The 115343-nt window shown below is 50.7% G+C and carries 111 protein-coding genes, 3 tRNA genes and 8 pseudogenes (2 of these 122 only partly in view); 64 read left to right on the top strand and 58 right to left on the bottom strand.

Annotated features, from left to right (window positions below):
* On the bottom strand, positions 1–12 hold the 5' end (the start) of the coding sequence (gene dinI / locus NMD08_RS16100) for a DNA damage-inducible protein I (RefSeq protein WP_370618555.1). Its footprint begins 234 nt before the window's first position; the window shows 12 of its 246 coding nt (coding positions 1–12); its start codon is at positions 10–12; its stop codon lies off the left edge, out of view.
* Between the two features lie 65 nt (positions 13–77).
* Positions 78–1124, bottom strand: a complete 1047-nt coding sequence (pyrC, locus tag NMD08_RS16095; RefSeq protein WP_151219672.1) for a dihydroorotase — start codon at positions 1122–1124, stop codon at positions 78–80.
* 264 nt (positions 1125–1388) lie between these two features.
* Between pyrC and NMD08_RS16090 the strand changes: the two genes are divergently transcribed.
* The 4 genes from NMD08_RS16090 (at position 1389) to NMD08_RS16075 (ending at position 3358) form a co-directional block, all read left to right on the top strand.
* Entirely contained in the window at positions 1389–1619 is a 231-nt protein-coding gene (locus NMD08_RS16090) for a hypothetical protein (RefSeq protein WP_370618553.1), read from the top strand.
* 23 nt (positions 1620–1642) lie between these two features.
* Positions 1643–2062: a hypothetical protein gene (locus NMD08_RS16085; RefSeq protein WP_370618551.1), complete on the top strand. Its 420-nt coding sequence runs from the start codon at positions 1643–1645 to the stop codon at positions 2060–2062.
* Positions 2063–2097: 35 nt separating this feature from the next.
* Positions 2098–2328 (top strand): DUF6708 domain-containing protein, encoded by a 231-nt coding sequence (locus NMD08_RS16080; RefSeq protein ID WP_252838149.1) that lies wholly within the window; start codon positions 2098–2100, stop codon positions 2326–2328.
* A gap of 70 nt (positions 2329–2398) precedes the next feature.
* On the top strand, positions 2399–3358 hold the full coding sequence (locus NMD08_RS16075; RefSeq protein WP_370618549.1) for a hypothetical protein: 960 nt from the start codon (positions 2399–2401) through the stop codon (positions 3356–3358).
* 149 nt (positions 3359–3507) lie between these two features.
* On the opposite strand, the gene NMD08_RS16070 is transcribed toward NMD08_RS16075, so the two are convergent.
* Together NMD08_RS16070 and mdtH are read right to left on the bottom strand one after the other, a co-directional pair.
* Positions 3508–4068, bottom strand: coding sequence for a lipoprotein (locus tag NMD08_RS16070; RefSeq protein WP_187252652.1), 561 nt, complete (start codon positions 4066–4068; stop codon positions 3508–3510).
* Between the two features lie 114 nt (positions 4069–4182).
* Positions 4183–5391, bottom strand: coding sequence for a multidrug efflux MFS transporter MdtH (mdtH, locus tag NMD08_RS16065; protein ID WP_151225235.1), 1209 nt, complete (start codon positions 5389–5391; stop codon positions 4183–4185).
* A 259-nt stretch (positions 5392–5650) separates the two neighbouring features.
* Between mdtH and rimJ the strand changes: the two genes are divergently transcribed.
* The 4 genes from rimJ to murJ all read left to right on the top strand — a co-directional run bounded on the left by rimJ (position 5651) and on the right by murJ (position 9601).
* On the top strand, positions 5651–6235 hold the full coding sequence (gene rimJ / locus NMD08_RS16060; RefSeq protein ID WP_151225237.1) for a ribosomal protein S5-alanine N-acetyltransferase: 585 nt from the start codon (positions 5651–5653) through the stop codon (positions 6233–6235).
* A 34-nt stretch (positions 6236–6269) separates the two neighbouring features.
* On the top strand, positions 6270–6917 hold the full coding sequence (locus NMD08_RS16055; RefSeq protein WP_151219680.1) for a YceH family protein: 648 nt from the start codon (positions 6270–6272) through the stop codon (positions 6915–6917).
* Between the two features lies 1 nt (position 6918).
* Positions 6919–7842: a Gfo/Idh/MocA family protein gene (locus tag NMD08_RS16050; protein WP_210904955.1), complete on the top strand. Its 924-nt coding sequence runs from the start codon at positions 6919–6921 to the stop codon at positions 7840–7842.
* 223 nt (positions 7843–8065) lie between these two features.
* Positions 8066–9601: a murein biosynthesis integral membrane protein MurJ gene (murJ, locus tag NMD08_RS16045; RefSeq protein ID WP_151219682.1), complete on the top strand. Its 1536-nt coding sequence runs from the start codon at positions 8066–8068 to the stop codon at positions 9599–9601.
* Positions 9602–9692: 91 nt separating this feature from the next.
* On the opposite strand, the gene flgN is transcribed toward murJ, so the two are convergent.
* From flgN to flgA, 3 genes are all read right to left on the bottom strand, one after another.
* On the bottom strand, positions 9693–10115 hold the full coding sequence (flgN, locus tag NMD08_RS16040) for a flagella biosynthesis chaperone FlgN (protein ID WP_370618547.1): 423 nt from the start codon (positions 10113–10115) through the stop codon (positions 9693–9695).
* 3 nt (positions 10116–10118) lie between these two features.
* The gene (flgM, locus tag NMD08_RS16035) at positions 10119–10412 is read right to left on the bottom strand and encodes a flagellar biosynthesis anti-sigma factor FlgM (protein WP_016152624.1); all 294 of its coding nucleotides are present in this window, start codon (positions 10410–10412) and stop codon (positions 10119–10121) included.
* Positions 10413–10505: 93 nt separating this feature from the next.
* Complete coding sequence (flgA, locus tag NMD08_RS16030) at positions 10506–11165, bottom strand: flagellar basal body P-ring formation chaperone FlgA (protein ID WP_151219683.1); 660 nt, start codon at positions 11163–11165, stop codon at positions 10506–10508.
* A 157-nt stretch (positions 11166–11322) separates the two neighbouring features.
* Here flgA and flgB point away from each other — a divergent pair, with 157 nt between their 5' ends.
* The 11 genes from flgB (at position 11323) to flgL (ending at position 21198) form a co-directional block, all read left to right on the top strand.
* Positions 11323–11739 carry a flagellar basal body rod protein FlgB gene (flgB, locus tag NMD08_RS16025; RefSeq protein WP_187252647.1) on the top strand — a complete coding sequence of 139 codons (417 nt, stop codon included), beginning with the start codon at positions 11323–11325 and terminating at the stop codon, positions 11737–11739.
* 3 nt (positions 11740–11742) lie between these two features.
* Positions 11743–12147 (top strand): flagellar basal body rod protein FlgC, encoded by a 405-nt coding sequence (gene flgC, locus NMD08_RS16020; RefSeq protein WP_006685091.1) that lies wholly within the window; start codon positions 11743–11745, stop codon positions 12145–12147.
* An 11-nt stretch (positions 12148–12158) separates the two neighbouring features.
* Positions 12159–12857 (top strand): flagellar hook assembly protein FlgD, encoded by a 699-nt coding sequence (gene flgD, locus NMD08_RS16015; RefSeq protein WP_151219684.1) that lies wholly within the window; start codon positions 12159–12161, stop codon positions 12855–12857.
* Positions 12858–12883: 26 nt separating this feature from the next.
* Entirely contained in the window at positions 12884–14119 is a 1236-nt protein-coding gene (gene flgE / locus NMD08_RS16010; RefSeq protein WP_151219685.1) for a flagellar hook protein FlgE, read from the top strand.
* A 20-nt stretch (positions 14120–14139) separates the two neighbouring features.
* Positions 14140–14895, top strand: a complete 756-nt coding sequence (locus NMD08_RS16005; RefSeq protein ID WP_151219686.1) for a flagellar basal body rod protein FlgF — start codon at positions 14140–14142, stop codon at positions 14893–14895.
* A 13-nt stretch (positions 14896–14908) separates the two neighbouring features.
* On the top strand, positions 14909–15691 hold the full coding sequence (gene flgG, locus NMD08_RS16000) for a flagellar basal-body rod protein FlgG (RefSeq protein WP_005129045.1): 783 nt from the start codon (positions 14909–14911) through the stop codon (positions 15689–15691).
* A gap of 57 nt (positions 15692–15748) precedes the next feature.
* The gene (flgH, locus tag NMD08_RS15995) at positions 15749–16447 is read left to right on the top strand and encodes a flagellar basal body L-ring protein FlgH (protein WP_003836756.1); all 699 of its coding nucleotides are present in this window, start codon (positions 15749–15751) and stop codon (positions 16445–16447) included.
* A 33-nt stretch (positions 16448–16480) separates the two neighbouring features.
* Complete coding sequence (locus NMD08_RS15990) at positions 16481–17557, top strand: flagellar basal body P-ring protein FlgI (RefSeq protein WP_151219696.1); 1077 nt, start codon at positions 16481–16483, stop codon at positions 17555–17557.
* Complete coding sequence (gene flgJ / locus NMD08_RS15985; protein ID WP_151219687.1) at positions 17557–18507, top strand: flagellar assembly peptidoglycan hydrolase FlgJ; 951 nt, start codon at positions 17557–17559, stop codon at positions 18505–18507. Before NMD08_RS15990 ends, flgJ begins: the two co-directional genes overlap by 1 nt.
* Positions 18508–18571: 64 nt before the next feature.
* Entirely contained in the window at positions 18572–20230 is a 1659-nt protein-coding gene (flgK, locus tag NMD08_RS15980) for a flagellar hook-associated protein FlgK (RefSeq protein WP_187252646.1), read from the top strand.
* 14 nt (positions 20231–20244) lie between these two features.
* The gene (gene flgL, locus NMD08_RS15975) at positions 20245–21198 is read left to right on the top strand and encodes a flagellar hook-associated protein FlgL (RefSeq protein ID WP_151218939.1); all 954 of its coding nucleotides are present in this window, start codon (positions 20245–20247) and stop codon (positions 21196–21198) included.
* A gap of 76 nt (positions 21199–21274) precedes the next feature.
* Here flgL and NMD08_RS15970 read toward each other — a convergent pair whose 3' ends face one another.
* A complete protein-coding gene (locus NMD08_RS15970; RefSeq protein WP_370618545.1) occupies positions 21275–22474 on the bottom strand; it encodes an MFS transporter in 1200 nt (399 codons plus the stop codon).
* A 96-nt stretch (positions 22475–22570) separates the two neighbouring features.
* On the opposite strand from NMD08_RS15970, the gene NMD08_RS15965 reads away from it, so the two are divergent.
* Positions 22571–23521: a LysR family transcriptional regulator gene (locus tag NMD08_RS15965; RefSeq protein WP_187252644.1), complete on the top strand. Its 951-nt coding sequence runs from the start codon at positions 22571–22573 to the stop codon at positions 23519–23521.
* A gap of 51 nt (positions 23522–23572) precedes the next feature.
* Here the strand turns inward: NMD08_RS15965 and rne are convergent, their stop codons facing one another.
* Positions 23573–26836 (bottom strand): ribonuclease E, encoded by a 3264-nt coding sequence (gene rne / locus NMD08_RS15960; protein ID WP_370618543.1) that lies wholly within the window; start codon positions 26834–26836, stop codon positions 23573–23575.
* A gap of 574 nt (positions 26837–27410) precedes the next feature.
* On the opposite strand from rne, the gene rluC reads away from it, so the two are divergent.
* Positions 27411–28364 (top strand): 23S rRNA pseudouridine(955/2504/2580) synthase RluC, encoded by a 954-nt coding sequence (gene rluC / locus NMD08_RS15955; protein ID WP_187252642.1) that lies wholly within the window; start codon positions 27411–27413, stop codon positions 28362–28364.
* 97 nt (positions 28365–28461) lie between these two features.
* On the opposite strand, the gene NMD08_RS15950 is transcribed toward rluC, so the two are convergent.
* On the bottom strand, positions 28462–29046 hold the full coding sequence (locus NMD08_RS15950; protein ID WP_151218936.1) for a nucleoside triphosphate pyrophosphatase: 585 nt from the start codon (positions 29044–29046) through the stop codon (positions 28462–28464).
* Between the two features lie 197 nt (positions 29047–29243).
* Between NMD08_RS15950 and yceD the strand changes: the two genes are divergently transcribed.
* The 14 genes from yceD to ptsG all read left to right on the top strand — a co-directional run bounded on the left by yceD (position 29244) and on the right by ptsG (position 41736).
* Positions 29244–29765 (top strand): 23S rRNA accumulation protein YceD, encoded by a 522-nt coding sequence (yceD, locus tag NMD08_RS15945; protein ID WP_003036239.1) that lies wholly within the window; start codon positions 29244–29246, stop codon positions 29763–29765.
* Positions 29766–29781: 16 nt separating this feature from the next.
* The gene (rpmF, locus tag NMD08_RS15940) at positions 29782–29955 is read left to right on the top strand and encodes a 50S ribosomal protein L32 (RefSeq protein ID WP_003036242.1); all 174 of its coding nucleotides are present in this window, start codon (positions 29782–29784) and stop codon (positions 29953–29955) included.
* A 122-nt stretch (positions 29956–30077) separates the two neighbouring features.
* Positions 30078–31157 (top strand): phosphate acyltransferase PlsX, encoded by a 1080-nt coding sequence (gene plsX, locus NMD08_RS15935; RefSeq protein ID WP_151225245.1) that lies wholly within the window; start codon positions 30078–30080, stop codon positions 31155–31157.
* 77 nt (positions 31158–31234) lie between these two features.
* Positions 31235–32188, top strand: coding sequence for a beta-ketoacyl-ACP synthase III (gene fabH / locus NMD08_RS15930; RefSeq protein ID WP_151218934.1), 954 nt, complete (start codon positions 31235–31237; stop codon positions 32186–32188).
* A 15-nt stretch (positions 32189–32203) separates the two neighbouring features.
* Positions 32204–33133 carry an ACP S-malonyltransferase gene (gene fabD, locus NMD08_RS15925; RefSeq protein WP_210904958.1) on the top strand — a complete coding sequence of 310 codons (930 nt, stop codon included), beginning with the start codon at positions 32204–32206 and terminating at the stop codon, positions 33131–33133.
* A gap of 12 nt (positions 33134–33145) precedes the next feature.
* Positions 33146–33880, top strand: a complete 735-nt coding sequence (gene fabG, locus NMD08_RS15920; RefSeq protein ID WP_003036255.1) for a 3-oxoacyl-ACP reductase FabG — start codon at positions 33146–33148, stop codon at positions 33878–33880.
* Between the two features lie 154 nt (positions 33881–34034).
* Positions 34035–34271 (top strand): acyl carrier protein, encoded by a 237-nt coding sequence (gene acpP, locus NMD08_RS15915; RefSeq protein ID WP_000103754.1) that lies wholly within the window; start codon positions 34035–34037, stop codon positions 34269–34271.
* Positions 34272–34356: 85 nt separating this feature from the next.
* Entirely contained in the window at positions 34357–35598 is a 1242-nt protein-coding gene (gene fabF / locus NMD08_RS15910) for a beta-ketoacyl-ACP synthase II (protein WP_151218932.1), read from the top strand.
* A gap of 136 nt (positions 35599–35734) precedes the next feature.
* Positions 35735–36544: an aminodeoxychorismate lyase gene (gene pabC, locus NMD08_RS15905; protein ID WP_370618540.1), complete on the top strand. Its 810-nt coding sequence runs from the start codon at positions 35735–35737 to the stop codon at positions 36542–36544.
* Between the two features lie 2 nt (positions 36545–36546).
* Positions 36547–37569, top strand: coding sequence for a cell division protein YceG (gene yceG / locus NMD08_RS15900; RefSeq protein WP_187260027.1), 1023 nt, complete (start codon positions 36547–36549; stop codon positions 37567–37569).
* Entirely contained in the window at positions 37559–38200 is a 642-nt protein-coding gene (tmk, locus tag NMD08_RS15895; RefSeq protein WP_151218929.1) for a dTMP kinase, read from the top strand. The genes yceG and tmk overlap by 11 nt, the downstream gene beginning before the upstream one ends.
* On the top strand, positions 38197–39201 hold the full coding sequence (holB, locus tag NMD08_RS15890) for a DNA polymerase III subunit delta' (protein WP_370618538.1): 1005 nt from the start codon (positions 38197–38199) through the stop codon (positions 39199–39201). The genes tmk and holB overlap by 4 nt, the downstream gene beginning before the upstream one ends.
* Positions 39202–39211: 10 nt before the next feature.
* The gene (locus tag NMD08_RS15885; RefSeq protein WP_370618536.1) at positions 39212–40009 is read left to right on the top strand and encodes a metal-dependent hydrolase; all 798 of its coding nucleotides are present in this window, start codon (positions 39212–39214) and stop codon (positions 40007–40009) included.
* A gap of 293 nt (positions 40010–40302) precedes the next feature.
* Complete coding sequence (gene ptsG, locus NMD08_RS15880; RefSeq protein ID WP_151218926.1) at positions 40303–41736, top strand: PTS glucose transporter subunit IIBC; 1434 nt, start codon at positions 40303–40305, stop codon at positions 41734–41736.
* Positions 41737–41798: 62 nt separating this feature from the next.
* On the opposite strand, the gene NMD08_RS15875 is transcribed toward ptsG, so the two are convergent.
* The 4 genes from NMD08_RS15875 to NMD08_RS15860 form a co-directional block, all read right to left on the bottom strand.
* Positions 41799–43577 carry an aminopeptidase P family protein gene (locus NMD08_RS15875; protein WP_151218925.1) on the bottom strand — a complete coding sequence of 593 codons (1779 nt, stop codon included), beginning with the start codon at positions 43575–43577 and terminating at the stop codon, positions 41799–41801.
* A 15-nt stretch (positions 43578–43592) separates the two neighbouring features.
* Complete coding sequence (locus NMD08_RS15870; RefSeq protein ID WP_187252636.1) at positions 43593–45047, bottom strand: AMP nucleosidase; 1455 nt, start codon at positions 45045–45047, stop codon at positions 43593–43595.
* A gap of 118 nt (positions 45048–45165) precedes the next feature.
* Complete coding sequence (gene shiA, locus NMD08_RS15865; RefSeq protein ID WP_370618534.1) at positions 45166–46482, bottom strand: shikimate transporter; 1317 nt, start codon at positions 46480–46482, stop codon at positions 45166–45168.
* 208 nt (positions 46483–46690) lie between these two features.
* Positions 46691–46766 (bottom strand) — tRNA-Asn (locus NMD08_RS15860).
* Positions 46767–47092: 326 nt separating this feature from the next.
* Here NMD08_RS15860 and nac point away from each other — a divergent pair.
* Together nac and cbl are read left to right on the top strand one after the other, a co-directional pair.
* The gene (gene nac, locus NMD08_RS15855) at positions 47093–48010 is read left to right on the top strand and encodes a nitrogen assimilation transcriptional regulator NAC (protein ID WP_151225255.1); all 918 of its coding nucleotides are present in this window, start codon (positions 47093–47095) and stop codon (positions 48008–48010) included.
* 101 nt (positions 48011–48111) lie between these two features.
* Positions 48112–49062: an HTH-type transcriptional regulator Cbl gene (gene cbl / locus NMD08_RS15850; protein WP_151218922.1), complete on the top strand. Its 951-nt coding sequence runs from the start codon at positions 48112–48114 to the stop codon at positions 49060–49062.
* Here cbl and NMD08_RS15845 read toward each other — a convergent pair.
* The 19 genes and pseudogenes from NMD08_RS15845 to NMD08_RS15755 all read right to left on the bottom strand — a co-directional run.
* Positions 49010–49198, bottom strand: a pseudogene (locus NMD08_RS15845) (hypothetical protein). The gene cbl and the pseudogene NMD08_RS15845 sit on opposite strands and share 53 nt — an antisense overlap.
* Before the next feature lie 231 nt (positions 49199–49429).
* Positions 49430–50008 (bottom strand): hypothetical protein, encoded by a 579-nt coding sequence (locus tag NMD08_RS15840; RefSeq protein ID WP_370618532.1) that lies wholly within the window; start codon positions 50006–50008, stop codon positions 49430–49432.
* Positions 50009–50078: 70 nt separating this feature from the next.
* Positions 50079–51287 (bottom strand): UvrD-helicase domain-containing protein, encoded by a 1209-nt coding sequence (locus tag NMD08_RS15835; RefSeq protein WP_370618530.1) that lies wholly within the window; start codon positions 51285–51287, stop codon positions 50079–50081.
* On the bottom strand, positions 51277–53148 hold the full coding sequence (locus NMD08_RS15830; RefSeq protein ID WP_370618528.1) for an ATP-dependent endonuclease: 1872 nt from the start codon (positions 53146–53148) through the stop codon (positions 51277–51279). Before NMD08_RS15830 ends, NMD08_RS15835 begins: the two co-directional genes overlap by 11 nt.
* Before the next feature lie 160 nt (positions 53149–53308).
* Positions 53309–56911 (bottom strand): AAA domain-containing protein, encoded by a 3603-nt coding sequence (locus NMD08_RS15825; protein WP_370618526.1) that lies wholly within the window; start codon positions 56909–56911, stop codon positions 53309–53311.
* Between the two features lie 273 nt (positions 56912–57184).
* Positions 57185–57829 carry a hypothetical protein gene (locus NMD08_RS15820; protein ID WP_252838164.1) on the bottom strand — a complete coding sequence of 215 codons (645 nt, stop codon included), beginning with the start codon at positions 57827–57829 and terminating at the stop codon, positions 57185–57187.
* Positions 57830–57874: 45 nt separating this feature from the next.
* The gene (locus NMD08_RS15815; RefSeq protein WP_370618524.1) at positions 57875–58357 is read right to left on the bottom strand and encodes an adhesin; all 483 of its coding nucleotides are present in this window, start codon (positions 58355–58357) and stop codon (positions 57875–57877) included.
* Positions 58358–58377: 20 nt separating this feature from the next.
* The gene (locus NMD08_RS15810) at positions 58378–59166 is read right to left on the bottom strand and encodes a peptidoglycan-binding protein (protein WP_370618522.1); all 789 of its coding nucleotides are present in this window, start codon (positions 59164–59166) and stop codon (positions 58378–58380) included.
* A 393-nt stretch (positions 59167–59559) separates the two neighbouring features.
* Positions 59560–59925, bottom strand: a complete 366-nt coding sequence (locus NMD08_RS15805; protein ID WP_016149956.1) for a YfeK family protein — start codon at positions 59923–59925, stop codon at positions 59560–59562.
* A gap of 471 nt (positions 59926–60396) precedes the next feature.
* Positions 60397–61029, bottom strand: a complete 633-nt coding sequence (locus NMD08_RS15800; protein ID WP_370618519.1) for a T6SS immunity protein Tli4 family protein — start codon at positions 61027–61029, stop codon at positions 60397–60399.
* Between the two features lie 70 nt (positions 61030–61099).
* Positions 61100–61471 (bottom strand): hypothetical protein, encoded by a 372-nt coding sequence (locus NMD08_RS15795; RefSeq protein WP_370618517.1) that lies wholly within the window; start codon positions 61469–61471, stop codon positions 61100–61102.
* Positions 61472–61515: 44 nt separating this feature from the next.
* On the bottom strand, positions 61516–63480 hold the full coding sequence (locus tag NMD08_RS15790) for a phospholipase D-like domain-containing protein (protein ID WP_370618515.1): 1965 nt from the start codon (positions 63478–63480) through the stop codon (positions 61516–61518).
* Complete coding sequence (locus NMD08_RS15785) at positions 63431–63997, bottom strand: hypothetical protein (RefSeq protein WP_370618513.1); 567 nt, start codon at positions 63995–63997, stop codon at positions 63431–63433. The genes NMD08_RS15790 and NMD08_RS15785 overlap by 50 nt, the downstream gene beginning before the upstream one ends.
* A gap of 2 nt (positions 63998–63999) precedes the next feature.
* Positions 64000–64920: a DUF4150 domain-containing protein gene (locus NMD08_RS15780; protein ID WP_247751099.1), complete on the bottom strand. Its 921-nt coding sequence runs from the start codon at positions 64918–64920 to the stop codon at positions 64000–64002.
* Positions 64917–65957: a hypothetical protein gene (locus tag NMD08_RS15775; RefSeq protein WP_252838169.1), complete on the bottom strand. Its 1041-nt coding sequence runs from the start codon at positions 65955–65957 to the stop codon at positions 64917–64919. The genes NMD08_RS15780 and NMD08_RS15775 overlap by 4 nt, the downstream gene beginning before the upstream one ends.
* Positions 65954–66979, bottom strand: a complete 1026-nt coding sequence (locus NMD08_RS15770) for a DUF2169 domain-containing protein (protein WP_370618510.1) — start codon at positions 66977–66979, stop codon at positions 65954–65956. Before NMD08_RS15770 ends, NMD08_RS15775 begins: the two co-directional genes overlap by 4 nt.
* 55 nt (positions 66980–67034) lie before the next feature.
* Positions 67035–67271 (bottom strand): hypothetical protein, encoded by a 237-nt coding sequence (locus NMD08_RS15765; RefSeq protein WP_016149962.1) that lies wholly within the window; start codon positions 67269–67271, stop codon positions 67035–67037.
* Positions 67272–67295: 24 nt separating this feature from the next.
* Complete coding sequence (locus NMD08_RS15760) at positions 67296–68528, bottom strand: hypothetical protein (protein WP_252838171.1); 1233 nt, start codon at positions 68526–68528, stop codon at positions 67296–67298.
* A 14-nt stretch (positions 68529–68542) separates the two neighbouring features.
* Positions 68543–69349 (bottom strand): annotated as a pseudogene (locus tag NMD08_RS15755) (type VI secretion system Vgr family protein); the annotation flags it as partial.
* Positions 69350–69352: 3 nt separating this feature from the next.
* On the opposite strand from NMD08_RS15755, the pseudogene NMD08_RS15750 reads away from it, so the two are divergent.
* The 4 genes and pseudogenes from NMD08_RS15750 to NMD08_RS15735 form a co-directional block, all read left to right on the top strand.
* A pseudogene (locus NMD08_RS15750) lies at positions 69353–70615 on the top strand (type VI secretion IcmF C-terminal domain-containing protein); the annotation flags it as partial.
* A 10-nt stretch (positions 70616–70625) separates the two neighbouring features.
* On the top strand, positions 70626–71960 hold the full coding sequence (locus tag NMD08_RS15745) for a VasL domain-containing protein (RefSeq protein WP_370618507.1): 1335 nt from the start codon (positions 70626–70628) through the stop codon (positions 71958–71960).
* 28 nt (positions 71961–71988) lie between these two features.
* Positions 71989–72468, top strand: a complete 480-nt coding sequence (locus NMD08_RS15740; RefSeq protein ID WP_252838183.1) for an Hcp family type VI secretion system effector — start codon at positions 71989–71991, stop codon at positions 72466–72468.
* Position 72469: 1 nt separating this feature from the next.
* Positions 72470–73489: a hypothetical protein gene (locus NMD08_RS15735; RefSeq protein ID WP_252838184.1), complete on the top strand. Its 1020-nt coding sequence runs from the start codon at positions 72470–72472 to the stop codon at positions 73487–73489.
* Here NMD08_RS15735 and NMD08_RS15730 read toward each other — a convergent pair.
* On the bottom strand, positions 73483–74244 hold the full coding sequence (locus tag NMD08_RS15730) for a hypothetical protein (protein WP_252838185.1): 762 nt from the start codon (positions 74242–74244) through the stop codon (positions 73483–73485). The genes NMD08_RS15735 and NMD08_RS15730 overlap by 7 nt on opposite strands.
* 352 nt (positions 74245–74596) lie before the next feature.
* On the opposite strand from NMD08_RS15730, the gene NMD08_RS15725 reads away from it, so the two are divergent.
* Positions 74597–74845 (top strand): hypothetical protein, encoded by a 249-nt coding sequence (locus NMD08_RS15725; protein WP_370618504.1) that lies wholly within the window; start codon positions 74597–74599, stop codon positions 74843–74845.
* 174 nt (positions 74846–75019) lie between these two features.
* Here the strand turns inward: NMD08_RS15725 and NMD08_RS15720 are convergent.
* The 3 genes and pseudogenes from NMD08_RS15720 to NMD08_RS15710 form a co-directional block, all read right to left on the bottom strand.
* Positions 75020–75271 (bottom strand): annotated as a pseudogene (locus NMD08_RS15720) (Arm DNA-binding domain-containing protein); the annotation flags it as partial.
* Positions 75272–75432: 161 nt separating this feature from the next.
* Positions 75433–75508: transfer RNA gene (locus tag NMD08_RS15715), tRNA-Asn, on the bottom strand.
* A gap of 99 nt (positions 75509–75607) precedes the next feature.
* Positions 75608–77096, bottom strand: a pseudogene (locus NMD08_RS15710) (EmmdR/YeeO family multidrug/toxin efflux MATE transporter).
* Between the two features lie 160 nt (positions 77097–77256).
* On the opposite strand from NMD08_RS15710, the gene NMD08_RS15705 reads away from it, so the two are divergent.
* Positions 77257–77332, top strand: a tRNA-Asn gene (locus tag NMD08_RS15705).
* A gap of 43 nt (positions 77333–77375) precedes the next feature.
* Here NMD08_RS15705 and NMD08_RS15700 read toward each other — a convergent pair.
* A pseudogene (locus NMD08_RS15700) lies at positions 77376–78068 on the bottom strand (MFS transporter); the annotation flags it as partial.
* 29 nt (positions 78069–78097) lie between these two features.
* Here NMD08_RS15700 and NMD08_RS15695 point away from each other — a divergent pair.
* The 9 genes and pseudogenes from NMD08_RS15695 to NMD08_RS15655 all read left to right on the top strand — a co-directional run.
* Positions 78098–78370, top strand: a pseudogene (locus tag NMD08_RS15695) (LysR substrate-binding domain-containing protein); the annotation flags it as partial.
* Between the two features lie 271 nt (positions 78371–78641).
* Complete coding sequence (gene hinT, locus NMD08_RS15690) at positions 78642–79001, top strand: purine nucleoside phosphoramidase (RefSeq protein WP_016156204.1); 360 nt, start codon at positions 78642–78644, stop codon at positions 78999–79001.
* 2 nt (positions 79002–79003) lie between these two features.
* Entirely contained in the window at positions 79004–79378 is a 375-nt protein-coding gene (locus NMD08_RS15685) for a YcfL family protein (protein WP_151220019.1), read from the top strand.
* Between the two features lie 22 nt (positions 79379–79400).
* On the top strand, positions 79401–80033 hold the full coding sequence (gene lpoB, locus NMD08_RS15680; RefSeq protein ID WP_151220024.1) for a penicillin-binding protein activator LpoB: 633 nt from the start codon (positions 79401–79403) through the stop codon (positions 80031–80033).
* Positions 80014–80838, top strand: coding sequence for a thiamine kinase (gene thiK, locus NMD08_RS15675; RefSeq protein ID WP_370618502.1), 825 nt, complete (start codon positions 80014–80016; stop codon positions 80836–80838). Before lpoB ends, thiK begins: the two co-directional genes overlap by 20 nt.
* Positions 80839–80848: 10 nt before the next feature.
* Positions 80849–81874: a beta-N-acetylhexosaminidase gene (nagZ, locus tag NMD08_RS15670; protein WP_151225259.1), complete on the top strand. Its 1026-nt coding sequence runs from the start codon at positions 80849–80851 to the stop codon at positions 81872–81874.
* Between the two features lie 21 nt (positions 81875–81895).
* Entirely contained in the window at positions 81896–82438 is a 543-nt protein-coding gene (gene ycfP / locus NMD08_RS15665) for an alpha/beta hydrolase YcfP (protein ID WP_187252632.1), read from the top strand.
* 236 nt (positions 82439–82674) lie between these two features.
* The gene (gene ndh / locus NMD08_RS15660) at positions 82675–83979 is read left to right on the top strand and encodes an NADH-quinone dehydrogenase (protein WP_370618499.1); all 1305 of its coding nucleotides are present in this window, start codon (positions 82675–82677) and stop codon (positions 83977–83979) included.
* Between the two features lie 167 nt (positions 83980–84146).
* A complete protein-coding gene (locus tag NMD08_RS15655; RefSeq protein WP_003030814.1) occupies positions 84147–84686 on the top strand; it encodes a glycine zipper 2TM domain-containing protein in 540 nt (179 codons plus the stop codon).
* A 54-nt stretch (positions 84687–84740) separates the two neighbouring features.
* On the opposite strand, the gene NMD08_RS15650 is transcribed toward NMD08_RS15655, so the two are convergent.
* Both NMD08_RS15650 and comR read right to left on the bottom strand, forming a co-directional pair.
* A complete protein-coding gene (locus NMD08_RS15650; RefSeq protein WP_286545087.1) occupies positions 84741–86921 on the bottom strand; it encodes a TonB-dependent siderophore receptor in 2181 nt (726 codons plus the stop codon).
* A 254-nt stretch (positions 86922–87175) separates the two neighbouring features.
* Complete coding sequence (gene comR / locus NMD08_RS15645; protein ID WP_187252630.1) at positions 87176–87811, bottom strand: TetR family copper-responsive transcriptional repressor ComR; 636 nt, start codon at positions 87809–87811, stop codon at positions 87176–87178.
* A 243-nt stretch (positions 87812–88054) separates the two neighbouring features.
* Here comR and bhsA point away from each other — a divergent pair, with 243 nt between their 5' ends.
* Positions 88055–88312 carry a multiple stress resistance protein BhsA gene (bhsA, locus tag NMD08_RS15640; RefSeq protein ID WP_029139491.1) on the top strand — a complete coding sequence of 86 codons (258 nt, stop codon included), beginning with the start codon at positions 88055–88057 and terminating at the stop codon, positions 88310–88312.
* Positions 88313–88396: 84 nt separating this feature from the next.
* Here bhsA and NMD08_RS15635 read toward each other — a convergent pair whose 3' ends face one another.
* The 3 genes from NMD08_RS15635 to NMD08_RS15625 all read right to left on the bottom strand — a co-directional run bounded on the left by NMD08_RS15635 (position 88397) and on the right by NMD08_RS15625 (position 94138).
* A complete protein-coding gene (locus NMD08_RS15635; protein ID WP_151220014.1) occupies positions 88397–89362 on the bottom strand; it encodes a L,D-transpeptidase family protein in 966 nt (321 codons plus the stop codon).
* A gap of 148 nt (positions 89363–89510) precedes the next feature.
* Entirely contained in the window at positions 89511–92957 is a 3447-nt protein-coding gene (gene mfd, locus NMD08_RS15630; RefSeq protein ID WP_151220013.1) for a transcription-repair coupling factor, read from the bottom strand.
* 116 nt (positions 92958–93073) lie between these two features.
* Positions 93074–94138 (bottom strand): acyltransferase family protein, encoded by a 1065-nt coding sequence (locus NMD08_RS15625; protein WP_370618496.1) that lies wholly within the window; start codon positions 94136–94138, stop codon positions 93074–93076.
* A 261-nt stretch (positions 94139–94399) separates the two neighbouring features.
* Here NMD08_RS15625 and lolC point away from each other — a divergent pair, with 261 nt between their 5' ends.
* Genes lolC through cobB form a run of 5 tightly spaced genes read left to right on the top strand, consistent with a single transcriptional unit; the run spans position 94400 to position 99329 of the window.
* On the top strand, positions 94400–95599 hold the full coding sequence (gene lolC, locus NMD08_RS15620; RefSeq protein WP_003030806.1) for a lipoprotein-releasing ABC transporter permease subunit LolC: 1200 nt from the start codon (positions 94400–94402) through the stop codon (positions 95597–95599).
* Positions 95592–96293 carry a lipoprotein-releasing ABC transporter ATP-binding protein LolD gene (gene lolD, locus NMD08_RS15615; protein WP_151220011.1) on the top strand — a complete coding sequence of 234 codons (702 nt, stop codon included), beginning with the start codon at positions 95592–95594 and terminating at the stop codon, positions 96291–96293. Before lolC ends, lolD begins: the two co-directional genes overlap by 8 nt.
* On the top strand, positions 96293–97537 hold the full coding sequence (gene lolE, locus NMD08_RS15610) for a lipoprotein-releasing ABC transporter permease subunit LolE (protein WP_151220010.1): 1245 nt from the start codon (positions 96293–96295) through the stop codon (positions 97535–97537). Before lolD ends, lolE begins: the two co-directional genes overlap by 1 nt.
* Positions 97538–97580: 43 nt before the next feature.
* Positions 97581–98492, top strand: coding sequence for an N-acetylglucosamine kinase (gene nagK, locus NMD08_RS15605; RefSeq protein ID WP_370618494.1), 912 nt, complete (start codon positions 97581–97583; stop codon positions 98490–98492).
* 15 nt (positions 98493–98507) lie between these two features.
* Positions 98508–99329, top strand: coding sequence for a Sir2 family NAD+-dependent deacetylase (gene cobB, locus NMD08_RS15600; RefSeq protein ID WP_151220008.1), 822 nt, complete (start codon positions 98508–98510; stop codon positions 99327–99329).
* Between the two features lie 51 nt (positions 99330–99380).
* On the opposite strand, the gene potD is transcribed toward cobB, so the two are convergent.
* Genes potD through potA form a run of 4 tightly spaced genes read right to left on the bottom strand, consistent with a single transcriptional unit; the run spans position 99381 to position 103208 of the window.
* Positions 99381–100427 (bottom strand): spermidine/putrescine ABC transporter substrate-binding protein PotD, encoded by a 1047-nt coding sequence (potD, locus tag NMD08_RS15595; RefSeq protein WP_003030797.1) that lies wholly within the window; start codon positions 100425–100427, stop codon positions 99381–99383.
* A 27-nt stretch (positions 100428–100454) separates the two neighbouring features.
* Positions 100455–101234 (bottom strand): spermidine/putrescine ABC transporter permease PotC, encoded by a 780-nt coding sequence (gene potC / locus NMD08_RS15590; RefSeq protein WP_003030794.1) that lies wholly within the window; start codon positions 101232–101234, stop codon positions 100455–100457.
* On the bottom strand, positions 101231–102088 hold the full coding sequence (gene potB, locus NMD08_RS15585) for a spermidine/putrescine ABC transporter permease PotB (RefSeq protein ID WP_003030793.1): 858 nt from the start codon (positions 102086–102088) through the stop codon (positions 101231–101233). The genes potC and potB overlap by 4 nt, the downstream gene beginning before the upstream one ends.
* A complete protein-coding gene (gene potA / locus NMD08_RS15580; protein WP_043015989.1) occupies positions 102072–103208 on the bottom strand; it encodes a spermidine/putrescine ABC transporter ATP-binding protein PotA in 1137 nt (378 codons plus the stop codon). Before potA ends, potB begins: the two co-directional genes overlap by 17 nt.
* Positions 103209–103458: 250 nt before the next feature.
* Here potA and pepT point away from each other — a divergent pair, with 250 nt between their 5' ends.
* Entirely contained in the window at positions 103459–104685 is a 1227-nt protein-coding gene (gene pepT / locus NMD08_RS15575) for a peptidase T (RefSeq protein ID WP_187259991.1), read from the top strand.
* Between the two features lie 53 nt (positions 104686–104738).
* On the opposite strand, the gene roxA is transcribed toward pepT, so the two are convergent.
* The 5 genes and pseudogenes from roxA to NMD08_RS15550 form a co-directional block, all read right to left on the bottom strand.
* Positions 104739–105860 carry a [50S ribosomal protein L16]-arginine 3-hydroxylase gene (gene roxA, locus NMD08_RS15570; protein WP_003030786.1) on the bottom strand — a complete coding sequence of 374 codons (1122 nt, stop codon included), beginning with the start codon at positions 105858–105860 and terminating at the stop codon, positions 104739–104741.
* Between the two features lie 92 nt (positions 105861–105952).
* Entirely contained in the window at positions 105953–107416 is a 1464-nt protein-coding gene (gene phoQ, locus NMD08_RS15565) for a two-component system sensor histidine kinase PhoQ (protein WP_187252622.1), read from the bottom strand.
* On the bottom strand, positions 107416–108087 hold the full coding sequence (gene phoP, locus NMD08_RS15560) for a two-component system response regulator PhoP (RefSeq protein WP_151220022.1): 672 nt from the start codon (positions 108085–108087) through the stop codon (positions 107416–107418). Before phoP ends, phoQ begins: the two co-directional genes overlap by 1 nt.
* Before the next feature lie 87 nt (positions 108088–108174).
* On the bottom strand, positions 108175–108723 hold the full coding sequence (locus NMD08_RS15555) for a hypothetical protein (protein ID WP_278237868.1): 549 nt from the start codon (positions 108721–108723) through the stop codon (positions 108175–108177).
* A 173-nt stretch (positions 108724–108896) separates the two neighbouring features.
* Positions 108897–109025: pseudogene (locus NMD08_RS15550) on the bottom strand (hypothetical protein); the annotation flags it as partial.
* On the opposite strand from NMD08_RS15550, the gene NMD08_RS15545 reads away from it, so the two are divergent.
* Entirely contained in the window at positions 108979–109167 is a 189-nt protein-coding gene (locus NMD08_RS15545) for a cold shock domain-containing protein (RefSeq protein WP_370620215.1), read from the top strand. The pseudogene NMD08_RS15550 and the gene NMD08_RS15545 sit on opposite strands and share 47 nt — an antisense overlap.
* A 132-nt stretch (positions 109168–109299) precedes the next feature.
* Here the strand turns inward: NMD08_RS15545 and NMD08_RS15540 are convergent, their stop codons facing one another.
* On the bottom strand, positions 109300–109470 hold the full coding sequence (locus NMD08_RS15540; protein ID WP_252838248.1) for a YnfU family zinc-binding protein: 171 nt from the start codon (positions 109468–109470) through the stop codon (positions 109300–109302).
* 411 nt (positions 109471–109881) lie between these two features.
* Here NMD08_RS15540 and cspG point away from each other — a divergent pair, with 411 nt between their 5' ends.
* The 4 genes from cspG (at position 109882) to NMD08_RS15520 (ending at position 110974) form a co-directional block, all read left to right on the top strand.
* On the top strand, positions 109882–110094 hold the full coding sequence (cspG, locus tag NMD08_RS15535; protein ID WP_000066494.1) for a cold shock protein CspG: 213 nt from the start codon (positions 109882–109884) through the stop codon (positions 110092–110094).
* 10 nt (positions 110095–110104) lie between these two features.
* Complete coding sequence (locus NMD08_RS15530; RefSeq protein WP_151220020.1) at positions 110105–110293, top strand: cold-shock protein; 189 nt, start codon at positions 110105–110107, stop codon at positions 110291–110293.
* 73 nt (positions 110294–110366) lie between these two features.
* A complete protein-coding gene (locus NMD08_RS15525) occupies positions 110367–110597 on the top strand; it encodes a hypothetical protein (protein ID WP_151220003.1) in 231 nt (76 codons plus the stop codon).
* Between the two features lie 203 nt (positions 110598–110800).
* Complete coding sequence (locus tag NMD08_RS15520; protein WP_003841960.1) at positions 110801–110974, top strand: GnsA/GnsB family addiction module toxin; 174 nt, start codon at positions 110801–110803, stop codon at positions 110972–110974.
* Positions 110975–111424: 450 nt separating this feature from the next.
* On the opposite strand, the gene purB is transcribed toward NMD08_RS15520, so the two are convergent.
* The 5 genes in view from purB to rluE are tightly spaced (at most 53 nt apart) and all read right to left on the bottom strand, a layout consistent with a single transcriptional unit that may run on beyond the window.
* Positions 111425–112795: an adenylosuccinate lyase gene (gene purB, locus NMD08_RS15515; RefSeq protein WP_210904972.1), complete on the bottom strand. Its 1371-nt coding sequence runs from the start codon at positions 112793–112795 to the stop codon at positions 111425–111427.
* A 3-nt stretch (positions 112796–112798) separates the two neighbouring features.
* Positions 112799–113440, bottom strand: a complete 642-nt coding sequence (hflD, locus tag NMD08_RS15510) for a high frequency lysogenization protein HflD (protein WP_151225271.1) — start codon at positions 113438–113440, stop codon at positions 112799–112801.
* 34 nt (positions 113441–113474) lie between these two features.
* A complete protein-coding gene (gene mnmA, locus NMD08_RS15505; protein WP_151225273.1) occupies positions 113475–114581 on the bottom strand; it encodes a tRNA 2-thiouridine(34) synthase MnmA in 1107 nt (368 codons plus the stop codon).
* 53 nt (positions 114582–114634) lie between these two features.
* On the bottom strand, positions 114635–115096 hold the full coding sequence (locus NMD08_RS15500) for an NUDIX hydrolase (RefSeq protein ID WP_005120989.1): 462 nt from the start codon (positions 115094–115096) through the stop codon (positions 114635–114637).
* 13 nt (positions 115097–115109) lie between these two features.
* Positions 115110–115343, bottom strand: partial view of a 23S rRNA pseudouridine(2457) synthase RluE gene (gene rluE / locus NMD08_RS15495; protein ID WP_187252620.1) — the 3' end only. 390 nt of this gene lie beyond the right edge of the window; 234 of the gene's 624 nt are visible here — the last part of the coding sequence; its start codon lies off the right edge, out of view — the gene reads right to left on this strand; its stop codon occupies positions 115110–115112.

Below are 115343 nucleotides of genomic sequence, written 5' to 3'. Positions count from 1 at the left end.
TTCAATACGCATAGTAGCCCCCTGTGGAATATACTGTTTATTTATACAGTTATCCGCAGCAATTGGCTACACTTTTTTTAGCTTTTTACTGACCAGCGTACCGTTTCGCCACCCAGGAAAGGCACCAGCGTATCGTCTTTCAGCGCAATGCTCTCCGGAACCCGGTGTTCGAGGCGTTCCAGCTCAATAAAGCTCTCGTTCACCGGTAAGCCGTAGAACTGCGGGCCATTGAGTGAGCAGAAGGCTTCGAAATGCGCCAGCGCGTTCATCTCTTCAAACACGGTGGCATAGCTGCCCAGCGCGGTCGGGGCGTTAAAACACCCGGCACAGCCGCAACTGGATTCTTTACGATGACGCGCATGCGGCGCTGAGTCGGTACCAAGGAACGCACGGCTAAATCCGCTGGCGACCAGTTCACGCAGCGCCTGTTGATGGACGTTACGTTTAAGGATTGGCAGACAGTACAGGTGCGGGCGAATCCCGCCGACCAGCATGTGGTTGCGGTTAAACATCAGATGCTGTGGCGTAATGGTCGCCGCCAGAAGCTCGTTACCGTCCCGCACGTATTCGGCAGCATCTTTAGTGGTGATATGTTCAAACACCACTTTCAGCGCAGTCAAACGCTGACGCAGCGGTTCCATCACCGTTTCAATAAAACGCGCTTCACGATCGAAAATATCGATATCCGCATGCGTCACTTCACCATGCACCAGCAGCGGCATACCTAATTTTTCCATCCGTTCCAGCACCGGCATGATGGCATCAACAGAGGTTACGCCATGCGTTGAGTTGGTGGTGGCATTGGCCGGATAGAGTTTTGCGGCGGTGAAAACACCCTCGTTAAATCCACGTTCCAGCTCGTTGGGGTCCAGCGTATCCGTTAAGTAGCAGGTCATTAATGGCGTGAAATCGTGTCCGACAGGTACCGCGTCCAGAATGCGCTGGCGGTAAGCGATAGCCGCGTCAACCGTGGTGACGGGCGGAGCCAGGTTCGGCATCACAATGGCGCGACCATAGACTTCACTGGTATAAGGCACGACAGTTTTTAACATGTCGCCGTCGCGAAAGTGAAGATGCCAGTCGTCTGGGCGGCGGATCTTTAAAACCTGGGATGGTGCAGTCATCAATATGCTCCGGCTGAGGATAGTCTTTTTTGCCGGAAACAAAGGATAAGCGGAAACGTTTTCGTTTGCACGTAAAAAAGTCTCGGTACCAGATAGAAATAACGGCTGTGTTTAGTGCCTCTTGCTCTTGTTGTTGTGCGTAAATTTTTTTATTATCAAGTGTAATTATATGCATGATAATAATTAATTACATAACAAATAATTTTGGCTTAAGTATTAATTTACGTTATGCCCGAATTGAAACGCGAATGCACAGGAGGTGCTATGAAGATCTGTCGTCCGTTGTGGACAAAAGGAATCCTCCTTTCTCCCCAGTACTTCCAGCAGCAAACGTTGATTAACTCCCTCGATGATGAAGGTATTTCCCGGATAGGCGTTATGCATCCATGGGGCGTCTGGTGCGCAGAGTTTGACGCGCAGGCTCTTATCCAGGGGCGGGTGAAACCCGTGCCTACTGGAAAAATAAATACAATCCGCAAGATGGCCTGTCATTAACGGTTAATATCAAGGGGTGAAGTATGGCTAATCAGAAATCAGGGAATAAAGCGCAGCGTCGTGCATCAGTATCCTCCGGCGGAACAACTAAACAGTGCCAGAGCGCTGATACGATGCCAGGAGAACATCCTGGAAACCCTTTCTATCGCCGCTCCGTGCTGAGCCCGCAGGCGGAAAGATGGCAGGCGGATCTGCCGGTTCAGTGGCTGGAGCATGGTGTGGAGCCCAATGCTATCTGGCTGAATGAAAAGAATGACATCTGGCTGGAAATTCCCCGTTATGAAAATCAGATTTCATGGAGCGGAGGTGATACTTTTGCCTTTCTCTTAGTGCCGTTTATTTTTTTCTTTTCAATTAGCCCTATATTATTTTGGTGGGATATAAGAATTTTTCTAGTCTCAATGATGGGTGTAGTCTTTTTCCTCTCTTTTTTAAACTTTTAATCAGAATGACCTATCACACGCCCCGTGGTACCCCTGTGCGTTTAAACCGGAAACGGCAGAAAATCTATATTTATGAACACCGGCGCAGCAGCTGGAACCCGTGGACAGAATGGCCGGTGGAGATCCGCGAGTTGTGGTGCTACTGCTGCCGCTATATGCAGTACCAGCCGGTACCAGAGGAAGCGCGGTTTGCGGAGCATCCCCAGCAGTGGGGACATATTCACTGGCCGGAAGAGATGGACACTGAATCCCGCACGGCGCCGTGAGTGACGCCAGACTGTAAGCCCGTTTTTACCGTATTTTGCCGTTCCCGTTTCCCTTTAGCGATTATAAATCATGCCCGTTAAATTAAAGCTGATCCCTCCTGCGGCTCAGAAACCCGATTTTCCGATCGGTAGCCGTTGGTTCAAAAGCCTTGCGGGATTACTGATTCCTGGCTTCGGTTGGGGCTATTTTACCGGAATGTCATTTGACGCACCGGCATTCTGGATAATAGCGGTCGTGCTGCCATTTATCGTTTGGCTAACCGCAATCTGGTTGCGCATGATGATTTATCTTCCGGCATTAATTCAGGCTAACGCCTGGAATAAACGAAGGGAAGAACTGTTGTTAAGTGAAATTCGACGTGGGCGGCGCGCGTTACAGATATTACACAGTACATTTATCACCGCGCATATCGAGCCTGAACAGACGAATATCTCATCAGTGGGGGTGTTGACCCAGAATAAACAAATCTTGCATATGCAGCCTTCATGGCACGGCAATAACAGTTATCGTCTAAGTAGGCTGCCAATCCAGAGCGGAATGACGCGAGATGACCTGATTCAGCAAATTTTTAACAGATTAGTCGCAGGAATTGCACGCCATCTTAAGCAACTACCGGAGAATCACCCGGTCGCTCTGCTGTTTGAAGTGAATACGTCATTACCCGCCCAGCGGTTGCATTCTCTCTGGCGTAACGCATGGGAAAACTACGATATACGTCAATGCCTGGAGCCTGTTATTGGGCATGGAGTGAGCGTGGTCGACAACTGGCTGGATGATCGAATCCGCGAAGAGACAGTGCTACTCATTATTGCGTTACAGGTTGATCCCGATAAGCCTGAAGGGACTGGAGAAGCAGCTGTTGCGCTGCTGCTGGGGAATCGCCTGACCCAACATATTCTGACACCACAAGCAGTACTACAACGGGTAGAGGAAAGTTTTACTGAAACGCTGGCAGAGAATATTGCGCAGGCGTTGGATTGGGTACCCGCTCAACCGGCGGATATTCGCGTTGTTTCGCGATCCGGATAGGGAGAAGGGAAACTGGCGGCTAATCGTGAAACGCGCTGCGTTCGATCCTGATGATGCCCGGAAGATCGTACTTGATGGTCACACGATTACTTTACTTGCAGAATAAATGTAATATCGAAAAAAAGGGCGCATCAGCGCCCTCAGTTTTATTAGTCGGTGAACGGGATGATGATTTCGCCCGGTTTGACCTCAATACCTTTCGCCAGTTTTTTCGCCAGCGCTTCACCCTGGCTGCTGTCTTCCTTCAGAATGTACGCTGGCTGCTGGTTGAAATAGTTACGCAGCGATTGATTTAAATAAGGCATCAGCGTTTGCAGTACCGACTGCATTTTTTCCGGCGTGACGGTGGCGTCCACGACCTCCATCTCTTGCAGATAAATCGCGCCTTTTTCTTTATTGAAAACCGGTAAGGCTTTGAGCTTTAGCTTCATGGTCGCTTTCTGACTGCCAAACAGGGAGTTCATATCCAGGTTTGCGTCGCCGGTCAGGGTTACTTTGTTAGGCTCTTCACGGCCAATCTGGCTGGCGAGATTATTCAGTACGATATGTGCTTCAGCAACGCCGGGCAAACCGATGTCTTTTGAAAAGTTATTATGCTTTGCCAGGGCTTGATTAATTTCTTGCTCGCTAACCGTGTATTGCGTGAGTTGATTACAACCAACCAACAGGCCGCCGACAATCAGTGCAGCGGCAAAAAAAAACTTTTTCATGGGGTTCCTCAACATGATGCATGTGGCGTAATCGTGACACAAAGCATCATCGAGTACCAGCGCCCCGGACGCCAGCAGAAAAAACTGAAAAACGTCTGGACGCTGGTTCGGTTATCAGGCGTCTGGCTCCAGCATACCGCGGGTTGGGCGTTTGAGACTGAATTGCCAGCCCAACGCGAGGAACGTGATGAAGCCGATGATACCGAGCATCATCCAGGGCAGTTCAGGCTGCGCCAGCGCTTTACCCATATCAAACAGCCAGCCGCCGCCGATATAGCCAATTGCGCCGCCGATGGCGAGCCCCAGTCGGCTGAATCCCATGTAGCTTCCGCGGGCCCGGGCATTCGCCAACGAAGCGCTGAGGGTTTCACGCGCCGGTTCGGCGATGATCGAGCCAATATAGAACGTGCAAATCAGAGTGAACAACTGCTGCAGATTCCCGACCAGCCCGATCGGCATCATGCTTAGTGACATCACCAACAGACCAGCCATCAGACGATGCTCAAGGCGGAAGCGTTTTTCACTCCAGCGGGCAATTGGGTACAACAGCGTTAAAGAGAGACACGCCTCGATGGCATACATCCATTTCACGGCGGCCGGTGAGCCAGCGATGTCGTTCACCATGATAGGCAGCATCAACATCACTTGTACGGCCAGCATGTAATAGCCCGCCAGCGTCAGCACGTAGGTGACAAAGCGTTTGTCATGCATCACGTGGCTCATTCCTTCACGCACCGGAATTTTCACTGTCGAGAGCTTCCATGCCGGAAGCAACCACGCGTTAAACGCCGCGCACAGAACGAACAAAATCGCGCCTACGGCGCAAACCAGGCGGAAATCGTATTGCAACAACCAACTGCCGAGCAACGCGCCGACTACGGCTCCGGCGCTATCCTGCATCATCAGAATAGAGAAAAAGCGCCCGCGCTTTTCCGGGCGGATCAGCTTGACTACCAGCGCCGAGCGGGGAGGGTCGAAGAGGGTGCCGCCCAGCCCAGAGAGGAAGCAGGAAAACCACAGTAGCCACGGTTCATGGGCAATACCCATGGTGGCGAACCCGGCAGCGCGCATCAGCATGCCGGTGACGATCATCGGCTTGGCGCCAAAACGGTCGGCAATAGCACCGCCAAAAATACCCAATCCCTGCTGGATAAATTGGCGTAATCCAAGTGCGATACCGACCATCACCGCAGCCCAGCCCATCTGGTCGACGAAACGAATTGAGATCAGCGGGAAAACGACGAAAAAACCCAGCACGACCAGCATATTATCGATGAGAAGGAAGTATTTACCCAGGTTCCTTGCCTGCGAGACTTGCGACATTTCCCCTCCAGGGAAAAACTCGTCACTCTGGATAGAGTTTAAAAGATAAGCACCTCCTATTCTGCGGTGTCGTCATCGCTTTTCCCACCCTTCGCGGGACAATATTTTTTTATCAAAAGTCCGTCTTGATAGAGAGTTTTCATCAAAATGTGTGAATAATTCAAAAAATGGCATTTTGCTCTTTTCACAGGGTGTATTTGCACAGGTATAGTAATGCGAATAGCGTATTGAAGACGTTACGGGAAGGAGTAGGTATAGAATGTTTGGCTATCGCAGTAACGTGCCAAAAGTGCGCTTAACCACGGACCACCTGGTCGTGCGTTTAGTGCATGAGCGTGATGCCTGGCGTCTGGCAGATTATTACGCAGAAAATCGTCATTTCTTAAAACCCTGGGAACCTATTCGCGATGAAAGCCACTGTTATCCGTCCGGCTGGCAGGCGCGTCTCGGTATGATCTCTGAGTTTCATAAACAGGGCACTGCTTATTATTTTGCGCTGCTCGATCCGGAAGAAAAAGAGATTATCGGCGTCGCGAACTTCTCGAACGTGGTGCGGGGGTCTTTTCACGCCTGTTATCTCGGGTACTCTATTGGGCAGAAGTGGCAGGGGCAGGGATTGATGTATGAAGCCTTAACCTCAGCCATCCGCTATATGCAGCGATCGCAGCATATTCACCGCATCATGGCGAATTACATGCCACATAATAAGCGCAGCGGTGATCTGTTGGCGCGACTGGGTTTTGAAAAAGAAGGCTATGCCAAAGACTACCTGCTGATTGACGGGCAGTGGCGTGATCACGTGCTGACGGCATTAACCACATCAGAATGGACCCCTGGCCGCTAACTTTCAGATGCAGCCACGATTAATGGAGAAGACGATGAAATACGAATTAACCGCCACCGAAGCGCGAGTGATCGGCTGTTTATTAGAAAAACAAGTCACCACACCCGAACAGTACCCACTCTCCGTTAATGGCGTCGTAACCGCCTGTAATCAAAAAACGAATCGTGAACCGGTGATGAACCTGTCGGAATCGGAAGTGCAGGATCAGCTTGATAACCTGGTAAAACGGCATTTTCTGCGCACGGTGAGCGGCTTTGGCAATCGCGTCACGAAATATGAGCAGCGTTTTTGCAACTCTGAGTTCGGCAATCTTAAGCTCAGCGCGGGAGAAGTCGCGCTGATTACCACGTTGTTGCTGCGCGGTGCTCAGACGCCAGGCGAACTGCGTAGCCGTGCATCTCGTATGTATGAATTCAGCGATATGGCCGAAGTGGAGTCAACGCTGGAGAAACTAGCGACCCGGGAAGATGGTCCTTATGTGATTCGCCTGGCGCGTGAGCCGGGTAAACGTGAAAGCCGTTATATGCACTTGTTTTGCGGTGAGGTTGATGAGGCGATCGCCTCGGCAGATGAACTCCCGGCAGCCTCGGGTGATCTGCTGGCACGGGTTGAGGCGCTGGAAACCGAAGTCGCGGAGCTAAAGCAGCGGCTTGATTCCTTGCTTGCGCATCTGGGAGATTAATGTGAATAAATTACGTGTCGGCGTTGTCGGTCTCGGCGGGATAGCACAAAAGGCCTGGCTGCCTGTGCTGGGCACCAGTGCAGACTGGACGTTGGAAGGGGCATTTTCACCTTCGCGGGAAAAAGCGCAGCGTATCTGTGATACCTGGCGGATCCCTTATGTTGATTCACTGGTGAATCTGGCGCAAACCTGTGATGCGGTTTTCGTGCATTCCAGCACCGCGACGCACTTTGCGGTGGTAAGCGAACTGCTGAATGCTGGTGTTCATGTGTGCGTAGATAAACCGCTGGCTGAAAGCCTGCGTGAGGCTGAACAACTGGTGGAACTGGCCGAGCGAAAAAAATTGACGCTGATGGTAGGGTTTAACCGCCGGTTTGCACCGCTGTATCAGGATCTCAAAGCTCAGTTGAGTCAGGCGACGTCCGTGCGCATGGATAAGCACCGTACGGACAGCGTCGGTCCGCACGATCTGCGCTTCACTCTGCTGGACGACTATCTGCACGTGGTCGATACCGCATTATGGCTGGCTGGAGGGACGGCGCAGTTAAATAACGGTACGCTATTAACCAATGAATCCGGTGCGATGCTCTATGCTGAGCACCATTTTTCTGTCGGACAAATGCAGATAACCACCAGTATGCATCGTCGTGCTGGTAGCCAGCGCGAGATCGTTCAGGCGGTGACGGACGGTGGCCTGATTGACGTTACGGATATGCGTGAATGGCGGGAAGAACGTGGGCAAGGCGTGGTGCACAAGCCAGTGGCTGGCTGGCAAACCACCCTGGAACAGCGTGGTTTTGCCGGATGCGCACGTCATTTTATTGAGTGCGTGCAAAATCAGACGGTTCCGCAGACGGCAGGCGAACAGGCGCTAATGGCCCAGCGCGTTGTCGAAATGCTGTGGCGAGAAGCGATGGCGGAATAACCCCCTGTAACATCTGGCGGTAGTAATTCAATGTAATCCAGGTACTATATGCCAACTCAAAAATAACACCTCTTTTCAACCCCTGGCTGATTTGTTGGCTTGATAAGACGCAAAAGCGTTGCCAGCAGGCACTGCGAGATTACCGGATAGTGGCGCTTATGTCTTATCCGGTAAACGGGCTGATTATGCGGGGCTTTGCCTCAGAGTCTGGAATACAACATAGATGAATTTATTAAAGTCGCTGGCAGCCGTCAGCTCGATGACGATGTTTTCACGCGTACTGGGTTTTGCGCGTGATGCGATTGTCGCCAGAATCTTTGGCGCAGGGATGGCTACAGATGCCTTTTTTGTGGCATTCAAACTTCCTAACCTGCTGCGCCGAATCTTTGCCGAAGGTGCTTTTTCGCAGGCATTTGTGCCTATTCTGGCCGAATATAAAAGTAAGCAGGGAGAAGATGCGACCCGCGTCTTTGTCGCTTACGTTTCCGGGCTGTTGACCCTGGCGCTGGCAGTGGTGACGGTTGCCGGGATGCTGGCTGCGCCGTGGGTGATTTTAGTCACCGCGCCCGGTTTTGCCGACACGGCGGATAAATTTGCGCTGACCACTCAACTGCTGCGGATCACCTTTCCGTATATTTTGCTGATCTCACTGGCCTCGCTGGTCGGGGCAATCCTGAACACCTGGAATCGCTTTTCCATTCCGGCGTTTGCGCCCACGTTTCTGAATATCAGCATGATCGGCTTCGCGCTGTTTGCAGCCCCATATTTTCATCCACCGGTGCTGGCGCTGGCATGGGCCGTTACCGTTGGTGGCGTGTTACAGCTGGTTTATCAGCTTCCGCATCTGAAGAAAATTGGCATGCTGGTTCTTCCTCGTGTGAACTTCCACGATGCAGGGGCGATGCGTGTCGTCAAGCAAATGGGCCCGGCGATCCTTGGGGTATCTGTCAGCCAAATTTCTCTAATCATCAATACGATTTTCGCCTCGTTTCTGGCCTCCGGCTCAGTTTCATGGATGTACTATGCCGACCGTCTGATGGAGTTTCCGTCGGGCGTACTCGGCGTAGCATTGGGGACTATCCTGCTGCCATCGCTGTCCAAAAGCTTTTCCAGTGGTAATCATGACGAGTATTGCCGTTTGATGGACTGGGGCCTGCGTTTGTGTTTTCTGCTGGCATTACCAAGCGCCGTAGCGTTGGGTATTCTGGCTAAACCGCTGACAGTTTCTCTGTTCCAGTACGGTAAATTTACCGCCTTTGATGCTGCTATGACCCAGCGTGCGCTGGTGGCGTACTCGGTGGGTTTGATTGGCTTAATCGTGGTGAAAGTGTTGGCTCCAGGTTTCTATTCGCGCCAGGATATTAAAACGCCGGTAAAGATTGCCATTGTAACGCTGATTATGACCCAGGTAATGAACCTGGCATTTATCGGGCCGCTGAAGCATGCCGGGCTGTCGCTGTCGATTGGTCTGGCGGCGTGTCTGAACGCGTCATTGCTGTACTGGCAGTTGCGTAAGCAGAATATCTTTACTCCCCAACCGGGTTGGACCTGGTTCCTGACGCGACTGGTAATTTCTGTGCTGGTGATGTCGGCGGCGCTGGTTGGGATGCTTTACATCATGCCGGACTGGTCACAGGGGACGATGTTATGGCGTCTGTTGCGTCTGATGGCCGTCGTGGTGGCGGGTATTGCCGCTTACTTTGCTGCGCTCGCCGTGCTGGGCTTTAAAGTGAAAGAGTTTGTGCGCCGGACGGCGTAACAGATCAGTTCAATGCCGGATGGCGGTATGACGCCGTATCCGGCCTACAGAACGCGTAGGCCTGATAAGCAAAAGTGTTATCAGGCTTGCATCAAATAGAGAATTTTTTTCCGCCGCGGTGTGCAGCAGAGGTTTGACCGTTTGCGCCGTACAGCGCCGGTTCCTGGTGCGGTTTCAGCACTTGGATCGCCTGTTGATTACGCTCGATCTGCCCTTCCAGCAGCCAGCCATTGTGCTGGTTGAGTTCGCGTAAGTGCTGTGTTTTCATGGTAATGGTCTTCCAGCGCTCGACAATTTCATCATTGGCGCTGCGCGTGGCGTCATGCTCCTGACGACGCTGTTGCTCCAGATAATCAAGGGTCGCCAGCAAAGAGCTTTTTTCTTCTGTAATACGCTGTAGCTGGCTGCCATTGATATGGCCTGCGGAAAGCTGCTGCTGTTCAGCATCCATTACCGTTTTCAGGTCATTGAGCACGGTCGTCATCTGGTCAAGTATTTCTGACAAGCGAGTCATACTTTATTTACTCTGTAAGTAGCTCTGCGCCTCGCGGATCAGCGAGTCGGCAATTTTTCCGGTGTCCATTTTCAGCTCACCGTTACGGATCGCGGTTTTCAGTGCTTCTACGCGTTCCATATTGATGTCATTGGTGCCGGGCTGCATCAGTTTAGCCTGAGCGTCGCTCAGCATGACGCTGGTGCTGGTGGTCGCGGTGGTTTTTTCCTTCCGCGTTTTTTGTACCGGCGCATCGCTGGTTTCGCGGGGCTGAACGGTACTGACTGGCTTCAATGGTGAGGTACGATCAATGCTCATTTTGTTTATCCTCATCGAGGGGTTACGCTATAGCGGCCCGCTGTATTCATTGGTTGATTATCTATCGGCACACGCTAAAAAATCTTTAACTTATTATAGGTTAATAAGAATATTCCCATCAGAATCGACGACACCGCTCACCACCTGGCCTGAAACCATCCGCACTCGCGCATTCTGTGCAACAGCGGCATTGTTCAGCGCTTTACCTTCGGCATTCACCCGAAAACCATCTCCGTTGGCGATAACCAGAACGCGCTGACCGGCCTTGATCCGCCATGCCTGGCGCAACATCGAAAGCTGTATCGGCTGACCTGGAACCAGATCGCGCAGGCTTACGGCATCCTGCACCTGATTTATATCCAACACGGCGCGGGGCGGTAGCTGGTCTAACCGACCACGTTTCAGCGCTACGCTGGCCGGCGTCAGGGCGCTACCTCGGGCTACGGGCGCGGCGACAACAACGTAGTTTCCCGTGGCCTGCACGTTCACCTGCAGATAGCGTTTTTCGTTAGCGCAGCGCGCCAGCACGTTCACATTACCCCACAGTTTTGCGTTGCCAGACACGCTTAATGCCGGTTGATCACAGCTCGGCAGTAAGTTAGGTGACGTTCGAATAGTGACGACCACCTCATCGCTAAATCCGGCCAGACGCTGGGAAAACCATGCCGTCAGCTGTGAATTCAGGTCTTGCGCCAGCGTCATAGGGCTGAACAGCAGTGCTGCCACGACTATTCCACGTTTAAACGTTTGCATCAAAACCTCGCGCTTTTTCAGGTAGTGGAAGGATTTTACCTGTGTGACGCAGTCATCAACGCAACAAATAGCGACGCATTTTGCGTTTATTCCGGCGATAACGCGCGCGTAATGGGATTTAAGCTGTCGGCTGAATATTGTCATTTGCGGAGGAGATATGCTCGATAAGCTCGATGCCGCCTTACGTTTTCAACAGGAAGCGCTGAATTTGCGCGCCCAACGCCAGGAAGTGTTGGCGGCCAACATAGCCAATGCCGACACGCCGGGGTATCAGGCGCGCGACCTGGATTTCGCCAGTGAGTTAAAAAAAGTCATGGTGCGAGGACGGGAAGAAACCGGCGGCGTTTCATTGACGCTGACCTCTGCACAACACATTCCGGCCCAGGCCCTTTCTGCGCCTTCTACGGAGCTGCTCTACCGGATTCCTGACCAGCCGTCACTTGATGGCAACACGGTGGATATGGACCGGGAGCGTACGCAATTTGCAGACAACAGCCTCAAATATCAAATGGGGCTGACCGCGCTGGGTGGACAAATCAAAGGCATGATGAACGTGCTGCAGGGAGGAAACTAATTCGTGGCGCTGTTAAATATTTTTGATATCGCAGGCTCTGCGCTAACGGCTCAGTCTAAGCGCCTGAACGTAGCGGCCAGCAACATGGCGAATGCGGATAGCGTCACCGGACCTGACGGTCAGCCGTATCGCGCGAAGCAGGTTGTTTTTCAGGTTGATGCAGCACCAGGCGCGGCAACCGGCGGTGTGAAAGTTGCTGACGTTATTGAAAGCCAGGCGCCGGATAAGCTGGTTTATGAACCCGGTAATCCGCTGGCAGACGCGAACGGCTACGTAAAAATGCCAAATGTGGATGTTGTCGGTGAAATGGTCAATACCATGTCAGCCTCGCGCAGCTACCAGGCAAACGTCGAAGTGCTTAACACCGTGAAAAGCTTGATGCTCAAAACGCTGACGCTAGGCCAGTAAAGGAGGCGCACATGTCTATTGCTGTAAAAATGAATGACCCGAGCACGACGGGTGTTAATGATGCTACGGGGAAGAATTCGCTGACAGGCAGCAACGCAGCCGATCTGCAAAGCAGCTTTCTTACGCTGCTGGTTGCACAGCTGAAAAACCAGGATCCCACCAATCCGTTGCAAAACAACGAACTGACTACCCAACTGGCGCAAATCAGTACCGTGAGCGGTATTGAAAAACTGAACACCACGTTGGGGTCGATCTCCGGGCAGATCGACAACAGTCAGTCGCTGCAGGCCAGTACGTTGATTGGTCACGGCGTCATGATCCCGGGCACCACCATCCTGACCGGTAAAGGTTCGGAAGAGGGGGCAAAAACCACCACCACGCCGTTTGGCGTTGAACTGCAGCAACCGGCAGATAAGGTAACGGCAACCATTACCGATAAAGACGGCAAGGTGGTACGTACCATTGATATTGGTGGGTTGAAAGCAGGCGTTCATACCTTTACCTGGGATGGCACCATGACCGATGGCACGGATGCGCCAAGCGGTTCTTACAACGTGTCAATTGCTGCAAGCAATGGCGGAACGCAACTGGTGGCACAGCCGCTTCAGTTTGCGCTGGTGCAGGGCGTTATTCGCAGTAACGGCGGAAATACGCTGGATCTGGGCACCTATGGAACCACCACCCTCGACGAAGTACGGCAGATAATTTAAGCCACCACACTTATCAGGAGTAAGTCATGGCCTTTTCACAAGCGGTCAGCGGTCTGAACGCTGCAGCGACCAACCTCGATGTCATTGGTAACAACATCGCCAACTCCGCCACCTACGGTTTTAAATCCGGTACGGCATCTTTTGCTGATATGTTTGCCGGTTCTAAAGTGGGTCTGGGCGTTAAAGTGGCGGGTATTACCCAGGACTTTACCGACGGCACCACCACCAACACCGGACGTGGGCTGGATGTTGCTATCAGCCAGAACGGTTTTTTCCGCATGGTAGACAGCAACGGTTCCGTTTTCTACAGCCGTAACGGTCAGTTCAAGCTCGATGAAAACCGCAATATCGTCAACATGCAGGGGCTGCAGCTGACGGGTTATCCGGCTACCGGCACACCGCCAACGATCCAGCAAGGGGCTAACCCGGCACCGATCACTATCCCCAATACGCTGATGGCGGCTAAAACCACCACGACCGCGTCAATGCAGATCAACCTGAACTCCACTGACAAAGTGCCAACGAAAACCCCGTTCAATCCAAACGATGCGGATTCCTACAACAAGAAAGGCACCGTTACCGTTTTCGATAGTCAGGGTAATGCCCATGACATGAATATTTTTTATGTCAAAAATGCGCAGAGCAATACCTGGGAAGTTCACACGCAGGATGCTTCAACCGGAGGCGCTGCACAATCAGCCGGGTTTATGCGCTTTAATGAAAACGGTGTGTTTTTAGGGATTAGCGCCACTGCAACCGGGGCGCCAGCAGGAACGGGTATCAACATCACCACCGGGCAGATTAACGGTGCAGATGCTGCAACTTTCTCTCTGAGCTTCCTGAACTCCATGCAGCAGAACACCGGTGCCAACAACATCGTTGCCACGAATCAGAATGGCTACAAGCCGGGTGATCTGGTGAGCTACCAGATTAACAATGACGGTACCGTGGTCGGTAACTACTCCAATGAACAACAACAGGTGCTGGGGCAGATCGTGCTGGCAAACTTTGCTAACAACGAAGGTCTGGCTTCTCAGGGCGATAACGTCTGGGCCGCTACTCAGGCCTCTGGCGTGGCGCTGCTGGGTACCGCAGGCGAAGGAAACTTCGGCAAGCTGACCAACGGTGCGCTGGAAGCGTCAAACGTGGATTTAAGTAAAGAACTGGTGAATATGATCGTCGCCCAGCGTAACTATCAGTCAAACGCGCAGACCATCAAAACCCAGGATCAGATCCTCAACACGCTGGTCAACTTGCGCTAAGCGCCTGACGGGATGGCTTAATGGATCACGCAATATATACCGCCATGGGCGCAGCCAGTCAGACGCTGAATCAACAGGCGGTGACGGCCAGCAACCTGGCAAATGCCTCCACGCCGGGTTTTCGCGCGCAGCTCAATGCGCTACGCGCGGTCCCCGTAGAAGGATTGTCTTTGCCGACGCGTACGCTGGTGGTGGCCTCCACGCCGGGGGCCGATATGACGCCGGGCCAGATGGACTATACCTCACGTCCATTAGACGTGGCGCTGCAACAGGATGGCTGGTTGGCTGTGCAGACCGCGGACGGCAGCGAAGGTTATACCCGTAATGGTGCCATTCAGGTAAGCCCTACGGGTGAACTGACCATTCAGGGACACCCGGTGATTGGCGAAGCCGGACCGATAGCCGTACCGGAAGGTTCAGAAGTCACCATTGCGGCTGACGGAACGATTTCGGCGCTAAACCCTGGCGATCCGGCGAATACCGTAGCGCCAGTTGGGCGACTGAAGTTAGTGAAGGCGACGGGGAGTGAAGTGCAACGTGGCGATGACGGTATGTTCCGTCTGACCCAGGCCGCACAGGCTACTCGTGGTGCGACGTTACAGGCCGATCCTGGCATTCGTGTCATGTCGGGCGTGCTGGAAGGCAGTAACGTCAAGCCGGTTGCCGCGATGAGTGACATGATCGCTAACGCCCGCCGTTTCGAAATGCAAATGAAGATTATCAGTAGCGTGGATGATAACGCGGGCCGCGCCAACCAACTGCTGTCGATGAGTTAATACAGGACATTTTATGATCAATTCATTATGGATCGCCAAAACCGGCCTGGATGCGCAGCAAACCAACATGGATGTGATTGCCAACAACCTGGCAAACGTCAGCACCAACGGATTTAAGCGCCAACGTGCGGTATTTGAAGATCTGTTGTATCAGACGATTCGCCAGCCTGGCGCGCAGTCTTCTGAACAAACCACGCTGCCGTCTGGTTTGCAGATTGGTACCGGTGTGCGTCCAGTTGCTACCGAACGTTTACACAGTCAGGGTAACCTGTCGCAGACCAACAACAGTAAAGATGTGGCGATTAAAGGCCAGGGCTTTTTCCAGGTCATGCTGCCAGATGGCACGTCAGCCTATACCCGTGACGGTTCTTTCCAGGTGGATCAAAACGGTCAACTGGTGACCGCGGGTGGTTTTCAGGTGCAACCGGCCATCACCATTCCGGCTAACTCGCTCAGTATCACTATTGGACGCGACGGGATTGTCAGCGTGACCCAGCAGGGTCAGGCTGCACCGGTTCAGGTAGGGCAGCTTAACCTGACTACCTTTATGAATGATACCGGCCTGGAAAGCATTGGTGAGAATCTGTACACCGAAACGCAGTCATCCGGTGCGCCGAACGAGAGCACGCCGGGGCTGAACGGCGCGGGTCTGCTGTATCAGGGATATGTTGAAACCTCTAACGTCAACGTGGCGGAAGAGTTGGTAAACATGATCCAGGTTCAGCGCGCTTATGAAATCAACAGTAAAGCGGTATCGACCACCGATCAGATGCTGCAAAAACTGACGCAACTCTAAAGTGTGGTCCGGTGGGGTGCAAACCTCACCGGCACACTGATTTTGAAGATGACGGCAATGCGAAAATACGCGCTTCACCCATACCCAATTTTAGCCCTGTTGGTGGTTTCACTGACAGGATGCGCCTGGATCCCGGCCACGCCCCTCGTGCAAGGCGCGACGACCGCCCAGCCCGTTCCTGGTCCAACGCCGGTGGCAAATGGCTCAATCTTCCAGTCGGCGCAGCCGATTAACTACGGCTATCAGCCGCTATTCGAAGACCGCCGCCCGCGCAATATTGGCGATACGTTAACCATCGTATTGCAGGAAAACGTCAGCGCGAGCAAAAGCTCTTCGGCTAACGCCAGCCGTGACGGCAAAACCAACTTTGGTTTTGATACTGTCCCGCGCTATTTGCAAGGATTGTTCGGTAACGAACGTGCCGACGTAGAAGCGTCAGGCGGTAACTCCTTTAACGGTAAAGGCGGCGCGAACGCCAGAAATACCTTCAGCGGTACGCTGACCGTAACGGTCGATCAGGTACTGGTGAATGGCAACTTACATGTCGTGGGTGAAAAACAGATCGCCATTAATCAGGGCACTGAATTCATTCGCTTCTCCGGGGTGGTTAACCCTCGCACTATCAGTGGCAGTAACTCCGTACCGTCAACTCAGGTTGCGGATGCGCGGATTGAGTACGTCGGCAACGGCTACATCAATGAAGCGCAAAATATGGGCTGGTTGCAGCGTTTCTTCCTTAACTTGTCGCCGATGTAAGCGAGGTACCCTGTGTTTAAATCTTTTGTTGGAATGGTACTGGTGCTGGTAACCGCCTTCGCGTATGCCGACCGTATTCGTGACCTGACCAGCGTGCAGGGCGTGCGGGAAAACTCGCTGATTGGTTATGGGCTGGTGGTCGGACTGGATGGCACAGGTGACCAGACTACACAGACGCCATTTACGACACAAACGCTCAACAACATGCTGTCGCAGTTGGGGATCACCGTGCCCACTGGCACCAATATGCAACTGAAAAACGTGGCAGCGGTCATGGTCACTGCGCAGTTCCCGGCCTTTGGTCGTCAAGGGCAAACTATTGACGTGGTCGTCTCTTCCATGGGGAACGCTAAAAGCCTGCGCGGCGGAACGCTGCTGATGACTCCGCTGAAAGGGGTCGATAGCCAGGTCTATGCGTTGGCGCAGGGGAATATTCTGGTTGGCGGTGCAGGCGCGGCTGCGGGTGGCAGTAGTGTGCAGGTAAACCAGCTCAATGGTGGACGTATTACCAACGGCGCGACCATCGAACGTGAATTACCCAGCCAGTTCGGCGGCGGTAACACCATTAATTTGCAGCTGAATAATGAAGATTTCACGATGGCACAGCAAATTACCGACACTATTAATCGCTCGCGCGGTTTTGGCAGCGCAACGGCGCTGGATGCCCGGACAATCCAGGTGCGGGTGCCAAGCGGCAACAGTTCGCAGGTGCGCTTCCTCGCCGACATTCAGAATATGGAGGTGAACGTCACGCCGCAGGACGCGAAAGTGATTATTAACTCGCGTACGGGATCGGTGGTCATGAACCGCGAAGTGACGCTGGACAGTTGTGCTGTGGCGCAAGGTAACCTGTCGATCACAGTTAACCGCCAGGCGAATGTCAGCCAGCCGGATACGCCGTTTGGCGGTGGACAAACTGTAGTGACGCCGCAAACGCAGATCGATCTGCGTCAGAGTGGTGGTTCGTTGCAGAGCGTGCGCTCCAGCGCCAACCTGAACAATGTCGTACGTGCATTGAATGCGCTGGGGGCAACACCGATGGATCTGATGTCTATCCTGCAATCCATGCAAAGTGCGGGTTGTCTGCGCGCCAAACTGGAAATCATCTGATGATTGGTGATACCAAATTGCTGACCAGCGCCGCCTGGGATGCGCAATCACTGAACGAACTGAAAGCGAAAGCGGGTCAGGACCCGGCGGCGAATATCCGCCCGGTTGCCCGCCAGGTTGAAGGGATGTTCGTGCAAATGATGCTGAAAAGCATGCGTGAAGCGTTGCCAAAAGATGGCGTGTTTAGCAGCGACTCGACGCGTTTGTATACCAGCATGTATGACCAGCAAATTGCGCAGCAGATGACCGCAGGTAAAGGTCTGGGGCTGGCTGAGATGATGGTTAAGCAGATGACCGAAGGGCAGGCGCAACCTGCGGATGACGCGCCGCAGGTGCCAATGAAGTTCTCACTGGAAACGGTGACCAGCTACCAAAATCAGGCGCTGACGCAACTGGTCCGCAAAGCGATTCCCCGGGCGACAGACAGCAATGAAGAACCGTTATCAGGTGACAGTAAAGATTTCCTTGCCCAGCTCTCGCTACCGGCAAAACTGGCCAGCCAGCAAAGCGGTGTTCCGCACCATCTGATTCTGGCGCAGGCGGCGCTGGAATCCGGTTGGGGCCAGCGACAGATTCGCCGTGAAAACGGCGAACCGAGCTTTAACATTTTTGGCGTGAAGGCTTCGGGAAGCTGGAAAGGTCCAACCACCGAAATCACCACTACCGAATATGAAAACGGTGAGGCGAAAAAGGTGAAAGCCCGCTTCCGCGTCTACAGCTCTTATCTTGAGGCGCTGTCGGATTACGTCGGTCTGATATCCCGTAATCCGCGCTACGCGGCGGTAACCGCCGCCGCGACCGCCGAACAGGGCGCGCAGGCGCTGCAGAATGCCGGTTACGCGACCGACCCTAACTACGCACGCAAATTAACCAGCATGATCCAGCAGTTGAAATCGATGAGCGAAAAAGTGAGCAAAACCTACAGTACGAATATCGATAATCTCTTTTAAATAGCTCAAGTCTACCAACCTGCTGCCGATAATAACGAGTATTGAAGGATTACAAGGAACCTCCATGTCCAGCTTGATTAATAACGCGATGAGTGGACTCAGCGCAGCGCAGGCCGCGTTGAGTACCGCCAGTAATAATATCTCCAGCTATAACGTTGCCGGCTACACCCGCCAAACGACAATTATGGCACAGGCGAACAGCACGCTGGGTGCGGGGGGCTGGGTTGGCAATGGCGTCTATGTTTCTGGCGTGCAGCGCGAGTATGACTCCTTTATCACTAATCAGTTGCGAGCAGCGCAGAATCAGAGCAGCGGTCTGACGACGCGCTATGAGCAAATGTCAAAAATTGACAATCTGCTCTCCAGCAAAACCAGTTCCATTTCGACCTCAATGCAGGACTTTTTTACCGGTTTGCAAACGCTGGTCAGTAATGCCGAAGATCCGGCGGCGCGTCAGGCGTTGATCGGCAAAGCGAATGGTTTAGTGAATCAGTTTAAAACAACTGACCAGTATCTGCGCGATCAGGATAAGCAGGTCAATACTGCAATAAAAGCAAGTGTTGATCAGATCAACAACTACTCGAAACAGATTGCCAGTCTTAACGACCAGATTTCCCGTCTGACGGGCGTCGGCGCTGGTGCATCGCCTAACGATTTGCTTGACCAGCGCGACCAACTGGTCAGTGAACTTAACCAGATTGTCGGCGTGGAAGTCAGCGTGCAGGACGGCGGGACTTACAATGTTACCATGGCGAACGGCTATTCACTGGTGCAGGGCAGCAATGCGCGTCAACTGGCGGCAGTCCCTTCCAGCGACGATCCTAATCGCACTACTGTGGCCTACGTTGATGGGGTTGCCGGTAATGTCGAGATCCCCGAGAAACTGTTGAATACCGGTTCATTGGGCGGATTACTGACTTTCCGTTCGCAGGAGCTGGATCAGACGCGCAACACTCTTGGCCAACTGGCGCTTGCGTTTGCCGATGCGTTTAACACCCAGCATAAAGAAGGTTTTGATGCTAACGGCGATCAGGGTAAGGATTTCTTTGCTATTGGCAGCCCGGCTGTATTCAATAACACAAAAAATTCGGGGACAGGATCGCTAGGCGCGAAGATCACCGACAGTTCTGCCGTACAGGCGACAGATTATAAAATCGTTTTTGATGGGACGGACTGGCAGGTTACACGTCTGGCTGACAACACCAGCTTCAAAGCTACCGTGGCTGGCGGAAAAATGTCCTTCGATGGGATGGAGATTACAGTTAACGCGGGGGCGACAGCTAATGACAGCTTTATAGTGAAGCCGGTGAGTAACGCTGTTGTTGATATGAAAGTCATGGTGACCGATGAGTCGAAAATTGCGATGGCTCAAGTGTCTAAAAATGATCCCGATCCGGATATTGATAAGGGTAAAAGCGATAACCGCAACGGCCAGAAACTGCTGGATCTGCAAACCAAGGCCACTGTCGGTGATAAAACCTTTAATGACGCCTACGCCACGCTGGTGAGCGATGTTGGTAACAAAACCGCGACGCTGAAAACCAGCGCCATCACCCAGAATAACGTGGTAACGCAACTTTATAAGCAGCAGCAGTCTATTTCCGGGGTTAACCTCGACGAAGAGTACGGAAATTTGCAGCGTTATCAACAATATTACCTGGCTAACGCGCAAGTACTGCAAACTGCGAATGCGCTGTTCGATGCACTGATTAATATTCGCTAAGGGAGAGGGAGACTATGCGTATTAGCACCCAGATGATGTACCAGCAGAATATGCGCGGCATCACTAACTCTCAGGCGGAATGGATGAAGTTCGGCGAGCAGATGTCGACGGGCAAACGCGTGCTGAACCCATCTGACGATCCGATTGCCGCCTCGCAAGCTGTAGTACTTTCGCAGGCTCAGGCGCAGAACAGCCAATACACGTTGGCGCGCACATTCGCGACGCAAAAAGTGTCGCTGGAAGAGAACGTGCTGAATCAGGTGACGACGGCGATCCAGACTGCGCAGGAAAAAATCGTTAGTGCGGGAAACGGTACGTTAAGTGATGATGACCGTGCATCGTTGGCCACCGACCTGCAGGGGATCCGCGATCAGCTGATGAACCTGGCGAACAGCACCGACGGTAATGGGCGCTACATTTTTGGCGGATATAAAACAGAATCTGCACCGTTTGCCCAGGCTGATGGCGCTTACAGCGGCGGTACGACAAACGTCACCCAGCAAGTTGATGCCTCCCGGACCATGGTGATTGGTCATACTGGCGATAAAGTCTTCGCCAGCCTGACCAGCAACGCCGTGCCTGAACCTGCGGGCGGTACTCAGGAAAAGAACCTGTTCAAAATGCTGGATAGCGCGATTGATGCGCTTAACACACCGGTTGAGGGCAATGATGCGGCAAAAGCTACGGCCACTGCAGCCATCGATAAAACCAGCCGAGGTCTTAAAAACTCGCTGAATAACGTGCTGTCTGTACGTGCAGAATTAGGCACGCAGCTAAGCGAATTGAGCTCGCTGGATTCACTGGGTGCCGATCGTGCATTGGGGCAAACCCAACAGATGAGTAATCTGGTGGATGTCGACTGGAACGCCGCGATTTCGTCTTACGTGATGCAACAAGCCGCACTGCAGGCATCGTATAAAACGTTTACTGATATGCAGGGCATGTCGCTGTTCCAGCTTAACCGGTAACGACCCATTTTGAACATATCATGAAACTGGATATGTTTATCTGCCCGCTCCCTTAACACCCGGAGCGGGCATTTTTTTAGGCGTCCGTCGTTTTGTAAAGTGACAGATTGCTTGTGAGTCTGATTACCAGTGCGATCGCACCGCTACATGTTGCCAGTGCAACCACACCTTCCCAGTTTGCCAGCGCGTAAACCTGGCTGCCGAGAACTGAACCCAGCGCCATACCGATAAATACCATGGTAAACAACAGTGCGTTCAGACGCCCTCTGGCCTGAGGCTCCAGGCTATAGACCAGGTTCTGGTGGGCAACCAGGCTGGATTGTAATCCGAGATCAAAACCTACCGCTGAAAGGGCAATAAGCAACCATTGTCCCTGAACTGGTAGAGCGGGTAACAAGAACATCAGTGCGAAGGATACCGTGACCAGTAAAGCACTTAACTGCGTCACTTTCACAGCACCTACTTTATCAGCAAGGTGACCTGCCAGCGGCGCGGCAAGCGCTCCGGCCGCACCCGCGATACCAAACGCGCCTGCCATCGCGCTACCCATTTGGTAATGTTCAGATAACATCACAGCCAGCGTAGACCAGAAGGCGCTAAAGGCAATGGACAGAAAACCTTGCGCCAGTGCCGCGCGCCGTAAGGCGGGATACCTTTGCCACAGTTGCGCCATCGAGAGCATTAATGACGGGTAGCTCAACGTGGAATGGACGGCAAAACGAGGCAGTGCTTTCCACATAATCACGGTAATAACAGCAATACTGACGGCGGCGAGCTGATACATTTCGCGCCAGCCAAAGGCTTCACCTATCAGTCCACTGATGGTACGCGAGAGTAAAATCCCCAGCAGTAGGCCAGTCATTACGGTGCCCACCGTTTTTCCCTGCCTGCCTTCAGGCGCCAGAATGGCCGCTGCGGGGACAATGTCCTGCGCCATAGTTGCCGCCATTCCCATCAGCAGGCTGACCAGCAATAGTGAATACAACTGTCCGGTAAAGCTGCAGGCCAGAAGAAGGAAGGCAAGCGTGAAGCTTTTAAACAGAATTAGCGTCCGGCGATCATAACGGTCTCCCAGGGGCAGTAAAAACAAAATCCCCAGCGCGTATCCCGCCTGGGTGAGCGTCGGAACCAGCCCCATGCCGGTGATGCTTAAGTCCAGATCCTGACCCATTAAAGGCAGAAGAGGCTGGGCATAGTAGATAGCGGCCACGCTGAAACCAGCGCCCAATGCCAGAACAAAAATGACCCAACGGGAAAGTGCGATATGCGTGTTCACAAATGATTCCTCAATCACAGGATGTGCGGCTATTTTTATCCTTCAGCGGATGGTGCGGTAGCGAGCGCAGTGGTAAAACTGTTATACGTATAGCGTATGAAGAAATTACGAATGATAAAAAATGAACGTATAGATAGGGTGGAGCTGATGCGGACTTTTGTGCGCATCGTCGAGGCTGGATCGCTTTCGGCTGCGGCAAAACAGATGGGCACAACGCAGGCGACTGTCAGCCGCCGGTTACAATCCCTGGAGGCACTGCTTGGTGTGAAACTGATAATGCGCACCACGCATGCGATGAAATTAACCGACGACGGTGAGCGCGGCTACCAGCATGCCAAGAAAATTATTGATGCGTGGCTGGCACTGGAAGATGGGCTCAATGTCACGGAGGAGGAACCGGTGGGCACGCTGCGGGTACGTGCACCGCATGCCTTCGGGCAGCAACAACTTCTTGAGCCGTTGCTGCACTTTCTTTCTCGTTATCCGCAGTTGTCGGTAGAGTGGATGCTCAATGATAAAACCGTTGATTTCCTCAGCGATAATATTGATTGCGCGATCAGGGTGGGGGCAGAGGTTGATCCGGACACTGTCTCGGTATTACTGGCCGAAGTTCCCCGGAGTACGGTGGTGAGTCCCGCATTGCTGGCGCAGTATGGCGAGCTTTCGCATCCGGAGCAATTATCCGCGCTGCCGTGGATTGCCGTGAACACGTTTTACCAACATAGCGTTTCGTTACTGCATCAATCGCGTAATGAACCGGTTACGCTGAATATTACACCCAGATTAAGCACCGACAGTATTTATGTTGCCAGAAATGCTGCCCTGGCAGGGTTAGGCGTGACGATTGTGTCGAGCTGGATGGTCGAGGAAGATATTGCCAGCGGACGCCTGGTTACGTTGCTACCCGAGTGGCATGCGGCATCGTTGCCTGTGCATTTGGTCTATCCCTGGGCGCGTTACTATCCGACCCGATTACGCAAATTTTTAGCTTTAATGAAAGATGTCATGCCGCAGCTAACGGGGATGAAACGTGTAAAACCCACGTAGAACCGATATAAAAAAGCCGACCCGAAGGTCGGCTTTGATAGTGATTATGACTTACTCAACAGGTTGCGGGCGTGTTGCTGGCGCGGTCGCCTGGTGCGTGGCGCTGTGTCCGCCTGCAGCACCTTTACCTTCAAAGGCGAATGCCGGACGTTGCCACTCGCTATGACGCGGCGCTTCAGGCACATATTCCGGTGCCGGGGCGCGGGTCATCGGTGCGGTCGCATGGCTGTGAAGATGTTCTGCGTCAGCGCTGGTTACGACAACGTCAGACTTAACGACTTCGGTTTCGACGACAGGTGCTGCAACAACTTGTTGCGGCGCTGCAACTTCTTCAACAACAGGCGCTGTTTCCACAACCTCGACAATCTCTTCAACCGATTCAGGCTGGGAGACAACGACGTCTGCAGGTTCTTCGACAACAGGCGCAGCTACAACTTCAGCTACAGGTTCGGCTTTCGCAGCGATCTCCTCGGCAACAGGTGCGTCGGATTCAGCGATAATTTGCGACTGCTGCTCGACCGGAGCTGCAATAACTTCCGGATGTGTGGTTTCAACCTGTGTGGTTTCAACAACCGCGGCCTGAGTTTCAGCTACGACAACCTCTGGCTGTACGGTTTCAACCGGTGCAGGGGTGTCCACAATGTGTTCTGCAGCTGCTGCAGCAACCTGAGGCTCTACGGCTACTGGTGCTGTTTGCGGCTGGACCATTTCCTGCTCGCGTTGCTCTTCACTCTGCTGATCCTGAGGACGAGCGACAGGATAGCGGATCCATACTTTACCGGACGCTAATTCCGGAGAGGCGCAGGCGACGGTTAACGGCATCGGCGACTGAACCGGGTAACGCTCGTCACGGTAACGGCGACGACGCTGTCCACTTACGCGCAGATGGCGAGGAGAGCGACGGGAACGACGCGGCATGCCATTGGAGTCACGCGCTTCGCTGTTGTCTTCCTGCTCAGTTGCGACGACAGCTGGCAGATCAACTTTCGCCAGTTCGGTACGCTGTACCGGTGCAGACTGTTCAGTAGGCTGAGTGACAACTGTTTCAGCGACCACGGCGGCGGTAGCCACCTCGGCTTCGACTGCCGGACTGTCTGTGAAACGAACTTTCTGACTCAACTGACGCTGTTTACGGCGAGTTTGAGGCTGACGTACGCGCTCTTCCTGCTCGGTATCCTGCACTGGCTGTTCAGCCTGGTTCAGCTCTTTAACTTCCTGCTGTGCCTGACGTTTATCATCGTTACGACGACGGTTACGTTCGCGACGCGGAGCCTGCTGCTCATCGCCTGACTTCGTTTTGTCTGCAATGTCAGTGGATTGCTGGCGGTTATCACGTGCTTCCGCATTTTGCTGCTGTGATTGACGACGATTACGGCGGTTTTCTTCGCGATTTTCGCCGCTTTCTGAACGCTCGTTACGGTTGTCACGGTCACCACGGTTGTCGCGATTATCACGACGATCGTTACGGTCGCGACGATTGTTCTGACGCGGTTTACGACGATCCTGTTGGCGTTCCGTTTTCTCTTCAGCTTTCGGTGCAGGTTGTTCAACCGGTTTTACTTCTTCGCTACCGCTGAAGATGGACTTCAGAGCGCCAAAGAAACGACTAATCAAACCCGGCTGTGCGGCGACAGCTGTGGTCGCAACTGCAGCTTTAGGCGCAACGGCTTTCGTAGCTGGCTCCTGCAGTGCAGGGGCTGGCGGCACGTCTGGCATCGCAAAGGTGGCCAGCGCCGGTTGTTCTGGCTGTTTACGCTCGACGTATTCTTCTTCCGTCGGCAATGCCATCGCTTCTTCATGCAGTTTCGGCAGCAGGTAGCTCAGGGTAGGCGTTTCTTCCCCTTTGCGTACACGCAGCACGGAGTAGTGCGGGGTTTCCATCTGATCGTTTGGCACGATCACACAGCGCACCCCGTTCTGACGCGTCTCGATGGCATTTACCGCGGTACGTTTTTCGTTAAGCAGATAGGATGCGATCGGCACAGGAACAATAGCGTGAACTTCCTGCGTATTTTCTTTCAGCGCTTCTTCCTCGATCAGACGCAGAATAGACAGCGACAGTGATTCGTTATCACGTACGGTACCGGTGCCGGAGCAGCGCGGGCACACGTGATGGCTGGATTCACCCAGCGACGGGCTCAGACGCTGACGGGACATCTCCAGCAGACCGAAACGAGAAATATGGCTGATCTGAATACGTGCTCTGTCCTGACGCACAGCTTCACGCAGACGGTTTTCAACCGCACGCTGGTGGCGAACCGGGGTCATATCGATAAAGTCGATAACAATCAGGCCGCCGAGGTCGCGCAGGCGCAACTGACGAGCAATTTCATCGGCTGCTTCAAGGTTTGTGTTGAACGCTGTTTCTTCGATGTCGCCGCCGCGGGTTGCGCGTGCGGAGTTGATATCGATAGCGGTCAGCGCTTCAGTGCTGTCGATTACGATTGAGCCGCCGGACGGCAGACGTACTTCGCGCTGGAACGCAGACTCAATTTGAGACTCGATTTGATAGTGGCTGAACAACGGGATTTCACCGGTGTACAATTTGATTTTACTGCTGAAATCCGGACGCCCCAATGCAGCGATGTGCTGACGCGCCATCTCCATGACTTTTGGGTTGTCGATGAGGATTTCGCCGATGTCCTGACGTAAGTAGTCACGGAATGCGCGAACGATAACGTTGCTTTCCTGGTGGATCAGGAACGGAGCAGGGCGGCTGTCAGCGGCTTTTTGAATCGCTTCCCAGTGTTTCAGGCGGAAGCTCAGGTCCCACTGCAGTGCTTCGGCGGATTTGCCGACACCTGCGGTACGCACGATAAGCCCCATGCCATCAGGCAGTTCCAGACTTGCCAGTGCTTCTTTCAGTTCGGTACGGTCGTCACCTTCAATGCGACGGGAGATGCCGCCCGCGCGCGGGTTGTTCGGCATCAGAACCAGATAGCTCCCCGCCAGACTGATAAAGGTGGTCAGCGCAGCGCCTTTATTGCCGCGTTCTTCTTTATCGATCTGAACAATGACTTCCTGACCTTCGCGCAACACGTCTTTTATGTTGGGACGACCATGGGAGTTGTAGTTAGCGGGGAAGTATTCGCGGGCAATTTCTTTTAACGGGAGGAAACCGTGACGTTCAGCGCCGTAATCAACGAAAGCAGCTTCCAGACTCGGTTCAATACGGGTAATTTTGCCTTTATAGATATTGGCTTTTTTCTGTTCGTGTCCAGGACTTTCAATATCCAGATCGTACAGACGCTGCCCATCTACAAGGGCGACACGCAACTCTTCCTGCTGAGTCGCGTTAATTAACATTCTTTTCATCGTAACTTACTCATTATTCTTACATTGACGACTAAGCTGCGGGCAGAGTAATGCCTTTCCGGGTGTGAACCGATGGCCTCGTGTCTATTCGCGTCGCCAACCTCACGGTTATCGTCAGCTCAAAGAGGCGCAGAGTGTCGGTTGCCTGTATTTCATACGGAAACACAGCGCAATTATCAGGGGAACAGTCTGGGTGTTACTCTCCAGAGAAGCTTCCTTATTACCGGTAAGGACTGCAACCCGCAGCCCGCTAACTGCCTGAAAGATCAATACGTCTTACGCCATTGCTGCGTTGATGATCGGTCGGGCAAAATTGGGTCATTCCGGAAAAGTTCTTGTTTTAACAAGATTCAACACGGAAACAACCTCATTATTCCACTGCTAACCTTGTTATAGCAAGATGACTTTTGCCATTTATCACCCGGTTACTCACAGTTTTTTCACTTCCGCGTAGTGATTGCTTTAATAACCACCAAATCGGCGATGTCAAACTTAAGTAATAAGGTATAGCAGTTAATATAAGCATAGAAAAATGTGTGGCGCGAATCTTGATGGCTATTTAAAATCGGCCCCCATGAAAACAGAGACTCCAGCCGTAAAAACAGTTGCCATTACTGCCGACGAAGCAGGGCAACGCATCGACAACTTTTTGCGCACCCAGCTTAAGGGCGTGCCGAAAAGTATGATTTATCGCATTTTGCGTAAAGGCGAAGTGCGGGTGAACAAAAAACGCATTAAACCCGAGTACAAACTCGAAGACGGGGACATTGTGCGTATTCCACCTGTGCGTGTCGCTGAACGTGAAGAAGAGGCCATTTCACCAAATCTGCAGAAGGTCGCGGCGCTGACCGATGTCATTTTATATGAAGATGACCACATTCTGGTGCTTAACAAACCTTCGGGCACGGCCGTGCACGGCGGCAGCGGACTTAGCTTTGGCGTCATTGAAGGCTTACGCGCGCTGCGTCCGGAAGCGCGTTTCCTTGAGCTGGTGCATCGCCTCGATCGGGATACATCCGGTGTGCTGTTGGTAGCCAAAAAACGCTCAGCCTTACGTTCGTTGCATGAACAACTGCGTGAAAAAGGCATGCAGAAAGACTACCTCGCGCTGGTCCGAGGCCAGTGGCAGTCGCATGTTAAATCCGTGCAGGCGCCGCTGTTAAAGAACATTCTGCAAAGCGGCGAGCGTATCGTGCGGGTGAATCAGGAAGGCAAACCATCGGAAACACGCTTTAAAGTGGAAGAGCGCTACGCGTTTGCTACGCTTGTGCGCTGCAGTCCGGTGACCGGACGCACGCACCAGATTCGTGTGCATACGCAATATGCCGGACATCCGATTGCCTTTGACGATCGCTACGGCGACCGCGAGTTCGATAAGCAACTGGCGGATACCGGGTTGAGCAGGCTGTTTTTGCACGCCGCAGCATTGAAGTTTACTCATCCGGGGACGGGGGAAGTGATGCGTATTGAAGCGCCGATGGATAAGCAGTTGAAGCGCTGTCTCGAAGTATTACGCAGCAAAGGCTGATGCGCGTTGCGATTTTATCGCGCTAAATTTGTAGGCCTGATAGCGACGTAAACGTCTTATCAGGCCTACGTGATTACGCCTGTCAGCAGTTCTTTAATCATGCGTTCAGCGGGTTCATCTCTTCCCGCCGCAGCATTTGACATAATGCAATCAGTGGTAAACCGATCAAGGTATTTGGATCGCGACCTTCCAGGCGCTCAAAGAGTGCTATACCCAATCCTTCGCTTTTAAAACTACCGGCACAATGCAGCGGACGCTCTTTGCGCACGTAATCTTCAATTTCAGTTTCGCTTAAATGACGAAAATGAACGTCAAACGGCTCAACTTCAGTTTGTAAATGTCCGGTTGCAGAATTATACAGCGCAAGACCGGTATAAAACGTCACAATATTGCCACGGGCTTTGAGTAATTGCTGGCGCGCATTTTCTTCTGTTAATGGTTTACCGGTTATTTCACCATCAAGAACACAAATTTGATCGGATCCGATAATCAGATGCGAGGGATAACGGTGGGCGAGTGATTGCGCTTTTTGCTGCGCCAGTCGCAACACCAGGTGACGCGGTGCTTCGCCCGGTAACGGCGTTTCATCAACTTCAGGTGCTGCGCATTCGAACGGAATAGCCAGTTTTTCCAGTAAAGCGCGACGCCAGGGAGAGGTGGAAGCAAGAATAAGTTGAGGCATATTTTTTCCCTCGCATATAGCGTATTGATGAGAGCCATTTTAAACTATGGACTTCGTCCTGCAAGCTGGCTGTATTGGCTTGTGTTGAGCGATTTTAAGTCGATGACCCGCAATGTGTGCGAATTATTGGCAAAAGGCAACCACAGGCTGCCTTTTTCTTTGACTATATGACGTTACAAAGTTAATATGCGCGCCCTATGCAAAAGGTAAAATTACCCCTGACTCTTGATCCGGTTCGTACGGCTCAAAAACGCTTGGATTATGAAGGTATCTATACTTCTGATCTGGTTGAGCGTGTCGCCGATTCTGTAGTCAGTGTGGACAGTGATGTGGAATGCTCCATGTCGTTCGCTATCGATAACCAGCGTCTTGCCGTTATAACCGGTGATGCGAAGGTTTCGGTTACGCTCGAATGTCAGCGTTGCGGGAAACCGTTCCCACTTCATGTACACACAACATATTGTTTTAGTCCTGTCCGTTCTGACGAACAGGCTGAAGCACTCCCGGAAGCGTATGAGCCGATTGAGGTTAACGAATTCGGTGAAATCGATCTGCTTGCAATGGTTGAAGATGAGATTATCCTCTCCTTGCCGGTAGTTCCGGTGCATGATTCTGAACACTGTGAAGTGTCCGAGGCGGACATGGTCTTTGGCGAATTGCCTGATGAAGCGCAAAAACCAAACCCATTTGCCGTATTAGCCAGCTTAAAGCGTAAGTAATTGAGGAGTAAGGTCCATGGCCGTACAACAGAATAAACCAACCCGTTCCAAACGTGGCATGCGTCGTTCTCATGACGCTCTGACCGCAGTCACCAGCCTGTCTGTAGACAAAACTTCTGGTGAACAACACCTGCGTCACCACATCACTGCCGACGGTTTCTACCGCGGCCGTAAGGTAATCGCTAAGTAATCACGCATGACTCAATGACTTTCCCACTACGGTGAGAAAGACATAGAGTACACGCGTGATGAAGCTTAGTGAGGCTTTCCCCGGGTAACTGGGGAAACACCTAACCGGGCAGCGACGATACCTTGACACGTCTAACCCTGGCGTTAGATGTCATGGGGGGAGATTTTGGCCCTACCGTGACAGTGCCTGCAGCATTGCAGGCACTGAATTCTAACTCGCAACTCACACTTCTTTTAGTCGGGGATCCCGATACAATCACGCCATTACTTGCCAAAGCTGACTTCGAACAACGTTCACGTCTGCAGATTATTCCTGCTCAGTCAGTTATTGCCAGTGATGCCCGGCCCTCGCAAGCTATTCGCGCCAGTCGTGGAAGCTCAATGCGTGTTGCCCTGGAGCTCGTGAAAGAAGGTCGAGCGCAAGCTTGTGTGAGCGCCGGTAACACAGGCGCGCTAATGGGACTTGCGAAATTATTGCTCAAACCCCTTGAGGGGATTGAACGTCCCGCATTGGTGACGGTTTTACCGCATCAGCAAAAGGGTAAAACGGTGGTGCTGGATTTAGGCGCCAACGTGGATTGTGATAGCACGATGTTGGTGCAATTTGCCGTCATGGGTTCCGTGCTGGCAGAAGAGGTGGTTGGCATTGCCAGGCCTCGTGTTGCGTTGCTCAATATCGGTGAAGAAGAAACTAAGGGTCTCGACAGTATTCGAGATGCTTCTGCAGTGCTAAAAACAATCCCTTCCATCAATTATATCGGCTATCTTGAAGCCAATGAGTTGCTGACCGGCAAAACGGATGTGTTGGTCTGTGATGGCTTTACGGGTAATGTCACATTAAAGACGATGGAAGGTGTTGTCAGAATGTTCCTTTCATTGCTGAAATCTCAGGGTGAGGGTAAAAAACGGTCGTGGTGGCTGCTGTTATTAAAACGTTGGTTACAAAAAAGCCTGACAAGGCGATTTAGTCACCTCAACCCCGACCAGTATAATGGCGCCTGTCTGTTAGGATTGCGCGGCACGGTGATTAAGAGTCATGGTGCGGCCAATCAGCGAGCATTTGAAGTCGCGATTGAACAGGCAGTGCAGGCGGTGCAGCGACAACTTCCTCAACGAATTGCCGCTCGCCTGGAATCTGTATACCCAGCTGGATTCGAACTGCTGGACGGTGGCGAAAGCGCAAACTCGCGAGCACACAGATAACGGTGCGTTTGTGAATGCTGCCAGCGTACCGGCGATTTGCTCGTAGCGGTATATAACCAAAAAGTGACTGAGCGTACATGTATACGAAGATTATTGGTACTGGCAGCTATCTGCCTGAACAAGTGCGTACTAACGCCGATTTGGAAAAAATGGTCGAGACATCTGATGAGTGGATCGTCACTCGTACAGGTATCCGTGAACGCCATATTGCAGCGCCAAACGAAACAGTTGCGACGATGGGCTTTGCCGCCGCAAACCATGCAATTGAAATGGCGGGCATCGACAAAGAACAAATTGGTCTGATTGTGGTTGCCACCACATCATCCACTCACGCATTTCCAAGCGCGGCATGCCAGATCCAAAGTATGCTGGGGATCAAAGGCTGCCCGGCGTTTGACGTTGCGGCCGCTTGTGCCGGTTTCACCTATGCCCTGAGCGTTGCCGACCAGTACGTTAAGTCTGGCGCAGTGAAGCATGCTTTGGTGGTGGGCTCTGATGTTCTGGCGCGTACCTGTGATCCAACCGATCGCGGCACGATCATTATTTTCGGTGATGGCGCGGGTGCGGTTGTACTGAGCGCATCAGAAGAACCAGGTATTCTCTCCACCCATCTACATGCTGATGGCCGCTATGGTGAGCTGTTGACGTTGCCTAATGCCGATCGCGTGAATCCGGAGAACCCGATTCACCTGACGATGGCAGGTAATGAAGTCTTTAAAGTCGCGGTGACTGAGCTTGCACACATCGTTGATGAAACGCTGGAAGCAAATAACCTCGATCGTTCTGCGCTGGACTGGCTGGTACCGCATCAGGCAAACCTCCGAATTATCAGCGCAACAGCGAAAAAGCTGGGTATGTCGATGGATAATGTTGTCGTGACGCTCGACAGACATGGTAATACCTCTGCTGCCTCCGTACCGTGCGCGCTGGACGAAGCCGTCCGCGACGGGCGTATAAAAGCTGGGCAGTTGATATTGCTTGAAGCCTTCGGGGGTGGATTCACCTGGGGCTCCGCGCTGGTTCGTTTCTAGTATAAGGATTTAAACATGACGCAATTTGCATTTGTGTTTCCGGGGCAGGGTTCCCAGACCGTTGGGATGTTGTCTGAAATGGCAGCAAGCTACCCAATTGTTGAAGAAACTTTTGCTGAAGCATCGGCTGCGCTGGGCTATGATCTGTGGGCGCTGACTCAGCAGGGTCCGGCCGAAGAACTGAATAAAACCTGGCAGACGCAGCCAGCACTGTTGACCGTATCTGTCGCGCTTTATCGCGTATGGCAGCAGCAGGGTGGTAAAACACCTGCGCTGATGGCAGGTCACAGCTTGGGCGAATACTCTGCGCTAGTCTGTGCGGGTGTTATCGGTTTTGCCGATGCCGTACGTCTGGTTGAACTGCGCGGCAAATTCATGCAGGAAGCCGTACCGGAAGGCACTGGCGGCATGTCTGCGATTATCGGTCTGGACGACGCTGCTATCGCTAAAGCATGTGAAGAGTCTGCTGAAGGCCAGGTGGTTTCACCGGTAAACTTTAACTCACCGGGTCAAGTGGTTATTGCCGGACACAAAGAAGCCGTAGAACGTGCTGGCGCAGCATGTAAAGCTGCGGGGGCGAAACGCGCTCTGCCGCTGCCGGTCAGCGTTCCTTCTCACTGCGCGCTGATGAAGCCAGCTGCTGAGAAACTGGCCGTTGAGCTGCAAAAAATCACCTTTAACGCACCGACCGTTCCGGTTGTGAACAACGTCGACGTGAAGTGCGAAACCACCGCAGACGCTATTCGCGATGCGCTGGTTCGCCAGCTATACAGCCCGGTTCAGTGGACTAAAACCGTTGAATTTATGGCATCCCAGGGCGTTGAGCACTTGTATGAAGTTGGTCCGGGCAAAGTTCTGACCGGTTTGACGAAACGTATTGTTGACACCCTGACTGCTTCGGCACTGAATGAGCCGGCGGCACTGTCTGCGGCGCTAGAGCAATAAAAGAGGAAGACCATGAGTTTTGAAGGAAAAATCGCGCTGGTTACTGGTGCAAGCCGTGGCATTGGCCGCGCAATTGCTGAGACACTCGTTGCCCGTGGCGCGAAAGTTATCGGTACTGCAACCAGCGAAAGCGGCGCGCAGGCTATTAGTGATTACTTAGGTGCAAATGGTAAAGGTCTGATGTTGAATGTGACCGATCCGGCATCTATCGAATCGGTTCTGGAAAATATTCGCGCAGAATTTGGTGAAGTCGATATCCTGGTCAATAATGCTGGGATTACTCGTGATAACCTGTTAATGCGCATGAAAGATGACGAGTGGAACGATATCATCGAAACCAACCTGTCATCTGTTTTCCGTCTGTCAAAAGCGGTAATGCGCGCTATGATGAAAAAGCGTCATGGGCGTATTATCACTATCGGTTCTGTGGTTGGTACCATGGGAAATGCGGGTCAGGCTAACTACGCTGCGGCGAAAGCAGGTCTGATCGGCTTCAGTAAATCACTGGCGCGCGAAGTTGCGTCTCGTGGCATTACTGTAAACGTTGTTGCTCCGGGCTTTATTGAAACGGACATGACGCGTGCGCTGTCTGATGATCAGCGTGCGGGTATTCTGGCGCAGGTTCCTGCGGGTCGCCTTGGCGGCGCTCAGGAAATCGCCAGTGCGGTTGCATTTTTAGCTTCTGACGAAGCAAGTTACATCACAGGTGAGACTTTGCACGTCAACGGCGGGATGTACATGGTTTAACCACGATGAAAAATATTTGCGTTATTGTAGGTCTTGGCCTCAAAATAACGTAAAATCGTGGTAAGACCTGCCGGGATTTAGTTGCAAATTTTTCAACATTTTATACACTACGAAAACCATCGCGAAAGCGAGTTTTGATAGGAAATTTAAGAGTATGAGCACTATCGAAGAACGCGTTAAGAAAATTATCGGCGAACAGCTGGGCGTTAAGCAGGAAGAAGTAACCAACAATGCTTCCTTCGTTGAAGACCTGGGCGCGGATTCTCTTGACACCGTTGAGCTGGTAATGGCTCTGGAAGAAGAGTTTGATACTGAGATTCCGGACGAAGAAGCTGAGAAAATCACTACCGTTCAGGCTGCCATTGATTACATCAACGGCCACCAGGCGTAAGTGAACATCTCCAGGCGGTCATTCGACCGCCTGAGTTTTATCTTTTTATCCCACTTGAATTATTTTCCCTCCCTGGAGGACAACCGTGTCTAAGCGTCGTGTAGTTGTGACCGGACTGGGCATGTTGTCTCCTGTCGGCAATACCGTAGAGTCTACCTGGAAAGCTCTCCTTGCCGGTCAGAGTGGCATCAGCCTGATCGACCATTTCGATACTAGCGCCTATGCAACGAAATTTGCTGGCTTAGTAAAGGATTTTAACTGTGAAGACATTATCTCGCGCAAAGAACAGCGCAAGATGGATGCTTTCATTCAATATGGAATTGTCGCTGGCGTTCAGGCCATGCAGGATTCTGGCCTCGAAATAACGGAAGCGAACGCCCACCGTATTGGCGCCGCCATCGGCTCTGGTATTGGCGGTCTCGGTCTTATCGAAGAAAACCATACCTCTCTGGTAAATGGTGGACCGCGTAAGATCAGCCCGTTCTTCGTTCCGTCGACGATTGTTAACATGGTGGCAGGTCACCTGACCATCATGTACGGCCTGCAAGGGCCAAGCATCTCCATCGCGACCGCCTGTACTTCAGGCGTGCATAACATCGGTCATGCTGCACGTATCATTGCATACGGCGATGCGGACGCGATGGTTGCGGGTGGTGCAGAAAAAGCCAGTACGCCGCTGGGCGTGGGTGGTTTTGGCGCGGCACGAGCGCTGTCTACACGTAATGATAACCCGCAAGCGGCAAGCCGTCCGTGGGACAAAGAACGTGATGGCTTTGTGCTGGGCGACGGCGCAGGCATGGTTGTACTGGAAGAGTACGAACATGCGAAAGCGCGCGGTGCAAAAATTTATGCTGAAGTCGTTGGCTTTGGTATGAGCAGCGATGCTTACCACATGACGTCGCCACCAGAAAACGGTGCAGGCGCAGCACTGGCCATGGTCAACGCATTGCGTGATGCGGCTATTGAAGCGGGTCAAATCGGTTATGTCAACGCACATGGTACATCCACTCCGGCAGGCGATAAAGCGGAAACCCAGGCAGTGAAATCTGTCTTTGGCGATGCGGCAAGCCGTGTGATGGTCAGCTCCACTAAATCCATGACCGGACACCTGTTGGGTGCGGCGGGCGCGGTAGAGTCCATTTTCTCTATCCTGGCGCTGCGCGATCAGGCTATTCCGCCAACCATCAACCTGGATAACCCGGATGAAGGTTGTGACCTGGACTTCGTTCCGCACGAAGCGCGTCAGGTTAGTGGTCTGGAGTACACGCTGTGTAACTCCTTCGGCTTTGGCGGCACCAACGGCTCTTTAATCTTTAAAAAGATTTAACTCCGTCAGGTGATGTGCCAGCATCGGTAGTAAACTAAAAAAGGTCCGCTTGTCGGGCCTTTTTTTATTCAGTTTTCTGCCCTTGTCCTGTGTTACTCATCCTGCCAAACTAGCGGACCAGAAATAAGGAGCCACCATGTTCTTAATTAATGGCTGCGAGCAGAATATGCTGTCCGCAAGCGATCGAGCAACCCAGTTTGGGGATGGCTGTTTTACCACTGCGCGTATTATCGACGGCGAAATTTGCCTCTTTTCAGCGCATCTCGCACGTTTACAGGATGCCTGCCAAAAATTGCTGATCTCTTTCGAAGATTGGTCAGCACTGCAAAGTGAAATGAAAATGCTGGCGCATGGGCACGCGCGCGGCGTGTTGAAAGTCATTATCAGCCGAGGCAGTGGCGGGCGGGGTTATAGTGGTACAAGTTGTCACAGTGCCACACGTATACTCTCTGTTTTTGCCTGGCCCGATCATTACGATCGTTGGCGGCAAGAAGGAATAACCCTGGCGTTAAGCCCTGTGCGTCTGGGACGTAATCCGCTGCTTGCTGGACTTAAGCATCTGAATCGACTCGAGCAGGTGTTGATTCGCTCTCATCTTGAGCAGACGGACGCAGATGAAGCACTGGTTCTTGACAGTGAGGGATGGGTTACGGAATGCTGTGCGGCTAATTTGTTCTGGCGTAAGGGGGATGTGGTTTACACTCCCCGGCTGGAACAGGCTGGCGTGAATGGCATTATGCGACAATTCTGTATCCGGATGCTGGCACAATCGTCGTTCAGTATTGTCGAAAAGTATGCCGGGTTGGAAGAGGTTATGCAGGCCGATGAAATCGTCGTCTGTAATGCCTTAATGCCTGTTATTCCCGTGCGTGCCTGTGGCGACACACTGCTGTCTTCACGTTTGTTATTCGATTTTTTAGCCCCACTTTGTGAGCACCCGAATTAGTCATGAAAAAACTGTTACTCGTTGTCCTGTTATTGCTGGTTGTGCTGGGCATTGCCGCAGGAGTGGGAATGTGGAAAGTTCGCCATCTGGCGGACAGTAAGTTATTGATTAAAGAAGAGACGATTTTTACGCTGAAAGCGGGTACGGGCCGTCTGGCTCTTGGCGAACAGCTGTATGCGGACAAAGTTATCAATCGCCCGCGCGTGTTCCAGTGGCTGCTGCGTGTTGAACCCGACCTGTCACATTTTAAAGCAGGAACCTACCGTTTTACGCCTGACATGACGGTGCGGGATATGCTGCAACTGCTGGAAAGTGGCAAAGAGGCGCAGTTCCCGTTACGTCTGGTTGAAGGGATGCGTCTGAGTGATTACCTCAAACAACTGCGCGATGCGCCGTATATCAAACATACGCTAAGTGATGATAGTTACGAGACCGTTGCCCAGGCGCTGAAGCTGGAAAACCCGCAATGGGTGGAAGGCTGGTTCTGGCCAGATACCTGGATGTATACCGCGAATACCACCGACGTGGCGCTGCTAAAACGCGCGCATCAGAAAATGGTTAAAGCGGTGGATGCCGTCTGGGAAGGACGCGCAGACGGCCTGCCTTATCAGGATAAAAACCAGTTGGTCACCATGGCCTCTATTATTGAAAAAGAAACCGCGGTTGCCAGCGAGCGCGACCAGGTGGCTTCAGTGTTTATTAACCGCTTACGTATTGGCATGCGTTTGCAGACCGATCCGACGGTGATTTACGGAATGGGGGCACGGTATAATGGCAAATTATCGCGTGTGGATTTAGATACCCCAACCGCCTATAACACCTATACCATTACGGGGCTGCCGCCTGGCCCGATTGCCATGCCGGGCGAGGCTTCGTTACAGGCCGCAGCACATCCAGCCAAAACGCCGTATCTCTATTTCGTGGCTGACGGTAAAGGCGGCCACACGTTTAACACCAATCTTGCCAGCCATAATCGGTCCGTGCAGGATTACCTGAAAGTGCTTAAGGAAAAAAATGGGCAGTAACTATATCGTCATCGAGGGCCTGGAAGGCGCCGGAAAAACCACTGCGCGTAACGTGGTGGTTGAGACACTTGAGCAACTCGGTATTCGTGACATGGTGTTTACCCGCGAGCCTGGTGGAACGCAGCTTGCAGAGAAACTAAGAAGTCTGGTGCTGGACATTAAGTCGGTTGGTGACGAAATTATTACCGACAAAGCCGAAGTTCTGATGTTCTACGCCGCGCGCGTGCAACTGGTCGAAACCGTTATTAAACCTGCGCTGGCAAAAGGTAAATGGGTTATTGGCGATCGTCACGATCTGTCGACTCAAGCGTATCAGGGTGGCGGACGCGGCATCGATCAACACATGCTGGCAACCCTGCGCGATGCGGTGCTCGGCGATTTTCGCCCGGACCTGACGCTCTATCTGGATGTAACTCCAGAAGTCGGCTTAAAACGTGCCCGTGCTCGTGGCGAGCTGGATCGTATCGAGCAGGAATCTTTTGATTTCTTTAATCGCACCCGCGCACGCTATCTTGAACTCGCCGCTAAAGACGCCAGCATTCGTACTATTGATGCTACGCAGCCGCTGGAGGCTGTAATGGCTGATATCCGTAATACCATCACCCAGTGGGTGAAGGAGCAGGGCGCATGAAATGGTACCCATGGTTACGACCGGATTTTGAAAAACTGGTAGCCAGCTACCAGGTGGGTCGTGGTCACCATGCGTTACTGATTCAGGCATTACCCGGCATGGGCGACGACGCACTGATTTACGCGCTCAGCCGCTATTTAATGTGTCAGCAACCGGAAGGGCATAAAAGCTGTGGTCAGTGCCGGGGCTGTCAACTGATGCAGGCGGGGACGCATCCTGACTACTATTCGCTGTTGCCGGAAAAAGGTAAAAGCGCACTGGGGGTTGATGCGGTACGCGAAGTCAGTGAAAAGCTCTACGAACATTCGCGCCTTGGCGGTGCGAAAGTGGTGTGGATCCCTGATGCCGCTCAGCTAACCGATGCTGCCGCTAATGCGTTGCTGAAAACGCTGGAAGAACCGCCCGCGCAAACCTGGTTTTTCCTTGCCAGCACAGAGCCAGCTCGCTTGCTGGCGACATTACGCAGCCGCTGCCGGTTACACCATCTTGCGCCGCCGCCTGAGTCATATGCAGCTTCCTGGCTTGCCCGTGAAGTAACAGCGTCGTCAGAAGCGCTGTTGAGCGCGTTACGCCTTAGCGCAGGTTCGCCTGGTGCGGCCCTGACGCTGTTACAGGCCGAAAGCTGGTCGCACCGCACCGATTTTTGTGCGGCACTGACGAACACATTAAACACAGGTGACTGGTATATACTGCTCGCGGCGTTAAATCACGATCAGGCTCCCACCCGTTTACACTGGCTGGCAACATTGTTGACGGATGCGTTGAAACGCCCATACGGAGTTTCCCATTTAACGAATCCAGATGCTCTGGACCTGATATCTTCTATCGCTGAGCGGTTATCCGTTGCCCAAATACAGGCGATACTCGGTGACGTTTGTCATTGCCGTCAGCAGTTGCTGAACGTGACGGGTTTAAACCGCGAACTGGTGTTAACCGATCTTATCCTGCGTATTGAACATTACCTGCAACCAGGCGCCGTATTGCCTGTTCCCCATCTTTGAGAGAGACATTATGTTTTTAGTCGACTCGCACTGCCATCTTGATGGCCTGGATTATCAATCTCTGCATAAGGACGTGGATGACGTGCTGGCGAAAGCGGCCGCACGCGATGTGAAATTCTGTCTTGCCGTCGCGACCACTCTGCCAGGATACCGCAGTATGCGCGAACTGGTCGGCGAACGTGACAATGTGGTTTTTTCCTGCGGCGTGCATCCGTTAAATCAGGACGAAACCTATGATGTTGAAGACCTGCGCCGTTTTGCCGCCGAAGAGGGCGTTGTCGCGATGGGGGAGACCGGGCTGGACTATTTCTATACGCCAGAAACCAAGGTGCGCCAGCAGGAATCTTTTATCCAGCATATTCAAATTGGCCGTGAGTTACAGAAGCCGGTTATCGTGCATACCCGTGATGCGCGAACCGATACGCTGTCTATTCTGCGTGAAGAAAAAGTGACGGATTGTGGCGGCGTACTACACTGTTTTACAGAGGACAGAGAAACGGCAGGCAAATTGCTGGATCTCGGATTTTATATCTCGTTTTCCGGTATTGTCACGTTCCGTAACGCTGATCAGCTTCGTGATGCCGCGCGTTATGTTCCTCTGGATCGGCTGTTGGTTGAGACGGATTCTCCCTACCTTGCGCCTGTTCCGCATCGTGGAAAAGAGAACCAACCCGCCATGACTCGTGACGTTGCAGAGTACATGGCCGTAGTGAAAGGTGTTGCCGTTGAAGAACTGGCGCAGGCAACCACTGATAACTTTGCCCGCCTGTTTCATATCAACGTTTCTCGCCTGCAATCAGTTCGTTAACTGACTTTTTTTAAAGCTCGTAATTAATAACTAAAGCGAGTAAAGTTCACCGCCTTAAAATGGGCGGTGGACAACTGGTTTGACACATTCAGAAACGCATTTTATCGGAATGTGCGGATTTTGCGGCCATCTACGACCGAATTGTGATAGCCGTCAAACAAAAATAAACCGAATTATTTTACTCTGTGTAATAAATAAAGGGTACTTAGATGCCCTGTACACGGCGAGGTTCTCCCCCCTCGCTAATGCGTGAGAACGTAGAAAAGCACAAATACTCAGGAGCACTCCTAATTATGTTTAAGAATGCATTTGCTAACCTGCAAAAGGTCGGTAAATCGCTGATGCTGCCGGTATCCGTACTCCCGATTGCAGGTATCCTGCTGGGTGTCGGTTCCGCTAACTTCAGCTGGCTGCCAGCCGTTGTATCGCACGTAATGGCAGAAGCAGGCGGATCTGTTTTTGCAAACATGCCGCTGATTTTTGCCATCGGTGTTGCGTTAGGCTTTACCAACAACGACGGCGTATCTGCACTGGCATCCGTTGTTGCTTATGGCATCATGGTTAAAACCATGGCTGTTGTTGCGCCGCTGGTTCTGCATTTACCTGCTGAAGAGATCGCTGCTAAACACCTTGCGGATACGGGTGTTCTCGGGGGGATTATCTCCGGTGCGATTGCAGCGTATATGTTCAACCGCTTCTACCGTATCAAATTGCCTGAGTATCTTGGCTTCTTTGCGGGTAAGCGCTTCGTTCCAATCATTTCTGGTCTGGCTGCCATCTTCACGGGTGTGGTTCTGTCCTTCATTTGGCCGCCGATCGGCACGGCTATTCAGACGTTCTCTCAGTGGGCTGCATACCAGAACCCGGTCGTGGCGTTCGGTATCTATGGCTTTATTGAACGCTGCCTGGTACCGTTTGGTCTGCACCATATCTGGAACGTTCCATTCCAGATGCAGATCGGTGAATACACCAACGCTGCGGGCCAGGTTTTCCACGGCGATATCCCTCGCTATATGGCGGGTGACCCGACAGCGGGCAAACTGTCCGGTGGCTTCCTGTTCAAAATGTACGGTCTGCCGGCTGCCGCTATCGCTATCTGGCACTCTGCTAAACCAGAGAACCGCGCGAAAGTGGGCGGTATCATGATCTCCGCAGCGCTGACCTCGTTCCTGACCGGTATTACCGAGCCGATCGAGTTCTCCTTCATGTTCGTGGCGCCGATCCTGTACGTCATCCACGCCATTCTGGCTGGTCTGGCATTCCCGATTTGCATCCTGTTGGGCATGCGTGACGGTACGTCGTTCTCTCACGGTCTGATCGACTTTATCGTTCTGTCCGGTAACAGCAGCAAACTGTGGCTGTTCCCGATTGTCGGTATCGGTTATGCGATCGTTTACTACACCATCTTCCGTGTGCTGATTAAAGCACTGGACCTGAAAACTCCGGGTCGTGAAGATGCTACCGAAGACAGCAAAGCGGGGGCATCCGGTGAAATGGCTCCGGCTCTGGTTGCAGCATTCGGCGGTAAAGAAAACATCACTAACCTCGATGCGTGTATCACCCGTCTGCGTGTCAGCGTGGCTGATGTTGCCAAAGTTGATCAGGCTGGCCTGAAGAAACTGGGTGCAGCGGGCGTGGTGGTAGCAGGTTCCGGTGTTCAGGCTATATTCGGTACCAAGTCCGATAACCTGAAAACTGAAATGGATGAGTACATCCGTAACAGCTAAGCTGTAAGCTGTAAGATGTTGGGGAGAACTAAGGCAGCCTGCGGGCTGCCTTTTTTATTACCTTAATTTGCCTGAACGCGAATCGGCGCGGTGGCGGCGAATAGCCACGGACGAGCCTCTGCATTTACGCGTGCAGATAACGTCTCTCTGACCTGCTGGTGGTAATCATCAATCCACTGTTTCTCTGCATCGCTGAGCAGATGCAGTTCAACCAGATTCAAATCAATCGGCACCAGCGTCAGCGTTGAGAAACGACAGAAGCCAGGGCGACTGTTGATAATCTCAACCTGATTCTCAATACGGATCCCATATTGTCCGGCCAGATAATAACCCGGCTCGATGGTAATGATATTGCCCGCAACCAGGGGCCAGGGATTAACTTTTTTGGCAATACGATGGGGTTGCTCATGGATAAGTAGCTGATGACCCACACCGTGTCCGGTACCGTGATCAAAATCCAGACCTAAATCCCACAGCGCCCGACGACTAAAGGCATCCAGTTGATGTCCCTGGGTACCGGTAGGAAATTGAAGCGAGATAAGCGACAAAAAGCCTTTCAACACGGCGGTATAATGCAGGCGACGCTGCGGATCCTGTGGACCAAATGCGAGGGTACGCGTCGTATCTGTTGTACCATTTTGGTACTGACCGCCGGAATCATTCAGATACATGGCCTTAGTAGTAACTGGCGTATTGGTTTTTTCGCTGGAATGGTAATGGCACATCGCCGCATTGCTGGCAGAGGCCGAAATCGTGCTGAAACTTTGCTCGATAAATCCCGGCTGTTGCTGGCGAAATTCCAGTTGTTTTGCCTGAGCTTCCAGTTCGGTGACCGGATTGCCTGCAGCTTCGCGCACGGGGACTTCATGCGCCAGCCAGGCGAGGAAGTTAACCCAGGCCGCGCCATCCTGTTCATGACATTCCCGATAGCCCGCCAGTTCAACATCGTTCTTATGCGCTTTCATTAAGGTAATGGGGTCGGGGGACCATAAGACATCGCCGCCATGTTCTTCAATGGCAAAGCGCAACGCGACCGGGGCGTAGTCTTTATCAACCAGGAAGCGTTTACCCTTGGCTAACGCCTGGCAGCGCGCAAGGAAATTCTCTTGCGGGAGCAGCGTCAGCGTATTCAGTAGCGATGCGGGGAGCTGCTGCGTTTTGTTGCTATCCACAAACCATTCCAGCTCGCCGCTGCGATGAAGCAGGGCAAACGAAAATGGCACAGGCACCATGGCCAGATCCGAACCGCGCACATTCAGCAGCCAGGCAATGTTATCCGGCAGCGTGATCGCCAGAACATCAGCGTGGTGTTGGGCGAGCAACTCTACGACGCGGGCACGTTTTTGCGTGCTACTTTCTCCGCTGATTTCAATGGGCATTTCGCGAATGATGCCGCAGGGTGCTGCCGGACGGTCAAGCCATACCTGGTCGAAAGGATCTTGTTCAAGAGGCACCAGTTCGCAATGAGTTGCCGAAAGCGCTTCAAACTGACTGTTGACCATTAGTAGCGGTTCAAAAGCGATACGTGCACCCGCTGCAACGTGAGACTGTAAGTAGTCGGCCAGCGGCTCATCGTGTAAATGGTGAATTTCAAAATCATCCAGCGAGACTTCATTGCGTACCTGGACCTGATAACGTCCATCGACAAACATCAATGCGCGGTCGCGCAGGACCAACGCGAGTCCCGCAGAGCCGCTAAAACCGGTCAGCCAGGCCAGCTTATTGTCATGCGGCGTACAATCTTCGCTTTGGTGAGCGTCGGCGCGCGGAACAATCATGCCATCCAGCCCCTGCGCTATCAGCAGGTTGCGCAGGGCGGAAAGAGGAGTTGAGTTATGCATAGTTACCTTCAGGCCTTAACGGAACGGCGGTTCGTTGAACGTACGTAATTTACGGGAGTGCAGTCGGTCGCCTTCAGCACGTAGACGATCGATAGCCCGGATACCTATTTGCAGATGCTCAGAGATGGCACCTTCATAAAAACGGTTGGCCTGGCCAGGTAGTTTGATCTCACCATGGAGCGGTTTATCGGAAACACACAGCAGCGTGCCGTAAGGGACGCGGAAGCGGTAGCCCTGAGCGGCGATGGTGGCGCTTTCCATATCGATAGCTACCGCGCGGCTGAGGTTAAAACGCAGCGCAGAAGCGGAATAGCGTAGCTCCCAGTTACGATCGTCGGTGGTGACGACAGTACCGGTACGCAAGCGCTGTTTAACCTCTTCACCGGGCATACCGCTGACTTCTTTGGTGGCGTCATACAGTGCGCGTTGCACTTCCGCGATGCTCGGAATTGGAATGTCCGGCGGTAGTACGGCATCCAGCACGTGGTCGTCACGCAGATAAGCATGGGCCAGAACATAGTCGCCAATTGCCTGGCTTTCACGCAGGCCGCCGCAGTGACCAATCATCAGCCAGACGTCAGGACGCAGTACGGCCAGATGATCGCAAATGGTTTTGGCGTTAGACGGGCCAACGCCGATATTGACCAGCGTGATCCCCTGACCGTCAGCGGTGATTAAATGCCAGGCAGGCATCTGATGTTTCTTCCAGGCGAGATCGGAGATGGCTTCTTCTGGCGCTTCAGTTTCCGCGGTGATCCAGATCCCGCCCGCGCACGACAGTGCAATATAGGGGCTGTCCGGATCGAGGATCTGGCTGCAACCCCAGCGCACGAACTCATCGACGTAGCGGGTGTAGTTAGTGAACAGCACAAACGGCTGGAAGTGTTCAACCGGCGTTCCCGTGTAGTGACGCAGTCGTGCCAGCGAAAAATCTACCCGTCGGGCGTCAAAGTGAGACAACGGAGAGAACTCTACCGGATGATAGGTACCGTCTGCTGTTTCATCGCCAATCTGTGATAGCTCTGTGGTCGGGAAATGGCGTGTCAATCCGGCGCTCATCGAGCGGTCGAGCGTCAGTTCAGAGCCGTCAATGACATAGGGATAAGGGATTTCATGCTGCGACGGCTCCACGGAGATATGCGCATCATAATCCTGATACAGTAGCGAGAGTTGCTCTTCAAGATAGGGGCGAAAAAGTGACGGACGGGTAATCGTTGTGGTATAGCATCCCGCATGGGTAAAACGGCCATAGGCGCGGGTTTTGGGGGGATTGGTGGCGCTGCCATCCCAGGTTACACAAAGCGATGGGTAAACAAAAAGACCATTATTGCGGGCGATTACGTCAGGGAGCGTCCCTGTTTCAATATACTTACCAATGGCGCTACGCAGTGCTTTTACCGACTGCTCGTACAGCGCGTCCAGTTTATCCAGTGCCTGAATTGGGGTCAGGCTGGAGCCCTTATTGTTCATGTCTGTCTCCTTGTTCCACAGATGTACTGCTCTCCCGATAGTATGTCACAGGAATGTGAAACAAAAGTCAGACGTTGAGGAAGATTGTGCGAAGACCGAAGGGTCTTCGCATCCGGGCTTAACGGTGCTGTTTATCCCGCATCAGCAACGCGGTGGCAGCGGAAATAAGACAACCGGCCATCAGATAAATGGCCACGCTGTGCCAGTTTCCGCCCGAGAATGTGACCAGTGCTGCAGCAATAAAGGGGGTAAAACCGCCGCCAACTACGCTTGCCACCTGATAACCCACGCCTGCGCCACTGTAGCGATAGCTTGCGCCAAACAAACCGGTAAACATAGGCTGCTGCACACAGACCACCATATCGTGTGCAATGTTGGCCAGCATAATCGCGAAGAACACGATCCAAAAAATAGACTGTGCTTCAAGCGCCATAAAGAATGGGAAGGCGCTCAGCGTACCGACCAGCGCGCCGGTAATGTAGACGCGTCGTCGACCAAACCGGTCGGCAAGCCAGGCAAAGCAGGGGATGGTCAGGCAGCTCAGTCCACCGACTAACAACCCGATATTCAGAAAAAGCTCGCGGGGAAGTCCCAGGTTCTGCGTGGAGTAATTGAGGGCAAACGCAGTGACGATATACATCGTCAGCAGTTCGCACAGGCGCAGGGCGATAATTTTTAAAAATGCACCGGGATGCCGGATTAACGCCTCAACTACCGGCAGCCGTTTTTTCTCTGGTTGAGGTGTCTGCTGCTGCTGTTCGAATTCGGCAGATTCATCCATTCTGTTACGCATCCACAATGCGCCCAAAACCAGCACAATGCTGAACAGGAACGGAATACGCCAGCCCCAACTCAGGAACTGCTCATCGGTGGTTTGCGAGCTTATCAGCGAGACCAGACCGGTAGAAAGCAGTAGCCCGACACCGTAACCAACCTGAACGCCACTGCTGTAGAAGGCTTTTTTATTTTTCGGCGCGCTTTCGACCGAGAGCAACGCCGCGCCGCCCCATTCACCGCCCACGGCGAATCCCTGAACGGCGCGCAGCGTCACCAGCAGCACAGGAGCCCACCAGCCAATGGCGTCAAAGGAAGGAATAATCCCGATCAACGCAGTGGCAATCCCCATCATCCAGACGGTGAGCATCAGCATGCGTTTACGACCCAGGCGATCGCCGAAGTGGCCGAAGATCACCCCGCCTAACGGACGGAACAAAAAACCGACACCGAAGGTGGCGAATGCGGCAAGCGTTCCCATCGCCGGACTGACCTGCGGGAAGAATTCGCGATTAAATACCAGCGCGGCGGTGATGCCATAAAGCAGAAAATCATACCAGTCGACCACGGCGCCAGCGAAGCTACCAAGCGCAGCACGACGGGCACGAACAAGCGAAGAGGTGTCCTGTTGAGGACCCGTGGAGGTGAGGGTGGAATCCATAGTTATCCTGTCTGTACTGTCTTTTAGTTATTAGTATTCGAATTGGGTTACACACATTGCAGTCGATATATTAACGACCGTTATGAGATTACCGCGACAGACGGGAAGAGAAAACGATTATCTCCCTCACCAGAGGGTTACATGAAAAATAAGACGAATGAAAAACAGAAAAGCAAAAAGCCCGCTATAAAGCGGGCTTTTCTAAATTTGGCTCCTCTGACTGGACTCGAACCAGTGACATACGGATTAACAGTCCGCCGTTCTACCGACTGAACTACAGAGGAATCGTTTGAACGAGGCGCATATTAGCGAGGGCGAGGATGCTTGTCAAAGGGGTAAATTCATTTGCGCGATCGTTTGCTGACAAAATCAGCAAAGCGGCGATCTTTACATCTTTTTATACGTTTGCCCCATTGTGGTGCGCGTCTACCTCTTCTTGGGCAACCAGAATGAGAGATACCGATGAGCAAACTGCTCATCCTGCACCTTTACTCCTGACATTACGCAGTTTTAACCATAAAACATGACTTGTGATGAAACTGGCAAGCATCTTGCAATCCTGAATTCAATGACTGCCAGCACGGGTTCTGGTATTCCGACAGGAGGCAAAATGAACTTCAGACGACTGAAATATTTCGTAAAAATCGTCGATATTGGTAGCCTGACGCAGGCCGCGGAAGTATTGCACATCGCGCAACCCGCGCTGAGCCAGCAGGTTGCTACGCTTGAAGGCGAACTGGATCAGCAGTTGTTGATTCGCACCAAACGCGGCGTCACGCCGACGGAAGCTGGGAAAGTGTTGTATACCCATGCCCGGACGATTTTACGTCAGTGCGAGCAGGCGCAACTTGCGGTCAATAACGTGGGGCAGACCTTGGGGGGCCAGGTTTCTATTGGTCTCGCACCGGGGACGGCCGCGTCATCTATTACGATGCCATTATTACAGACTGTACGTGCCGAGCTGCCCGATGTGTTGGTCTATTTGCATGAAAACAGTGGGACGGTGCTGAATGATAAGCTGCTCAGTGGGCAATTAGACATGGCGGTACTCTACGAGCGATCGCCTGTGGCGGGTATATGCAGCCAACCGCTGCTTAAAGAGGATCTTTACCTGGTCGGGACGCGTGAGTGCCCGGGGCAAAGCGTTGATTTAGCCGCGGTGGCGCAGATGAATCTGTATTTGCCACGGGATTACAGTGCAGTTCGCCTGCGCGTGGATGAAGCGTTTTCGCTTCGTCGCTTAACGGCCAAAGTTATTGGCGAAATTGATTCTATTGCCACTTTAACCGCTGCCATTGCCAGCGGTATGGGCGTGACTGTATTGCCTGAGTCGGCGGCTCGTTCATTATGCAATGCTGCAAATGGCTGGATGGCGCGGATAACAACCCCATCGATGAATCTGCCATTATCATTGAATGTCTCAGCCAGAGGGAGCTTATCGCCGCAGGCACAGGCGGTGAAAGAGATTCTGCTGTCGTTGGTCAGCCGTCCAACGCTCGAAAACCGCGAGCTGCAGCTGGTTAGTTAAAGCTTATTCCCGCGAAGAATAAGATTCAGGTTTTTATTATTTGTTATGCCGGGCATCAGACTTTAACAATAGCGTAATGTCTGATGTGTCCGGAGCAAAAAGTGAATTTCCAGCAACTTAAAATAATCCGCGAGGCGGCCCGTCAGGATTACAACCTGACAGAAGTCGCGAATATACTGTACACCTCGCAGTCGGGTGTCAGCCGACATATTCGTGAGCTAGAAGATGAACTTGGCATTGAGATTTTTATCCGTCGCGGTAAACGTCTGCTGGGCATGACTGAACCGGGCAAAGCCTTGCTGGTTATTGCCGAGCGTATTCTCAATGAAGCCAGCAACGTTCGTAGACTGGCGGATCTGTTTACTAATGACACCTCCGGTATCCTGACGATCGCCACCACGCATACACAGGCGCGCTATAGCCTGCCCGCGGTGATTAAAGCTTTTCGTGAGCTCTTTCCTGAGGTGCGACTGGAACTTATCCAGGGTACACCGCAGGAGATTGACGTACTGCTGCAAAATGGCGGGGCAGACATCGGGATTGCCAGTGAGCGACTTAGTAGCGACCCGTTGCTAGTGGCATTTCCCTGGTTTCGTTGGCACCACAGCCTGCTTGTTCCCCACAACCATCCCTTAGTGAAAACGTCTCCTCTCACGCTGGAGTCCATCGCCCACTGGCCGCTGATTACGTATCGGCAGGGGATTACGGGGCGTTCCCGTATCGATGAGGCGTTTGCTCGCAAAGGGCTGGTTCCGGATATTATCCTCAGCGCCCAGGACTCTGATGTGATTAAAACTTACGTGTCGTTGGGTCTGGGTATTGGGCTAGTGGCGGAGCAATCCAGCGTAGAGCAGGAAGAGGGGGGCTTGACCCGGCTGGATACCAGGCACTTATTTGATGCGAATACCGTCTGGCTGGGGCTGAAACGCGGGCAATTGCAGCGCAACTACGTCTGGCGATTCATCGAGCTATGCAACGCAGGGCTATCCGTCGATGAAATCAAACGCCAGGCGATGGAACCGGATGAAACAGTGATTGATTATCAAATATAATGCAAAAAGCCTGCTTAGTTTCCTGAGCAGGCTTCTTAAATTTGGCTCCTCTGACTGGGATCGCCTTTGCCATTAACTGGCTAATTAGTAAGCTAAATCAGATATTCCTTTCTGTCAAGACCACCAAAATGACCACCTATTTAGTTCATGGGAGCATTCAATGAGTTAGCTTAATAGGTTCAAAGATTCTATGTATTCTTAGCATGACGAGACTTGCTCTGGTATCCAGGATGATACTCTCGTAATGACTGAATAATAAACTGATCTTTTTTAAAATACGGTTAACAAAAAAATAGTTTCTTATAAATATTGCTGTTGCTATGGAGTATTTGTAGCAACAGCTTCGTTATACGAAATAGTAATATCACTATTGAGTTAAATCGCAAATATTCCAACCTGCAAATTCATGCTTTGAAATATGCTCGACCGGAAACCCTGATTTATTCATTGCAATACACAATAAATATTTAGGTCTTGTGAGTGCAACATATATTTGCTTCATGAATTTCTTTTTTCTGGCTTCTGTCGGTTGTGTTAGATTTTCAAAAAGAATGTAGTCAATTAAGGTTGTTATATCATTAGTATGATATTTTGTTTCTAGAAGTAAAGTTGCAGCATGCGTCTCCCCTTTTACAGAATGAATTGTTGCAATTTGATTCTCTATAACCCTTCCCTCAATTTCAAAAGAGATAATATTTCTAGTTGGACTATCAAGGGTTTCATTTATTATATTACGCTCAAAAGATAAAAAGATGTGATTTCGATTAGATATATTAATACCTAAGTAAGACAATAACAAGACAACAGAATCCCCCCAAGTTTCTTCGGATATTTCATTTGTCATTAAGGACATTGCTAACAAGTTAAAATCAACAAAAAGTGAAGATAATTTAAGGTGTTTTTTTATGTTTGCAACTGATATATCAGATTGTGACCCATCTTGCATTGTGATCTGAAAATTAGATACTCTCCCAAAATGAATAATTCCATCAAGGATTGCACGATAAGATTCACTTTTACGATTTTTTTGGCGGGCAATATATATATTGAATTAACTTGTTGTTTTTGAATTCTACCGTAGAATCAGTTTTTTCAAAATTCTCATAATAACTGCAAATCGTTAAAGAATTTTCACTTTTTTTACTAACAGCACCAACAGATTTTATTGGATGTTCACAGTTAATCGGAACTGCTTGCGAGCATAAATTAGCGAAATGCTCAAATACATTAGCGCGAGAACTATCATCAACAAGGAATATTGTATGTAGTGATTGATTAGAATGAGAGATTTCTGATGTTAAATTTATGCGATTATAACTTAGATTTCTAGCAATTGATGCGATAGAGCTATTAAAACGATGACTATTTTTTACTTTCTCTAACTCTGCTTGATTATAGGTTTGGTTCTCTTCCTCATTAGTCCCATAAATAGCTTGGTCAGGGTCACCAAACCGTTGCATCTTAACTTGATTATTATCATTTCTAAAGATTGTGTTTAAAAATTCATCTTGAAATTTTTGGGTGTCTTGCATTTCGTCGATAAAAACGATAGGAAAACGAGATTGAATTGCTTTTATAATATCAGGGTTGTGGTGGATATAGTCTTTTGATATTTCATACATTTCGTGATAAAAGAAATAACCTTCTGTCATAAGTTTATTTTTTACACTTCTCAAATCTTGATAACTGTTCGACTGTGATTCTCTACGGAAACCAGGGATGTTAAGGTCAAGGCATCCATCTATAAATTTATATTGCATATCTTGAATAGATGTTATTCTATTTCTTTCAAGGTAACTTTTTGTTCCTCTATTAAGAATACTCCAGCCTCTTGCACAACATATTTCATCATCGATGTGGGCTATTTTATATCCTTGAGAACGAAGATAAGGTATTGCAAGAAATTTATTAACGAACTCTTGAATAGTGCCGATGAAATGTGGTGAAGTTAACAACTTTCCACCATGTATACTTGTTTGGAGACGCTCTATAATTTCTTTTTTAGCTACATTAGTATGCGTTAGGACGCATACACCTTGATGTAAACTCATCCATTTTTTTGCAATGATTAACAACTTGGCTGCTACCATTGTTGTTTTTCCGCTACCAGGACAAGCCTGGACATCATTATATGATTGTATTATCTCTCGTCTGGCATCATCAAATGACAAGTTTAACTCTTGCTCTATATCGTTGATGTCCCTTTCACTAATTTCAATGTTCATTCGGCATCTCCTCGTCATCAGAGAACTCTTCGGTCACGTATTCGATGGCTTCTATAATATAAGGAGGTAGCTTAGATCTTAACTCTGAAGGTCGTCCACTATATTTCGATAAGATCTTTGCAAGAAGATAACTCACTTCGCTTTTTCCATCACCTTTATTTTCGATTTGTCCATATAATTGAACAGCCTTTATTTGTGCATTAGTACTAAGATTTTCATAGCCTATAAGATCACCATGAAGGGCCTCATATAATTCTTCACTTAGCCCATATTTGGCAAGGCAAAATTCAAATGTCCAGTCATTTGATATAAATGTTTTAACAAGCTCTCCATCAAACTCGGCTTTACTATTTTTTTTCTGGTTTATTTGTTCTGGCGTCAACTCACTCAGCCAATGTTGAAGGTTTCCCCCTCGGCCGGTGGTTTCATTAGGCTGTATTTTTTGTTTAAACCCATAACTGTTTGAGGTTGTTACCTCCGCTTCATCTGGCCATAGGTCTAAATCAGTAACACACCCAACTTTAATTGGGAGATAAGAAGGGGACGTTGAAGCGGCGTTAGAACGATAAACTTTAGCGTACCTCTTTCTGGATAAACCATTGGCATTAACCAATGACACGGCATAATCTTCTAGAGGTCGTCCTAGTAATTCAGCTATTTTAGGTATTAACACCATCTCTGCAATACCCTCAACAATCAATATACCTCTTGCAAAAAACATATTTGCCTTAGTTGAATCTAAGAATTTCTCAAGAAATATATAGTCATCACCACTTAGAGCGGTACATTCCTTTCTTAAAGGAAAGGCTTTTCCATCTTGCATTAAAATTAAGTTTTCCAATGGGGCTTTTGATGAAAGCACTGGACTATGAGTGGATAGAATACATTGCAATTTACTATTTTCAGTCCTGAGGTAATTAATGAATTTCAACTGTAGTTGGGGATGAAGATGAGCCTCTGGTTCCTCAACTAGTAAAAGTGAATACTGATCTTCCTCCTGACGAATTAACATTAGTTCTGTAGCCATAAACAATAGACTGTTATAACCTAATCCATGCTTAATTCCTGAGGTGTTGAGTTCAAGTGATAATTTCTCTAAAATAGATTTGAGAGCAAACGCTTTCTCTGAGGCACTCATTTCAGTATATCCTTTACTCCCCAATAAACTTAAAAAAGGTGTAAAGATATTGGATTTGAATGTTAAAGAGTTCAAAAGAGTTGATATTTTCTCTTGAGTCATTTGAATCGATGAGTCATTTTGAATTGCCTGTGTGGCGTGAATTAGTAACTCAATAATTCGCTGGGTCGCCCCTTCATCTCCAGCTAAACTGACATTACTTCCTAAAATCTGTGAGAGCCTTGAGGTTCGCCCTGCCGATAGTTCAACCTCAGCATCGCGTAGCGGTTTTAAATATGTTGCAGCAAGATATTCTCTGATATCTCTTTCTATGATGGGGCCATCGTTACTCAAACCAGATCGAATTTCCGTCTTGATAAATTGAGTTTTTTTAAATGGATTAATTGTTATGCTTGCTGAGAGATTTATATATAAACAGCTCTTGTTAACATCCGTTGCTACTTCTTCGTTGGTTAAATATTCTAGAAATAACCCTAGTTCACGGGCTGACAGATCTTCAAATTTTAATTGGATATATAGTTCATTCTTGCCGCTGAGGAAATCAGTACTTTTTATACTCACCCATTCTACAGACGTAGTATCAAGAACAATCCGGACTGCATCAATGACGGAACTCTTTCCGGCATTATTTTCACCAACAAGTAGATTAAGCCCTTTATTTAACTTTAAGGAAAAATCTTCGAATTGTCTGAAATTGTTTATTTTTAGATTTGATAGATACATATTTCCCACCAATGTGTTTTAACTGTGTATAATTTAACTTGCTTTCGGAGTAATCCGTTTTTATATATTGAGATATACGAAAAGATAGCACTGAGAACTGAATCGTCGTAATGTCGAAGATTCAGTTGAGATCAGTTTATCAGCTTTAGTTCTTTGTCAGTTATTCCAGCCGCAACCTCTCCCTAAGTTCTTTCACCAGTGACACATCATCAAGCTCTGCGCTAATCTCATGACGAATAGCATTACTGAACTGCTCACTACGCTCACAGCTATCATGATAACCATGAGACAGCCAGTTCCAGCTCCCGAGAACAATGTAGCGGCCATCGATCATCAGTACCTTTTCATGGGTACCTTCAGTCAGGCGGGTAATATTGTCTTTTCCCAGTTGTTCACGGTACTCAGCAATCAGAGTTTCATCATTATCCTCTGCACGGTCCAGACGTTGATGGTAGTAACCGTAGTAGACTTTAACGCTGACACCACGTCGTTGTGTTGCGACCAGTTGTGCCAGTTCCGGTCTTTGATATTGTTTACCGCCCCGACGGATCCACGGAGTGATGATAACCAGTTCCTGTTCGCACTGGCTCGCCAGTGAACTGAATGCGGCGATATGTTCACAGTCGCGGTAATAACGTTGTAAACGCGGTGTCTGGCTCAGACTGTCGAAATTTGGATGCTGGCTACCCTGTTCAAGAAGAAAATCTTCAGCAACAGTGTCCGCAAGAACTTTCAGGTATCCACCAGCCTGTCGCAACCGGTGGTGGTTACCTACCACGATAAACTGCTGTTTTGCGCGTGAAACCACGACATTCAGCATGTTAGGCGCATCGTTTTGAAAATTTGGATTATCAAGGGGATGAAAAATTACCGGGCTGTAAATGATGACCTCAAAGCCCACGCCCTGGAACTGATGCACTGTACCAATGCAGTTTTTCTGCCAGTGATTCATACGCTGGGCAAGGCGCTTGATCAGTAATGATTTCTGATTGCTATAGGGAGTGACGATGCCCACATCGGCAGTCAGATCGTAACCAGCTTCTTCCAGCTTATTCAGCAGTTGCTCAATAGCATCGACTTCATCCAGATTAGTGTTAACCATATCGCCTTTCTGGCCCTCGACGCTGTAGAACATCAAATGATGCCCACCAGACTTCTCAAAGGCGCTGGCAATGCGGTCGGAAGGCGAGGCCGTTTCCACGCTGACGCCATGATAGCCCGCCAGCCGGATAAAAAGATCGGCAATGGGTTTCTGGCACCGACGATGCTCATCAAGAATAATACCGTTGCCGGTATCATCTACTCGTCCGGAAAGTGTACCTGCCGCGCGGTGCCAGCCTGTAACGCTTGCAGGTGAGACCCGCTCATATAACGTATTATTATCAGCAAAATGACGTTCGCGCAGTTGTGTTTGCAGGTTTTCTGACAGATTCCTGATGGGTTCGATTTGCAGGGGATCGCCGACAATCATCGCTTTCTCGCTTCGGCTCAATAGCGGTACCAGAGATTCAAGCGAAATCATGCCTGCTTCATCGCACAGTGCCAGATTCCAGGGTTTATGCCCCTTGAGTTCATCGAGCTTACGATAGCCAGCCACTTTCCACGCGGAGACCAGCGTGGTTGCCATTACCGGATACACCAGTGACAGCGCGCGATAGAATTCATCCAGCTTATCCAACCAGCGATAGTATCCCGCGCTGCGGCGATTACTCATCAGAGCCCGCCAGTGTGTCAGCACTTCTTCCAGTTCAATTTTCCGCTTCAGTTGTTCCTGCCAGAGATAGCCGATAGCGGCTTCAAACATTTCCCGGTGTTGCCTGATGAAGCGTTTGCGCAAAATGTCACACCAGTTACCCTCGGGATAATGTTGTTGATACTGCGCTGTAACCTGTTGTGCCCGGATGACCCGCTGCCATTGTTGCCGGAGCGTTGCGATATCAGCGCAAAGGTTCACCAGATTTTCTTCCTGCTGCTCATCGGGTTCGTCCTGCATGAGTAGTTCCAGAAGGGCCAGATTGTCTGTCTGATGCGACAGTATTTCTCCCGCATCAGCCAGAGCCGCTAACTGGCGATGGGGCAGGGCGGAAAGACTGAAATGCTGAAAGTCCTCCGGTGCAGCAAGATTCATTTGTTGCAGCCGTGTCGGATATTTTCCCTCGAACAGGCGGGCCAGATAACGCTTTATCCCTTTACGCGGATAGTCACGGTAATGCAGTTCCAGAGCAGGGCGTAGCGGTGAATCCATCCAGCGCAGTATCTGCACCAGATCATGCTGCTGCGGCCATGTCGCCTGCAATGTCTGATAAATTCTGCTGGCCTGCAAACGCTGGGCTTTTATCCCGCGGAGTTCCTGCAGGCGTTGCTCCAGCTGGTTGATTAAGTTGTCCAGGTCGTCGGGATGATGCGGTGAAACGTCAATCCCCAGTTGCTGTGCATGCGCGGCTACCGGGGGGATTTTTGCCATAAAACGTACCGGAAGTTCTTCTGCGTTGCTGGTGTCCAGACCACAATCCACAACAGACTGTATCGCGGTTGCCTTTTCATTCAGATACGCCCGGTAACAGGCGTTCAACTCTTCGCGATGTCTGAGCAAAACAGCTAAAAAATCGCGCTGGTGCTGCTCGTCATAGCTTTCCTGTCGCCAGCGGCCGATCAGTTGCTCAAGCCGGGTAAGCTCATGCTGAACCTGTTCGTTTGAGCCGCTATGAAACCATAACCAGTCAAGATCCTGGGTTGCAGGGTCACTGCGCAGATCGTCAATGATATTCTCCACCGCTTTTATTGCAGTGGACGTGACCAGCATGCCGAAGTTCTGGTCCTTTCCATCAGCAATAGCCAGTGCTCTGGCAACCAGCTGTTGTGCGATGAGTGACTTGAACAGCGTTGTTTTACCCGTACCCGGCGCTCCCTGCACGGCAATCAGGCGCTCATCCTGATTAATGGCCTGTATTGCGGCCATCTGTCCATGGCCCAGCGGGTATTGTGTTTCAAACAAACCGCCGGTTACCACTTCGTATATGTCAGGCGTGTTCCTGTCATTGTGAATATGGTTGAGATACTGCTCCAGCAGAGGGAAGTCACCAGCCGCGTTATCGCACAACCAGGTGAAATCTTCCGAATCACGTTTGAGGTTGTAATCTTCATTATGCAGTGGAGCCACCAGGGCGTTAAACGCAGTTTCCAGTCCCTGGTATTTACGGTTTGATTGCTGAGCAACCCATGCCTGAAGAGCCTCAAACGCCTCAAGGAAGGTGTCATATTTACACCCGGTGAGCGCACTGACGATACTCATCATATGGCGGTTCTCACCCAGTTCATTCAGCTGGATGCCAAACATTTCGCGAAAAGCGAAGGGGAAGGCGCTGACCAGCTGTCCGTCTTTGACAGGAACCAGCAGCGAGGTATTGCCCTGTTCAAAGAAGGATTTGGGGAGTGGAAAAGAGAACAGCGGCATATATTTTACGTTGGTTCTGCCACGTTCATTTTCGATACAGCGCAGCACCGGAAACAGCAGATTGACAGGCTCAATATGGGTAATCTCACCTTTTTCGCCATATTTGACGAAACGCCTGCGCCAGTTTTCGCGCATTTCTGGCGTAACGCTGATCACTACCCCGTTCTGGTTTTCGTTACAGTTATCTTTACCGAGCATGAGCTGGTGGTGCTCATGTGCCTGGCTGGCCGGTATTTTACTCTTTTCCGCACCGCTGAATTTCAGATAATCCTGCCATGCGGAAAGGATATGTTTCGACGAATTCTTCATTATTCTGACAGAGCTATACTTAGCTCAACTCCCTGAAATTAATCACAACAGAATATCACAGGTGTGGAAGCTTTAACCTGGGCCAAATGTCCTTCTCTGTATGGAATCATATAAATAGTTACAACATCCTAAAGGGGTGTCTTCATATTGATCCGGCCTTTTAGCCCAAAGTATGGAAAGAGGCTTAGGAGGGAGCAGGGGACGTCACAACATGATGGTCCCTCATTCCAGAGAACTATCCTGGTTGAAAAACAATCCGTTAACTTTGCGTTATTATTCGCTATTTGAAGTGTGCTTTTGTTGACGTTTTTCCAGCCGGACACGAGCTTTACGTACTGACACAGACGTGCGTCCTGGAAACAGGGCTGTTAGTTCAGACAAAGACAGATTCTGATTCGTTTCCAGTCGCTGCAATTCTTCTTTACTCCATTTTTGTTGTACTGGTCTCGCCTTACTATCTGGCAATTTTAGGCCCATTGCATGTGCTGCTTGCCTCACTGAGGTGCGAGTTCTGCCAGTTAAACGGTCTGTGACGGCCATACCTTCAACCGGATAATACTGCGACAAAATTTGACGTTCCTGTTGACTCCATTGCCGGGTACTGTGGACATCCAGCTTATCTTTCATAAGATAGATTGCTCCTCGTGTCCTTCCTGGCAGCAATGGCAGAATATCTGCAATTCCGTTCCCAGTAGCAAAATGAGTACGAATAATTTCTTTCTCTGCTTCCGTCCATGGGTGATATGGAACCATTAGTCTCTGTTTCTGATTGCGTACTACCCATCTGACAGCATCAAAGGTTCGCCCCAGGATTTTTGCAATGTTTTCGGTAGGTACTGTACCGTAATACGTTTTCACGAATTCCAGTTCTACCTGAGTCCAGGCTTTACGATGATTTTCAGTTCTCGTTTTTCTCATAAGCTCATGCTCCAGATGAGACTATCCATAGCAGAGGATTTGTTTTTAAACACCGCAGTATCCAGGCATATTAAATTTCTTTTCGCCGTTTCTTGTTTTGATGATGATAACAGCTTTAATATCACTTCCTTCCTCATCCTCTGTTGACTCTGCAATCGGAGTCTGCTCCACAGTGACCGAAATGTCTTTGTTTTTGAATACTGAGATATTTTCTCCCGATGATATTTGTTTCAGTATAGTTATCTTCCCATTTAACTTCATGATGGCAGAGTATGTACACTCTTCTCCACCCACTGGGCAAATTGCACCTTCAATATAGTTATAGGAATCCTTTTCCTTATTGTCGGCTAAGCTCAGAGTACAAGTAGAGTGCCTCAAATCATCAGTAATCTCCCCATCAGTAATCTCACCAATGTCAAAGTTATTAGCGTTTGGGTCATTCAACGGTATGTTGCTAGATTCGGTTGCAGCACAACAAGCAATGCCAGATAACATCAAAGCTAAGAGAAATATTATATTTTTAAGCATCGTCATCGATTCCTTGGAGGTCAAGGTTTGGGAAGATTATTTTTCCATTCATTCAGATATGGTGCAGGATTTGTTATATCAGAACGCCTCCTGAAATCTCCTACACGTGTTGTAAGACTGGCCGAAGATGCGGCGTTGGTATAAATCTCCAGATGCAACATAGATGAACCACTTTGCAACCGCCCAACCTTAGCAATAATCTGCCCTTTTTTGACAGATGAACCACCAGAGTATGAGCATGAGCCAGGAGCAATTTCGCCATAACGAAGAAGAAGATTACCATGTCTGATTTCTACAGCGTAAGTACCAGAATAGAAGTAATACGGGTTCTGAACCAATACTCCGTCAGCAACAGCATAAATCGGTGTCCCAACCGGGAATATTAAATCACAGCCAGCATGTTTGCGTGGACTTCCATCTTTGGCTTTGCGCGGAGCGCCAAATTGGCGGCCTCCGTTCGTCCATAATCTTTCGGGAATTTTCGGGAAGGGAAAACAGAATCCCTGACTTGTCTCAGCTACCGTATCATTTGAACCAACAGGGGATCTGGTTGGCGAACTAGTTGAAGGACCAGCAGATGAAGCATTTATGAATGTGTCCTGAACACCTGGTTTTCGCCAGGTTTGTGGCCCCACAACACCATCATCCTTCAGCCCATTGTGTCGCTGAAATATCTTTACTGCATTATATGTATCTTTTCCAAAAATACTGTCTTCCGCGAGTTTTGGAAAAGCTTTATTTTTATTGAGTAATTGTTGTAGTTTTATTACATTGCTATCTCTTGTAAACATCCAAAGTGTTGCGGTCATATATATTTCCTTGTGAAAAAATACGATTTAGGAAAATAGTTCAAGAGTAATTGTGTGTCTTTTCAGGAAAAAACATGTATGGGGAAACAATACGGGTCAACGAGTTATAAACTATTTCCACTGGATGGGTTTTCATAAATGCTCATAAGTAATTTTAAACCAAACAATATCCACAGGAAAACAAGAAAGGACTCAAATAAATGGAATATGCAACAATAAATTTTCGAGACCTTTTATGGTTACAGAGCGAGGGCATAAATCGATTTTTTATTAAAAATAAAATTTTGATTTATTATCAAATGAAACAATTCAGTAATTTATCCTCTTGCCCCAGCTATATTCTCTTTTCTTATTTAGTATTGGTATCAGTGCATCTGCCTGTACTGTTTAATTTCAGGGTAACATTTCATCCGTTTGAGCAAGCAGTTCATGCAGGAACGGTCTGGCTTCTTCGTTCTCTTTGTTGGGGAGTTTCACAAGATAAGGTTTACCTGTGATAGATGATGATGACGCGACTTTATCGATAAATTGTTCGGCAGTATCAATGCGGTTACGGGTGTTGCTTAATTTAAGACGCAGATGAGAAACCGCTTCTTCGCAGGTATGCTCGCTGCCGTTACGAATAAAAACTAAATCCTGCTTTTGCGAAAGCGCCTGAAGCATCGCTTCAATACGGGCCTCTTCGTGTGCGTTCAACTTCGCGAAGGCTGGAAAAACCATCAATAAGGCGAGTAATGTTCCTGACAATACTTTTAACATTTTTCTATTTCCTCAAATGCATTCTGGATAATGACTAAAACCATCCAGCCTGAATCAATAATAAAATCAGAAAGGCTGGGTAAAATAATTATAGAGTAATTTGCGCGCTCTCCTTACTCAATCATTTATAATGAAGGTTTTATTCTGGCAGTGTTGGGAGAGGGGCGGTTACTGATGAATATGATGGAAATGCACCAGCACAGCTTTTGCACATACTCAAAATAAAGCTCCCGCATCCGGAAAGTGAGCTAATCATTACAATTACCATCAATATTTTTTCATTTAAAACACTCTCTCAATCAATATAAAATGGGATATATGCAATAAGCTTTAACACATATTTATGACATCAAATATTGTGAAAATTAGAAAAACCATTAGTATATTAACCAACATTATCATCATGTTCTGAATATATATTTTTGAAATAAATATTCAAAACAAAAATTAACTCAATACACATTACCACGGCTAACGATGTTTTACTGAATTTACGATATGTTCTGCCAGTGCCTTCAACTCATCAGGTGTCATACGTGGATGACCTTCTGCAATATCAGAAACACTACTGACAAAAACCTGAAGGTCTGGTTCTTCAATAAGATTATTCGGATTACCCCGAACGAATGCCAGATAACCATAATCATTTTCACCGTTTTCCTTTGTAACCTCAAGGAAAGAGCCAACGCCTTTCCTGCCATCCATTTTTACTGTAAACCAACGGGGCCATAACAGTTTTCTTTCTTGATTTGGATACAGCATATAAATATGATTCCACAGCCATTTGGCGTAATCTTTCGCATCATAGTCTTTTACGGTCGAAAGGTCATTATTACGTGGAACCATATAAGGTAGCTGGAAACTGGCATCCTGAAAGACAATCATTACGTCAGGATGAGCGAGCATTCTGTATGACACTATTATATTTCTATCCTCTTTTCCTGAGTCGTGAGAAATAAATCCATATGGTAAACAAAAACCTCTTTCTGTTGGTACATCATACAATGTTCTTGCCTGAAAATTATTTAATAACGAAAGAACCCCGGATTCATTACTTAGATAGCCATTATCACCAAGTCGAAAAAGATCATTATTCCCTTTCATAAATTGATATAATCTATGTCCAGCCTGAATATATAGAGAATGAGATTTTTCATGTGAAATAAAAAAAGCATCAGAAGAATATTTTTTTTATATGAAAAACATCGCCCTGCTCTGCTATTTTTTTAATAACCTTTTCTTTATAAGACTCAATATTAAAAAAGCCATTTTCTGATATCAATATTTTATATTTTTTGTAGTAAAAATTTGAATATCTACCTTTAACTATCATGGTTTTTCCGGGAGATTTCTTTTGTTCAGTAAAAATAGAACTCATTGCCAAATCTTTAGTATAAGTTCGATTGGATGGATAAATCCCAACATCTAAATTATCAGGTATTTGCAATTGATAATACCCAATGCACTCATCCCTCCATGTTATATTTTTGGCTATACCAGTCAATGAATAGAAAAATAGAAAAACAGAAAAATAAATACACTTCATTATATATTAACCCTTTTTACTGTGAAATATAAAGCCATATTCACTTAATCAATAAGTTCCACATGATAATCAACTAAATTATTCTCATCTTCGGTCCAATGAATGGGAAGCAACGTTATATATCCCTTTATTTCCTTCAGCTTATCAGATTTATTTTTTGATTTTTCCTTATATGTTTCCCAGAAATTAGCTGAAAATGGCATTTCTTTGGCTGCTTCTTTTGGATCAAATTTATTAGATTTGAATACAGGCCAGAGTGATGAAGGATCTTCTTCTGCATTATCTTCATATTGGTCATTTATATCTACTTTATTTAAATAATTCCTTGGGATAAAATCAAATGCATCCTCATATATCCCTGCATTTTTCATCGCCAGTTCCCTTATCTTCTGCCATCCCTCTGGTTTTGCAGGCATCGCCAGAAACTCAGGGAAGTCCCCGGCAGCATGACCCAGAAGTTTCGCCCATACACTCTTCCGTAAATCACATGCAAATTTTCTGTAAGGTGTAAGCTCTCCTGAACCGTCTATATCCTGATATCCCCCCTCCGTATCCGCTATCATCACCGCCAGTTCCGAATCCCTGTCTCCCAACTGACTGCGCTCATTGATATTCGCACTCCCCACCAGTACATAGCGGTCGTCCACGATCATCAACTTGCTGTGGACGTAAATCTGCTCCGTTACCGGCACGCCGCCCACTTCCGACCACGCTCGCAGATTCAGCAACGTCACATACTTCGCACATGCCTCATAGCTGATTTCTTCATACCATCGGTTCTTTTCACACTCTGTTTCCTTCGTCGGTATCTCAGAGCACCACTTGGCCCTTGAAATATTATTCTTCTCCAGCCAGCCTTTCACCCACAACGCCTGTCGCACCCGGTTCAGTAGACTACGGCTGCCAGATACCAGTGTCTGTCTCGTCTGGTGTATCTGCGCCACGATCGACGCTTCATCCAGTTTTCCTTCCGGATGTACCGGTAGCACTATACACACATGGAACGGTTGTGTGTTTTTCGCATAAATGGTCTGGCTTATTCTCTCTCCCAGCCATTCTGCTATCTCATTCTCCGGTTCTGCATTGGAATTACCGGGAACCGCTTTCGTCGCCACCGCCGCTATCTGACCGGACAGGCTTCCGGCTACCTCACTTAGCGGCGCACTGTCCGGAATTGACGGCTTTCCAAACGCCGAAATAAAAAACTGGTTCTCAATATAAATATAATGCTCCGCCTTGCTTATCAACTGGTGTACACTTCGATAAATATCATCCTGCTTCATTTTCGGCTCTCCGATACCTTCTGCATTCCGCATTTTCAGCGATGCGCTACGTAGCATCTGTACTTGGCAACCATTGGCACATTGCGCTGACGGATATCCTTCAGGAGCCACCAGATACGGCTTACTCGTCTGTAACTCCGTATCGTGATCCTCGAGCTGGTAGCTGTTCCAGCGCCGGACAAAATTCCTTATCAGATCATCCACCACCGGACCACAGAGTCTGACCTGGTAATCCTGCCATGGCATCCGGGGCTGCACTGACGCATTCAGCCAGTGATATGGCGATTTATATCCGTGGTCATTCACACTCTTGTCTTTGTTTTTGTTTTTGTCTTTGTCTTTGTCTTTGTCTTTGTATTTGTCTTCTTCTGCATCCGGACGTTGATAATACTGTGGTTTCAACACCGCTAAGGCAATGCGTTTTGCCGCTTCATGCTCCTGCTTTCTGTTCTGTTCCGCCTTCTGCTCTTCCTCCCATGGCCGATCTTCTCTTTTTGGCGGGTACGGTGAATGGACTAACTCATCCATCGGATCGTAGCCAATAGTGTCTGTCGTCACGAGCGTTCCTAGCTCCAGCACCGATTCAGTGTGGTACACGCAGGAATTGTATCGGTTCATTCCTTTCCGGCCTTCTGCATCAGCGACCAGGCTATATCCTTCCTGCCCGGTATTCTCATCATAACGCCCGTAGGCCAGGTCTACCCCCCACGAACGCGACGTTCTCATCCACAACCACACACTTCTGATGATGAGAAAAAAAGATACCGGACTGATCCCCGGCCAGTCGGACATAAAACGCTTCCCGCCCCAGGAAGGTATTAAGTGCGGCAAATACCCGTTCTGTGGTTTTTGCATACGTCTGTACCGGAGCGCGACAATTCCAGGGCATGATATAAACTTTCAGGTCTTTTTTTGTACGCACCTCATTGAATAATGCGTCAACCAAGCGAATATCCTTTGCCAGTTGCGCATCCCAGTTTACCTGCCAGCCGGTGATATAAATCGTTTTTTGGGCCTTTGCAAACTCATCAAGTAATGCCTTGAAGTACGCTTTCCCCCCCAGGAATGCATCTACTTTATTCCCTTCTGTATGTTGGGCAAAATTTTCAGATGGTCCACCATTCTGGCTGGTATAATTTACCCAATGGCTGTGGGTTGCTGTCGCTTCGTAGCTTTTTTCTTTTTCTTCAGTAAAATAGACGCTGCACGTATTCATTGCGTCATCAAGATTCATTGATGCCATGATTAATTGTCCCCTGCCAGTAAATCCAGTAATGATTCACCATCCGCCACGCCTGTTTCTCGTCTGACACATTCCCACAGTTCGCTTCCCGAACACGATTTAATGACCTGATTAAACTCCCGGTGATACCCCATCGTATCCTGCGCGTAAAAATCCTGTACTACCTCTGGTTGATCTATACCGGCCTGATAAAATGAAATTTTATGCGCACGGTTTCCCTCAACCAGCCATAACTGAGCGGGATTTTGTTGATATAAGCTCATCAGCTCACGCTGTTGTTCCTCTGTACTTAGCAGATAGCCAGAATTATCACTGTTTCCCGTCATTACCGACTGATCGGTGGTAATGGCCTGTAGATACGATGTCGCCACCACAATATGCCAGGGTTTTGTCATAAACGGCAGGCCGTTAACACCCGGCGCATCCTGTAACTTAATAATTGGTTTGTAATCTTTCGGTTCGGACAATGGCTCCTGGGCAGACTGCACAAATGCATCATCTTCCAGGTCCGGAACCGGTGGAAGTGGTGCCTGCATCAGTCCCGCCATGTTCATCGTATTCCGGTGATTCATAAACAGTTTGTCAGTTAAGCGACACGCCGGTTTTCCCTCAAAAAATACATCAAACGAGTGCGAGATCCAGTCTGTTTCGGCTCTATTTGTCCCCGATATCACGCCGCCCATGCTCCCCGGTTCATCAAGCACACTACGAGCAAACTGCGAGCCCATATTGGCTATCATATTGCCGCCATCAGCAAACACGCTCGTCGTTCCCTTTACTAGGTCCGATGAATATGCTTCGTTTTCGTATGCCACCGGCACGCCAAAGGGCGGGGTTTTGCACACATCCGGCATCGTATTGTGGCTGACACCGTCGCTGCCTTTATGGCACAGCGTGAGTCCATTAATGTTAATTGTTATCATTCTTCCGCTCTCCCTGACATGACTATTGCGCTGCGTTGCCCGTCATCCGACGAGGAAAGCAGCAGCGTATCGCCGGGCTGTTCTGACGCATGAAGCCGCCATGCGGTTAGCGCTATATGCATCAGCAGGCTGGCGCATCCCAAATCGCCTGACGCCAGAACGGGCGTTTCCCGTATCATATCGTCATCGATATACTCCCCCAGCGCCGACAGGGTGAACCCCAATTCATCCGCGCGATAAGGTTCGCCATTGGCATCACTCACAATATGATGCAGTGACGTGATTTTTGCTGTTTCCAGCGCCCGGAACGCCGCTGCACGCAGCCCCGCGCCCAGGCAGACGCCTTCATCTGAATACCGGATATTCTCCGTAGCCTGCCCTGTGCCACGAATATGGCACCATGGTGAATATTTGCCGGAGGATGATGCTATTACCAGCGCCGCCGCTCCCTCAGACGGGACCCGTCCGTAAGGGTTCTCCCGCGCAATGCGGTTATATAAGCGGTGCGCACCGTGCAGTAAATTCTCCTCTTCCAGCCATTTCAGGGTCGGCGGAGATAACCATGAATCAACAGCCAGCAGAACGCTGACGGCGCCTTCCGGCAATGGCGTTTCTGTCAGCTTCTTCATCAGGGCAACGGTTTCCGCACGTCCGCCATGCAGTGCCGTTACCGGGCAGTTGTTCCAGCCCGTGTTTTCCACCACGGCTTCCTGAGCTGCCTGCGTTAACGTGGGATCAATTCCCGGTCTGTTCAGCGGGGGAAGTAACAGGCCCACCTGCGCTGGCGGCGTTTGCCTCAGACCGGGCAGAGAATTCATCAGATCCATCAGTACCTGACGAAGCAATAACCGGAAGCGCTCGTCCAGGGGCGCAGAGGCGATTTCCGGAAAATAGCAGGCTTTTACCGGTATCCGGCACCGGTCAGTCCACTGAAGGTGTTTACGCGTCAGAGAAAACTGGAGGTAATGAGCAATATCGGCCAGCGCCAGCGTGGGGCCGGAAGGAAATGTACAGGCGGCGGCAATAACTGCGGTCATAATAAAGCCTCCCATTCAGGGAATGTCGCGGGAAGCATTTTTGCCCTGACAAACAGGTCACGCTTGTCTGAAACCGTGGTGGATTCGAGCTGATTAATCTGGTGATGGCAGGGAAGCGTGCTATGCCAGACCAGGCTGACGCGGGGAAAATCAGGCTCAATAATCACACTGTGCAGTACCGCCCGGTGATCGCATATGCTTTCATCATAAAACCGCGTCCGAAATGCGGGCACGATACAGGGGAGTGAAAAAGTCAGTAATCCACCATGACCATAGCCGGGGGGCGTCATATTGCCCAGGCAGACGATTTCACCACCTTTTAATCTTCCTCCGGCATACAACGGTTGTGGCGCATACTGCCAGTAACGTTCATCCATATCATCAGGCAGGAGGGGAGCACGGTTACGTTGCCAGTCTGCGTCATACGTTCCGGCAAACTGTAAACGACCGGGCCAGTGTCGCGGCTGTGGGCCAAATCCGGGGAAATTATCTTCCCCGCAGAATTCAATATGCGGTAATGCCGATATGCCGGTTTCTGGTCGTTCGTCAACGGAGATGCCATCAGGATTGTAATGACTGCCGCAGAATGAGAAAAAAGCGCCCCGGCTCATATTGTGATAGCTGAGCGGCATTCGGGTAAACGCGGCGGGTTGACCATACTCTCTGCCGTTCCAGCGCCGCTCGCCATAAACACGGGCAAGCCGGATCATGTTGCCGACCTTCAGGCCGACAGGCAGCATAGTAACGGCTTTTCCATCCGGAGAATGGGCGCATCCGTTCAGCACAATGTCGGTGGCAGCTTTTGTCGGGCCGGTGTCCGGTTCATAGCGTAATGTAATACCGTCATCCTGAAATACCGCGCCGCTATGAACCGGAGGCTGAACCGCAGACCGTTTTGTCACACCGTCAGGCAGAATATCCCACGTTGCTTTCAAAACAATGGTCCAGATTTCTTCGCCCGAACCATTTCGGATCCAGCTTCCTTTTACCGCATAGGGCGTCTGGTTTTTTACCTGCCACATTCTGCTGCTCCCGTTACTGTTGTTTTTCCATCCGGCAAGATTGTCGTAAGACGACTCAGTTCACTTCAATGCGCCCCCCGGACAGCCGGTTAACACCTTCCGCATCGCTGAGAATGTACTCACCTTTGATGACCACCTTGCCGTTCGGGTAAAGCGTGATGCGTGATTTGCCGCAGCTCAGGGTGATTTTTTGTTGTGCCGTAAAAACCAGTTCTTCCGGTATGTCCGGTTTTTTATCCGTCAGTTGGGTGCTCTCATCACGCAGGATGGTCTCTTCTGAAATATGTTGCATTGCCGTTTCCTCATTCATTTTCACTTACCCTTTCTGGCGTTCCGCGGGCAGGGCCGCCCGTTCAGGGAATATCCCCAGACGCAGCAGCGCCAGGGGCCGCAGATTCAGATACCCCTGCCGGAGTACCCGGTTCAGCCCCTCCGGTGAGGTCAGTTGCCCGCACAGATACGGGGTATTGTGGGCAAAATTTTCTCCCTGAGTTCGCCACCAGTCTGCAAATGCCGCGCGTTCAGGCCAGCCCACGCCCTGCTCAGGATCGCGCGCCGGAATGTCAGCGGAATCGGGGGAAGCAGGGGAGTAAACATCGTCATCTCTTTTACGCAACCAGCCGTCCTGCTCAGGCAACGAACCCGTGATCGCAATGACGGATAGCACGCTCAGACGGGCGTATTCAGGCGAATCAAAGTAAGTCAGCAGGGAAGGGATGTATCCGGGCAATCCGGACCAGCCCATCGCCTGTATCCGTAAGCGGGTATCCGGGCCTTCTTCGGTCAGCACACTTAACTCGCTGTGGGGAAGACCGGCCTGGCAGGTCAGCAGCGACCTGACGGCATGAAGCCGGATATCATCGCGTTCACTGTGGGCCAGTTGAACAAGATGCCTGATGGCGGTTCCGGTATGCTCATCGGTCAGCGGATGTGAACATAAAACAGCGCGACACCCTTGCAGGATGAGTTCATCCCGACCAGAGGAAAAAACCGTCTCCAGCGCCGGGACAAATAGTGGAGAAGTGCTGCGGCACAAAAAATTAAGCAGAAAATCAACATATCTTCCCTGTTCAATGAGTGTCTGGATCTCCTGCTGGCTGAACGCAACAGAGGCAGCCAGATCGCTTCTGACTACCGCCACATAAGCCCGGCAGGCAGGAAGCGACAGCATCAGCGGCCATAAAGCGGATTGTGCCGGCATCCAGCCCGCAACAGAAAGCAATACGGGTAACAGGCGGGGCAGCGCCTGCGACAGTCCGATACACCCTGACAGCAGAAATTCGTCATCCGTACTGGCGGCGAACAGCGCAGTGGCAAACAATTCTCCCGCAGACAACGGCTCCTGAAGCTGCCCCCGGAGATAAGCGGATGACAGTCCTTTCAGTAACGTCATCCCTTTCAGACATTTCAGCATTCGCTGATCAAACCGGGTCAGATCGCCGGGTGTGTGTGAATGCGAGGACAACAACACTCCGCGCATTCTGTGGTTCTGTGCCAGCATATCAGCGTATTGTTCTGCAAGTAGAGGACGTACTGTCTGACTAAGCATGAAGCGACCCCCGGTCAGTTAAAATGAACCGTACTGGCGACACCTTTTATACTGTCGTCGGCTTTAAACTGGATCTTCACGCCATTCAGCAGGATCGTGCCATCCTTGTTCATTTTCAGGACGCATTCCCCCACTTTGATGGTCAGACTGTCCGTTACCGTCAGGGTATAATCCTTCCCTACGGTAATATTCTGTGATTTTTCCACCGCCTCGGTATCGTCGCCGGTTACTTTACTGTTCTGATCATTACCCACATCTTTCTTGCGATCATGGGTAACGCTTAGCGTCTGATCGTTTCCTACGCTCGTACTCTGGTCATGCGTAACGCTGAGTGTCTGGTCGTTCCCTACGCTTGTACTCTGGTCATGAGTAACAGTGATTGTCTGGTCATGACCGCCCGCATTTTCCTTACCGACTGTTACCGTCTGGCCGAGTCCCACCGTTATCTTCTGGTTATTACCGATGGTCTCCGTATGGTCCACTTTCACATCCGTCGTCCGGTTATTCAGTACTTCGGTATCCATATTCTTCTGCGCGTGGATATAAACCTGCTCCTGGTCCGTCGCATCCTCAAACCGCAGTTCGTTAAACCCGCCGCCTTTGTACGTTTTCGACCGGATGGTCATTTGCGTCTTCGTTCCCGGCAGGCTGCCCGGAGAGCGGTTATCCTGGTGATACGTGCGCCCCATGATGATGGGCTGGTCAGGGTCGCCGTTGAGGAAATCCACTATCACTTCCTGGCCGACGCGGGGTATCGCCAGGTGACCAAATCCGGCACCGGCCCATGGCTGTGACACCCGTATCCAGCATGAGCTGTCTTCGTTGACCGCACGGAGATCCAGCGCCAGCTGACCGAGCAATATCTTGGTGACTACACCGCCACCTGGCGCGCCGGAATGGATAACCTCAATGTACGTGATTATGCGTCCGTCGCGGAACTCACCGGGGCGCTGGAGCAAATCATCAGCGGCGACCAGCCGCTTCAGCGGGCATTAACTGCGCTGCGTGACAACACTCATGCCATCATCCTGCCGGACACGCTGGATGATAAAGAGCGTGAGGAGGCGCGGAACGCGCCGGATTACCCGTTGCTGACGCGTCTCGGTCACGAGTTTGCCCCGGAAAACAGCACGCTGGATGCGCAGAAAGACAAAGAAAGCACAATGCAGGCGGTTTACCGGCAACTGACGGAGCTGCACCGTTACCTGCTGGCGATACAGAATGCGCCCGCGCCGGGAAAATCGGCCCTGAAAGCCGTGCAGTTACGGCTTGACCAGAACAGCAGCGACCCGATTTTCGCCACCCGCCAGATGGCAAAAACGCTGCCCGCACCGCTCAACCGCTGGGTGGGTAAGCTGGCGGATCAGGCCTGGCATGTGGTGATGGTGGAAGCCGTCCACTACATGGAAGTGGACTGGCGTGACAGCGTGGTGAAACCGTTCAGTGAGCAGCTGGCGGATAAGTATCCGTTTAACCCGCGTTCGCCGCAGGATGCGTCGCTGGATGCATTTGAACGCTTCTTTAAACCCGGCGGCGTGCTGGATACGTTCTACGCGCAGAACCTGAAGCTGTTTGTTGAGGGCGGCGCAGAGGTGAACGGCGACGATGCCGTCGTTATTCGCGAGGATGTGCTGCAACAGCTGGAGCGGGCGCAGAACATCCGCGACATCTTTTTCAGCAGGCAGAACGGTCTGGGCACGCAGTTTGCGGTGGAAACCGTGTCGCTCTCCGGCAACAAGCGGCGCAGCGTGCTGAACCTGGACGGCCAGTTAGTGGACTACAGCCAGGGACGCAACTATACCGCCCATCTGGTGTGGCCGAATAACATGCGCGAAGGCAATGAAAGCAAGCTGACGCTGATTGGCCTCAGCGGCGGCGCGCCGCGCAGCGTCAGCTTCAGCGGGCCGTGGGCGCAGTTCCGGCTGTTTGGCGCAGGGCAACTTACCGGCGTGCAGGACGGTACCTTCAGCGTGCGCTTTAACGTGGACGGCGGGGCGATGGTGTACCGGGTACATACCGATACCGAAGACAATCCGTTCAGCGGCGGGCTGTTCAGCCAGTTCCGTCTGCCGGATACGCTGTACTGAGGAGACAGGGATGAATGACAACTTACTGACGCAGACGATTGTGACCGGCAGCGACCCGCGTGGTCTGCCGGAATTCAGCGCCATTCGCGAGGAAATCAACAAGGCCAGCCATCCGTCACAGCCGGAGCTGAACTGGAGTCTGGTGGAGTCGCTGGCGCTGGCGATTTTTAAAGCCAGCGGTGTGGATTTGCATAGCGCGAGTTATTACACCCTGGCACGCACCCGCACGCAGGGTCTGGCGGGATTCTGCGAAGGCGCGGAACTGTTGGCGGCAATGATAAGCCATGAGTGGGACACGTTCTGGCCGCAGAACGGAACCGCACGCACGGAAATGCTCGACTGGTTCAATACCCGCACCGGCAGCATTCTGCGCCAGCAGTTGTCCTTCACGGAGGCCGACCTGCCGCTACTGTACCGTACCGAACGGGCGTTGCAGCTTATCTGCGACAAGCTCCAGCAGGTGGAACTGAAACGCCTGCCGCGCGTGGAGAACCTGTTGTACTTTGTGCAAAACACACGCAAACGGCTGGAGCCACGGCCCCGGAACAGCATGGATTCGCAGGCCAAAACCACTGTCAGGACGCTGGTCTATGCCCCGGAGAGCGCTGTTGCCGCCACTTCAACAACGGCGGAGATTGTCCCGCCGTTGCCTGACCTGCCGGAAATGAAGGTGGAGGTTCATCCGCGCGTGGCGGGAAACGTGCCGCATCCCGGCATGAAAGGCTTTGCAGCAGGCGCTGTCTGTACTGCCATTATCGCTGTCGCGCTCTGGTGGTGGCAGGTGTATCCGATGCAGCAGCAACTGGCCAGGGTAAACGACACTGCCCAGGGGGCCGCCACGGTCTGGCTGGCGTCTCCCGACCTGAATAGCTACGGGCAGCGACTGCAACAGCTTCCGGATGCGTCCCCACTGCAACTGCTGGAAACCGGCATGCAGATGGTCCGGACGGCCGATAGCCGCTGGCCGAATAGCCTGCAACAGCAGCAGGCGACCGCGCAGTGGAATGAGACGCTGAAAATCCGCGCACAGAACAGTCCGCAGATGACCGGCTGGCAGCAGACCCGCCAGGATTTACGCACGTTTGCTGAACTGTTGGTTCAGCGCGAGCAGGCAAAAGAGGGCTTCACGCTTTCTTATATCAAGACGGTGGTTTACCAGGCTGAGCGGACGCTGAACCAGGAGACGCCGCTTGAGTCGCTGCTGACGCAGTATCAGGAAGCCCAGGCAAAGGGGCAGACAACCGGCGTTCTGGAAAAACAGATAAATGAACGGCTGGATGGCGTGTTAAGCCGCTGGCTGCTGCTGAAAAATTCAACCAGCCCGGATGCGGCTGACAAACATTAATTCATACTATTTTCAGGGAGATTACAACATGGCAAATCCGGTTTACCTGACATTAAACGGGCAATTTCAGGGGCTGATTTCGGCGGGATGCTCATCGCTGGCCTCCATTGGTAACAAAGCGCAGCTTGCACATCTGGATCAAATTATGGTGACAGAGTTAAATCATGGTTTAAGCCGGGCGCAAAACGTGAATCACCAGGAACTGAGCATCCATAAACCCGTGGACAAATCTTCGCCTTTGCTGAGTAAGGCTATTAACGAGAATGAATGCCTGACCTGTGATTTTGATTTTTATCGCACCAATCGCTTCGGCATTAATGAACTGTATTACAAACTGAAACTGATCAACGCCAGAATTTCCAGCATTAATCTGGCGGTGCCGGATACCATTCTGAACGGCCAGGGCCAGCCGGAAGAATCGGTGTCGTTTATTTATGAAAGCATCAGTTGGGAGCACTGCATTGCCGGAACCAGTGCATATAGTCTGTGGAGCGAGCGGATCTATTAGGATGCTGGATGTCAATAACCAGATAATCGATCCTGTCCGGATCGCCGATGCTTTTTGCAGACAACATCCGCAGGTGACGGCGAATATTGAGCAGGCGCGCCTGATGAAGGGGAAGGCATTTCCGGACTGGCCGAACTGGTGTTTTTTACCGGTCACCCGCTGGCTGATGTTGTATATGGGGGGACAGAAACGTGAATTTACCCCGGCGGTCTGGCTGGAAATCCAGAAACTGTCTGTGCTGGGAACCTGGCGCTACAGCAAAGGAATTTATACTCCGCATCCGTCACTGCTTAATGTCCTGGCTGAAACGCCACTTTCCGATAGCCTGCCGGTTGATGTCTTTTTACATTTTCCCGAATGGTGTATTTACGTCAGTACGCCGGGAATGTGTATGCAGGGAGAGGAATTGTACGGATTCTGGGCAATGGTTAACAAGAATGATGTTAAAAATGATAAATCGCTTTATCTGCTGTTGAACCGGGAGAATGGGTTAAAGCTGGAGTCCTTTCGGCTTAAAACGGGTTCCGTGAATACCATACTTGAAGATATGTTTCACCAGGGGCTGGACGCCAGTGGCGCAACACCCGAAACGATTGACGCACTGAAGCATTCGGAATACCTGTCAACATATCTGAAAAACCAGGCCCGAGATGTCGGTCGATTATTATCGATTCTGCTGTACATCTGTTCTGACGAGCCGGAAATTGGCAGCGAACGCCAGCCCGGAAGTTACCCGGCAAGGCCAAAACCTGTAAAAACCAAAAAGGGGTTCAGGCTGTTTCCGGCAAATGGCCCCCGGTACTGGCGCGTGGGTGAAAATATGGGGGAAATGCTGGCGACAGCATTCGCTGAAACAGATGTCAGTGCTGCAACCGGGCGGCAGGTTCGCGCACATTTACGGCGCGGACACTGGCATGGTTTCTGGTCTGGAAAAAGAGATGAGCCGGAGGCGCGAGTATTTTCATATCACTGGCTGCCGCCACAGATTATTGGCGGCAGACGTAATAAGGTTGTTTACTGATAGCGGTTGACCAGATCTTTAACCACTGTGGCATAGGTTTTCTGTCTGAGCTGGGTAATTTGCTGATCTGTTACTGCCGTTTTTCCTGTCATGGCAGGCAGAATGCTGTATTCATAGTTAACCGGAGACCAGGTGGCCCATTCCCCTGTTGCCACATCCACAAGCGCGAAGCGAACCAGATAGCGTAGTGACGTGGTGTCATTCAGTTTTTCATTACGGTAATCTGACCAGCGGGTACTTTTTGTTGCTGTATCATATATCCCGGTCTGTAATGCGTCCCAGTAAACGATGATTGCCTTCTGATTGCCTTTTGCCGCAATATAACGTAATGCCTGCATATAATTCATATTTTCACTGACATCGGCTTCCCGTTCCTCATTTTTAAGCAGCTTATTGCCGGAAATTGGTTTTTGTCTGTCCGGGATGCCGGAGAATGTTGATATCCGGTAATATTTTGCCATTTCCTGTTGCATTAACATTTCGGGCGCGCGGTTTCCTGACTGGACCAGAATTATGGCTGAATTTAACGGTACACGAAAACCTTCACCATCCAGTGCGGCCTGAATATCTTCTTCTGAAATGGACAGTGTGGTCTCATTGCCGAAAATGTCTTTATCGGTGAGTGGTGTTGTATCTTTATTGACGCTGTTTACTGGCACCGATTTCCCGCTTTTTTTTGCATCAATGGGAGAGCGGGAACATCCCGTTAACAGTAATGCTAATGCACATGAAAATATCACTAACCTGATATTCATTTTTATATTCCTTTATCGTGTAATAACTTGTTTTTGACAGAAAGAAACACCTGGTTATTATATCCTTATACCAGTGTTGTATATACTTAAATAAACATTCATCTCTTCAATATTTGTTATCTTAAACATACTCTTTTTTCTATCTTATCGCTAAAAAATAACCTTGAGACTCTCTTTTTGATTTTGTGCTGAGTGGCGGTTGCACTTTAAGATGAAATACAACCTCTGGAAAAATAAGAAAGGAGAAGTTATGAATGCTTTCCCCTGCTATAGCAATAATTCTTCCATGCCGGTCTGGCTTACCATTGACGAAGCCGTTGGTGTTATTAACTGACGAAAGGGAGCGAATATTATGGTCAGTGAAGTCTGGCGTTATGCCCTTTATGGCCATCTGAAACTGTCTGTCTATTTCCAGTCCCCTGTAAAACTGCAAAAAATTTGTATGAATGGCAGCAATCAGAATGAGATTTATCTGGAAACGATTAGCAATAATATCAGTTACAGGCTCTGTTATTTAAATGATTGTTGTATTCGCTATGAGGATTTCCGTCGTGTTAAAACTGATGGCGTATTGATATCTCCGGCATATCAATATTATTGACACTCCTCTGACAGGTTGCGAATATACTGAAGCTCAGAAACGACTTGCGAACTCACTGAGTCTGCTGCAACCAGTTTCTGGTCAACATAATTACTATTAAGGTATTTTTGTACGGGAAGAAGGGGCAGTTTTTCAGGTTTTTGAGCAACGTACCTGGCAGGAACACATTTCCCACTGTAGCGCAGGATTGATATTCTGCGCCAGTAGTTTACGGATACCGTCGCGCTGCTGGCGGGCGTCGGAAAGCGAGACCTGCGGATAGGCACCTAATGCGATACGGGATTCTTTTCGGTTGAAGCGATATTTGAGGTACCAGAGGCGTGAACCGCCCTGATTGACAAGCAGATACAGACCGTGTGAATCAGTCAATTTAAAGGGTTTATCAAGAGGCTTGATACTGCGGATTTTAGCGTCGGACAGGGACATATGGTGGTCACTCCATTATCGAACTGAAATGACCCCAAATCAGACCACCAATTTTGCCGGATGCGGAGGGAAAACCAGATACGCATCGGGAAAGATTTTCATGCTGACTTATTGAAACCTAATCATATAGGGACTTCTAAGCACACCTGAAAACAGGAATTTGGCTCCTCTGACTGGACTCGAACCAGTGACATACGGATTAACAGTCCGCCGTTCTACCGACTGAACTACAGAGGAATCGTGTGAACGAGGCGCATATTAGCGATACCACTCAGCGTTGTCAAAGCCTGAATCGATAAATTCAATCGTTTGCCGAAATATTCCCCATTTCGCCGATTATTCAGACGCAACAGGTTGTTTTATGCACTTTTCCTGTTCGGGACGCGGGTATTTCCATAGCCAGCGGCCTGTGACCATACGCCTGTAAAATAATGCGGCGCGTACGGCCCAGTCGAAGAACATCCCTAACCAAACGCCGACTACCCCCCATCCTAATACGATTCCCAACGTGTATCCTGCCACAACACGACAGCCCCACATGCCCAACATCGATACCCACATGGCAAAACGTACATCACGTGCGCCCTTAAACCCTGACGGTAGCACCCATGAAGCCGCCCATATCGGCATAAATGCTGCGTTGAGCCAAATCAGGACGACTATGACCTCTTTTACATCCTGATCGTGGGTATAAAAATGAGGCCATGACGCCGGCGAAAGGCGCAGTTAGCCAGGCGATAGCAGTTAAGCCGATCGTGGATAGCCAAAAGATATGGCGTAACTGGATTTCAGCCTGTGCAATTTGACCATTTCCCAGACGTCTGCCGGTAATGATTGTCGATGCGGAGCCTAAAGCATTCCCCGGCAGGTTGATTAGCGCGGCAATAGAAAATGCAATGAAGTTTCCCGCAATGACGCTGGTTCCCATGCCGGAGACAAACATCTGTGTTAGCAGTTTACCGCCATTAAACAGTACTGACTCGATACTAGCCGGAATACCAATTCCCATAACCTCCCAGATAATGGCGAGATTAAGCGGCTTAAAATAGCTTTTGAAGGGAATCCGCAGCGCCGGATTAAAACCAATCATCAGCACCCAGATAATGGCGAACGCACCGATGTAGCGTGAAATGGTCAGTCCGAGTCCCGCACCCACGAATCCCAGTCCTTGCCAGGAAAAGATCCCATAGATCAGAATGCTGCTGATGATGATATTCAGAATATTCATGCCGCCATTAATCAACAGCGGTATTTTGGTATTTCCAGCTCCACGCAGTGCGCCACTACCGATCAGCGCAATGGCTGCCGCCGGGTAGCTGAGCACCGTCAGCTCCAGATAGGTTAGCGCTAAAGCCTTAACGTCGGGCGTTGCTTCACCAGCGACAACGTCAATAATCTGTTTGCCAAAATAGTGAATGACCGCAGCCAGCACGGTAGCAAAAATCGTCATGATCACCAGCGATTGTCTGGCAGCCGATCTGGCTCGTCGGCGATCTCGTTTTCCCAGGCTAAATGCTACTACTACCGTAGTACCCAGGTCGATGGCGGCAAAAAACGCCATAATAACCATATTGAAACTGTCTGCGAGACCAACCCCAGCCATTGCTTCTTTTCCCAACCAGCTCACCAGGAAGGTACTCAGAACGCCCATCAACAGCACACAGGTGTTTTCCAGAAAAATGGGGACCGCGAGCGGAGTGATTTCACGCCAAAAGAGAACCTTATAACTCTTGCGTTTGGCATACCAGGGCGTGCGGGAAGCAACCTGGCGGAAGGCAGCGGAGACGTTCAAAGTGGACCTTAAAGAAGAAAGTTGAAACCTCATTTCAAATGATGAGGGAGAATCCAAAAAGCTGCAAAGTTTTTTCCATTTAAAATGTCTGGAAATGCAACAAACTGTCGAGAGAAGCATCAATTGATACTTATGCGAGGAAATGGGGTTTGACAAAATTTTTTTCGCCGCTAAGATAAGCCTCCACAACGATTCCTCTGTAGTTCAGTCGGTAGAACGGCGGACTGTTAATCCGTATGTCACTGGTTCGAGTCCAGTCAGAGGAGCCAAATTTAAGAAGCCTGCTCAGGAAACTAAGCAGGCTTTTTGTTTTCAACGCGTCAAATGGGCATCAAATTTTTCGCTGGCCTTTACCCTAATCAGGGGAGCAAGCAGCATAATCATGCCCAACATGGCGGCCATCCCGGTATATACAGCAGGAAAACCTGTGATTTCAGCCACCAGGCCTATAGGTGCAGGGGCCATTAGCGTACCCAAATAACCGATCGTGGTGACGATGCTCATTCCCGTGTTGGTCGAAATATCAGGCTGGTTTCCCGCAGCGGAAAAAGCAATCGGTACCAGATTGGCTATGCCAATACCGGCAATAGCGAAGGCAACGGTGGCTTGCCAGGGATGACTAGCCATTGCGGCTGTCAGCAGCCCAAGCCCAGCTAACAGACTGGATGAGCGCATCACGAGAATGGCATTAAAGCGGTTACGAATAAAGTCTCCCATGAAGCGAAAGATTGCCATTGTTCCCGCAAAGCAGGCAAAGGAAAGGCTTGCCGTTTCTGTAGTCGCATTGAGATTTTTCAATAAATAACGTGACGACCAGTCCACAACAGCACATTCCGGGATCATGGCGAGCAGGGCAATAACGCCTATAAAGTAGATCGTGCATGAGCGATGTGGCTGCTTTCCTTTGATTAACCGTTTTATTTTTATCGATTTATCTTTGATGATATGTGGATATACCGACAGCGTGATCGCTAAGGAAATAGCACTAATTAAAAACAGGTGCATGAAGCACATGTCTTGCGGAACAAACCTCACTCTTTCTACAAAGCATCCAACTTAGCGCTGAACCGGTCTCTGTAACAAATGACATGACTACGCTATTGGCATTGGTTGCCGGGGGGATCGGAGTCGCCTTTTTACCCACAAGTGTCCGGCATTTTTTGCCTGCCGAAGCGAGACTATTGATGCTCACTGAAAAACAAATTCGCTGGAACATTGGTGTGGCATGGAACCCCAAAATTAAAAACCATCGGCGGGACGATTTTTTGCGCCTGGCGGTGGCCGGAGAGGCCGATATCGTCATGTAGCCGTTATACGCCCTGACGAGAAGGTAACGGCCACGCATTGATGCCTGACGTGTAAACCGCTTTGGGTATAAATGAAATAGGATTTCAGTACTATGCTTAAGCAATAGCGACGGGAAATGGTTATAAGAACAGCAGTGACAGGGCTTTTTGCTTAAAAAATCGAGGGTTAAAGTTGAAAGAGCGTGAGTAACTCGCTCATACTCTATACTCGCAGAGTTACCCGGCGTAGCATGGCATAACGCTTGGGCTGTTAATGAAAAAGGAAAACGTCGTGGCAGAAGAAACTATATTCAGCAAAATTATCCGTCGTGAAATTCCGTCGGATATCGTGTACCAGGATGAACTGGTCACCGCGTTTCGTGATATTTCCCCTCAGGCACCTACGCACATTCTCATCATTCCTAACGTATTGATCCCAACCGTCAACGATGTGACGGCGGAACACGAGCAGGCGTTGGGTCGCATGATTACCGTTGCGGCAAAAATAGCCGAGCAGGAAGGCATTGCTGCGGATGGGTACCGTTTAATCATGAATACCAATCGTCATGGTGGTCAGGAGGTGTATCACATTCATATGCACCTGCTGGGTGGCCGGGCGCTTGGTCCAATGCTTGCGCATAAAGGTCTGTAAGCATGACCAGAGGATGCATTGCACTTTCACTGAGCTTGCTGCTACTGGCTGGCTGTCGAACACATCCTGAAATTCCGGTTAGTGATGAACAATCACTGGTGATGGAATCAACGATTCTTGCGGCGGGCATTACAGCGGAACAGCCGACGTTAACCACGTCTGATATTCAGGCCTCAGCATCCTCTCGACTTTATAACGAAAGACAAGAGCCCGTTACCGTTCATTACCGGTTTTACTGGTATGACACCAGAGGACTGGAAATGCATCCTCTGGAAGCGCCGCGTAGCGTGACTATCCCGGCTCATTCGTCGGTGACGCTGTACGGCAGCGCCAATTATCTGGGGGCGCACAAGGTTAGACTTTATCTTTATTTGTAAGGGGTGAATCTTGAAGATAAAAATGAATCGCTACGCACTGATTGCCGCGCTGGCGATGTTTCTCTCTGGTTGTGTGGCGCAACGTGAACCCGCACCGGTAGAGGAAGTGAAGCCGGTGCCGGAACAACCCACGCAGCCGCAACAGCCGGTACCGGTTGTACCAACGGTTCCCACCATTCCACAGCAGCCGGGGCCGATTGAGCACGAGGACCAGACGGCGCAGCCGACGCCACGTCAGCGTCATTATGACTGGAACGGGGCTATGCAGCCGATGGTCGGCAAAATGCTGCAGGCTGACGGCGTCAAAGCGGGGGGCGTTCTGCTGGTTGATAGCGTCAATAACCGCACCAACGGCTCGTTGAATGGAGGGGAAGCCACCGAGACTTTGCGCAGCGCGCTGGCGAATAACGGCAAGTTTACTCTGGTTTCCGCCCAGCAGTTGGCCGTCGCCAAACAGCAGCTAGGTTTGTCGCCGAACGACAGTCTGGGTACGCGCAGCAAAGCGATTGGTATCGCCCGTAACGTTGGCGCACAATATGTGCTCTATTCCAGCGCATCAGGCAACGTCAATTCACCTGCGCTGCAAATGCAATTAATGCTGGTACAAACTGGCGAAATTATCTGGTCAGGTAAAGGTGCCGTTCAGCAACAATAACCGACTGAAGCGCGACGAAGTGTTGTCGCGCTATTTCCCGCAGTATCATCCCGTCGCAGGTAGCCAGAGCGGCCTGAGCGGCGGGAGCTGCATCATCGAACATCATACCCACCGCTTAGTATTGCGTTGTCATCACGATCCTGACGCGCCTGAATCGCATTTCTTACGCCACTATCATGCGTTAAAGCACCTGCCAGAAAGCCTTGCGCCGCGCCCTCGCTTTTATACGCGCGGGTGGATGGCCGTGGATTTTTTTCACGGTCAGGTAGAATCCAGATTACCGGACGCCGACGAACTCGCTGGCTTATTGTATCATCTGCACCAGCAGCCCCGATTCGGCTGGCGAATCAGCCTGCTGCCGCTACTCGAACGATACTGGCAGTGTGGGGATCCGGCGCGTCGTACGCCATGTTGGTTACGCGCGCTTAAGCTGCTAAGGAAAAGCGGTGAGCCTCGACCTTTGCGCCTGGGGCCGCTGCATATGGACGTCCACGGCAACAACATCGTACGTACAGACTCAGGGCTGCGGTTGATTGACTGGGAATATGCCGGCGACGGTGATATCGCGCTGGAGCTGGCGGCGGTTTGGGTCAGCGACGAGTCCCAGCATCAACGGCTGGTTAGCGCCTACGCCCAACGAGCGCATATTGAGCCAGACGTGCTCTGGCGACAGGTCAGGCGATGGCAACCCTGGATAATGATGCTGAAGGCGGGGTGGTTTGAGTATCGCTGGCAACAAACCGGCGATCGACAATTTATCAGGCTGGCCGATGAAACCTGGCGGCAGCTAACAATGAAAGGATAAGGAGAGCAGTGTGGGCCCAGTAATGTTGGATGTCGAAGGGTATGAGCTGGACGCTGAAGAACGTGAGATTCTGGCGCATCCGCTGGTAGGTGGGTTGATCCTCTTTACCCGAAATTATCATGACCCGGAACAGTTGCGGGAATTAGTGCGCCAGATCCGCGAGGCATCGCGTAATCATCTGGTGGTGGCGGTAGATCAGGAAGGCGGCAGGGTGCAGCGTTTTCGCGAGGGTTTTACGCGTCTGCCCGCGGCCCAATCGTTTGCAGCGCTGCACGGTCTGGAAGAAGGTGGCAAACTGGCTGAAGACGCCGGATGGTTAATGGCCAGCGAAATGATCGCAATGGACATTGATATCAGCTTTGCACCGGTGTTGGATGTGGGGCATATCAGCGCAGCAATCGGCGAGCGCTCTTACCATGCCGATCCGCTAAAAGCGCTGGCTATAGCAACCCGCTTTATTGACGGTATGCATGGCGCTGGCATGAAAACGACTGGTAAACATTTCCCCGGACATGGGGCGGTGACGGCGGATTCACACAAAGAAACCCCAACCGATCCACGCTCGGAAGCCGAAATTCGGGCGAAAGATATGTCCGTGTTCAGGACGTTGATTACCGAAAACAAACTCGACGCCATTATGCCTGCACACGTCATCTACAGTGATGTAGACCCGCGCCCGGCGAGTGGCTCGCCACACTGGTTGAAAACGGTGCTGCGTCAGGAGCTGGGTTTCGACGGCGTTATTTTCTCTGACGATCTGTCGATGGAAGGTGCGGCGATTATGGGAAGCTATGCGGAACGCGGCCAGGCATCGCTGGATGCAGGTTGCGATATGATCCTGGTCTGCAATAATCGTAAAGGAGCGGCCAGTGTGTTAGATAATCTGTCGCCGATCAATGCAGAACGTGTTACACGTTTGTATCATAAAGGTTCATTTTCACGTCAGGAACTGATGGACTCGACACGCTGGAAGACGGTAAGCGCCCAGCTCAACCAGCTTCATGAGCGCTGGCAGGAAGAGAAAGCAGGTCATTAACGCACGTTTGGCGAGGATGCGATGATTATCTATTTACACGGTTTTGACTCTAACAGTCCAGGCAACCACGAAAAGGTGCTGCAGCTGCAGTTCATCGACCCGGACGTCAGGCTGATTAGCTACAGCACGCGGCATCCTAAACATGATATGCAGCATCTGCTTAAAGAAGTGGACAAAATGCTGCAGCTTAATGTCGACGACCGACCGCTGATTTGTGGCGTGGGGCTCGGAGGATTTTGGGCTGAAAGAATTGGTTTTCTGTGTGATATTCGCCAGGTTGTGTTTAATCCCAATCTGTTCCCGTATGAGAACATGGAGGGAAAAATCGACCGGCCTGAAGAATATGCCGATATCGCGACAAAATGCGTGACCAATTTCCGCGAAAAAAATCGCGATCGCTGTCTGGTTATCTTGTCCCGTCATGATGAAGCACTTAATAGTCAGCGTTCGTCAGAAGAACTGCACCACTTTTATGAGATTGTCTGGGACGAAGAGCAGACGCATAAGTTTAAGAATATCTCCCCGCACTTACAGCGTATCAAAGCGTTCAAAACGTTGGGTTAACCTTCAATGAGCGTGTAAAAAACCAGCCTCCGGGCTGGTTTTTTTGTTCTTAAAGTTCGGGTTGTCTATCTTTTCAGCATCAAAACTTGATACACATCAATTTTGGTATGACCAATGCACCGTTCGTGTTATTCTCACTCTCGAAGAACATTTTCATTATCGTAACTTGTTGTTAATTAAAGGCTATGACAATAACTTTTAATTAACAATTGGTTAATAAATTTGAGGGGGTCACGTTGACTACACCATTGAAAAGGATCGTGATTGTCGGCGGCGGTGCTGGCGGACTGGAAATGGCGACGCAGCTGGGTAAAAAGCTGGGCCGCAAGAAAAAGGCCAAAATTACGCTGGTGGACAGAAACCACAGCCATTTATGGAAACCGTTACTGCATGAAGTCGCGACAGGTTCGCTGGATGAAGGTGTGGATGCGCTGAGCTATCTGGCGCATGCCCGCAACCACGGGTTCCAGTTCCAGTTGGGCTCGGTGGTGGATATCGATCGTGAAGCGAAAACCATTACTCTCGCCGAGCTGCGCGATGAGAAGGGCGATCTGCTGGTTCCTGAGCGTAAAGTACCGTATGACACGCTGGTGATGGCGTTGGGTAGTACCTCTAACGATTTCAACACGCCGGGCGTCAAAGAAAATTGCATTTTCCTGGATAACCCGCATCAGGCGCGTCGTTTCCACCAGGAAATGCTGAATCTGTTCCTCAAGTATTCCGCGAATCTGGGCGCTAACGGCAAAGTGAATATTGCTATCGTCGGCGGTGGTGCGACGGGGGTTGAACTCTCCGCCGAGCTGCATAATGCGGTAAAACAACTGCACAGCTATGGTTACAAAGGGCTGACCAACGAAGCACTGAACGTGACGCTGGTAGAAGCTGGTGAACGTATTCTGCCTGCGTTGCCGCCGCGTATTTCCAGCGCTGCGCACAATGAGTTGACCAAACTGGGCGTACGCGTCCTGACCCAGACGATGGTAACCAGTGCAGATGAAGGCGGACTGCATACCAAAGATGGCGAATACATTAAAGCCGATCTGATGGTGTGGGCGGCGGGGATCAAAGCGCCAGACTTTATGAAAGACATTGGCGGACTTGAAACGAACCGTATCAATCAGCTGGTGGTTGACCCAACTCTGCAGAGCACGCGCGATCCCGACGTCTACGCGATTGGCGACTGTGCTTCCTGCGCTCGCCCGGAAGGGGGCTTTGTACCGCCGCGCGCTCAGGCTGCGCACCAGATGGCAAGCTGCGCAATGAACAACATTCTGGCGCAGATGAACGGTAAGCCGCTGAAAGCGTATCAGTATAAAGATCACGGCTCTCTGGTTTCGCTCTCTAACTTCTCTACCGTGGGCAGTTTGATGGGCAACCTGACCCGTGGGTCGATGATGGTGGAAGGGCGTATTGCGCGCTTTGTGTACATCTCACTGTACCGTATGCATCAGATTGCTCTACACGGTTACTTCAAAACCGGTCTGATGATGCTGGTCGGCAGTATTAACCGGGTGATTCGCCCGCGTCTGAAACTGCATTAATCTTGACCTATGGCGTCGGTTGATTTTACTCATCCGGCGCCTTCCTTCAGAGTTCTCCGAATCATTCTGCATTCGCTTCTCCTTGCGCTATTTTCATCCGTAATCTGATTGGCATTCCTTACCTTCTGTTGCAAAGTTGTTACTAATAGCAAAAAGGAGGAAGTCCCGTGAATAAATCAATGTTGGCGGGTATAGGGATTGGCGTAGCTGCTGCGCTGGGTGTTGCAGCGGTGGCCAGTCTTAACGTTTTCGAGCGTGGCCCACAATACGCACAAGTTGTCTCTGCAACGCCAATTAAAGAGTCGGTAAAAACACCACGCCAGGAGTGCCGGAACGTGACGGTCACGCACCGTAAGCCGGTACAAGATGAAAACCGTATCGCGGGTTCCGTGCTCGGTGCCGTGGCGGGGGGCGTTATTGGTCACCAGTTTGGCGGCGGACGTGGTAAAGATATTGCCACCGTGGCCGGTGCCTTAGGCGGCGGTTATGCTGGTAACCAGATCCAGGGTTCGATGCAGGAAAATGATACTTACACCACGACGCAGCAGCGTTGTAAAACGGTGTATGACAAATCAGAAAAAATGCTGGGCTACGATGTGACGTACAAAATTGGCGATCAGCAAGGGAAAATCCGTATGGATAAGGATCCTGGCGCGCAAATTCCGTTGGATAACAACGGACAGCTGGTACTGAATAACAAAGCGTAAAATAGCATTATCCTGAACATTAGCCCCCATTCGCTCAGGCTGGGGGCTTTTTTATCAGAAGGTTAAAGCGTAGTTCAGCCCAAAGGTGCGGCCCCGACCCTTGTATTCATACAGTGACGTGCTGCCGTAGGTCGGGCTATATAACAGTGGCGCACGTTGTCCCCACAGCGTGGTGTACTCTTCATTCAGCAGGTTTTCCACGCTAAAGGTCAATTTACCCAACGGGAGTTGATAGCTGCCGATAAAGTCCATGGTGTTATAGCCATCCAGCTTGTTGCCGCTGGCGTCGGTCAGATCAAATGCTTGCTGGCTCTGTACGCGCAATGACCACGGTTCAGGCGCCCAGCCGACCCAGGCGGTTGCTTTCGACGGTGAGGCCAGAGTGACATCCCATTTCCGCCATTTCCCGTTTTGCTTCACTTCTGATTTTATGATGTTGAAGTTGCCGCCCAGGCTCCAGTTCGTATCCGCAATGAAATAATCCACTGCACCTTCAAGGCCATAAATACGCCGATCGTCGGGCTGAACGTTGATGGTCATATCGCTACGGTTGATAACAATTGATTTATCCGAAGTCGAGTAGTAAGCGGCTAACTGCGTGCGCAGGCTATCGCCGGTGTAGCGCCATCCCAGTTCGTACGAGTTGACTTTAATCCCTTCCAGGCGTGAATCCGCCACATTGACGCTGCGCTGGAGCCGGTAATGATCGCCCACCAGGGAATAAGTACCGTTGCCATAATATTTACCCGGGTCTGGCAGCTCGACACCCTGAGAGAAGTTAAACCACGTCTGCTGGCGGTCGGTCAGGTGGGCGAGGATACCGGCGTTAAACAGGAAATTATCGTAATCGGTTTTACCGCCAGGAATGGTGTCGGCGGAGTTCGCCAGTCCGGTCGCAATTCCCTGCTGTTGGGCATAGCCGACGAAATCATCAACTCTGTTTTCTGTCCATTGATAGCGCACCCCTCCGCTGAGGGTAAAGATGTCGTTAATGTCATAGCTGTTTTGCAGGAAAGGTGCGAAGTTGGTGATGCTGTAACCCGGGTAACGCCCGGTGGTATACGCGGTTCGGTTGTCCATACCGCCGGAGGGCAGGGACCAGGCCAGATCGAAGAATTTCTGATTGGAATCGAAGGTTTCGTGATCGGCATCGACACCCCACGTCAGTTCCCAATTGTCCATCAACTGGCTGTTGAGGGTAATTTTGGCGCCAAACTGGTCGGTGTCTTGCTGTGATGCGGAGAAACTGGTGACCTTGCCTTTGCTTAGCGTTGGGAACGGATAAAATTTCAACGATTCGTCGCGGTAATAGATTTGGCTGATCAGGTTCTGGCCGAAGAAATCCGCATCAGAATATTGCAGGCTGATCAGATGACGCTCGGTGCCGGGTATACGATCAGAGTTCAGCCCGCTGCTGGTATAAGCTTTACCGTTTCCCGTCACGGCGGACATGTTCTCACCAAGATCCAGCCCGTAATCGTCATCCCCCTGGCTTTTATAATACTGCGTAACCAGTTGCAACTGTCGGTTGTCGTCAAGTTCAATCGTCCCGGTACCCATTACGTCCAGACGATCGGAGTGCTGCAGGCCAGTTTGGGTGTTATCCAGCATTAAGGCATCGTGGTTACCGTCATACCAGCCGCCAAACCGTTGATACGCAACGGACATGCGCCCGGCAGCGCGATCGGTTCCTCCGCTCACTGCCACAGCAACGCGTTCATCATGATCGTTGCTGTTATTGAAACCGCTTTTACCCCCCAGTTCGAGTTCGACTTCACGCTCCGGCTGGCCTTTTTTAGTAACGATGTTGATTAATCCGCCGGTACTGCCGCCGCCATAAAGTGAAGTGGCGCCTGAGATGACTTCTATGTGAGCAATGTTAAACGGGTCAATGGAGTCAAGTTGGCGACTGTCGGTGCGCGAGGAGTTCAGACGGACGCCGTCAACCAGCACGACGATGGCGCGACCGCGCATATTCATGCCGTAGTTGGTGCGTCCCTGGCTGCTGACATCGATTCCCGGGATTAACTGAGCCAGAACATCCTTAAACTCTTTCCCACCCTGAACCTGTTGTTCAATCTCGCTTCCTTCGATAACCCAGGTCGTTTGCGCCATTTCTGCCACGGTGCGTTGGCTCCGGTTGGCGCTGACGATGAGATTATCTTCTTCAGCCGCAATAGCCGGGAGAGTTAAAGATAACAGGATAGGATTGAGCACCCAGAGACGCTTATGCATTTGTGTTCCTTTTAAAAAATTCGGTCTGTTTTTGTTATGGCGGTAGAGAAACCGATGGTTACATCGTGTAACGGGTGTTAAAACAAATGCGAATATTGCTGATAATGATTGCTGTTATCAATACATTTTACAAAAAATAATCGGATAAGATAATGAAAACAGTGAAGAATGTGTGGGTAATGTGCGCGAATTTAAGCGGGAGCCTTATCAGCTCCCGATGGTGTCAGTACAGCGGGGGAAACAGCGGAAATACGTTAAGCTTTGATGAGTTCGGGCCACAGTCGCAGGGTTGTACGAGCGATCTGCATCAGCTTTTCAAACGTTGCACCTTCGCGGGCGCTGATCGACATACCCTGTAAAATACAGTTCAGATATTCGGCCAGTTTTTGCACGTCGCAATGGGCCGGAATTTCGCCTCGCTGCTGACGCTGATGAAGAAACTGAGTAAGCGTCTGTTCCTGCATTGCATGGCGAGACTTCACCGTACGCGCAATATCACGGGAAGAGGCTGCCAGTGTCGCAGAGGTGTTAATCATGAAACATCCCGCCGGGGTGTCCTTGCTGGTAAAGCAGGTTGCTATTGCGGTGAAATAGTCTTCCAGCGCGGACTCAAGGCTTTTTTCTTCACAAAACAGCTGGGCCTCGTGTTTCGCTGCGAAGCGCGTGATGTAGCGGTCCAGCACGGCACGAAACAACCCTTCTTTGTTGGTGAACTCTGCATACAGCGTGGGCGCTTTTGCGCCTGTTGCTTCTACGAGATCGGCGAGCGATGTTGCTTCATATCCGTGTTGCCAGAAGAGTGTCATGGCCTTATCAAGCGCGGCTTCCCTGTCGAACACTTTTGGTCGGCCACGGCTTTTTTTAGCACAACCTGTCGTTTCAGTTGTCATGGTGCCGCTGTACCTTTGTTGAGTTTATTGAATAACCATTATAAAAATATTCGACTGCACACTCCAGCGGATTAATGATAAAAAAAATTTATGGCTATTAGTATGAAAAATAGAGATTTTATATTTTATATAACGATCATTATAAAAATTTGTTGACGTGTGACCCGGATCGCATCTATGATTTAACTATCGATCGTTAAGTTAATCTTTTCGACACACATTCATCTGCTAAAGGTCACTATCATGAAAAACGTAAAAACTCTGTTCGTTGCTGCTGTTCTTAGCTCATTGTCATTTGCAAGCTTTGCCGCTGTTGAAGTTCAGGCCACACCTGCGGGTCAACAGAAAGTCGGTACTATTTCTGCGAATGCGGGCACTAACTTAGGTTCTCTGGAAGATCAGCTGGCGCAAAAAGCGGATGAGATGGGGGCGAAGTCTTTCCGTATTACTTCCGTTACCGGTCCTAACACTCTTCACGGGACTGCGGTTATCTACAAATAAGTTTTAACCCTTCGCAATGCCACTGCGAGTTAAATAAAAAACCCCGCGGAATAAAATCCGGCGGGGTTTGTTTATATGTGGAGTTTACAGCGGTTGTTCAGCGACGTCTTGATGACGGGTTACATCAACCGGCATGCCTGAGCGAATTTCCATCGCATGCTCCATGACTGTGCTATCCGTCTGCGCTGCATTTTTAAACGTCTGCATTGATTTGTTCAATACGATCGGCAGCAACTGCGGGTCGTCATTGATTTTTTCTGACAGCGGCTGATGAACTTCAACCAGTCTCACGCCGTTAGGTTCAACAGATGCTTTGATCGGCGTATTGATAATATTGACCTTGGTTCCGGGCGTTACCTGACGGAACAGGGTTTCGATATCTCCATCGCGCAGACGAATACAACCAGAACTGACACGCATTCCTATGCCAAAATCAGCATTGGTTCCGTGCAGCAGGTACACGCCGCCGTAAGCCGCTAAGCGAATGGCATGATGACCCATCGGGTTATCCGGCCCGGCAGGTACTACGGCAGGAAGGTCGATCCCGTTCGCTTTATATCGTGCGCGGATATTTGCCGTGGGTGTCCAGGTGGGGTTGGCGCGTTTATCAGAAATAGTCGTCACCATTGTCGGAGTTAGCGTGTCACCGCCTAACTGGCCAATACCAATAGGATAGACGGTCACCGAATTTGTACCCGGCTGGTAATAATACAGACGCAGTTCGGCGAGGTTGATGACAATGCCTTCGCGCGGCGCGTCTGGCAGCAGGGTTTGCAATGGGATAGTCAAAACGCTGCCCGGACGGGGGACATACGGATCAACGCCGGGGTTGGCCTGCAATAGCGCTAAAAAGCCGACATTATATTTTTTAGCAATCGCTTCCAGAGAGCCACCATTGTCTTCAACAACGTGAACAGCATTCTGACCTACCACGCGGCTTCCCGGTGGCGGTAGCGGCCAGGTATTGGCCTGAACCGGAAGTGCTAAAGTGAAGGTCGCTGCCAGCGTAAAAAACGCTAACCAGCGTGAGAGTCGTTTATTGTTTAACATCACCATAAATCCATTGTTTTTACGTGGTTTTTATTATGTAAAAGTAAACAGGAATTATGGCGGCTTACTGTGTCGGGAAGTGCAGGGAAGTGCAAAGAGTTTGTAAATTCATCAGGCCGGGTGAGTGGTCTGCTCACCCGGCCTGATGCTAGGCTACGGCGTTCTCTTCAAGCTGGCGCATAAACTGGCGGACCCAGTCGATTCGCGTTTTACGCTCACCCAACTCCTGCATGAATTTCAGGCGGGTTGGACCATCCAGACGGAAATGCTGCGGCTGCTTTTGCAGTAAACCAATCAGCCAGACCGGGTTGACGTGATTTTTCTCGGCAAATTCAATCGTACCGCCTTTTTCATTGCTTTCGAGCTTTCTAATCCCCAGTTTCTGCGCCTGTTGACGTAAACGGGCGATATCCAGCAACGTACGAGCCGGATCGGGAAGCAGACCAAAACGGTCTATCAGCTCGACTTTAATTTCTTCCAGCTCGGTTTCACCTTTCGCACTGGCAATGCGCTTGTAGAACGACAGTCGCGTGTTGACATCCGGGATATAGTCATCCGGAAGGAGTGACGGCATACGCAGTTCAACTTCGGTTTGTTGGCTGGTGAGATCTTCCAGCGAAGGTTCTCGCCCTTCTTTGAGCGCATCGACGGCGTTCTCCAGCAGCTCCATATACAGCGAGAAGCCGATGCTTTCCATAGAACCGCTTTGATCTTCGCCCAGCAGTTCCCCGGCGCCGCGAATTTCGAGGTCGTGGGTCGCCAGCGCAAAGCCTGCACCCAAATCTTCCAGCGAGGCGATGGCTTCCAGGCGCTTTTGCGCATCGGTGGTCATCGCTTTTGGATGCGGCGTCAGTAGCCAGGCGTAGGCCTGATGGTGTGAGCGTCCCACACGACCGCGCAGCTGATGTAATTGCGCCAAACCGAAGTGGTCAGCACGTTCAATGATGATGGTGTTCGCGGTGGGAATGTCGATCCCGGTTTCGATAATGGTGGTACACACCAGTACGTTAAAACGCTGATGATGGAAATCGTTCATCACGCGTTCCAACTCGCGCTCGCGCATTTGCCCGTGGCCGATGCCAATACGTGCTTCCGGTACCAGTTCCGCTAATCTGTCGGCGGTTTTCTGGATATTTTCGACGTCGTTAAACAGGTAATAAACTTGTCCCCCACGCAGAACTTCACGCAGGATCGCCTCACGTACCACCAGGCTGTCGTATTCGCGTACGAAGGTTTTGACCGCCAGACGCCGGGCGGGCGGCGTGGCGATGATCGACAGATCGCGCATGCCGCTCATTGCCATATTGAGCGTGCGTGGAATTGGCGTTGCCGTCAGAGTCAGAATATCGACGTCCGCGCGCATGGCTTTGATGCGTTCTTTGTGGCGCACGCCGAAACGGTGCTCTTCATCGACGATCAGCAGCCCCAAATCTTTTAGCTTCACATCCGCTTGCAGCAGTTTGTGAGTGCCAATGAGAATATCGATTTTACCTTCGGCAACCTGCTCCAGGATCTGCGCTTGCTCTTTGGCACTACGGAAACGGGACAGCATTTCAATGCGTACCGGCCAGTTGGCAAAACGATCGCGGAAGTTGTCGAAGTGCTGCTGGGCGAGCAGGGTGGTCGGCACCAGCACGGCAACCTGTTTGTGGTTCTCTACGGCGAGGAAGGCGGCGCGCATCGCGACTTCGGTTTTACCGAAGCCGACGTCGCCACACACCAGGCGGTCCATGGCCAGCGGCTGACACATATCGCTGAGTACCGCGTTGATCGCCTGTGCCTGGTCGGGCGTGGTTTCAAACGGGAAGCTGTCGCAAAACAGCTGGTACTGCTCACGGTCATACTTAAAGGCAAAACCTTCTTTCGCCGCGCGCTGAGCGTAAATATCCAGCAGCTCTGCTGCAACATCGCGGACCTTCTCGGCGGCTTTCTGGCGCGCGCGTGACCAGGCATCGCCGCCAAGTTTATGCAGCGGCGCATTCTCTTCCGCGCCACCGGCGTAGCGGCTGATCAGATGCAGCGATGACACCGGCACATACAGTTTGGCGTCGTTGGCGTAGGTGAGCATCAGGTATTCACCAGTGATGCCGCCAGCTTCCAGCGTGGTCATCCCGGCATAGCGACCAACGCCGTGCTCCAGATGCACCACTGGCTGACCGGGATGCAGCTCCGCGAGGTTACGAATTAACGTATCCGGGTTGATAGTGCGACGAGAATCCTGACGGCGGCGCGCCACGCGTTCGCCCAGCAGATCGCTTTCACAAATCAGCGCCAGATTACGTTTGCTATCGATGAAGCCATGCTCGGCGGCGCCAATCATCAGATAACGACCGTTGTCTGCGGCTTCATCGAGACGCAATATCCGCTTCGGCGCGACCTTGATGCGGGCGAGCAGTTCGCCAAGCGCTTCCCGGCGTCCTTCACTTTCCACCGAGAAAATTACCGGACCGGTAAAACCCTCAAGGAATTTACGTAACGCATCTAGCGGCGATTTTTGCTGCGCCTGCACGGCGATATCCGGCAGCTTCTGGAACCCAAGGTTGGTATTCGCAGCTTTGTTCGCCAGACTCTCGGTTTTTAGCTGAACGCGCGGCCAGCGTTTCAGTTCAGTAAACAGCTCATCCACCCGCAGCCACAGCGATTCCGGTGGCAGAAGCGGGCGCATTGGATCTACGCCTCGATTCTCAAAACGTGACAGGGTATCGGCCTGGAAGCGTTCTGCGCTGGTCTCGATATCGCCGGTATTGACCAATAACGTATTGGCGGGAAAGTAACTGAACAGCGACGGCAGCGACTCGCTGAAAAACAGCGGCTGCCAGTATTCAATACCCGCTGGCAACGTGCCTTTGCTGACCTGCTGATAAATATGTTCGGCGTCGCGTTTCACCTCAAAGGTGTCACGCCACTGGCTACGGAACAACTCGATGGCCGTTTTGTCGGTCGGAAATTCGTGCGCGGGCAGCAAATTAATGGCGTCGACTTCTTCCAGCGTGCGCTGGGTGTCAGTATCAAACAGGCGCAGGCTGTCGATTTCATCATCAAAGAAATCGAGGCGATAAGGTAACTCGCTGCCCATCGGAAACAGATCCAACAATGCGCCACGTGTGGCATATTCACCGTGTTCCATGACCTGATCAACATGACGATAGCCTGCGCTGTCTAACTGTTCGCGCAGGGCGTCGCGCGATAGACGCTGACCTTTTTTCATCACCAGCGCATGGCCGTGCAGATAGCTGTGCGGACAGACACGTTGCATCAGTGTATTGACCGGAACGATCAATACGCCGCGCTGCATGGCAGGCAGTTGATATAGCGTGGACAGGCGTGAAGAGATAATCTCCTGATGGGGAGAAAAGCTGTCGTAGGGCAGCGTTTCCCAGTCGGCCAGGTTCATCACCATCTGGTCGGTAAACTGACGAATTTCGTCATGCAAACGTAACGCATTTTGCATATCCGGTGCAATCAGCACCACTGGCCCCGCGTGATGTTCAGCGATTTCTGCGACCAGCGTTGCGCAGGCGGCGCCGGTGAGTTCACCCAACTGGCGCTGATCGCCTGCTTTCGCTGGGAGCGTGTAACGATGTTGTTCAGGCATTCGGTTGTCAGGATCTCGTATATATACATCTGATAAGCAATGTCCTTTATTATCCGTGATCGTTTCTCATAAGCAAATTGATTCGCCCCCAAAGGGGGGCAAAAAACGCGTTGAGGTTAGCGCGAGGCGGTCGATAAAGAAGGCGGGGAAAAGAGCAGATCGGCCACGGTTTTTTGCGAAATTTTACGCACCAGCAGGCCAAGCAGGGTGCATAGCAGAAGGCAAGCGAACGGATACACCAGAAGCAGGGCCAGCTCCGCATATGCAGGCCAGATAGCATGATTAATTTTGGGTATTAACGTTAAGCTGAACAGCTCAACCAGAATACGGTGAGTGGTGTAAATGGCGATGGTATTGGCACCAATCACGCTTAATGGACTGGACGTGCGCATACCAAAGCGGAGCTCAAATTGATAAAACAGCTTCATGATCAGCACAATGGAAAGAAGAGAAAGCAATAGTGAGACATTTGCCAGCCACGCGACGGCGGCGACGATTGTGCTAACCAGAAAAAACACAGCATGGCGGCGCAAGGGAACCTCTTTGATCCATTCCATCAGCGTTGCGCCAAACCATGCGCCGAGGCTGTAGTATGGCAGATTACGTATCACGCTGTTCATTCCCCACCACGGCGTCGGGACAAAATTGATCGCCACGCTCAGCGCCACAAATAGCGCTAATAGCGGCATCGCCCAGCGGCTGAAAATCTTACACAGAACAAAATAAACAATCAGCGCGTACAGATACCACAAGCTGGTGCTGGCGGTGAGCATCCCGTGGGCAAAGCCACCGAGTGAACCGGCATAGGCGGCATTGGCGGTATGGCTCAGATCGCGCTGCGGGGCAAGCCAGTTATTGAGCGCGACTAACGCCAGCCATTGCGCCACTCCCCAGAGCACCAACACCCAGGCGATGTTCCAGATCCGTTTATCCAGGCAGGTTGTCCACGGGACGCTATCGATATAGCGACGGATCAGATACCCCGATATAAAGAAAAACACCGGCATGCGAAACGGCGCCAGGTACAAGTTCAGGTAAATCCAGCATTTGCTCAGCATCTCTGAAAGCGGATGTTGAAAGGAGGTGAGGTGCGGGTAAAACGTGATCACCGAGTGATATATTACCACCAGACAAATACATAACCCTTTGATCTGATTAATCCATAGTTCTTTTTTAATCATCGAGACGGCGTATCCATATTGATTGCTATAGCCTGCCATCCTGCGCAACTCGCGGTAGGCTGTAATGCGTAACTGTCTGCATTTTGTTTTTTTAAGATAAAGATCAGGGGGCTGGACTTAAGGAAAGAGGGACAACTTTAGCGGATTGATTTATTTATACTTTTAGGACAAGTGCTGACGAACACTTACGGTTCAGTCATTTACCCATTCCGCTTTCGCTTATATACTCGTGACTTTGCTAACAGCAACCAGACGGATTTCATGTACCAACCTGTCGCTCTATTCATCGGCCTGCGTTATATGCGTGGGCGTGCAGCAGATCGCTTCGGTCGCTTCGTTTCCTGGCTCTCCACCATTGGCATTACTCTCGGGGTAATGGCGTTGGTCACGGTGTTGTCGGTGATGAACGGTTTCGAGCGCGAGCTGCAAAATAATATCCTTGGTCTGATGCCTCAGGCCGTTCTCTCGTCTGAACAGGGTTCCCTGAACCCACAGCAACTGCCGGAAAAAGCGGTGGTGTTGAACGGCGTCAACCGCGTCGCACCGATAACTACAGGGGATGTGGTGCTGCAAAGTGCGCGTAGCGTGGCGGTCGGCGTGATGCTGGGTATCGATCCAGCGCAAAAAGATCCACTCACGCCGTATCTGGTCAATGTGAAGCAAACAGATCTGCAGCCGGGTAAGTATAATGTCATCCTTGGTGAGCAGCTTGCCGGACAGTTGGGCGTCAATCGCGGCGATCAAATTCGCGTGATGGTGCCCTCAGCCAGCCAGTTTACCCCGATGGGACGTCTGCCGAGTCAGCGTCTGTTTACGGTAATTGGCACCTTTGCTGCCAACAGTGAAGTTGACGGCTACCAGATGCTGACCAACATTCAGGATGCGTCCCGCCTGATGCGCTACCCGGTAGGTAATATCACCGGCTGGCGTTTGTGGCTGAATGAACCGCTAAAAGTTGACACGCTGAGCCAGCAAACGCTGCCACAAGGTACCAAATGGCAGGACTGGCGCGAGCGCAAAGGGGAATTGTTCCAGGCCGTGCGCATGGAGAAAAACATGATGGGGCTGCTGCTTAGCCTGATCGTGGCGGTGGCAGCTTTTAATATTATTACCTCGTTGGGTCTGATGGTAATGGAGAAGCAAGGGGAAGTGGCGATTCTACAAACGCAGGGGCTAACGCCGCGGCAAATCATGATGGTGTTTATGGTGCAGGGGGCCAGTGCCGGGATTATCGGCGCGCTGCTGGGCGCGGTGCTGGGCGCATTGCTCGCCAGCCAACTGAACAACCTGATGCCAATTATAGGCGTGCTGCTGGATGGCGCTGCGTTGCCGGTGGCCATCGAGCCGCTGCAGGTTATCGTCATTGCGCTGGTGGCGATGGCCATCGCGCTGCTGTCTACGCTTTACCCTTCCTGGCGCGCTGCCGCCACTCAACCCGCTGAGGCTTTACGTTATGAATAAGATCCTGTTGCAATGCGACAAACTGTGCAAACGCTATCAGGAAGGCACTGTGCAAACCGATGTCCTGCACGATGTCAGTTTTAGCGTCGGCGAAGGCGAGATGATGGCAATTGTCGGCAGCTCCGGCTCCGGGAAGAGTACATTGCTGCATCTGCTGGGCGGGCTGGATACGCCGACTTCCGGCGACGTGATTTTTAGCGGCCAGCCGATGAGCAAGCTCTCGTCGGCGGCGAAAGCGGAACTGCGCAATCAGAAGTTGGGCTTTATTTATCAGTTTCACCATCTGTTGCCGGATTTCACCGCGCTGGAGAACGTGGCAATGCCGCTGCTGATAGGCAAGAAAAAACCGGCTGAAATTACCGAGCGCGCACGGGATATGCTAAAAGCTGTGGGGCTGGATCATCGCGCCAGTCATCGCCCGTCTGAACTATCTGGCGGAGAACGCCAGCGCGTGGCCATCGCGCGTGCGTTGGTAAATAACCCGCGCCTGGTACTGGCTGACGAGCCAACGGGTAACCTTGATGCGCGAAACGCGGACAGTATTTTCGAGCTTCTGGGTGAGCTGAATCGCTCTCAGGGCACGGCATTTCTGGTGGTGACGCACGATCTACAGTTAGCGAAGCGAATGAGCCGCCAGCTTGAAATGCGCGATGGTCGCCTGACGGCTGAACTGAGCCTGATGGGGGCTGAGTAATGGCGTCGCCTTTATCATTATTGATTGGTCTGCGCTTTAGCCGCGGTCGGCGGCGCGGCGGTATGGTGTCGCTGATTTCCGTGATTTCTACCGTCGGTATTGCGTTGGGCGTGGCGGTGTTGATCGTCGGTCTAAGCGCGATGAACGGATTTGAGCGTGAGTTGAATAACCGTATTCTGGCCGTGGTTCCGCATGGTGAGATTGAAGCCGTAAATCAGCCGTGGAACAACTGGCAGGAAGCGCTCGATAAAGTTCAGAAAGTGCCCGGCATTGTCGCTGCGGCGCCTTATATCAACTTTACCGGGCTGGTGGAGAGTGGGGCGAACCTACGCGCAGTGCAGGTGAAGGGTGTTGATCCGCAGCAGGAACAGCGCTTGAGCGCGTTGCCCTCCTTCGTGCAGAACCACGCCTGGAATAATTTCAAAGCCGGTGAGCAGCAGATAATCATTGGCAAGGGTATTGCCGATGCGCTGAAGGTGAAGCAGGGCGACTGGGTGTCAATTATGATCCCCAACGCCAGTGCGGATCATAAGTTACAGCAGCCTAAACGCGTGCGTTTACACGTCACTGGGATCCTGCAACTGAGCGGCCAACTCGATCACAGCTTTGCCATGATCCCAATGCAAGACGCGCAGCAATACCTGGATATGGGATCCAGCGTTTCCGGGATTGCGCTGAAAGTTAACGACGTGTTTAACGCCAATAAGCTGGTGCGAGACGCGGGCGAAGTGACCAATAACTATGTTTATATTAAGAGCTGGATCGGTACTTACGGCTATATGTATCGCGATATCCAGATGATTCGCGCCATTATGTATCTGGCGATGGTGCTGGTGATTGGTGTGGCCTGCTTTAATATCGTTTCCACGTTAGTGATGGCGGTAAAAGACAAAAGCGGCGATATTGCGGTATTAAGAACCCTCGGGGCAAAAGATGGGTTGATACGTGCCATTTTTGTCTGGTACGGCCTGCTGGCGGGTCTTTTCGGTAGCTTGATCGGCGTGGTTATTGGGGTAGTTGTCTCACTGCAACTGACGCCGATCATAAACGGTATCGAGGCGCTTATCGGTCATCAGTTCTTGTCCGGCGATATCTATTTCATTGACTTCCTGCCATCTGAATTACATTGGCTGGATGTGATTTACGTGCTGGTGACAGCATTAGTGCTGAGTCTTTTGGCGAGTTGGTATCCGGCGCGTCGCGCCAGCAATATTGATCCTGCGAGAGTACTTAGCGGCCAATAACAATATATACATTAAAGCATTTATGCTGCATCAAGGAGCGGTGATGTATTACGGATTTGACATCGGTGGGACTAAAATTGCGTTAGGCGTATTCGATAATCAACGTCGTTTGCAATGGGAAACGCGCGTCCCTACGCCGCGTGATAGTTATGACGCTTTCCTTGATGCGGTTTGCAATTTGGTAAAGGAAGCAGACCAACGGTTTGGCGTTAAAGGTTCGGTAGGCATCGGCATTCCTGGTATGCCGGAAACGGAAGACGGTACGCTTTATGCAGCCAACGTTCCCGCTGCCAGTGGTAAACCTTTACGTGCTGACCTCAGCGCGCGGTTGGACCGGGATGTACGCCTGGATAACGACGCTAACTGTTTTGCTCTCTCCGAAGCCTGGGATGACGAGTTTACTCAATATCCGCTGGTGATGGGATTGATCCTTGGTACGGGCGTGGGCGGCGGCCTGGTACTTAACGGGAAATCCATCACTGGACACAGCTATATTACCGGTGAGTTTGGTCATATTCGTTTGCCAGTCGATGCGCTGACGCTGATGGGTTTTGATTTCCCGCTACGCCGCTGCGGATGCGGCCAACTGGGATGCACCGAAAGCTACCTTTCCGGCGGCGGATTTGCGTGGTTGTATCAGCATTACTACCATCAACCGCTGGATGCCCGTGAAATTATCGCGCTGTGGGAGCAGGGTGATGAGCAAGCGCGTGCTCACGTTGAACGCTATCTGGATTTGCTGGCGGTGTGCCTTGGAAATATTCTGACCATCGTCGATCCTGATTTGGTGGTGATTGGCGGAGGCTTGTCGAATTTTACCGCTATCACGACGCAGCTGGCGGATCGGCTGCCACGTCATCTGCTGCCGGTCGCACGGGTGCCGCGTATTGAGCAAGCGCGGCACGGCGATGCGGGCGGGATGCGCGGGGCCGCTTTCCTACATCTTACCGATTAATACAAAGAGGTTGTTATGCTGTCGCGTCGGGGTCATCGGTTAAGCCGCTTTCGTAAAAATAAACGCCATTTGCGCGATCGCCTGCGTCAACGAATCTTTTTCAGAGACAGAGTGGTGCCTGAATTGATGGAAAAACCAAGAGTGCTGGTACTGACGGGAGCGGGAATCTCCGCTGAGTCAGGAATTCGAACCTTCCGCGCGGCGGATGGTCTCTGGGAAGAACATCGGGTTGAGGACGTTGCGACACCGGAAGGATTTAGTCGTAATCCGCAACTGGTTCAGTCGTTTTATAACGCCCGTCGCCACCAGTTGCAGCAACCAGAAATCCAGCCCAATGCGGCGCATATCGCGCTGGCAAAACTCGAAGCCGAGCTGGGCGATCGTTTTTTACTGGTCACACAGAACATTGATAATCTGCATGAACGTGCGGGCAGCCAGAACGTTATCCATATGCACGGCGAACTGCTCAAGGTTCGCTGCTCGCAAAGTGGGCAGATTCTGGAATGGAAGGACGATGTGACCCCGGAAGATAAATGTCACTGCTGTCAATTTCCGGCACCGCTGCGACCGCACGTGGTGTGGTTTGGTGAAATGCCGCTGGGCATGGATGAAATTTACATGGCGCTGGCAATGGCGGATGTATTCATTGCAATTGGTACGTCGGGCCATGTGTACCCGGCTGCGGGGTTTGTGCATGAGGCGCGACTACATGGGGCGCATACGGTAGAGTTAAATCTTGAACCGAGCCAGGTGGGAAGCGAGTTTGAAGAGAAGTATTACGGTCCGGCAAGCCAGGTGGTACCTGAGTTTGTGGAGAAGTTGTTGAAGGGACTGTGATCAATTTTATGTGCCGGGTGGCAGCTTCGCCTTACCCGGCATCACGCTGAATTAGCGTCCTGCTTTCAGCTTCTGATAGTACTCTTCGTAAATAGCGCTGGCGGAACCGACGTCGTTCTGCCATTCCCCTTTGTTGATGGTTTCTGCATCCGGGTACAGGGTTTTATCGTTCGCGACTTCAGGACTGAGCAGCTTGCGTGCCGCCAGGTTTGGCGTTGGATAACCAATAGTTTCCGCAACTTCTTTCGCCACGTCCGGGCGCAGTAAGAAGTTAATCAGCTTCAGCGCACCTTCTTTGTTTTTCGCGTTAGCCGGAATAGAGAGGCTGTCCATCCAGAAGATCCCACCTTCTTTTGGCCAGACGACTTCAAGCGGTGTGCCTGCCTGACGCGCAACATACGCGGAGCCGTTCCACACCATCCCCAGATTGACTTCACCTTCCATATACGGGTTGGCAGGGTTGTCAGAGTTAAACGCTGCAACGTTTGGCATCAGTTTCTTCAACTCGTTATAGGCAGCTTCAATTTCTTTCGGGTCAGTGGTATTGCCGGAATATCCCAGCTTGCGCAGTGCCATCTGGAACACTTCACGTGCATCATCCGTTAACAGCAGGCTGCCTTTGTATTCCGGTTTCCACAGATCGGCCCAACTGGTCACCGTTTTCGGGTCGATGGCATCGCTATTGACGCCAATAGCCGTAGCACCCCAGATATACGGGATGGAGTAATCATTGTTGGGGTCAAACGGCTTGTTGAGCATTTCCGGATCGAGGTTGTGGAAGTTGGTCAACGTCGACTTGTCGATCTTTTGGATCATGCCTTCTTTGCGCATTTTATCGACGTAATAGGTGGACGGAACCACCAGATCGTATGCGCCGTCTTTATAAGTTTTGAGCTTGGCATACATGGTTTCATTCGACTCATAGGTCGAATAGATCACCTTAATGCCGGTCTCTTTGGTGAACTGTTCCAGCAGTCCAGGCGGGACATACTCGGTCCAGTTATAGAAATAGAGCGTGTTGTTGTCATTGGCGTGAGCGGCGCTCATGCCCAGTGCCAGAGCACCCGCCGCGAGCAGGTGGCGTGACCATTTTTTCATCATTTAACGTCCCCTGAATTAAGGGCCTTAACGGCCCTTGGTTTTATCACGTGCAATAAGCTGGCTGGCAATTACCATAACCAGCGACAGAACCAACAAAATGGTCGCCAGAGCGTTCACCTCTGGTGATACGCCGACTTTGACCATTGAGTAGATTTTTAATGGCAAAATTTCATAACCCGGCCCGGTAACGAATGACGAAACGACAACATCATCCATCGACAGCGTAAAGCTCAGCAACCAACCGGCAGCCACCGCAGGCATAGCCAATGGCAGTATGATCTTGCGCAGAATGGTCACTTCACTGGCACCCAGATCTTTGGCCGCCTCAAGCATGCGTACGTCAAAGCCTTTCAGACGTGAGTAGACCGTTACAACCACGAAGGGCAGACAGAATGTGATATGCGAGAACAAAAGTGACCAAAAGCCCAGTTGAATGCCGATCAGCATAAACAGCACCAGCAAAGAAATCGCCATCACAATATCCGGCGACATCATCACCACGAACAGCATGCCGCTGACAAACGGTTTACCGCGAAAACGGTAGCGGTACAGTGCGACTGCTGTGAGTGAACCGATCAGCGTGGCAAACGTGGCGGAGAGTACTGCCATCGTCAGCGAGTGCTGCGCCGCCTGTAGCAGGCTGTCGTTGTTCATCAGCAGGCCGTACCATTTGGTGGTGAATCCCTGCCAGTTGATGCCGAAGCGCGAGCTGTTAAAGGAGTTCACAATCAAAATAATGATTGGAATATACAGATACGCGTAGATAGCGGTCATGAAACCGCCTCTGAGCAGGCGACCGATCATTCGAGTTCCACCTTCTTGTTCAGCAAGCGGGAGGCGCGCCAGTAGATTAGCAGCATCAGCCCCATCACAATGGTCAGCGTAATGCTGGTGGCGGCACCAAACGGCCAGTCGCGGATGTTCAGGAACTGAACTTTAATCACATTACCAATCAGCAGGTTTTTCGCCCCGCCCATTAAGTCGGATACGTAAAACAGCCCCATTGCGGGCAGCATAACCAACAGGCATCCGGCGATAATTCCCGGCATCGTCAACGGAATAATGATGCGGGTGAAGGTCTGAAGTTTACTGGCGCCCAGATCGCGCGCGGCTTCCAGCAGCGGTTTATCGAGTTTTTCAATGCTGGAATAGAGCGGCATTACCATAAACGGCAGCAGGATGTACACCAGGCCGATAATCACCGCGCTGGGGGTAAACATGATGCGAATAGGGGTATCGATAACGCCGAGCCATAACAGAAATTCGTTGAGATAGCCCTTGGTGCTGAGGAATATTTTGAGTCCGTAGATGCGAATAAGTGAATTGGTCCAGAACGGAACAATCAGCAGGAACAGCAGCAGTGGACGCACTTTTTCCGGCAGTTTCACCAAAAACCAGGCAAACGGGTAGCCGAGTACCAGACAGGCGAGCGTAGCAATCAGCGCCATATTGAGAGAATGAACCAGCACCTCAAAATAGAGCGGATCGAGCAGGCGTGTATAGTTTTCCAGCGTAAAGACCATTTTGACGAAATTGGCGTCGTCGCGGGTCAAAAAGCTGGTGCCGATGATCATCAGGTTGGGCAGAAAGACAAATAACACAAGCCAACCGACAATGGTGACGATCACCACACTCTGGAATTTACTTGTGTTCTTCATCAGCCAGTACGACCTCCCAGCTTTCTACCCAGTTAATCGCCATTTTCTGGTCGAGCGAGTGGTCAAAGTCAGGATCGTCTTCGTTGAAGAACTCACTGACCATCACCATCTTGCCGTTTTCCAGTTCCACAACCGACTCCAGCGTCATGCCTTTGTAGTTGCGCTCACGCACGTAGCCGATAAGACCTTCGATATGATTATCGTCGTTGATTTCATCCACGCGCAGATCTTCCGGGCGTAACAGAACGTGCAGCTTCTGCCCAGGAATCACCGCAAAGTTGACATAAATATTGCACTCGCGACCTTCAACGTTAGCACGAACGCGCTGTTCGTCCAGACGTTCTATCACCGTGGCGTTAAACATGTTGATCTCGCCAATAAATCCGGCGACGAACAGATTTTTAGGCTCTTCGTAGATTTCGCGCGGCGTACCGTCCTGCTCAATCTTACCATCGCGCATCACCACGATGCGATCTGACATGGTCAGCGCTTCTTCCTGATCGTGTGTGACAAAGACAAAAGTGATACCCAGCTTACGCTGCAACGCTTTCAGTTCGTTCTGCATCTGCTTACGCAGTTTGTAGTCAAGTGCAGAGAGGGATTCATCTAACAAGAGTAGGCGGGGTTTGTTCACCACCGCACGGGCAATCGCTACGCGCTGCTGCTGTCCACCGGAGAGTTGATGTGGTTTTCGCTGGGCGAATTCTTCCAGTTGCACCATGCGCAGAGCTTCAGTAACGCGGGGAGAAATGTCGGCTGCGGGCGTTTTTTGCATGCGTAAGCCAAAGGCCACATTCTCAAATACGGTCATGTGGGGGAATAACGCATAGCTTTGGAAGACGGTGTTCACGTAGCGGTTTTCCGCAGGAACGTGAGTGATGTCCTGGTTGTCCAACATAATATGACCGGAATCAACAGTTTCCAGGCCGGCAATCAGGCGAAGAACGGTTGTTTTACCGCAGCCAGAGGGGCCGAGCAGCGTGAGAAACTCGCCATTATTGATGGTCAAATCCAGGCTGGAAATCACCTCTTTGCCATCGAAACTTTTGCGAATTCCCGCTAATTGCACCAGTGGAGAAAGCGAACGCGGTTGTTTATTCAATTTTTTACTCTGTCCCATGTAAACGCAACGGATGGCTGACCGATGCGGGGTTTGTGGTTAACCACCTTGATGACTCTTAATGAGGGCGGTTATTCTACGGCAAACCATTGTAATCGCCAATCCTTGTTGCGAATTACTGACTTAACCCTATAGTCAGAGGGGATGTCGAGGAGAAATATTCTTACTTGCGGGGATAAAAGTGACCTGACGCAATATTTGTCTTTTGTTGCTTATTGATAATGTTGTCACAAAAAGTGAGGGTGACTGCATGGATAAACTACTTGAGCGTTTTTTACACTACGTGTCGCTGGACACCCAATCAAAATCGGGCGTGCGGCAGGTACCCAGCACCGAAGGACAGTGGAAGTTGTTACAACTGCTCAAACAACAGCTCGAAGAGATGGGGCTGGTTAATATTTCATTGAGCGAAAAGGGTACGCTGATGGCGACGCTGCCCGCTAACGTTGCTGGCAATATTCCCGCGATCGGCTTTATTTCCCATGTGGATACCTCACCGGATTTCAGCGGTAAAAACGTTAATCCGCAAATCGTCGAAAACTATCGCGGCGGCGATATTGCGTTAGGCATTGGTGATGAAGTTCTGTCGCCGGTGATGTTCCCGGTGCTACATCAACTTCTGGGCCAGACGCTAATCACTACAGACGGTAAAACCCTGCTGGGCGCGGATGACAAAGCAGGCGTGGCGGAAATCATGACCGCGCTGGCCGTGCTTATTCAAAAAAACATTCCGCACGGTGATATCCGCGTGGCCTTCACGCCGGATGAAGAGGTTGGTAAAGGGGCCAAGCATTTTGACGTTGCGGCATTCGATGCGCAGTGGGCCTACACTGTTGACGGTGGTGGCGTAGGTGAGCTGGAGTTTGAAAACTTCAACGCCGCCTCGGTTAATATCAAAATAGTCGGCAACAATGTGCATCCCGGTACTGCAAAAGGGGTGATGGTGAATGCGCTGTCGCTGGCGGCGCGTATTCACGCTGAGGTTCCGGCAGACGAAAGCCCGGAAACGACGGAAGGCTACGAAGGCTTTTATCACCTGGCGAGCATGAAAGGGACGGTCGATCGTGCAGATATGCACTACATCATCCGTGATTTTGACCGCAAGCAGTTTGAAGCGCGTAAACGTAAGATCATGGATATCGCCAAAAAGGTCGGCAAAGGGTTACACCCGGATTGCTATATCGAACTGGTGATTGAAGACAGTTACTACAATATGCGCGAAAAAGTGATTGAACATCCACACGTGCTGGATATCGCCCAGAAGGCAATGCGCGATTGCGATATTGAGCCGGTGCTGAAACCTATTCGTGGCGGTACTGACGGCGCACAGCTGTCGTTTATGGGATTACCGTGTCCGAATCTTTTCACCGGTGGTTATAACTATCATGGCAAACATGAGTTTGTAACCCTGGAAGGAATGGAAAAAGCGGTGCAGGTGATTGTGCGTATTGCGGAGTTAACTGCGAAGCAGCAGTAACAAGCCCGAAGTAGATGCCGGATGCACAAAACGTCATCCGGCAAAATGACTCATCACCCTTCGAAGAACCAGTACCCACTGTTGACCAGCGCGGCAAGCATGGCAAGGAAAGACGGATCTTCCAGCGCATCCTCAAAGTTCTCAGCCGTTAGCACGATATGGCTGGCCAGCGCTTCCAGGGCAGGACGATGCGGCGAGTCAATTTTTTCACCGTTGGCGTAGACGTCGTCGCCGATGCGCAATACGCGTAATCCGCCCAGACGCACTAACACATCCCCTTGCTTCAGGGCATCGTAAATTTCATCTGGCTGATACGGTGGCTCCGGCGGCGCAATATCCAGCTCATGACGAGACTGAGAAATAAACTCGCCAAACCACTGCTGGAAATGTTCCGGTTGATTAATCAGCCCCAGCATCATTTCGCGCAGCTTGTCCATCTCTTGTGGCAGTACGTCGGCAGGATGGTCGCGCGGCGGCAGGTCAGGATCGCTGTAATACGTGCTGCCCAGCTCACGTTGTAATACGTAATCGGCGAACCCGCTAATCAGTTCGCGCGTGTTTGGCGCACGGAAGCCGACCGAATAGTTCATGGCGTTTTCCAGCGCATAGCCTTCGTGCGGGAACCCCGGTGGAATATACAGGATATCGCCGGGTTCCAGCTCTTCATCGATGATGGCTTCAAACGGGTCGACCTGAAGGAGATCCGGGTGAGGGCAGTGTTGTTTCAACTGCAGTTTTTCACCTACGCGCCAGCGGCGACGTCCGGTTCCCTGAATGATAAATACATCGTACTGATCCAGATGCGGACCAACGCCGCCGCCAGGGACGGAGAAGGAGATCATCAGATCGTCGATACGCCAGTCAGGCAGTTCACGAAACGGGCGCATCAGCGCGGCGGTTGGCTCGTGCCAGTGATTGACCGCCTGGACCAGAAGCGACCAGTTGTTCTCGCCGAGATGGTCATAGCTTTCAAAGGGACCGTGGCTAACTTGCCATTTGCCGTCCTGGTGGCTGACGAGTCGGCTGTCGACCTCACTTTCCATTGCCAGTCCAGCCAGTTCGTCAGGAGAAAGTGGGTCAATAAAGTTGTTAAACCCGCGTTTTAATACCACCGGGCGTTTCTGCCAGTGGCGTTCAAGAAAATCGGGCCAGTTAAGTGTGAGTTGGTATTCCATAGTGAGCTTCCCGCAGGCTGGTATCTGCAACCGATTATAACGGATACTTAACCTCAAGCGTGAAGTCAGCACATATTTATTACACGTGGCGATTACTCGTCTTTCTGCCCCGGATGCTGGCGACCAAAAATAACCTCCATGCGCGCGCCACCCAGCAGGCTATCACTGGCTATAATCTGCCCGTCATACTGTTCAGTTATTTCTCGCGCCACTGCCAGTCCGACGCCTTGTCCAGGTCGTAACGTATCGACGCGCTGACCACGGTCAAACACCACTTCCCGTTTGCTTTGCGGAATACCAGGACCATCATCCTCAACCAGAATATGCAGTTGATCTTCTGACAGATGCGCTGAAATCTCGACAAACTCCAGACAGTATTTACATGCGTTATCCAGTACGTTACCCATCACTTCAACAAAGTCGTTCTGCTCGCCTACGAAACTGATTTCGGGGGAGATATCGAGACTGATATTAACGCCTTTACGCTGATAAACCTTATTCAGCGCGGAGGTGAGTTTATCAAGCAACGGCGCGACTGGATGCAGTTCGCGACTGAGCAGAGAGCTGCTGCCACGCATGCTTGCACGATGCAGGTAATAGCCAATCTGCTGGGAAATACGGCTGATTTGTTCCAGCATGATAGGCTCGGCGTCGCTCACGTTCATTTTTTCATTACGCATCGAGCGCAGGGTACTCTGCAATACCGCCAGTGGTGTTTTCAGGCTGTGGGTGAGGTCAGTTAATGTGGTGCGGTATTTGTCGTAGCGCTCGCGTTCGCTTTTTAAAAGTCGATTCAGGTTACGAACCAGACTGGTCAGTTCGCGCGTGGTGGCGGGGTTCAGCATCTCACGATGATGCTCCTCAAGCTCGCGGACTTCACGCGCCAGCGACTCAATTGGCCGCAGACTCCACCAGGCGGCCACCCATAACAGCGGAATGACCAGCAACAGATTGGCGACCAGCACATAAATAAACCAGCTCCAGACCATGTATGAGCGCTTTAGCTCAATAGGAATTGTATCGACAACCACAATGGTTAACTGTGGCATTCTGGCAGTGGCGGGGTAGACGTTAACCGCCACGGAGTGGGTCATTTCGGCGTCGTCGTCATCCTCTCTGACTTCTTTTAACTGTTGCTGTGCGGAGTGGTCTTCGCCCAGTAGGGTGCTGGTGGCGTCAACGTTGGCTTCAATCTCATGAAAACCGTTGGTTTTAAGCCAGTCTGGTTGGATGCTTTGCGTCAACCAGGGCACGTTGCGCTGAGCCCACAGAAGCTCACCCGCTTCATTGTAAATCAGCGACATTGTTGGGCTTTGCATGTCGAGGTTCTCGGGCAGCTCGATGTTAATCTTGCCGTTTTCCCATTTCGCCAGGGTATAAAACAGATTGCTTTCACCGCGCAACAGGCGGAACGTGGTCTTATCAAAACTAACGCTGTAACCTACCAGGGCAACCATGCCGTAGGCCAGTGAAAGCACCAATACCACACCTGCGGTTGCCAGTAAAAAGCGCAGCCGCAGCGATAACGGGAAAAAATGACGCAATAATTTGTTCATTAGCGCAGTTCGAAAAGATAGCCTTGCCCACGTACTGTGGTAATTACTTCATGCGGATATTGCGCCTGAATTTTTTTACGCAGACGTCCCATCAGGACATCAATAGTGTGACTTTCACGTAGTTCAGCATCCGGGTATAGCTGCAGCATGAGCGAATCTTTACTCACGACTTTGCCGCTATTACGGATGAGTGTTTCCATAATGGTATATTCGAACGCCGTGAGCTTAATAACTTCATCATTGACGGATAATTCGCGGCGAGAGAGATCAACCTGGAAAGGCGGAAGGGAGATAATCTGCGAGGCCAGACCGCTGTTGCGACGCATCAGCGCCTGCATGCGCGCAGCCACTTCTTCAATGTGAAACGGTTTGGTGACGTAATCATCAGCGCCGGCGCTGAGTACTTCCACTTTGTCCTGCCAGCCTTCACGCGCGGTCAATACCAGAATCGGCAGCGAAACCTCATTGCTGCGCCAACGGCGGATCAACGACAAACCATCTTCATCGGGAAGGCCTAAGTCAACGAGTGCGATATCCGGAAGATGTTCATTCAGATAATAGTCTGCTTCCTTGGCATCTTCTGCATCATCTACCTGATGACCTAAATCCTGTAGCTGAACCTTAAGGTGGTGGCGTAATAAAGCATTATCCTCGACAACCAGTACGCGCATCATCGTTTCTCCCTAAAATAACGGTATGAATAGTTTAACGCTGATTATGTGGATTGAAAGCAGCGCTATGAACTTAAATAACTTTTCTCATGCTCCCCTGCCTGTGGGGCGTTCTGGGGGCAGTGCTGTTGGCATCTGATTGTTCAGCATATTGACCTGATCCTGGTTCATGTCGCCAATCCACTTGGAGTAAATCTCGTACACCATATGTGCATCGTCTTCCCATGCCAGGGCGCCTATCTCGCCCGGCCTCATCCCTGTATATACGGCAACAATGATGATTAATGCCTGGCTACGGGGAAGGGTGGTTATCAGTGCCTGGTACTTATGAAGTAAAAGTGGGTCGGGATCATTTTTAGATAACTTGAGTCGCGACACGCCCTCATAAGGAGCATGCAATATAAACTGGCTTCGGTTTGCGAGCTTAGGCATTTCTGATAAAACTGCCATCTGTTTATTGACTGTTGAGGGCGCGCGACCCTGCCTGGTGAGATTCGGCATTGCCGGGTTAATAATTGTCCCGGTCAATAACTCTTTTCGGTAATGCAAAATGTCGGCATGCTCAATATCTACCAGACGGGTATTTTCTCCGATAACACGCTGTAATGTGTATACAATAGAAGTAATCGACAGCATTGTTGCACCAGATACCTCTAAAGCTTTGGTGTCTGTAAAAAAATCACTTAGCCTGGCAGGTTAGATGACAGAAAGTGTAGTCACTACCAGCGTGCAACATGAGCTCTTAAGGCCTGTCAACCAGTCGTTTAGATATATTTTCGGATACATGTGAACCTCTCCCTGTTTTTAATTTATCTTTTATGATTCCAGAAATCAGGGGCTACAAATGATGAGAGATACATGTTCGCTACAGACGGGCCTCGAAGACCATTTATTCGACAAAACTCAACGCGTAATCCGGGAAGGAGTACTTCTGAGTCATGCAGATTAGATGTGTTTGTTCATTTCTCTGCTACCCAGAACGGTAATTTTCGCACTTTGTTTGAAGGTCAAAAAGTCTCATTCTCTATTGAACATGGTACTAAAGGTCCGGTTGCCGGCAGTGGAGTTATCGCAAAGTAAAATCCGCTTTATGTGTGTATGCGATAACAATGACGGCTAAGGCCTGAGCGGTTTTTTTTATTATCGGTGGCTTGAACAATATTAAAATACAGATGTGGTGATTCTATGCGAGAAACGGTATCTCAAACAGATTCAGGCTGCTTCTTTTTGATTTGTTTGGAATACTTTATTGCAATGAGGACAGATTAAAAGGGAACCTTTTTGTACTCTTGCAAAACTATGTTCAGATTGCTGGGTACAGTTTGGGCAAGTGCATTTGACAAGATAGTTACGGCGTGATTTAGAGTCTTTACGTTCTGACATAGGCTTTTCCTTGATTGGATGGACTTTGACTTTACCTTAATTTGTCCAGGAAATCTTAATTTTATTAACCAATGGGGGCTGATAAAAAAGTCGGTAGTTCAGGGCATGAAGCTGTCTACTGAGAAATGCGCCTGGATGAACGTCACAATGCTCACCGACATGCTCGGAAATATTGCAGTTTAAATTAATTTTTATGCTCAAAGTTATGGGTGATTTCCTTACAAAACTAAAGCTTGCTATGTTTGGTTAATCATGCGTTAATGAATCTTTGGTTTGTTACGAATTTATCTGAAGCAGTCGCTGAAATAATTTTATTCCTTGTTCCTGTTGAGATTTCCTTGTTAGCTTTTCTCTCTGATAATTTTTTTCGGACCAATCTGCCCAAGGGCTCACTCAATTAAGGTAATGATTATGTCTAATAAAATGACTGGTTTAGTAAAATGGTTCAATCCTGAAAAAGGTTTTGGGTTTATCACCCCTAAAGATGGCAGTAAAGATGTGTTTGTACACTTCTCTGCTATCCAGAGCAATGATTTCAAAACTCTGAATGAGAATCAGGAAGTTGAATTTAGTGTTGAACAGGGACCCAAAGGCCCCACAGCAGTTAATGTTGTGGCTGTATAAGGTAACTGTTATTACTAATAATATTCACTTCAGATGCCCGTGTTGTCACGGATCTCAGTACAGAACGTCAAACTTTGATGTTACTGAAAAAAATCCTTTCGGAGCGAAATGTATTTTTTGCAAATCAACAATGATAACATTTGATAATGTGGCACTATACATTCGTTCTGGTCAGTCTTCATCAGATTATAGAAAATAAATTTCAGGCTCCTTATGGAGCCTTTTTTGTATGCTTAACCGTTCATTTATATAAGAACCGTCACGGTAAAATTATGAAAAAAGTAATTGTTTTTTTTAACTCACAACCGGCAGTCGTTGTATCTGTAATGAAAGGTATTACGACGATAATGCGTGAGTTTCCCAATGGAGAAAAAGCGCATCTATCCGTAATGTCTGCGGGCTTTCCATCTCTGACTGGAGACCATAAAATAGTTTATGTGGCTTCAGATCGTGATGTCAGTTCCGAAGAGATTCTCGAGGCCGCATCGAAGCTTTTGAAATGAGAACTGGTTGTTTCGTGACCGACCCAGATTTTAGTCAGTGGTTTGTGGGGTTACGAGCTCTTTTGCATGAAGATTATACTGCAACCTCTTGATAATTTAGGATTTCCATTCTATCTTTTAAATATGTCAGCGCTTTTACCTGTGCTCCACGGGGAAAGTAACGCGCCTGGCGTTGATGCGTTAGAGATCAAGAGAGGTAAATAATGAACGTCGAAGATTTAAAAAGAAAAACTGAAGCGGATATTTCTGAATTCATCACAAAAAAAATTATTGAACTCAAAAAAAAGACAGGAAAAGAAGTCTCTGATATCCAGTTTACTGCTCGTGAAAAAATGACTGGGCTTGAAAGTTACGATATTAAAATTACATTAATCTAATTGTTATAAGAATCAGTTCAGGTGAAAAAGCATTATCTTGAAAGATAATGCTTTTTTATTTCTGTCATAAAACATAAAACTTTGCTAAAACCTTCACTTTTTACCTGGACTGACGCCTCCAGGTAGACGATGCTGCCTAGGCATGATTTTAAAGTGTTTGTTAAACCTGTGGCAATTCAGACCAACATCGATTATTACTTTTGGGCCAAATTTGGGGCGCTGAAATGACTCATATTTCCCGCAATGGTCCAAAATAATATTTTATTAAGCTATTGATTTTAATATAATTTATCAGTAAAGAACTTACAAAATTACTTTTTTAGTCTAGCGCTGAGCATGATCCGTGGGGATAACCATTTAATAAAACGGGAAAGGGATGTTCATACGGCGATAAAAAACCGGAATCGCTTACGCTCATCCGGCTTCAGTTCAGCATCTGCGGGTTGTTGATTACTTCAGTTCATCAACCATGATGATGGCACGACCAATGTAATTGGCTGGCGTCATGGCTTTCAGGCGCGTTTTCTCTTCTTCCGGCAGTGCCAGACTGTCGATAAACTGCTTCATACCTTCGGCGTCAACGCGTTTTCCACGGGTCAGTTCTTTCAGCTTCTCGTACGGTTTTTCAATGCCATAGCGACGCATCACGGTCTGAATCGGCTCTGCGAGAACTTCCCAGTTATGATCCAGTTCGTCCAGCAAATGATCGCGGTTCACTTCCAGTTTGCTCACACCTTTCAAGGTGGACTGATAGGCGATCAGCGCATAGCCAATACCTACGCCCAGATTACGCAGAACGGTTGAATCCGTCAGATCGCGCTGCCAACGCGAAACCGGCAGTTTGCTCGCCAGATGTTGCAGAACCGCGTTAGACAGACCCAGGTTACCCTCAGAGTTTTCGAAATCGATAGGGTTCACTTTGTGTGGCATGGTCGAAGAACCGATTTCTCCCGCGACAGTTTTTTGCTTGAAGTGACCCAACGCAATGTAACCCCAGACGTCGCGATCGAAATCGATCAGAATGGTATTAAAGCGGGCGATGCAATCAAACAGCTCAGCGATGTAATCGTGCGGCTCGATCTGTGTGGTGTAAGGATTCCACTGGATCCCAAGCGAGGTGACGAACTCTTCGCTAAACTGATGCCAGTCAACTTCCGGGTAAGCGGCGATGTGGGCGTTATAGTTACCCACAGCACCGTTGATTTTACCAAGGATTTCAACCTGGTTGAGTTGGCGGTACTGACGCTCCATGCGATACGCCACGTTTGCCATTTCTTTGCCCATCGTTGATGGGGTGGCCGGTTGCCCGTGAGTACGAGAGAGCAGGGGAATATCGCGATATTCAACAGAAAGTGCTGTGATGCCATCAATCAGTTGACGCCAGTACGGCAGGACTACTTCGTCGCGTGCGGTTTTCAGCATCAGCGCGTGAGACAAGTTGTTGATGTCTTCTGAGGTGCATGCGAAGTGGATAAACTCGGAAACGGCGTGCAGTTCCGGGATATCCGCAACTTTTTCTTTGAGGAAATACTCAACTGCCTTCACGTCATGGTTGGTCGTACGCTCGATGGTTTTGATACGCGCAGCATCTTCTTCATCGAAGTTAGCGACGATCGCATCAAGGTAACCGATTGCGTCGGCAGCAAAAGCAGGAACTTCCTTGATCGCTGCGTGCGCGGCCAGTTTTTGCAGCCAGCGTACTTCAACCTGTACACGGAATTTCAGCAAACCGTATTCGCTGAAAATCCCGCGCAGCGCGCTGACTTTATCGCCGTAGCGTCCATCGACAGGGGAAACGGCGGTCAGTGAGGATAATTCCATAGATCACAACTCCGGGGTTAAATGAGCAAGAATTTGTTTTGCCTGAGTCGTCAGGCGATTACGAGAAAACATGAGTTGCAGACGGCCTCCACCCACCTGATGCCAGAGTACGGCCGCGCGAATGCCAGCCAGCAGCGAAGCGCGAACTTTGGCCTGAACCTGTGGGCTCTGAAGGATGGCCGGGGAGCCAGTGACCTGAATACGCGGGCCGAGTGGACTGATAACGTCAACATAAATGCCTGCCATCGCACTCAGTAGCGTTTCTGACTGCAAATCAAAATGGTCCAGCTGGCGCTGCAAGCCGTTAATACGGTCTCCCAGCGTGTCCATGGCGCCTTTAGCGGCTGAAAGTTTACGCTCCAGCACCATCAGGCTTAATGTATAGCGAGTAAGTTCCGCGTTCAGTCCCTGACGACTGCTGGCGTTGAGCACGCCGAGCAGTGTTTCCAGGCCGAGACGAAGGTTGGCCTCGCTGCCGCCAAACACGCCCAGCGTAGAGCTGGGATTCATGTCAATGACGCTGTTCAGTGAAACGTGTAATGCATCGGCATCACAATGCCCCTGGTGCGCCAGTTCTTGCACCAGGCGTGCCGACTGACAAATGCCTGCCAGGGCGAGGGTGATGTCATAATAATTCTTTGCCACGTTCACTGCTTCCTTGTATCAAATGTGTAGGTAATTATACCGACAGAGGCAATCGTTGTTCGATAATGCCGCCGCCGAGGCACACTTCGCCATTGTAAAAGACAGCCGACTGACCCGGCGTTACTGCCGCGACGGGTTCATCGAAAATGACTTCAATACGCTCGGCATCCAGTGCCTTAACGGTGCACGGAATGTCGGTCTGACGATAACGGGTTTTCACCGTGCAGCGCATTGTGCCAGTGAACGGTTCGCGATCGACCCAATGTAACTGTTGCGCCACCAGGCCAACGGACATCAGGCGCGGGTGTTCATGACCCTGAGCAACAACCAGAATGTTGTTCTCAACGTCTTTATCCACCACATACCACGGATCTTCCGTGCCTTCTTTCGTCCCGCCAATGCCCAGACCTTTACGCTGACCCAGGGTGTGGTACATCAGCCCCTGATGCTGGCCAATCTCTTCGCCATCAACGGTGATGATTTTACCGGGTTGAGCCGGCAGGTAGCGACCGAGAAATTCTCGGAACTTACGTTCGCCAATGAAGCAGATACCGGTGGAGTCTTTTTTCTTGGCCGTAATCAGACCGAGATCTTCAGCAATTTTACGCACCTGCGGTTTTTCCAGTTCGCCCACCGGGAACAGGCTTTGCGCGATTTGCTCATGGCCGAGCGTGTAGAGGAAATAGCTCTGGTCTTTATTGCCATCAAGCCCACGCAGCAGACGGCTTTTACCGTCGACATCCGCGCGACGCACGTAGTGACCGGTGGCGATGTAATCGGCACCTAAATCTTCAGCGGCAAATTCGAGGAAGGCTTTAAACTTAATTTCTTTATTACACAGAATATCCGGGTTTGGCGTACGGCCCGCTTTGTACTCTTCAAGGAACAATTCAAAGACGTTGTCCCAATATTCTGCGGCAAAGTTGACGGTATGCAGCTCAATGCCGAGTTTGTCACAGACAGCCTGTGCATCTGCAAGATCGGCAGCCGCTGTGCAATATTCCTCGCCATCGTCCTCTTCCCAGTTCTTCATGAACAGGCCTTCTACCTGATAACCCTGTTGTTGCAACAGCCAGGCAGAAACGGAGGAATCGACACCGCCGGACATGCCGACGATCACTTTTTTTGGGCTTTCAGACATAGGAATACTCACGACATTGAACTTCAAGGCGGCATATTCTAGCACGCAGCCCCTTACTTGACACCCTCTGTAAACGGCCAGTTAAATTCACCGATCATCGCCAGCGGGTAGCGTTGTCCGCTCTGATAGCAGCGAATGCTCTCCGCAACTAACGGAGAGCGCAGGTTTGGCGCGCAGAGAACCTCTTCTGCACTGACCCAGCGACAGCAGTCGATATCGCTGTCATGAGGTTCAGTAGCGCACATATTGGCAAGCTCGATAGAAAACAGAAAACGCAAAAAGGGCGTTTTGTCCGGCGCAATCCATTGATGCATTCGAATGAAATGTTGTGGCTGCGCGTGGATACCTGTTTCTTCCCATAGTTCGCGAGCGGCGGCCTGCACTAACGTCTCATCCGCTTCCAGATGTCCGGCTGGTTGATTCCATAAGGCTTTGCCATTGATTGTTTCCTCAACGACTAAAAACTTATCTTCTGCATGCACGATGCAGGCGACCGTAACGTGCGGTTTGAACATACCTGTTCCTTATTCAGTTAGTTGCATCTCGCCATTCACCATTGGCGAGATTATCCAGTGTGTAATCCCCCATGGCATAGCGAATGAGGCGCAGCGTCGGGAATCCAACATGGGCTGTCATGCGGCGTACCTGACGGTTGCGGCCTTCATATAAGGTGACTTTCAGCCAGGTGGTAGGGATATTTTTCCGCTCCCTGATAGGCGGGTTTCTCGGCCACAGCCATGCAGGTTCTTCTGTTACTTCAAT

The organism is Citrobacter meridianamericanus (genome assembly GCF_041320245.1).
Lineage (GTDB): Bacteria > Pseudomonadota > Gammaproteobacteria > Enterobacterales > Enterobacteriaceae > Citrobacter > Citrobacter meridianamericanus.
This window is presented reverse-complemented; position numbering and strand designations above follow the sequence as displayed.

What these genes read in the sequence shown, in the direction of transcription:
- potC (WP_003030794.1), bottom strand. Translation starts at nt 101,234, where the DNA reads ATGATCGGTCGCCTGCTCAGAGGCGGTTTCATGACCGCTATCTACGCG.
- NMD08_RS15990 (WP_151219696.1), top strand. Translation starts at nt 16,481, where the DNA reads ATGGTACTGGTGCTGGTAACCGCCTTCGCGTATGCCGACCGTATTCGT.
- NMD08_RS15810 (WP_370618522.1), bottom strand. Translation starts at nt 59,166, where the DNA reads ATGACCGCAACACTTTGGATGTTTACAAGAGATAGCAATGTAATAAAA.
- NMD08_RS15795 (WP_370618517.1), bottom strand. Translation starts at nt 61,471, where the DNA reads ATGAAGTGTATTTATTTTTCTGTTTTTCTATTTTTCTATTCATTGACT.
- fabH (WP_151218934.1), top strand. Translation starts at nt 31,235, where the DNA reads ATGTATACGAAGATTATTGGTACTGGCAGCTATCTGCCTGAACAAGTG.
- yceD (WP_003036239.1), top strand. Translation starts at nt 29,244, where the DNA reads ATGCAAAAGGTAAAATTACCCCTGACTCTTGATCCGGTTCGTACGGCT.
- flgJ (WP_151219687.1), top strand. Translation starts at nt 17,557, where the DNA reads ATGATTGGTGATACCAAATTGCTGACCAGCGCCGCCTGGGATGCGCAA.
- rimJ (WP_151225237.1), top strand. Translation starts at nt 5,651, where the DNA reads ATGTTTGGCTATCGCAGTAACGTGCCAAAAGTGCGCTTAACCACGGAC.
- NMD08_RS16085 (WP_370618551.1), top strand. Translation starts at nt 1,643, where the DNA reads ATGGCTAATCAGAAATCAGGGAATAAAGCGCAGCGTCGTGCATCAGTA.
- flgG (WP_005129045.1), top strand. Translation starts at nt 14,909, where the DNA reads ATGATCAATTCATTATGGATCGCCAAAACCGGCCTGGATGCGCAGCAA.
- potB (WP_003030793.1), bottom strand. Translation starts at nt 102,088, where the DNA reads ATGAAGAACACAAGTAAATTCCAGAGTGTGGTGATCGTCACCATTGTC.
- NMD08_RS15765 (WP_016149962.1), bottom strand. Translation starts at nt 67,271, where the DNA reads ATGCAACATATTTCAGAAGAGACCATCCTGCGTGATGAGAGCACCCAA.
- NMD08_RS15520 (WP_003841960.1), top strand. Translation starts at nt 110,801, where the DNA reads ATGAACGTCGAAGATTTAAAAAGAAAAACTGAAGCGGATATTTCTGAA.
- NMD08_RS15725 (WP_370618504.1), top strand. Translation starts at nt 74,597, where the DNA reads ATGGTCAGTGAAGTCTGGCGTTATGCCCTTTATGGCCATCTGAAACTG.
- ptsG (WP_151218926.1), top strand. Translation starts at nt 40,303, where the DNA reads ATGTTTAAGAATGCATTTGCTAACCTGCAAAAGGTCGGTAAATCGCTG.
- cspG (WP_000066494.1), top strand. Translation starts at nt 109,882, where the DNA reads ATGTCTAATAAAATGACTGGTTTAGTAAAATGGTTCAATCCTGAAAAA.
- NMD08_RS16005 (WP_151219686.1), top strand. Translation starts at nt 14,140, where the DNA reads ATGGATCACGCAATATATACCGCCATGGGCGCAGCCAGTCAGACGCTG.
- shiA (WP_370618534.1), bottom strand. Translation starts at nt 46,482, where the DNA reads ATGGATTCCACCCTCACCTCCACGGGTCCTCAACAGGACACCTCTTCG.
- tmk (WP_151218929.1), top strand. Translation starts at nt 37,559, where the DNA reads ATGGGCAGTAACTATATCGTCATCGAGGGCCTGGAAGGCGCCGGAAAA.
- potA (WP_043015989.1), bottom strand. Translation starts at nt 103,208, where the DNA reads ATGGGACAGAGTAAAAAATTGAATAAACAACCGCGTTCGCTTTCTCCA.
- NMD08_RS15760 (WP_252838171.1), bottom strand. Translation starts at nt 68,528, where the DNA reads ATGCTTAGTCAGACAGTACGTCCTCTACTTGCAGAACAATACGCTGAT.
- lolE (WP_151220010.1), top strand. Translation starts at nt 96,293, where the DNA reads ATGGCGTCGCCTTTATCATTATTGATTGGTCTGCGCTTTAGCCGCGGT.
- bhsA (WP_029139491.1), top strand. Translation starts at nt 88,055, where the DNA reads ATGAAAAACGTAAAAACTCTGTTCGTTGCTGCTGTTCTTAGCTCATTG.
- NMD08_RS15875 (WP_151218925.1), bottom strand. Translation starts at nt 43,577, where the DNA reads ATGCATAACTCAACTCCTCTTTCCGCCCTGCGCAACCTGCTGATAGCG.
- NMD08_RS15840 (WP_370618532.1), bottom strand. Translation starts at nt 50,008, where the DNA reads ATGCAAGATGGGTCACAATCTGATATATCAGTTGCAAACATAAAAAAA.
- lpoB (WP_151220024.1), top strand. Translation starts at nt 79,401, where the DNA reads ATGAATCGCTACGCACTGATTGCCGCGCTGGCGATGTTTCTCTCTGGT.
- NMD08_RS15790 (WP_370618515.1), bottom strand. Translation starts at nt 63,480, where the DNA reads ATGAGAACGTCGCGTTCGTGGGGGGTAGACCTGGCCTACGGGCGTTAT.
- rpmF (WP_003036242.1), top strand. Translation starts at nt 29,782, where the DNA reads ATGGCCGTACAACAGAATAAACCAACCCGTTCCAAACGTGGCATGCGT.
- phoQ (WP_187252622.1), bottom strand. Translation starts at nt 107,416, where the DNA reads ATGAACAAATTATTGCGTCATTTTTTCCCGTTATCGCTGCGGCTGCGC.
- flgN (WP_370618547.1), bottom strand. Translation starts at nt 10,115, where the DNA reads ATGACTCGCTTGTCAGAAATACTTGACCAGATGACGACCGTGCTCAAT.
- NMD08_RS15635 (WP_151220014.1), bottom strand. Translation starts at nt 89,362, where the DNA reads ATGTTAAACAATAAACGACTCTCACGCTGGTTAGCGTTTTTTACGCTG.
- NMD08_RS15770 (WP_370618510.1), bottom strand. Translation starts at nt 66,979, where the DNA reads ATGTGGCAGGTAAAAAACCAGACGCCCTATGCGGTAAAAGGAAGCTGG.
- cobB (WP_151220008.1), top strand. Translation starts at nt 98,508, where the DNA reads ATGCTGTCGCGTCGGGGTCATCGGTTAAGCCGCTTTCGTAAAAATAAA.
- roxA (WP_003030786.1), bottom strand. Translation starts at nt 105,860, where the DNA reads ATGGAATACCAACTCACACTTAACTGGCCCGATTTTCTTGAACGCCAC.
- NMD08_RS15625 (WP_370618496.1), bottom strand. Translation starts at nt 94,138, where the DNA reads ATGATTAAAAAAGAACTATGGATTAATCAGATCAAAGGGTTATGTATT.
- purB (WP_210904972.1), bottom strand. Translation starts at nt 112,795, where the DNA reads ATGGAATTATCCTCACTGACCGCCGTTTCCCCTGTCGATGGACGCTAC.
- NMD08_RS15775 (WP_252838169.1), bottom strand. Translation starts at nt 65,957, where the DNA reads ATGACCGCAGTTATTGCCGCCGCCTGTACATTTCCTTCCGGCCCCACG.
- NMD08_RS15500 (WP_005120989.1), bottom strand. Translation starts at nt 115,096, where the DNA reads ATGTTCAAACCGCACGTTACGGTCGCCTGCATCGTGCATGCAGAAGAT.
- NMD08_RS15525 (WP_151220003.1), top strand. Translation starts at nt 110,367, where the DNA reads ATGAAAAAAGTAATTGTTTTTTTTAACTCACAACCGGCAGTCGTTGTA.
- comR (WP_187252630.1), bottom strand. Translation starts at nt 87,811, where the DNA reads ATGACAACTGAAACGACAGGTTGTGCTAAAAAAAGCCGTGGCCGACCA.
- NMD08_RS15825 (WP_370618526.1), bottom strand. Translation starts at nt 56,911, where the DNA reads ATGAAGAATTCGTCGAAACATATCCTTTCCGCATGGCAGGATTATCTG.
- nagK (WP_370618494.1), top strand. Translation starts at nt 97,581, where the DNA reads ATGTATTACGGATTTGACATCGGTGGGACTAAAATTGCGTTAGGCGTA.
- pepT (WP_187259991.1), top strand. Translation starts at nt 103,459, where the DNA reads ATGGATAAACTACTTGAGCGTTTTTTACACTACGTGTCGCTGGACACC.
- holB (WP_370618538.1), top strand. Translation starts at nt 38,197, where the DNA reads ATGAAATGGTACCCATGGTTACGACCGGATTTTGAAAAACTGGTAGCC.
- ycfP (WP_187252632.1), top strand. Translation starts at nt 81,896, where the DNA reads ATGATTATCTATTTACACGGTTTTGACTCTAACAGTCCAGGCAACCAC.
- pabC (WP_370618540.1), top strand. Translation starts at nt 35,735, where the DNA reads ATGTTCTTAATTAATGGCTGCGAGCAGAATATGCTGTCCGCAAGCGAT.
- NMD08_RS15815 (WP_370618524.1), bottom strand. Translation starts at nt 58,357, where the DNA reads ATGCTTAAAAATATAATATTTCTCTTAGCTTTGATGTTATCTGGCATT.
- NMD08_RS15870 (WP_187252636.1), bottom strand. Translation starts at nt 45,047, where the DNA reads ATGAACAATAAGGGCTCCAGCCTGACCCCAATTCAGGCACTGGATAAA.
- murJ (WP_151219682.1), top strand. Translation starts at nt 8,066, where the DNA reads ATGAATTTATTAAAGTCGCTGGCAGCCGTCAGCTCGATGACGATGTTT.
- rne (WP_370618543.1), bottom strand. Translation starts at nt 26,836, where the DNA reads ATGAAAAGAATGTTAATTAACGCGACTCAGCAGGAAGAGTTGCGTGTC.
- lolC (WP_003030806.1), top strand. Translation starts at nt 94,400, where the DNA reads ATGTACCAACCTGTCGCTCTATTCATCGGCCTGCGTTATATGCGTGGG.
- NMD08_RS15800 (WP_370618519.1), bottom strand. Translation starts at nt 61,029, where the DNA reads ATGAAAGGGAATAATGATCTTTTTCGACTTGGTGATAATGGCTATCTA.
- pyrC (WP_151219672.1), bottom strand. Translation starts at nt 1,124, where the DNA reads ATGACTGCACCATCCCAGGTTTTAAAGATCCGCCGCCCAGACGACTGG.
- NMD08_RS15735 (WP_252838184.1), top strand. Translation starts at nt 72,470, where the DNA reads ATGCTGGATGTCAATAACCAGATAATCGATCCTGTCCGGATCGCCGAT.
- flgM (WP_016152624.1), bottom strand. Translation starts at nt 10,412, where the DNA reads ATGAGCATTGATCGTACCTCACCATTGAAGCCAGTCAGTACCGTTCAG.
- NMD08_RS16090 (WP_370618553.1), top strand. Translation starts at nt 1,389, where the DNA reads ATGAAGATCTGTCGTCCGTTGTGGACAAAAGGAATCCTCCTTTCTCCC.
- flgL (WP_151218939.1), top strand. Translation starts at nt 20,245, where the DNA reads ATGCGTATTAGCACCCAGATGATGTACCAGCAGAATATGCGCGGCATC.
- NMD08_RS15820 (WP_252838164.1), bottom strand. Translation starts at nt 57,829, where the DNA reads ATGAGAAAAACGAGAACTGAAAATCATCGTAAAGCCTGGACTCAGGTA.
- NMD08_RS15950 (WP_151218936.1), bottom strand. Translation starts at nt 29,046, where the DNA reads ATGCCTCAACTTATTCTTGCTTCCACCTCTCCCTGGCGTCGCGCTTTA.
- NMD08_RS15830 (WP_370618528.1), bottom strand. Translation starts at nt 53,148, where the DNA reads ATGTATCTATCAAATCTAAAAATAAACAATTTCAGACAATTCGAAGAT.
- fabG (WP_003036255.1), top strand. Translation starts at nt 33,146, where the DNA reads ATGAGTTTTGAAGGAAAAATCGCGCTGGTTACTGGTGCAAGCCGTGGC.
- NMD08_RS15780 (WP_247751099.1), bottom strand. Translation starts at nt 64,920, where the DNA reads ATGATAACAATTAACATTAATGGACTCACGCTGTGCCATAAAGGCAGC.
- potD (WP_003030797.1), bottom strand. Translation starts at nt 100,427, where the DNA reads ATGAAAAAATGGTCACGCCACCTGCTCGCGGCGGGTGCTCTGGCACTG.
- mfd (WP_151220013.1), bottom strand. Translation starts at nt 92,957, where the DNA reads ATGCCTGAACAACATCGTTACACGCTCCCAGCGAAAGCAGGCGATCAG.
- NMD08_RS15745 (WP_370618507.1), top strand. Translation starts at nt 70,626, where the DNA reads ATGAATGACAACTTACTGACGCAGACGATTGTGACCGGCAGCGACCCG.
- mnmA (WP_151225273.1), bottom strand. Translation starts at nt 114,581, where the DNA reads ATGTCTGAAAGCCCAAAAAAAGTGATCGTCGGCATGTCCGGCGGTGTC.
- NMD08_RS16055 (WP_151219680.1), top strand. Translation starts at nt 6,270, where the DNA reads ATGAAATACGAATTAACCGCCACCGAAGCGCGAGTGATCGGCTGTTTA.
- NMD08_RS15965 (WP_187252644.1), top strand. Translation starts at nt 22,571, where the DNA reads ATGAAGAAATTACGAATGATAAAAAATGAACGTATAGATAGGGTGGAG.
- fabD (WP_210904958.1), top strand. Translation starts at nt 32,204, where the DNA reads ATGACGCAATTTGCATTTGTGTTTCCGGGGCAGGGTTCCCAGACCGTT.
- nac (WP_151225255.1), top strand. Translation starts at nt 47,093, where the DNA reads ATGAACTTCAGACGACTGAAATATTTCGTAAAAATCGTCGATATTGGT.
- NMD08_RS15540 (WP_252838248.1), bottom strand. Translation starts at nt 109,470, where the DNA reads ATGTCAGAACGTAAAGACTCTAAATCACGCCGTAACTATCTTGTCAAA.
- flgB (WP_187252647.1), top strand. Translation starts at nt 11,323, where the DNA reads ATGCTCGATAAGCTCGATGCCGCCTTACGTTTTCAACAGGAAGCGCTG.
- NMD08_RS15785 (WP_370618513.1), bottom strand. Translation starts at nt 63,997, where the DNA reads ATGGCATCAATGAATCTTGATGACGCAATGAATACGTGCAGCGTCTAT.
- NMD08_RS16070 (WP_187252652.1), bottom strand. Translation starts at nt 4,068, where the DNA reads ATGAAAAAGTTTTTTTTTGCCGCTGCACTGATTGTCGGCGGCCTGTTG.
- flgK (WP_187252646.1), top strand. Translation starts at nt 18,572, where the DNA reads ATGTCCAGCTTGATTAATAACGCGATGAGTGGACTCAGCGCAGCGCAG.
- NMD08_RS15650 (WP_286545087.1), bottom strand. Translation starts at nt 86,921, where the DNA reads ATGCATAAGCGTCTCTGGGTGCTCAATCCTATCCTGTTATCTTTAACT.
- NMD08_RS15555 (WP_278237868.1), bottom strand. Translation starts at nt 108,723, where the DNA reads ATGCTGTCGATTACTTCTATTGTATACACATTACAGCGTGTTATCGGA.
- NMD08_RS15730 (WP_252838185.1), bottom strand. Translation starts at nt 74,244, where the DNA reads ATGAATATCAGGTTAGTGATATTTTCATGTGCATTAGCATTACTGTTA.
- lolD (WP_151220011.1), top strand. Translation starts at nt 95,592, where the DNA reads ATGAATAAGATCCTGTTGCAATGCGACAAACTGTGCAAACGCTATCAG.
- phoP (WP_151220022.1), bottom strand. Translation starts at nt 108,087, where the DNA reads ATGCGCGTACTGGTTGTCGAGGATAATGCTTTATTACGCCACCACCTT.
- NMD08_RS15740 (WP_252838183.1), top strand. Translation starts at nt 71,989, where the DNA reads ATGGCAAATCCGGTTTACCTGACATTAAACGGGCAATTTCAGGGGCTG.
- NMD08_RS16075 (WP_370618549.1), top strand. Translation starts at nt 2,399, where the DNA reads ATGCCCGTTAAATTAAAGCTGATCCCTCCTGCGGCTCAGAAACCCGAT.
- rluC (WP_187252642.1), top strand. Translation starts at nt 27,411, where the DNA reads ATGAAAACAGAGACTCCAGCCGTAAAAACAGTTGCCATTACTGCCGAC.
- flgH (WP_003836756.1), top strand. Translation starts at nt 15,749, where the DNA reads ATGCGAAAATACGCGCTTCACCCATACCCAATTTTAGCCCTGTTGGTG.
- NMD08_RS15835 (WP_370618530.1), bottom strand. Translation starts at nt 51,287, where the DNA reads ATGAACATTGAAATTAGTGAAAGGGACATCAACGATATAGAGCAAGAG.
- flgD (WP_151219684.1), top strand. Translation starts at nt 12,159, where the DNA reads ATGTCTATTGCTGTAAAAATGAATGACCCGAGCACGACGGGTGTTAAT.
- flgE (WP_151219685.1), top strand. Translation starts at nt 12,884, where the DNA reads ATGGCCTTTTCACAAGCGGTCAGCGGTCTGAACGCTGCAGCGACCAAC.
- flgA (WP_151219683.1), bottom strand. Translation starts at nt 11,165, where the DNA reads ATGCAAACGTTTAAACGTGGAATAGTCGTGGCAGCACTGCTGTTCAGC.
- mdtH (WP_151225235.1), bottom strand. Translation starts at nt 5,391, where the DNA reads ATGTCGCAAGTCTCGCAGGCAAGGAACCTGGGTAAATACTTCCTTCTC.
- NMD08_RS15805 (WP_016149956.1), bottom strand. Translation starts at nt 59,925, where the DNA reads ATGTTAAAAGTATTGTCAGGAACATTACTCGCCTTATTGATGGTTTTT.
- yceG (WP_187260027.1), top strand. Translation starts at nt 36,547, where the DNA reads ATGAAAAAACTGTTACTCGTTGTCCTGTTATTGCTGGTTGTGCTGGGC.
- acpP (WP_000103754.1), top strand. Translation starts at nt 34,035, where the DNA reads ATGAGCACTATCGAAGAACGCGTTAAGAAAATTATCGGCGAACAGCTG.
- NMD08_RS15885 (WP_370618536.1), top strand. Translation starts at nt 39,212, where the DNA reads ATGTTTTTAGTCGACTCGCACTGCCATCTTGATGGCCTGGATTATCAA.
- NMD08_RS15685 (WP_151220019.1), top strand. Translation starts at nt 79,004, where the DNA reads ATGACCAGAGGATGCATTGCACTTTCACTGAGCTTGCTGCTACTGGCT.